We start from the raw sequence: 82,422 nt of genomic DNA, 5'->3' as shown, positions 1-82,422 counted from the left end.
AAGGCCTGAAGCAGGCTAAAAAGGGAACGTGTCGAACACGTTCCCTTTTTCATTTTGTCTGGCCTGCTGCAAAACACATTGGACGAAACGCTGGCGAGCTTGCCCGCTGCCGGGATTGCCGAACTGGGGGCTTTGCTCGATCCGGCCTGGATCGAGCAGGCGCTGACGGCCACAGGCAAGGCATCCATCCGCCGACGCAAACTGCCTGCCGATCATGCTGTGTGGCTGGTCATTGGTCTGGCACTGTTTCGCCACATGCCGCTGTGGCAAGTGGTGCAGGAGATGGCACTCACCCTTGATGGGCAAGAGCTGCCTGTGCCCAGCAGCAGCGTGGCGGCTCGCCAAAGGCTGGGCGCCGAGCCCATGGCGCATTTGTTTGGCTTGCTCACCCAGGCGTGGGGACGAGCCCATCCGGTGCACGAAGAGACCTTGCGCGTGTTGGCCGTCGATGGCGTGGTGTGGTCTGCGCCCGATAGCGCAGACAACCGCCAGGCGCTGGGCAGTGGCCAGACGCAATACGGCCCTCAACCTTGGCCGATGGTGCGTGGTGTGTGCCTGCTCGACACGGACAGCCACGAACTGCTCGACGCCCGGCTGGGCGACTACCATTGCGGCGAGCTGACGCTGGCGGCTGAGCTGCGCGGCGTGGACCACTCGATCACGCTGTTCGACAGAGCCTACTTCTCAGCGGCGTTTTTGCTGGACTGGCAGCACGCCGGCGAGCAGCGCCATTGGCTCATGCGTGCGCGGGACAACCTGCGCTACGAGATCGTGCAGACCTTGGGTGAAGGCGATTGGCTGATCCGCATGCCGGTCTCGGCAAGGGCCAGGAAACTGCGCCCCGAACTGCCTTCTCACTGGGAAGCGCGGCTGATCCAGGTCAGCGGCGAAGATGGGCAGGTGCGCCGCTTCATCACCTCCATGCTCGACCCTGAGTGGTTTGGCGCGCCCGAGATGGCCCAGCTTTACTGCCAGCGCTGGGAGATCGAGTTGGGGTTTCGTGAGATCAAGCAGTCGCTGCAGCAAGGCGCCAGTGTGCTGCGCAGCAAGCAGCCAGAGTTGGTGACGCAGGAGGTCTGGGGCGTGTTGATCGCTCACACCTTGCTGCGGCGGTGGATGCGGCTGATGGCCCAGCATGCGGGGGTGGAGCCCGTGCGCATCAGCTTCCACACGGCCCGGCACGCCATCGTCGGGGCCATCAACACGGTGCATCTGGCCCGTGCCGGCACCTTGCCTCAGCACCTGCAACGCCTGCTGGATCAGGCCCGCTACTACGTGCTGCCACCTCGCCGTGCCGGACGCAGCTTCCCACGTGTGGTCAAACGCTCCAGTCGCAGCAAGTACCCATCAAAAAAATGCCAGTCAGGGCTTAACTGACTGGCATTGACCTTCGGGTGGCTTTTTCATGCGCGCTCGGCGGCTACGGCGCGGTCTTGTGCTGCAAGCCCGCGGTCCCGTGGTTGAGTGCACGCACCACGTACTCCATGAATGGCGGCGTGAAGATGGTTCCGTGGTCGGGCACGATGCGTTGGTCCACTTCGATGACCTTGGAGCCGCCTGCGGGGCAGATGCTGGCGCTGTCGTCCACCGGCTCCAGGCGCATGCGGTACCAGGCGTCTGTCAGCGCTGGATAGCCTGACGACGGCTGGCGGAACACGGTGACCGGGTTGTCTGCATACAGCTCGTCGGACCGGGCCGGCGCGCGCTGGAAGCCGCGCAGGATCGTCTGTGGCCCTTGCGCTTTCGGCGCTTCGCCTTGCAAGACCTCCATGCGCAGCCGGTGCGTCACGAAGGCCGGGAAGTTGGCCGCCGTGTAGATGTGTTCCAGGAACGGAGCGGTCTGCGGCGCGTCGGGCGCATAGGACATGGCCTGCCCGGCGGGATAGACCTCGCGGGTCACGCCGTCTGTTTCGGATGAGAACAGCAGCACCGGCATTGCGGCCGGCTTGCACTGCGCCTGCTCGTCGTGCACCGCACGGTAAAGCTCAGCCGAGAACGCCGGGTTGATCAGCAGCACAAGGTCAGGCCGCGGCGCGGCCGGTGCCGCATCGCTCGCTTGCAACAGGCCGCCACGAATGGCGCTGAACACGGCCCGCGCGCCCATGCTGTGGCCGGCCACGACAAACGCGCTGCGCCGGTCGGCACGCGGGTCCCGCGGCGCCGAGCTCACCCGATGAGCCAGCCCTGCCATCAGCTGCGGCAACACGGCCTGCGCGCCGCCCAGCCTGTCGGCGGCTTGAAGCCGATCCCAGAACGTGGTGACCACATTGGCCACGGCGCTGTCATAGGGCGCGCCTGGCCAGCCGAAGAAAACCCCGATCACCTGCCGCGGCGCACGGCCCGAAGCCCGCGCCGCCGCCTGCTCCATCGCCCTGATGCCGCTGATCAGGTCCGCGTAGTCGCACACATAGCTGTCCGCCTTGTCGGCCGAATGCTGCCAACCGTGCACGAACAGCGCGACCAGCGCGCCGGCTCCTGCGTTGGCCTGGTCCACCGCATCCTGCACCGCCTGCGTCTGCGGCGGCGCCAGCGCCTCGCCGCGGTCATTGGCCTGCACGAAAAACAGCGACCGGCCGGCTTCCGGCACCGGCGTGCTGCACTCGTCGCCCAGCGTCACCAGGCCGGCCGGGCGGACCTGCGCGGCCTTGCGGACGATGGCCTGGCCGTTGACCATCACACCGGATTCATGCCCCAGGTTCCAGCGGACCTGCAGCGGGTGGCCGGGGGCCATCAAGGCACCGAGATCCTCAGGTAGCAAGGCCCGCAACGCGCCCTCCACGCCTGCCGTGAGCGTCAGCTCGGGCGAAGCCTGCGCAGCGTCCGCCGCCGGCCGAGTCTTCAGGCTCAGTTGGCCAGTGCCGCTGCTCGAGGCCAGGTGCAGTTCCTGCGCCGTGGCCACGGTGGACAGCACCTTTTGCACCGACAGCCCAGCCAGCGAATCGGCCTTCGAAAACGGCAAGCCGTACTCGGCTGTGGCACTCAGCTTCAAGTCCCCCAGCGTTTGCGCCAGCACCGAAAGGCCGCCAGGCGGCAGCGATGCGGCGCATGCCGCGACAGCATCGGGTGCGGGCTGCCCCGCCAGCGAAACCCGCAAGCTGTCGTCCCAGTCCAGGCGCAGCGGCGACAGCAGAACGCGGCAGCTGTCCAGCGTCAACTGCGCGCCGGCCACGCTGGCATGCAGCTCACTGCGCCCCACGTCCACACAAGCCCCCTGCGTGCTGACCAGCTTGCCAACTGAAATCGCGTCAAGCTCGATGCGCGCTCCAAAAGCCGCCGTCCAGCCGCCATCGCAGGCCCTGCGCACGAGGCCAGTGTGCACGCTTGCCTGGACCGCGGAGGCCTGCAGCGCAGCCGGCAACTTGGGAATGTCGGCCTGCACGTCCAGACGGGACCAATGGTTGTCGCCCGTGCATCGCGTCGCTGCGCCGCACAGCTTGCCGCTGACAGCGCGGTGGTTGAAAAACTGCAGGCACACCGGCACCACCAGCACGGCCAACGCCACCCAGGCAAGCCGCCTGGCCCCCTTGCGGTTCGAGATGTTCATGGTGCCCCGGCTCCCCTGTTTGTCGGTCTTCAGACGGATGGAGCGCGACGCCCCTTCGTCAACGGTGTACGCGAAAACGGCACAAGACGGGACAGCGCAGGCGATTCAGCTTGTGACGCAGCTCACCTTGGGTCCTGGACAACCGGCGCAATCACGAGCAGCGTCCCGTTGCGGTCTTCGGTCACCCACAGCCGGCCCTGCGAGTCGGCCTTGATGTCGGTGGGCGCGCCCATCGGCTGCTGGCCTGCAGCGCCGTCCCAGCCTTCGACCAAGGTGATCGGCTTGGCCGCGGGCTGGCCCTTGGGCGAGAGCGGGTAGCCAATGATGCGGTGGCCGGTGGCGCGGTAGCCATGCAGCGTGATGACCAGGGACTTGCGCCAGGCGGCGGGCGCCTGCGGCGCGTCGTAGAACAGCATGCCCAGCGGGGCCGAGTGCGGTGGCAGCAGGCGTTCAGGCGCGGTGTATTGCTTGCAGTCGAAGCTGCCGAAGGCCGGGTCGCGCAGATTGCCTTCGGTGCAATACGGCCAGCCGTAGTGCCGGCCCTGGACCACGCGGTTGAGTTCATCGAACGGGCGCGTGGCGGAATCGCGCACCGGGCCGGGCAAGGTGTCGCGGCTGTTCTCGGCCTGCCACAGCGCACCGTCAGGCCGGCTGTAGGCCAGGCCCATCGAATTGCGCAGGCCGCGCGCCAGGACCTTGCCTGCCCAGCGCTCTGGCTCACCCTTGGCGCGTTCGTAGCGCCACAGTGCGGCCTGAGGCTGATCGCCTTCGGCCACCGTGCAAGGCACGAAGCCCGAGGACATCGGCGCTGATGCGGCCGCGTCGTCAGGGGTTTCGCAGTGATCGGTCGGTGCACCAATGTTGACGATCAAGGCTCCGTCCGGCGCCACGATGAAGGCTTTCAGCGGATGCCGGCCAGCCGTGGGCAGATGCTCGATCAGCGGCTTCAGCACCGCGCCGTCGGGCCGAAAGTCCACCACGCTGATTCGGCCGGACTCGCCAAGCAGCACCCGGCCAGCGGCGTCCAGTTGCAAGCCATGCGGCCGGTCCAGCTTGGTCAGCAAGACACTGAGCCTGGCCTCGCCTTGCGCGCTGAAACTCAACGCCAGCAATCGCCCGCGCTGGCCATCCCATGGCCCGCGGTCGGTCACCAGCACCCGCCCGTCCGGCAAAGGCAGCACGCCCCGTGGCGCACCCAGGTCGCTCGCCACCAGGCCCACGCAGAAGCCCGGCGCGACCTTGAATGACGTGACCGCCGGATGTCCCGCGCAGCTGCCGCTGACCGCGTAGCCGGCGTTCGCCTCGGCTGGTTTCTTGGCAGAGACAAGGCAAGCCCAGCAGCTCAGGGCCAGCGCCGCCAGTCTCGCGCCCGAACGCCAGGAAAGCCGCAGATTCATCCGAGAGGCCCCGGTTTGTGAAGAGTATGCAGGCCGGGTCCGCGCCTGCCACCGCGGAAGTTATCGCAGTCAGCGGGATGGACCGATCAATCCACTTTACTTTACAAAGCGGACGCACGGCCCTTCCAGCACGCGGCGAGCATCTGGACATTCGGTGGGCTGAGGCTGCTCGCACCCACCTCTGGACACCATGCAGGGATCGATGCCTTCACACCCATTGCCTGACCGCTGCCGGCCCGCGCTGCTGGCGCTGAGCCTGGCGCTTGCGCTGCCCGCCTGGGCCGCGGCGGCCGATGCATCACCGGCAAGCGCCGCCGCTGCAACAGCCACGCCGCTGTTGCCAATGAGCTGGCTGCGCGCCGGCCCAGGCCAGGCCAAGCCGGCAGACGGCACGATGCTCGCGCAATGGTGGCAACAGTTCGACGATGCCGACCTCAGCGCGCTGGTGCGCGAGGCGCTGGCCCGCAACACCGACCTGCGCGTGGCCCGCAGCACGCTGGCCCAGGCGCAGGCTGCGCGCGCAGCCACCGTGGCGGGTGCCCGGCCGCAGGTCGGCACCTCGGCCTCGGCCAGCCGCAGCCACGGCAACAACGCCAACAGCAACCAGTTCCAGGTCGGCCTCAGCGCCAGCTGGAACCCGGACCTGAACGGCTCGCAGCAAGCCGCCATTGACGCCGCGGGTGCCGACGTCGCGGTCGCCACGCAGGACCTCTACGCGACCCAGGTCTCGCTGGCCTCGGAGGTGGGCCTGGCCTATCTCGGCTTGCGCGACGCGCAGGCCCGCCAACGCATCACCCAGGCCAGCCTGGACAGCTTCGAAGACAGCTCGCAGCTCGTCAGCTGGCGCGTGCAGGCCGGCCTTGCCAGCGGGCTGGACCTGGACCAGGCCCGGCTCAGCACCGAGCAGACCCGCGCCAGCCTGCCGTCACTGACCACCGAAGTCGCGCAGTACGAAAGCCAACTCGCGCTGCTGACTGGCCGCACGGTGCAGGCGCTGCAAGGCAGCCTGGCCCAGGTTTCGGCCATGCCCAACACCGAGCCGCTGGTGGACCGCCTGGCCGTGGGCGTGCCGGCGGACCTGCTGCGCCAGCGGCCGGACCTGCGCGCGGCAGAGGCTTCGGTGGCCGCCCAATGGTCGCGCCGCGACCAGACCCGGCGCGAAGGTTTGCCGTCGTTCTCGCTCAGCGGCTCGGCCGGCCTGCAGGCGCTCACGCTGGCCGGCCTGGGCGCCAGCGGTGCGGGGATTGCCAGCCTGGCCGCGGCCTTCAGCTGGCAGCTGTTCGATGGCGGCCAGCGCGAGGCGCTGGTGGGCCAGCAGGACGCCGCGCTGGACGCCACGCGCATCCAGTACGAGGCCGCCGTGCTCACGGCGCTGAAGGATGTGGAGGACAGCCTGGTGGCCGTGCGCGGCAGCCGCGAGCGCGTGGGCACGCTGCGCAAGGCCGCCACCGCCGCGCAGAACGTGCTGGAAGCGACCCGCGCGCGCCACCAGGCCGGCCTGATCGACACCGCCAGCCTGCTCGAAGCCCAGCGCAACCTGCTGAGCACGCAGACCAGCCTGCAAAGCACGCAGACCGAACTCTCGCAAAACCTGGTGCAGCTCTACACCGCGCTGGGCGGTGGCTGGACGCCAGACGTCGAGCCTGTCCCGTCCGCCAGCAGCGTGCCGGTTGCCAGCCGCTGAAGCAACGAGCCGCCTTTCATCTCCAGAGTCCCCTTCCATGACGTCTTCCTCCCCCCAAGATCCCGGCCAGCAAACCCCCGACTGGCTGGCCGGCGACACCACCCCGCGCTGGCGCCGCCGCAGCACCTGGGTGGCGGTGGCGCTGCTGGCGCTCGCTGGCGTTGGCGTGGCCTTGTGGCTGGGCCACCGGGCCGAGGCCGACGCGCCGCGCTATGTCACCGAGCCGCTCAAGCGCGGCGACCTGTCCCTCACTGTGACGGCCAACGGCACGCTGCAGCCCACGCGCTCGGTCAGCATCGGCAGCGAACTCTCGGGCACCGTGACCCGCGTGCTGGTGGACGTGAACGACCGGGTCAAGAAGGGCCAGGTGCTGGTGGAGCTGGACACCGCGAAGTTCATCGACCAGGTCAACACCGCCAAGGCCGCGCTGCAGAGCGCGCAGGCCACGGTGCTGCAGTCGCAGGCGACACGCGAAGAGTCGCGCCTGGCACTGGCCCGGCTGGAACAGGTGGCCAAGCTTTCTGGTGGCAAGACGCCGGCCGCCACCGAGCTGGACGCCGCCCGCGCCACGCTGGACCGCGCGGTCTCGGCCGAAGCCGCAGCCCGTGCCGGCGTGGCCCAGGCCCAAGCCGCCCTCAGCACCAACCAGACCAACCTCGCCAAGGCCTCCATCAGCTCGCCGATCGACGGCGTGATCCTGACCCGCGCGGTGGAGCCGGGCAACGCGGTGGCCGCCTCGCTGCAGGCCGTCACGCTGTTCACGATGGCCGAGGACCTGAGCCGCATGAAGCTCTCGGTCAATGTGGACGAGGCCGATGTGGGCCAGGTCAAGGAAGGCCAGACGGCGCAGTTCACCGTGAGCGCCTGGCCGGGCCGCAAGTACCCGGCCAACGTGACCCGCGTGGCCTTCGGCTCGACCACGACCGACAACGTGGTCACCTACACCACGCAGCTGGACGTGAACAACCCCGACCAGACGCTGCGCCCCGGCATGACCGCCACCGCGACGATTGCCGCCACCGAGCACAAGAACGTGCTGCTGGTGCCACGCAGTGCGCTGAACTACACGCCCACGCAGCGCAGCGGCGCGCCAGGCGCAGGCACCAGCGGCGGCGCCGGCATCATGTCCATGTTGATGCCGCGCCCGCCCGGCGTCGGCCGGCCCGGCGGCGCCGGTGGCCAGAACGGCGGCAAGCCGGCAAAGGCCAACGCGGACAACGGCAGCAGCAAGCGCATCTGGGTTCTTGAAGGTGGGGAAGACGGTCATCCCAAACCGCTGACCGTCACCGTGGGCCTGAGCAACGGGCGGCTCACCGAAGTCAGCGGCGAGGGCCTGCAGGAAGGCATGTCCGTCATCACCAGCCAGCAGACGGGCCAGGCCAGCGGAGCCGCGAAGTGAGCACCGCCCAGGACCTGCCCACTGGCGGCCCGCTGATCCGTCTGCGCGGCGTGACCAAGACCTACGGCCAGGGTGACATCGCCTTCCAGGCGCTCAAGGGCGTGGACCTGGACATCCCTGCCGGCGAGTTCGTCGCGGTCATGGGCCCCAGCGGCTCAGGCAAGTCCACCGTGATGAACCTGCTGGGCTGCCTGGACACGCCGACCAGCGGCGAGTACCTGTTCGCCGGCATCCACGTGGAGCGGCTGGACCGCGACGCGCGCGCCCGGCTGCGCCGCCGCCACCTGGGCTTTGTGTTCCAGGGCTTCAACCTGCTCTCGCGCACCTCGGCACTGGAGAACGTCGAGCTGCCTCTGCTGTACCGTGGCGAAGCGGCGGCCCAGCGCCACCAGGCCGGCCGCGCCGCGCTGGCCCAGGTGGGGCTGGCCGGCTGGGAGCACCACACGCCGGCCGAGCTGTCCGGCGGGCAGCAGCAGCGCGTGGCGATTGCCCGCGCCATCGTCACGCAGCCCACCGTGCTGCTGGCCGACGAGCCCACCGGCAACCTCGACAGCGCCCGCAGCGAAGAGATCATGGCCTTGCTGCGTGCGCTGAACCGCGAGCACGGCATCACCGTGCTGATGGTCACCCACGAGCCGGACATGGCCGCCTGGGCCCAGCGCATCGTGCACTTCCGCGACGGCCGCATCGAGCGCGACGAATACCAGGCGCCGCACGACGCGCCGCCCAGCCAGTTCGCCAAGCTCAGCGAGGGCCAGGCCTGATGTGGGGCAACACCTTCCTGCTCTCGCTGCGGGCCATCCGCCGCAACCTGCTGCGCTCCTTCCTCACGGTGCTGGGCATCGTCATCGGCGTGGCCGCGGTGGTCACCATGGTCACGGTCGGCAATGGTGCGACGCGCGCGGTGCGCGAGCAGATCAGCAGCCTGGGCAGCAACCTGCTGCAGATCCGCCCCGGCCAGCGCCTGGGCCCGGGCGGCGGCACCGGCGCGCCGGCATTCAAGGAGGCCGACGTGGACGCGATCCGCGACGAGGTCGCCGGCCTGAAGGCCGTGGCGCCCGAGGTGCGCTCGGCCGTCACCGTGATCGCCAATGGCAAGAACTGGGCAACCACCATCACAGGCAGCAACGACCAGTACTTCGCCGCCAGCAACTGGACCCTGGCCAGCGGCCGCATCTTCAACGAGGACGAGCAGACCGCCGGCGCGGCCGTCTGTGTGGTCGGTGCCACCATCAAGCGCGAGCTGTTCAACAACGAGGACCCGGTGGGCCAGCAGGTGCGCATCAAGAGCTTCTCGTGCGAGGTGATCGGCACGCTGGCCTCCAAGGGCCAGGCTGCGATGGGCATGGACCAGGACGACACCATCATCGTGCCGCTGCGCACTGCCCAGCGCCGCGTGATCGGCAACACCCGCATCAACACGCTGCTGGTCTCGATGGACGATGGCGTGGACAGCGAGGCCGTGACCGCGAGCCTCAGCACGCTGCTGCGCGAGCGGCGCAAACTGGCAGACGGGCAGGAGAACAACTTCAACGTGCTGGACACCGCGCAGATCGCCGCCACGCTGTCAGGCACCACGCAGCTGATGACCTCGCTGCTGGGCGCCGTGGCCGCGGTCAGCCTGCTGGTCGGCGGCATCGGCATCATGAACATCATGCTGGTCAGCGTGACCGAACGCACCCGCGAGATCGGCGTGCGCCTGGCCATCGGCGCGTTCGAACGCGAGGTGCTGCTGCAGTTCCTGATCGAGGCCGTCGTGCTGTCCTCGCTGGGCGGCCTGGTCGGCCTGGTGCTGGCCACGCTGGCCTCGCTGGGGCTGACCTCGCTGCTGGGAGTGCCCTATGGCTTCAATGCCAGCGTGAACCTGCTGGCCTTCGGCTTCTCCGCCGCCATCGGCGTGGTCTTCGGCTTCATGCCGGCAAGGCGCGCAGCGCAGCTGGACCCGATCGAGGCACTGCGGCACGAGTGACAGACAGAGGCGCCGCGCTCGCTAAGATCGCGGCTCCTTTCGCTGCTGTCCCCGCCATGAAACGTCTGCCCGATTCGCCGGGGCTGCCTGTCGCACCATGGCTCTCCGCCTCAGGCCTGATTGAACGTGGCTGAGATCGTCTACGCACCGCCGCAGATCGCGCTGCAAGTGCTGTTCGCCGACGAGCACCTGGTCGCCATAGCCAAGCCCGCCGGCCTGCTCTCGGTGCCCGGCCGCGGCGCCGAGCGGGCCGACTGCGCCGCCTCGCGCGTGCAAGTCCTCTTCCCCGATGCCCTCACCGTGCACCGCCTGGACATGGGCACCTCCGGCGTGCTCGTCTTCGGCCGCGGCGCCACCGCCCAGCGCACGCTCAGCCAGTCCTTCGAGCAACGCCAGACCGAAAAGTGCTACCTCGCGCTGGTGGCCGGCTTGCCCGCCGAAGACGAGGGCCGCGTGGACCTGCCGCTGATCGGCGACTGGCCGAACCGGCCGCGGCAGATGGTGGACCTGACGCACGGCAAGCCATCCACCACGCTGTGGCGCTGCCTGTCCCGCGACACCGCCACCGACACCGCCCGCCTGCTGCTCACCCCCATCACCGGCCGCTCGCACCAGTTGCGCGTCCACCTGCAAGCGATCGGGCATCCCATCCTCGGCGACGAGCTGTATGCGCCGCCGGAGGTAGAGGCTGCATCACCGCGGTTGATGCTGCATGCATGGCAGCTGACGCTGCCGCATCCGGTCAGCGGTGAGCCGTTGGCACTGGAAGCGCCTGCGCCGTTTTGATCATCTTCCGAGGCCAACGGGGCTGGCACTGCCAAGACCTTCCTTGGCGTCTCTGAGCGTTTGCGACGGCGAGTTCTATGACCGGCTGCTGTGGCCTCACGCGCCCATTCCAAGTCCCCTGCTCGCCGAGCATCTGAGGGCAAAACGCACTCAACGAAGGGTTTCGAACGTCTTGCGGATGTCGGCAACCAGGATGTCGGGTTGTTCCATGGCCGCGAAGTGCCCCCCCGCGGCGCCCTCGTTGAAGTACACCAGGCCCGTATATCGACGCTCGAGCCATCGTCGCGACTTGCGAACGTGCTCCTTGGGCAACATGGTGAATCCAGAGGGAATCGCGATCGGGCCGGGCGGCTGCCCGCCCGCCGGCCCGCCAGCGCTGGCCAATTCCCAATAGAGGCGAGCCGCGGAGGCAGCGCTGTCGGTCAGCCAGTACATCATCACGTGGTCCAGAATCTCGTCGCGGCTGAACGTCGCCTCGGCATCGCCTGGCGTCCCTCCTGTGTCCTGAAACATCGCGTAGATCCAGGCTGCCAGGCCCATCGGCGAGTCGGCCAAGGCGTAGCCGATCGTCTGAGGGCGCGTCGACTGCACCTTCGCATAGCCCGAGAGCCGATCCCAGAATTGGCCGGCGTCCTTGAGCATCATTTTCTCTTCGGGCGTTGCCTCGGCCGCCTCGTCCGGCGTGGTCATGAACATGGCGAAGTTCAGGTGCATGCCGACCAATCCCGCTGGCCGCTTGCGGGCGATGGCGTCGCACACGCCTGCGCCCAGGTCGCCGCCCTGCAACGCCCAACGATCGCCGTAGCCGAGACGACGAACGAGCTCGATCCACGCGTCCGCAATGCGCGGCAGCCCCCAACCGGCGTAGACGGGCTTGCCCGAGAAACCAAATCCCGGCATCGACGGCGCGATGACATGGAAGGCCTGAGCAGGCTCGCCCGCCTGTGCGCTCGGATGCGTCAGTGATGAGACGACTTTCCTGAACTCCAGCACCGAACCGGGCCAGCCGTGGCACATGACCAGCGGAAGTGCGCCCGCATGCGGCGACCGTGCATGCAGGAAGTGAATGTCCAGTCCGTCGATGTGGGTGGTGAACTGCCCCGTGGTGTTCAGCCATGCCTCAGTCGCGCGCCAGTCATAGCGCGTGCGCCAGTGTTCGCACAGCGCTTGCATCGACAAAAGACGCACGCCCTGCGATGTGTCGGACACCGTTTCCCTGTCGGGAAACCGCGTGCGAGCCAGCCGATCTTGCAGATCGAGCAACTGCGCTTCGGGCACCGCAAGATGGAACGGCGAAATGTGGGTATCGCTCATGCCTGATCCTTTTTCTGTTCCAGAAGGGAGCGAATGGCCGTCCAGCGAACATCCGGGTAGCGGTCGTTGTGCAAGGGCTCGAGCTTTCCCTTGTCCGAGAACATGTTGTGCAGGTATTGCATGCCCTGGAACGGCGGAAAGACGCGCGGTTCGCTGGCCGGATCCGCGGCGCGCATGGTTCTGATCCGATCGGCCAAGTCATCGAGCCATCCCTGGAGAGCCACTTCGGACGGGATGAACCGAGGAACGCGAGCCGCCTCGGCAGCTCGCAGCAGCGCGCGCACCGACGCGCCGCGTCTCGCCAGTGCCGCTGCCATTCGCCCACCCAGGTCGCCTGTTGCGCCTGCGAGGGTGACGATCTCGTTTGCCATGGTTCGTTCTCTTGAAGTGACGATTGATCGTAGGGAGTGCCATGCCCCGGGCATAGCCGCAAAGCGTGGACGGCTCGTTCCGAATCTGGAACGATTGAGGGATGGAACTCTCCGATCTCCGCATCTTTCTGCGCGTGCTCGACAGCGGATCGCTGTCGTCTGCAGCCCGCACCATCGGACTGCCGAAGTCGTCTGTCAGCCGGGCGCTCAACCGACTCGAGTCAGACGTGGGAGCCGCGCTTCTCGATCGCTCCGGACGCCGCGTCAAGATGACCGATGCAGGGCTGGCCCTGCAGCCTCATGCCGCTTTGCTGCTTGCCGCAGCCGAAGAGGCGCAGGCTTGCGTCGACAGCACCTCCGGTTTGCTGCGCGGCAGCCTCAAGGTGAACGTGCCATTCGCGCTCGCGGCGGTCCTGCTGGCCCCCATGTTGGCGGACTTTCTGAAACGCTATCCCGATCTGGATCTCGTGCTTGACGTCGACAATCGCAGGGTCGATCTGGCCGCAGAGGAGGTGGACGTTGCGCTGCGCATTGGCCCGCTGCCCAGCTCCGAACTCGTTGCGCGGCGTCTCGCAAACATGGCGCTTTGGACATGCGCCAGCCCGGGCTATCTCGCTGCGCAAGGAACTCCCAACGAGCCTTACGAGCTGATGAACCATCGACTCCTGTCGCGAATCAATCAGCCGGCGCGCTGGCGATACGCTTCACCCTCAGGCGACGCGATCGAGGTCAACGTGACGCCTCGAACGGTCATACCGGACGTCGCGGCGATGTTGCCCGCGCTCGTCAACGGATGCGGCATCGGTCGGCTGCCGGACTTTCTCGCAGCGCCTGCAGTCATGGACGGATCACTGGCGCACCTGTTCACAGGTTACGGAACCGACCGCGTTGACCTGCATGCCGTGTACACGAATCGAAAAACGCTTCCAGCGAAGGCGCGAATATTCATCGACGCAGTCGCGGTCTATCTCTCAGACTTGAGAAGACATCTGAACCTTGCGCCCTGATCGAACGACGAGAGATGCAAAAAAAAGCGCCGCAAGCGGCGCCTTCGAGGCTTGACCAGGTCGCCCAACAGGGGCGATCCGGGTCAGTGAAACTCAGAGCCCAGCCGTGCCGTTCGGCGTGCCCAGGCCGGTCGGGCCGTCGTAGCCGGTGCCGCTGGTGCACAGGTAGCTGCCACCGCAGGAACCGTTGCTGCCGGAGGTCACGTCGAAGATCGAGTTGGTGTGGCTGTAGGGGTCGGAGCCGTAGGTGACCGGGCCGCCGTTGACGCCGTAGATGCCGGCGATGACCGGGGCGGCGACGCTGGTGCCGCCGTAGACCTGCCAGCCGGACTTGGTGCCGAACTTCTTCGGTGCGTACACGGCCACGCCGGTGTTCGGATCGGCCACGGCCGAGACGTCTGCCACGGTGCGCTTGGCGCAGCCGGTGTCGAGCTGCCACGAGGGTTTGGCGTAGACGGTGCTGCAGCCGCTGCCGGCGCCGCTCCAGGCGGTCTCGACCCAGCCGCGGCTGTTCGAAGCGGTCTTCAGCGAGGTGCCGCCGACGGCGATCACGTGCGGCGAAGAGGCCGGGAACTGCACGCCGTAGCCGCTGTCGCCCGAGCTCACCACCACGGCGATGTTCAGGTGGTCGTAGGCCGACTCATAGCTGGTCGAGCCGGACTCGCCGCCGCCGTAGCTGTTGCTGATGGCACGCACGCCAGGCAGCGCGGCCGCGGTGTTGACGGCCTTGGCCAGGTTGGCCGAACTGGTCGACGAGGCTTCGACGAAAACGATGCTGCACGACGGGCACATGGCGCTGACCATGTCCAGGTCCAGCGCAGCTTCCTGGTTCCAGCCCTTGTTGGTGCCCGGATAGTTGGTGCCGCCGTTCTGGTCGATCTGCTTGAAGCAGCCGTTGGCCTTGGTGCAGGCCGGCAGGCCGAACTGCGTGCGGTAGACCGCCAGGTCAGCTTCGGCATTGGCGTAGTGATAGGCGTCCACCACCGCGATCACGGTGGCCGCGCTGCCGTTGCCGGTGATCTTGTAGGCCGAGCGCAGGCTGGCCGGGCTCAGGCCGCTGGGCGCCGCCGTGACCAGGTCTTCGCCATTGCGATCCAGCACGATGTGCGCATGGCAGCGAGCATGGCCTTCGGCCACGTCCCTGCTGCATGCTTCACGCGTGTGCACCAGCTTGCGCGCTGCCGTGCCGAGGTCTTGCGCGCTCGCGCCGACACTCAGCAACTGCAACACCGCGGCGGTCAAGGTGACCCCCAAAATCCTGAGCCTGATTCCTCGCATACAAACCTACTCCTGAGAAAAACAAAAAGCATTTCAGGACTGCGGCAAATGCCCGAGTTCGCCCGTCTTCAGGGCCCTCTGCATGTCACCGCAGTGCGGGTCGGATCGACCCCTGATTCGCCAAGCGGCCGATGCTGCTACAACAAGTCTTGTGAAGCCTGTCCAAAGCCTGTCAAACCGCCTTCCAGCCCCTAGTTCACAGCCTCGCCCCCCTATGTCATACCCCTCTCCACTGACCATCCTGACCGGCAGCTCGCGCGGCATGGGTGAAGCCATGGCCGCCCAGTGCCTGAACGAAGGCCATTGCGTGATCGGCATCTCGCGCCAGCCCAGCGAGGCGCTGGATGCGCTGGCCGCGAGCCGCGGCGCCACGCTGCTGCAGTGGCGCCATGACCTGGCCGAGCCCGAGGCCGCCGGCTGGGCATTGCTGGAGTGGCTGCAGGCGCAGGCGCCTGGCCGCTTCAGCCAGGCCACCTTGATCAACAACGCCGGCGTGATCGCGCCACTGCAGCCCCTGGCCGACATCGACCCTGCAGCCACCGCCAAAGTGCTGCGCGTGGGCCTGGAAGCGGCCATGGTGCTGAGCACGCTGTTCCTGCGCGGCACCCGCGGCTGGACGGTGCCGCGCAAGCTGCTGAACATCTCGTCCGGCCTGGGCCGCCGCGCCATGGCCGGCAGCGCGTCCTACTGCGCAGCCAAGGCCGGCATGGATCACTTCAGCCGCGCGCTGGCGTTGGAAGAAGCCCTGCAACCCAGCGGCGCCAAGGTCGTTTCGCTGGCGCCCGGCGTGATCGACACCGGCATGCAGGACCAGCTGCGCGCCGCCGACCCGGCAGCCTTCCCTGACCACGCCAATTTCGTCGCGCTGAAGGCCGGAGGCCAGTTGCTCAGCCCGGCCGACGCTGCGGCTCGGGTGCTGGCCTTCCTGGCCCGGCCGGACTTCGGCAGCAACCCGGTGGCCGACGTGCGCGAGGCCAGCGCATGAGCCATGGGTCGCGCGCCATGCCGTGGATCGTGCCGCTGCTGTGGGGCCTCGTCGGCCTGGCCTTTGTCGCCTCTGGCTGGCAGCCGTTCGACCGCGGCACCTGGGTGCTGGAAGTGACGCCGGTCGTCATTGCCGCGCCGCTGCTGTGGGCACTGCGACGCCGCTGCCCGTTCACGCCCATGCTGCTGGGCCTGATCGCCGTGCACTGCCTGGTCCTGATCTACGGCGGCGCCTACAGCTATGCCCGCGTGCCGCTGGGCTTCTGGCTGAAGGCCCTGCTGGGCACCGAGCGCAACCCGTACGACCGCATCGGCCACCTGGCGCAAGGCCTGGTGCCGGCGCTGGTGGCGCGCGAGGTTCTGATACAGCGTGGGGTGTCGGCCGGGCGCCGGCTGATCGGCTTCCTCAGTGTGTGTGTGGCCATGGCCATCAGCGCCTGGTACGAGCTGATCGAATGGGCCGCAGCACTCGCGCTGGGCCAGGGCGCCAACGAATTCCTCGGCTCCCAGGGCGACATCTGGGACACGCAATCCGACATGTTCTGCGCCTTCATCGGCGCGCTGCTGGCGCTGGCCTTGTTCGCGCGCTGGCAGGACCGGCAGATCGCCCGCGAGCCACGCTGGCAGCTCGCACGACCATCCCCCTGAGCAAACAGCAGGAGACTGTCCATGCACACCTTGTTTGGCTACCCCGGTTCCGGCTCGGCCGCGGTCGAACTGGCCTTGCGCCGCTGTGGCCTGCCCTTCGAGCTCGTCAACGCCGCCTCGTGGGCGCCCGAATCCGCCCGCGAGCAACTGGCCGCCGCCAACCCGCTGCAGCAGATCCCGACGCTGCGCCTGCCTGACGGTTCGGTCATGACCGAAAGCGCCGCGATCCTGATCCATCTCGGGCTGGAACACCCGGACAGCGGCCTGCTGCCCGGCACGCCGGCCGAGCGCGCGCAGGCGCTGCGCGGCCTGGTCTACATCGCCGCCAACTGCTACTCGGCCATCAGCATCACCGACTACCCCGAGCGCTGGCTGGACGGTTTCAAGGACGGCGAGGAAGCGCTGCGGCGCGGCAGCCGCAGCCAGCTGCATCACCACTGGACGCTGTTCGCCGACCAGTTCATGCCCTTGGCGAAGACACAGCCCTTCCTGGGCGGCGAGCAGCCGGGCGCCCTGGATCTCCTGGCCGTCGTCGTGAGCCGCTGGTCCGGGACGCGGCGCGCCATGCACCAGCACCGGCGCGCATTTTCGGAACTCCTGCGGCGCATCGAAGCCGATCCGCTGGTGGCGGAAGTCTTCCGCGTGCACTTTCCAAGACCAGCGAATCTGGCAGGTTGAACGGCCGGTTTGCGGGCCGCGAGCTGGCATTGACGAGGCGCGAAGTGTCCCGTCATGCCTCGACAGGTTCAGGGGGTCTGCCGCTCGAAGGCCCCCATGTCGACGGCCTTGACGCTGTCCCCGTTGCCATCCATGACCCGCGGATTGCCAAGCAAATCCTTCTTGCCTGCCGTGGCGTTCTTCCTGCCGGCGTCAATGGCAGGTGAGTCAGCGGCCAACTGATAGGCCTTGGCCTTGCTACCACCGGCAAACTTCGGATCCACCGCAATATTCCCGCCCTGCCCAGCGGCGCTGGCGCAGATGCCGCCGGTCTGCGCTCCGTTCGACGCAAAGACATCGTTGCTCAGAAACACGGGCGATATCGCCTCGTATCCAGCATCACAAAAAAGGCCAGAGGAGCCGATTGTGGTGCGGAAAATATTATTCGTAAACTGCACAGCATGCGCGAAACCCTCAGTATATATTTCACTCCCTTCGTTGGCCGTGTTATCCACAACAGTATTGTTCACAAAATTTCCACCCTGCGACCCTGAGGGGATTGACAGGGAAATACCGCCACCCTGGCCAGACTTGTTCCCGTAAATCACGTTGTCAACAAAGACCATATTCACATCATTTACTGTTGCGATGCCTCCGCCCTGATACGAGGTTGAATTAAAACGGATCACATTTCTGGCGATAGTGACGCTGCCTGCGGCAAACAAACCAATGCCGCCGCCGCCATATTCTGTATAATTATTCTCGATGGTGTTATCCGACACCTCAACCCCGCCGCTCCCTTGGATCAGAACACCGCCTCCAAAGGTGCCACCACTGCAGCCTGACTGCTGATTATTGCGAATCTTGTTTCGGGAGATCAGCGCCGAGGAGAACATGGCAGCCACCCCATTGCCCTCGCAGGCAAAGTTGGCCTGAATGATGTTGTTTTGAATGGTGGGAGAGGCGCCACTGATGTAGACACCTCCACCGTAATCACCAAATCCGTTTTGCAACGTAAATCCACTCAACATCGACTGGCGAGTTTCCCCCGCATGAAATTGAGCCACCGGCAGTTGATGCCCTGCATCAATGATCGTCACTTCCGGACCACCGCTACTGATCACGGTGATGGTTTTGCCCTTAAAATCTATTCCCTCATAATATGTTCCTGGCGCAACCAGGACCGTATCACCTTTCGATGCGTGGTGAATACCTGCCTGAATTGTGGCCCAGTCCTGAGGAACCTGAATGGTCGCCGCGCGGCCAGCGCCAGCAAACAATGAAACGGCAAGCGCCAACACCACGACGCCATGATTACTCTGCATGATCAATTCCCTCGCTCATCTTCAGATGTGGATGCGTCACGCGACGCGAGCTTGAGTCTACCAAGCCGTCATGACACCGAATGCTGCCCAGGCTTGGACCAGTTTCGGAATGAGGCCGTATCCGCCACTCAATGTCCTCAATGAAGAGGATGGAATCAACAACGGCATGTGAAAACGCCAGGCCTCGGCACAGATGAACGCTTCAGCGGCCGTGCCAATTTAACAAGCAAGTTTCACTTCAAGCTGGACGCCTCCGACAAATCAGGCTTCACCGCCAAAGATGATGTTGCGGTAGCCGTCCAGAGCGAGGACGCACCGAGAACCCAGATCGGCGTCTATAGGGGCAGAAGGTGGAAAGTCAGCAGCCTACAGCGAGGTGCTGTTGAATGCGGCACCGCATGACACGGTCGCCAAGCAATTAAAGGCGGCACGTGAACGCTGAGCCGCAGAAGCCAGGCTGGACAACTGGAGGCAAGCGTCCGTCCCTCCAAAAGGCTGGGAGGCTCAAGCAACGACTGCGGCGAGAGCTCACTCACCAGTGCTACGCTGCCCCTCCCTCCGTTTTGACAGACGCGGCGCCCAGGGCGCCGCGCGCCATTTGATGCGCCAGCTCTACGTCGATGCCCAGTACGCCAGCCCTTACGCCATGTCGGTCTTCGTGGCGCTGCATGAAAAAGGCCTGCCCTTCGAGATGCACACCGTGGACCTGGGCGCAGACGCCCACAAGGCCGCGACCTTGGCCGGCACGCTGTTGACCCAGCGCGTGCCCACGCTGATCGAGGACGACGGCTTCAACCTGGCCGAATCCTCGGCCATCACCGAGTTCCTGGAAGACACCGCCGCCGGCCCTGCCCTCTACCCCACCTCGCCGCGCCAACGTGCCCACGCTCGCCAGGTGCAGGCCTGGCTGCGCAGCGACCTGATGCCGATCCGCGTCGAACGCCCGACCGAGGTGATCTTCTTCGGCCAGCGGCGTGCACCGCTGTCGGCCGAAGCTGAAGCCGCTGCGCAAAAGCTGTTCAGTGCCGCAGACGCGCTGCTGCACGGTCACAGCGACGACCTGTTCGGCGCATGGTGCCTGGCCGACCTGGATCTGGCGGTGATGCTGAACCGGCTGGTGATGCACGGCGACGCGGTGCCGGCCCACCTGGCGGCCTATGCGACCCGGCAGTGGCAGCGCCGCAGTGTGCGCGAGTGGCTGGCGCTGCCGCGGCCGGGGCTCTGACGCGGCAGACCGACCTCACCCCAATTCGAGCAAGTGGGTCAAATCCCACTGTTCGCGCGGCTGGGCGAGTGCGGCGCGTTCGGCGTGTTCGTGGCGCTTGATGGCGATGAAGGCGTCCACCAGCGGGTCACCGAGCAGCCCGCGCAAGGCCGGGCTGGCATGCAGCGCGTCCAGCGCGGTGGGCAGGCTGCGGGGCAGGCGCAGCAGTTCGTCGCTGCCGTCCATCGGGGGCTCGGCGGCCTGCAGGCCTAGCAGGCCCAGGCCCAGCGTGGCGGCCACCGTGAGATAGGGATTGGCGTCACCACCGGGCAAGCGGTTCTCGATGCGGCGCGCGCTGGCGCCGGATGCCGGGATGCGGAAAGCCAGCGAGCGGTCTTCATGGCCCCAGTTGGCGTGTGACGGCGAGGCATTGCTCAGCGCGATGCGGTCGTAGCCCATGTCGTGCGGCGAGAAAAAGGCCATGGCCGCAGGCGCTGCGCGCTGCAGGCCGCCGATGAAATGCGACAGCGCGGCGCTGTCGCCCCCGGCCGGCTCGGCGAACAGGTGTGGCCACTCGGCCGCCTTGCGTTGCACGCTGAAGTGCCAGTGCATGCCGGTGCCGGGCTCGTCCAGGAAAGGCTTGGGCGCGAAGCTGCAGAGGTAGCCGTGGCGCACGGCGATCTCGCGGGCCACGCGCTTGAAGCGGAACACCGCATCGGCCTGAGCCAGCGGCTCGCCATGGCGGAAATTCACCTCGTACTGGGACAGCGCGGACTCGTGCGCATGGCCGTTCACCGGAATGCCCAGCAGGTCGCAGGCGGCGTACAGCTCGTCGAAATACACCTCGAAATGTGACAGCCGCTCCAGCGACAAGGCCTCGCAGGCACGCTCGCGGGTCAGCGAGCCTCCGTGTGCGCGGGCCGCGCTCAGGCGGGCCTGCGCGTCGCGGTCCAGCAGGAACAGCTCCAGCTCCGGCGCCACCAGCGCCTGCAGGCCAGCGGCGTCCAGCCGGGCCAGCACGACGCGCAGGGCGGCGCGGGGCGAATAGGCCGAAGCGTCCACCATGCCGCTGGCCGACCGCAGCGGGCCGGAGGGCTCGCACAGCACTGTCAGCTCGCCAGGCCGGCCGGGCCGGGCGCTGAGCGTGCGCAGGTCCGGCACCAGGTGCATGTCGTCGTAGCTGTCGGGCAGCAAGGGGCCGAACACGGCCTCGGGCTCGCCGGCGGTCAGCGTCAGTCCCATCACCACCGAAGGCGCGCGGCAGCCACCCATGCCGGTGAAGTCGTCGGCATGCACGAGCTTGCCCCGGGCCACCGAGGTGAAGTCGCCAAATGCACACTCGACCAGCCGCGTTGGCCTGCCGCCGCCCTCGCAGGACTGCAGCGCGGCCTTCAGCTCGGCGGTGGAAGGAGAAACAAGCGGCTCGGTCTTCATGGGAACGTCAGGGAATTGGGCGTGCCTTGTGGGCGCAACCAAGCATCATAGGCGAGCCGGCTGTGGCAACCCAGTCGGGCAAGCCAGGGCCAACCGCCGGACCGCACCTGGCCGCCGATGGTCGAACAAACTTGCGCGTGGGCCGCTTGCCGGCCCCAGAATCAGCCCACGTTGGGGACGGCACCGGCCACGTCGCAAGAGAGCGGCGCGGCACAAGGGGCCGCCAAAAATCGGCGCAGCCTGCCTGACGCCGCAAAGGAAGATTGACCGTGCAGCAACACACGCAAGGCAGCGCCAGCCTGGGCGCGCGCAGGCCGCCGCCGGAACAGACGCTGCGCCAGCAGGTCGCCCGCCATGAGCTGGCCTGCCGCGACGACCCCGCCGCCTTTGTGCAGGCCACTGCGGCCTGGGCGCTGGGCGCCTGGCTGGCGCTCGCGCTGCCGGCCTTGCTGGCCGTGCTGGCACTGGCCGCTGCGCTGGCCGGCTGGTGGATGGACGAAGCGGTGTGGCCGCCGCTGGTCGCCCTGCTCGGCCTGCTGCTGGGGTGGACATTGGCCAGTGCCGTCTGGCCGCAAGCGCTGCCTGCAGGCGGCAAGACCTTGCCGCGCAACCAGGCGCCGCGGCTATTTTCACTCGTGGACCGGCTGCGCGGCGCACCGCCACCAGCGCCCTCCCGCCCGGCCGGCGCGCCACCCCAGCCTTTGCTGCCCCGCGCCATCGCCGCCTGGCGCCAGCACCGCAACCCGCCGCTGGCCGTGCAGCTCGACAGCAGCCTGCAGGCCGAACTGCAGGAGGCGCCGCGCCTGGGCCTGCTGGGCTGGCCGCAGCGCCGGCTGCGCCTGGGCCTGCCGCTGCTGATGGCGCTGGACGGCCCGCAATTGGCCGGCGTGCTGGCGCGCGAGTTTGCCCACCAGGGCCGCGGCGTGGAACCGCGCCTGGCCTGGATCTTCCGGCTGCATCAGCGCTGGGCCAGCCTCTCGCCCGCCCAGCGCCCTGCCCGCCTCAGTGCGCCCGGCGCGGACCTGGCCCGGCGCCTGTTCTACCGCCACCTCTACCCCGGCTTCGAGGCCCGCGCGCTGGTGCTGGCCCAGTTGCACCAGCGCGCGGCCGATGCCTGCGCGGTGCAGGTGGCCGGCGCTGCGGCTGCCTTGCAGGCACCGCTGGCGCTGGCCGTGCAGCAGCGCTACCTGGACCAGGACTTCTGGCCCCGGCTGTGGGAACAGGCTGCCCGCGTCCCCGAACCGGATGCAGCACCGCTGCGCGGCCTGCGCGTGTTGCTCAGAGACAGCCCGCGCCAGCCGGCCGCCCGCCGCTGGCTGGCCGAGGCCTTGAAGCTGCTGCACACCCAGCGCGCGCTGGAGCCCAGCCTGCGCGAGCGCGTGGCCTGGCTGCAGGGCCAGGCTGGCGACGAGGCCGACGCACCCGCCGCCCAGCCCGCGCCAGTGGAAGTACCGGTCGTGCCGGCCCGCAGCGCCGCCGAAGTGCTGCTGGGCAGCGGCCTGGAGCCCTGGATCGACATGCTGGACGCCGACTGGCGCCACCAGGTGAGCGACGAATGGCGCGAACAACATGCCGACCACCGCCGCCGCGAGCGCCTGCTGAACGAGCTGGCCGATGCCGATGCGAACGAGCCGCTGCCGCTGGCCGACCTGCTGCTCTGGGCCCGGCTGGCGCGCCGGGTGCAAGGCCCGGGCGCCGCGCTGGCGCCGCTGCGGCTGACGATGGCCCGGCACCACGCGATCGGCGAGGCCCGCTACCTGCTGGCCTGTGCGCTGCTGGACCATGGGCCCGCCGTGCAGCCGCGCGGCAGGCGGCCGGATCCGACGCCCAGCCAGGCCGAAGCCATCGAGCTGCTGCAAAGCCTGGCCAACGAAGGCCGCGAAAGCCTGCAATACACCCAGGCCCTGGCGGCAGACCCGCACTGGCGCCTGCCGGCCGCGCAACGGCTGGAAGTGGTACTGGAACAGCGCGAGGATTTCGAGGCACTGAAGCCGGTGCGCGCCCGCCTGCGCGAGTTGGCGCTGGAGGCCGAGCGGGCCGAGAAAGTGCTGCGCAGCTTCCAAGGCGAGCAGCAGCTCGAAGCCGCACCCACCGGCCTGCGCAGCCGCCACACCGGCACGCTGCCCAGCACCGCGGCCCAGTTGCACACCCGCCTCAGCGCCCGCGTGCTGGCCGACACGCTGGCGCTGCTGAAGTCCGAGCCCGCAGTTGGCAAGGCCTGGCTGCTGCGCAAGACCAGCCCGCAGGTGCGCGGCTGGAGCCTGTACCTGATGGTCATCGAGCGTTCGCATGCGCTGTTCCAGCCAGACCCTGCACAGTGGAGCGCACTGCTGGAGGCCAGGATCCAGCTGCCGCTGCCGGTCGCGGTGGTGGACCTGGGGCAGCCCTACTGGCAGGACATTGGCCGGACCGACCTGGTGCAGGCGATGCGCAGCACCGAAGGCGCGTGCATTTACACCGCCGAAGCACCGAAATGAGCGGCCGGAATTGACCCTGACGCCGCAGACGGGCGGCGGAGTTTTTTACAATGCTGCAGTGCATCTACTGAACGCCGACCTGCACTGCCACTCCATTTTTTCGGACGGCAGCCTCACCCCCACCGAACTCGCCCAGCGTGCCCACCAGGGCGGCGTGGCGCTGTGGTCCCTGACCGATCACGACGAACTCGCCGGCCAGGCCGAAGCCAGGGCCACTGCGGAGGCCCTGGGCATGGCCTACGTCACCGGCGTCGAGATCTCCGTCACCTTCGCCGGCGAAACCGTGCACGTGCTCGGTTTCGATTTCGACGAACACCACCCCGGCATCGTGCAAGGCCTGGCCGAGTTGCGCGCTGGCAGACACCAGCGAGCACGCGACATGGGCGAAAGCCTGGCCCGCGCCGGCATTCCGGGCGCCTACGAAGGCGCGATCAAGTACGCGGCCAACCCCGAGCTGGTCTCGCGCACCCACTTCGCCCGCTTCCTGGTCGACAACGGCCATTGCAGCTCGATCCAGGAAGTCTTCTCGCGCTACCTGAAGGAAGGCAAGCCCGGGTTTGTCGAGCACCGCTGGGCGGGGCTGGGCGAGGCGCTGCGCTGGGTCAGGGAAGCGGGCGGCGTGACCGCCATCGCCCACCCGGCCCGCTACCGCTTCACGCCGACCGAGGAGTTCGCGCTGTTCGGCGAATTCCAGGCCCATGGTGGCCGCGGCGTGGAAGTGACCTGTGGCAGCCACTTCCCGGACGAGGTCGTCAAATACGCCGACATGGCGCTGGAGTTCGACCTGCTGGCTTCGCGCGGCAGCGACTTCCACGCCCCCGGCGAAAGCCGCGTGCCGCTGGGCACGCTGCCGGACCTGCCCGGCAAGGTCACGCCGATCTGGTCGCTGTGGGCGCCGCGCCTGGCCGCCCAGCAGGCAGACCCGATGGTCGCAGCTTGAGTTGATCCTGCCCACCGAGCCACACACCGACATCGGTATGTGGATGGCATTGACGACACCGTCAAAATGGCCGTCCGGCGCTGCGAGAATGCAGCCATGGCCCAGTACTTCGAGGTCCACCCGCAGAACCCGCAACTGCGCCTGCTGAAGCAGGCCGCGCAGCTGCTGCATGCCGGCGGCGTGGCCGCCGTGCCCACCGATTCCAGCTACGCCCTGGTCTGCCACCTGGACGACAAGGCCGCCGCAGAGCGCCTGCGCGGCATCCGCCAGGTCGACGACAGGCACCACCTGACGCTGCTCTGCCGCGACCTGTCCGAACTCGCCAACTACGCCCGTGTCGACAACAAGCAGTACCGCCTGCTGAAACTGGCCACGCCCGGCCCGTTCACCTTCATCCTCGAAGCCACCAAGGAAGTGCCGCGCCGGGTCTCGCACCCGTCCCGCCGCACCATCGGTCTGCGCGTGCCGGAGCACACCGTGCTGCAGGCGCTGCTGGCCGAATTCGGCCAGCCGCTGCTGGCCACCACCTTCATCCCGCCCGGCGAAACCGAAGCGCTGAACGAACCCGCCGAGATCCGCGCGCGCTTCGAGAAGCAGCTGCAGGCGGTGGTAGATGCCGGCGCCTGCCCGTTGCAACCGACCACGGTGATCGACCTCAGCGGCGACGAACCCGTCATCGTGCGCGAGGGGCGCGGGGACGCGGCGAAGTTGGGCTTGTAGGGAATTGAAAAAGGCCTGGAGAACCCAGGCCTTTTTTCATGGTGGAGCGACAGGCCGCTCAGAGCGCAGCCGTCACCACGATCTCGATCTTCCACTCCGGCTTGGCCAGTGCGGCCTGCACCGTGGCACGCGGCGGCGTGTTGCCGGCCACCACCCAGGCGTCCCAGACGGCGTTCATGCCGGGGAAGTCGGCCAGGTCGGCCAGGAAGATCTGCGCGCGCAGGATCTTGGTCTTGTCGGTGCCGGCCTTGGCCAGCAGCGCGTCGATGGCTGCCAGCACTTGCCGGGTCTGGCCACCGATGTCCTGCGAGCCATCTTCGGCGACCTGGCCGGCAAGGTAGCAGACGCCGTTGTGCACGGCCATTTCGGACATGCGGGCGCCGACTTCGTAGCGTTGGATCATTTCAGTGCTTTCCTTTGGTGTGCGAGTGCGGACGAGGATGCGCGGGCTTCTTCCCGGTGGCCGCAGCAGCGGTCGCCGCGCTCGCCTTCTGGCCCAGCCTGGATTCGGTCCCGTTCATCAGTTTGCGGATGTTGGCGCCATGGCGCCAGATCAACAGCAGGCCCATCACGGTGATGGCCAGCAGCAGCGGCGAGACCTCCCAGATCAGCATCTGGTAGAACGGCGCAAAAGCTGCGGAGACGATGGCCGCCAGCGACGAATAACGCGTGAAAACCGCGACGATGACCCAGGTGCCCAGCGTGGCCAGGCCCAGCCAGGGGTTCAGCGCCATCAGCACACCCGCCGCAGTGGCCACGCCCTTGCCGCCCTGGAAGCGGAAGAACATCGGCCACAGGTGGCCGATGAATGCCGCCAGCCCGACCAGGCCGATGGTGAGCTCGCCCCAGCCGAAGCGTGGCGCCAGCAGCAGGGCCACTGCCACAGGCAGGTAGCCCTTGAGCGCGTCGAAGGCCAGCGTGAGCAGCGCGGCAGCCTTGTTGCCGGAGCGCAGCACGTTGGTGGCACCCGGATTGCCCGAGCCGTAGGAGCGCGGATCCTCCAGCCCCATGAAGCGGCTGACGATGACCGCAAACGACAGGGAGCCGATGGCATAGGCCAGGGCCACGGCAAGCAGGGAGGTCGCAATGTCCATCGAAGCAGGCGATGGCGAAACCGCACACCGCAATCAAATACCGGGCGTGGAGTGTAAGCTGCCCACGCGCCGGGACCGGCGGGCACGGGCGCCCACGGCGGGCGATTACCATCGGGCTCGCAGACCCGCTCACCGCGTCTGCGCCGACCGGGCCAGCGCCGTGCACGCGTTCGGTGAAAGTCGCTGAAGGTCACTGAAGGTCCACACGCTTGTACAGGATGTCTTCCTCACTGGTCACGCGCATGCTGCTGGCGGTGGCTGCCGCATCGCTGCTGATCTTCCTGCTGATCGGCGGCTTCGAGCTCTGGCACGAGCGCAACCTGCTGACCCGTGAGGCCCAGGCCCGGGCCGACGCCGCGGTGGCACTGAGCGCGGACCCGATGGCCAACGCCTTGTGGAACTACGACCTGGCGGCGCTGCAGCGCATGACGCAGGGCCTGGTGAAGGACGGCAGCATCGTGCATGCCGAGGTGCGCAACGAACGCGGCGAACTGCAGTCGCAGGCCTGGCGCGCGGGTGCGGGCCCAGGCCCGGGGCTGCGCAGCCGCGAGCTGGCGCTGTCGATGCCGATGCGCTCCCAGTCCATTGGCCTGTTGACAGTGCAGGAGTCGGACGCCGAGGTCAACGCCGAGATCCAGCGCCGCGCCTTCGACAGGCTGCCGCTGGAACTGCTGAAGGTGCTGGCGGTGGCCGTCAGCCTGCTGCTGCTGATGCACCGGCTGGTGATCTCGCGCCTGTCGGCACTGGTGCGGCAGCTGCGAAACCTGCGCGTCGACGACCTGCAGGCCAGGCTGCTGCCCACGACGCAACCTGCCAACACCCGCGACGAGATCGTGGTGCTGGCACGCAGCATCGAGCGCTACCACCATGCGCGGGTGCTGGAGATGCAGCGCCGCCAGCATGCCGAGGAGCAGCTGCGCGGCAGCCTGCAGGAGCGCTCGGCCATGCTGGGCTCGCTGCGCGAAGGCCTTCTCGGCCTGGACGCCCTGGGCCGGGTGCAATACGCCAACGGCGCGCTGGCCGAGCTGCTGGGCCTGGAGGCCGTGCCCACCCGTGGCCACGGGCTGCAAGGCCTGGCACAGTTGGACAGTGGCAGCGGTGCGCGCGACTTCGCCGACGCCTTGTGCGACGGCATTGCCGCCGGCCAACCGGCCCAGCTGCGCGCCGAGCTGAGCCCGCAGGTCGGGCCGTCGCGCACGGTGCAGATCCAGCTGACGCCACTGGGCGAAACCCACCACGGCCCGCCACAGGCGCAGGCACCCGGCGTGGCCTGGATCGTCGTCATTGCCGACATTTCCGACGCGGTGCAGCGCCGCCGCTCCGAGCAGGCCCGCATGGCCGCCGAAGCCGCCAGCCAGGCCAAGAGCGACTTTCTCTCGCGCATGAGCCACGAGCTGCGCACTCCCTTGAACGCCATCGTCGGCTTCGCCCAGTCGCTGACCCAGGACCCCACCATCCAGGCCGATGCCCAGCGGCTCAACCAGGTGGCGCTGATCGAGCGTGCCGGCTGGCACCTGCGGTCCATGATTGCCGACGTGCTAGACCTCTCGCGCATCGAGACCGGCAGCCTGCGCATCAACCGCGGCCCGGTGGACCTGCAGGCACTGGTGGACGACGCGATGGCCCTGGTCGCTGGCGAGGCGGTGCGCGAGCAGGTGCACTGCAGCGCCGAGGTCGACCCGCGCGCGCGATGGGCCATGGCCGACGAGGTGCGGGTGCAACAGGTGCTGCTGAACCTGCTGGGCAACGCGGTCAAGTACAACCGGCCCGGTGGTGACGTGGCCCTGCAGGTCAGTCCCGCGGGCGATGGCGAGGTCTGCATCGAGGTCAGCGATACCGGCCTGGGCATGGACGAGCAGCAGCAGGCCGGACTGTTCCAGTCCTTCAACCGCCTGGGCCGCGAACTGGGCGGCAAGCCCGGTGCCGGCATCGGCCTGGTCGTCACCCGCAGCCTGCTGGACATGATGGGCGGGCGCATCGAGGTCAACAGCGAAGCCGGCGTGGGCACCCGTTTCAGGGTGACGCTGCCGGCCGCCACACCCACCGACGACCAGCAGCTGACCCTGCCGTTCCACAGCGGCAGCAGCCTGCGGCACACCGTGGCCTACATCGAGGACGATCCCGTCAACACGCTGGTGATGAGCGCACTGGTGGAGCAGCGCGAAGACCTGCAGCTGGTGACCTACACCACCCTCGGCGAGGGACTGGCCGGGCTGCGCGCCCAGCGCCCCGACCTGCTGCTGCTGGACATGCAGTTGCCCGACGGCCGCGGCACCGAGCTGCTGGCCAAGCTGCAGCGCGAGCCCGCACTGGCCACGCTGCCGGTCATCATGGTCTCGGCTGATGCGCTGGACGGCAGCGTGCGCAATGCGCTGGCCGCCGGCGCGCGCGCCTACGTCACCAAGCCGCTGGCCTTCGACGAAGTGCTGCGCGAGATCGACGCTGCGCTGCAGGCCGGCAAGGCGCCTCCGCAGACGGCCTGAGCCTCACCGCCCGCCGCTCAGCGGCTCATGACGACCGGCTGCGCCAAGCCGGCCTGGCAGGGCACGTCGCCCAGCAACCGCTGGTACTCGCCGGAGGCATGCAGCGCCGCCAGGCCATGGTTGAAGTCGGCCAGCAGCGCCGGGCTGGCCGGCAACCGGCGCGGCAGCATCAGGTGGGTGGTGAACTGGTTGGTGATCAGCCGCGGGTGGGCGCGGATGGTCTTGCCCTCGGCAGGCGTGAACTGTGTGTCGATCAGGTGGCAGGCCACGTTGCGCTCCAGCAGCATCGCGTCGACCCGGCCTGCCGCCAGCTTGCGCAGGCCGGCCAGGTCGTCGGGCGTCCAGTCCACCTTCAGCGTGCCGTCGTTGAAGCGGGCGATGAACTCAGGCGTGTAGGTGTAGGTGCGGATCGCCGCGAAGGTGTAGGGCGCCAGGTCGGCCGGCACCTGCCAGTCCAGCTTCAGGCCGGCGCGGTACAGCACCACCCACTGCTCGGTCAGCACGTTGTCGCTGAGCAGGAAATCGCGTTCGCGATCAGGCCGCCGGCCCCAGTAGGCCGAGCCGTCCCACAGCCCGGCCTTGGTTTCTTCCTGCGCCCGGCCCCAGGGCATGAAGCTGTAGACGACCTCGTGGCCCGAAGCCTTCAAGGCCTGGCGCACGATGTTCAGCGCAATGCCCTGGTCGGCGCGCGACTGCGTGGCATAAGGCGGCAGTTCGCCGGTGGCAATGCGCAAGCTGCGGGCCTGCGCCAGGCCGGGCAGCGCGAGCAGACCTGAAAGTGAAATGGAGACAAGGCAAGCAAGGCATCGACGGCGCATGGACCCGCAATATAGGCGTGCGCCACCGGTTTGGCGTGCCCGGCGGCGACGCTGCAAGCAATTTCAGATCGCACAGCTGACCGGCTTCGCGCCCAACGGCTCGCTAAGCACTGCGGGCGCGATGCCCACCAGGTAGCCGCGCCGGCCGCCGTTGATCAGGATGCCTGGCAGCGCCAGCACCGTGGCTTCGACGTAGACCGGCATGGCCTTGCGCACGCCGAATGGCGAGGTGCCCCCGACCTGGAAGCCGGTGTGGCGCTGTGCCACCTCCGGCTTGCAAGGCTCGACGCTCTTGGTGCCAATCGCCCGCGCCAGGTTCTTGGTGCTGACCTGCTTGTCGCCATGCATCAGGATGATCAGCGGCTCGGCCTTTTCATCCTGCATCACCAGCGTCTTGATGACGGCATGCTCGGGATGGCCCAGTTGCTTGGACGACTCGGCCGTGCCGCCGTGGTCCACGTAGTCGTAGACGTGTTCGGTGAAGGCCACGCCGTGGCTCTTCAGCCACTGCGTGGCGGGCGTCTCGCTGACGTGCTTGTCTTTCTTGGCCATTTCTCAACTCATTGCGCGGGGTCTCGGATTTCCAGGCGAATCTGATCGATCGCAGCCAACAATTCCGGCGACAGCGCCGTGCTCCAAGCGTCCAGGTCCTCGTCCAGCTGTGCCAGCGAAGTCACGCCGATGATGGTCGAGGCCACCCGCCAGCTGGTGTAGCAGAAGGCCAGCGCCATGCGCGTGGGCGTGAGACCATGCTCGCGAGCCAGCGCGTTGTAGCGCCTGGCTGCAGCGAGCGCCGTCGGCCGGCCCCAGCGCTGCTGCTTCATGCGCTCGAAGCGGGCAATGCGGCCGGTGTTGGCCGGATCGTCGAAGCCACGCTCGTCGTACTTGCCGGTGAGCAGCCCGAAGCCCAGCGGCGAATACGGGATGGAAGCCACGCCCAGGCGGTGCATCACTTCATCCAACCCGTTGTCGATCTGGCGGTTCACCAGGCAGTAAGGGTTCTGCACTGTCAGCACCCGCGGCAGCCCGTGCTGCTCGGCCACACGCACGAACTCGGCCACGCCATAGGGCGTCTCATTGGAAAGGCCGATGTGCCTGACCTTGCCGGCCTTCACCAATTGCCCGAGCGCTTCGAGCTGGTCGTGGATGCTGGTGTATTCGGCCTCCTGCTGCGGGTCGAAATACATCGCGCCGAAGCTGGGCGCGTTGCGGTTGGGCCAGTGGATCTGGTAGAGGTCGATCACGTCCGTCTGCAGGCGCTTCAGGCTGTCGTCGCAAGCGGCCAGGATGTGCTCTGGCTTCAGGTCCGGCGCGCCACCGCGCACCCACGGCATGCCACGCGACGGACCGGCCACTTTGGTCGCCAGCACGACGCGATCGCGCATGCCGGGCCGCTGCGAAAACCAGCGGCCGAGGATGGCTTCGGTCGCGCCGAAAGTCTCGGCGCGCGGCGGCACCGAATACATCTCCGCCGTGTCGAGGAAGTTCACGCCGCGCTCGACAGCGCGGTCCAGGATCGCAAACGCGGTGGGTTCGTCCACCTGCTCGCCGAAGGTCATGGTGCCCAGGCAGATCGGGCTGACACGCAGCGCGCTGCGGCCAAGGTTCAGGAGGTTCATCGTGGGCATTCGAACAAACGCAAAGCCGAGAGTTTGCCGCAGCCGGGCAATTCTTGCCGCCGCCAAACACTGACTGTTTGACGATGTGTTTTTATTGTTTTACAGTAAATTCATGCAGAACAAGCCTGTGCCCACTGACCTTGCCCCCGCGCCCTTGCTGGGTCCCACGCCTTCACTGGCGCAGCGCCTGCGTCGCTTGGCGCTGGGGGTCCAAGGCCTCGTGGCGGTCGGGGCGGTGCTGCTGTTCGCCGTGCTGGTCTGGCGCATGGTGGCGCCGGCCGAGGCGCTGATAACCGACGAATGGTTGGCCGGCGCGCCGGTCCGTTCGCTGCTGATCGGCGACTTCAGCTCCGCGGTGCGATGGCGCATGGTGGCGGCAAGCCTCTGGCCGATGAGCCTGGCCTGGGCGGTGCTGTGGCAGTTGTGGGCCTTGTTCGGCCACTACCGGCTGGGCGCGGTGTTTGCAGCGCCTGCCGTGCGGCACCTGCGGCGGCTGGGCTGGCTGATGCTGGCTTACGCGCTGAGCCAGCCACTGGCGGGCGCAGCGATGACGGTGGCGGTGTCGCTGGACAACCCGGTGGGCACACGCCAAGTCCAGCTTTCATTCGGCTCCGACGACTATGCCGGGCTGCTGATGGCGCTAGTGTTCATGGCCATCGCAAAAGTCATGGCCGAGGCCGCCCGCGTGGCCGCCGAAAACGAGCAGTTCGTCTGAGCACCGCATGCCCATCGTTGTCCACCTCGATGTGATGCTGGCCAAGCGCAAGATGCGCTCGCGCGAGCTGGCCGAACACGTGGGCATCACCGAGCAGAACATCTCGCTGCTGAAGTCCGGCAAGGTGCGCGGCGTGCGCTTCGACACCCTCGCCGCGATCTGCCGCGTGCTCGAATGCCAGCCTGGCGACCTGCTGGTCTATGAGCCAGGCGACGACGCCCCTGCAGTCGACACCGATGGCTGAACCCGCAGCCGCTCACGCCTGGCCGCTGCCTGCGCCACGCCGCCGGGCGCTGCGCTGGGGCGCCGTGCTGCTGGCCCATGCGCTGCTGGTGCTGCTGTGGCGCTCGGCGACAGGGCCGGTGCAGGTCAGCGTGAACCAGCGGCCCGACGCGCGCGTGCTGCAGTTGCTGGCGCTGCGGCCAGTCGCACCGCCGATTGCCGGCCACGCGCCGCAGCATGTCACCACGGCGCCGACGGCAAGACCTCCAGTCGCCATCCAGCACCCGCAGCACGCGACCGAGACAACGGCCGCCCCGCCCTTGGCTGCACCGAGGTCCGAGCCCACGCTCAGCCTGCTGCCGGAACCACCGGCCAGCGCGCCGAGACAGGAACGGCTGCTGGACAACGCAGCCACGCGGCAGGCGATCCGCGACGCTGCCCGCGGCCCCCTGCTCTCCGAGCGCGCGGCCGCGGCCACCGGCATTGCCCCCACCACCGCCAGCGGCCGCCTGTCCAGCGCCACTGAAGGCGCCCTGGCGGCAGACTGCATGGCTCCGCAGGAAAGCGGCCCGGGACTGCTGGCCTTGCCCTTCCTGCTGGCCGCCGCAGCGGCTGGCAAGTGCGCACACTGAGCATCGTCAGCGCAATGCCGCGCGTGCCCGTTCCTCTTCCTGCAGCCGCAGCACGCGCCGCTGCACCTTGCCGGTGGTCGTCATCGGCAGCGCCTCGATGAACTCGATCTCCTTCGGATATTCATAAGGCGCGAGCCGGCCGCGCACATGCTGCTGCAGCGCCTCGACCAGCGCCGCGCTGCCCTCGAAGCCGACCGCCAGCACCACGTAGGCCTTGACCAGCGCGCCACGCTCGGCGTCCGGCTTGGGCACCACCGCGGCGTTGGCCACCGCGGCATGCTTGACCAGGCAGTTCTCGACCTCGCTCGGGCCGATGCGGTAGCCCGCCGCCTTGAACACGTCGTCGCTGCGGCCCTGGTACCAGAGGTAGCCGTCGGCATCCATCACCGCGCTGTCGCCGGTGCGGCACCAACCCTGGCAGTTCGCTTCGGTGAACTTGGCCTGCGTCGCGGCTTCGCGCCGCCAGTAACCGAGGAAGACGATGGGATCGGGCTGCCCGTGCACGTCCAGCCGGTGCAACGCGACGTCACCCGGCGTGCCGCGCGGGCACTCGTTGCCGGCATCGTCGATCACCGCCACGCGGTGGCCCGGGTACGCGCGGCCCATGCTGCCCGGGCGCGCCGGCCAGCCCGGCGCCTGGCTGCAGTTGCCCACGATGTAGTTCACCTCCGTCTGGCCGAACATCTCGTTGACCGTCACGCCCAGCGCCTGCCGGCACCAGTGGAACACCGTGTCGCCCACCGCTTCGCCGGCGCTCATCAGCGCGCGCAGCTTCAGCTTGTAGCGCTCGCGCGGCGCCGGCACCGCTTTCATCATCGCCTTCAGCGCAGTCGGAAACAGGAAGCTGTTGGTGACGCGGTGGCGCTGCATCAGCTCGAATGCACGCTCCGGCGAGAAGCGGCCGGCAAAGGCGACGATGGGCACGCCGAAGTACAGCGATGGCAGCAGCGCGTCCATCAGCCCGCCGGTCCAGGCCCAGTCGGCCGGGCTCCAGAAGACCGCGTCCGCCGGCACGCCGGCAGGGCCCAGCTTCAGGCGCGAAGCAGGATCGATCAACCAGTTCTGGCTGCAGACAAAACCGCTGAGGTTGCCGATCAGGGCGCGGTGCGGAATCAACGCGCCCTTGGGCGGGCCGGTGGTGCCGCTGGTGTAGATCAGCAACGCGCCTTCGTCCGCCCGCGTGCGCACCGGCGTGAACTCGGCCGGCTCGCTCGCCAGCAGTGCGTCCAGTGAGCGCTCGGCCTGGCCTTGCGCGTCGGCTTGCACAGCGATCAACACGCGCAACGACGCGCATTCGGCCCGCGCCTCGCGCAATGCCGGCAGCGTGCTGTCGTCCCCCAGCGCGACTTTGACCTCGCCGTCCTGCAGCCGGTAGGCCAGCGCCTCCGGGCCGAACAGCTGGGACAGCGGCATGCTGACCGCGCCCAGTTGCGCCACCGCGATGTGGGCCACCGCCGTCTCGGCGCGCTGCGGCAGCGCCACGGCCACGCGGTCGCCACGCTTCACGCCCAGCCGGCGCAAGGCGTTGGACAGCCGGTCGGCCCGCGCCTGCAACTCGCCGTAGCGCAGCAGGCTGACTTTGCCGTCCAGCCCTTCGCTGCGGATGGCCACTGCCTGCGGCCGGCTGCGCGCCCAGCGGCGGCAGCAGACTTCGGCCAAGTTGAAAAATGCCGGCACCTGCCAGCGGAAGCCGGCATGCAGCGCGGCATGACCATCGAACACCGCGGTGGGCAACGGCGGCGGCAAATCCAGGAGTTTCATCGCGCCAGCCTAGGGCCGACGCCCGCAGGCCGCCAGAGGGAAGGCCCGGAGCGCGGCGCCGTTCAGGCCGCTTCGGCGAAGGCCCGCAGCGCGTCGCCGCTCAGGCGGCACAGGCGCCAGTCCGGCAGCAGCGAAGCGCCCATCTTTTCGTAGAACGCAATCGCACTGGTGTTCCAGTCCAGCACGCACCATTCGAAGCGCCCGTAGTCGCGCGCGACTGCCAGCGCACCGAGCTGCTTCAGCAAGCGCTTGCCCAGGCCGTTGCCGCGCTGCGAGGGCTGCACATACAGGTCTTCCAGGTACAGGCTGGGCTTGCACTTGAAGGTCGAAAACGTGGTGAAAAACAGCGCGAAGCCGACCAGCGCTTCGCCCTGCTGGGCCACCAGGCATTCGGCCTGCGGACGCTCGGCAAACAGGTGCCGGCCCAGCGCTTCCGGTGTGGCTTCGAACAGGTGCGTCAGGCTCTCGAATTCGGCGAGTTCGTGGATCAGGCCGACCACGGCCGGCAGGTCGCGCGGCTCGGCGGCGCGGATCATTGGAAAGGCATCGGGCAAGGTGTTCATTGCAGGATTCTCGCGCCAGCCCACCCAGCCCTGGCCGGTCGGTGACAGCACTGTCACGGCAAACCCCCTACATTCCTGCCATGACCGCTGCCTACGTCCCTCACCGCCTGGCCCACTCGCGCTACACCACCGTGCGAGGCCTGCGCCACCACGTGCTGGCCTGGGGCGACCCTGGCTTGATCACGCCCGAGCGGCCGGCGCTGGTGATGGGCCACGGCTACATGGACGTGGGCGCCTCGTTCCAGTTCGTGGTGGACGCGCTGGCCACCCTCGAAGGCCCCACGCGCTACATCCTGGCGCACGACTGGCGCGGCTTCGGCCGCACCGACACCCCCGCCAGCGACAGCTACTGGTTCCCCGACTACCTGGGCGACCTGGACGCCCTGCTCGCGGCTGGCGAGCTGGGCCTGAGCGCGGACGTGCCGGTCGACCTGCTGGGCCACAGCATGGGCGGCAACATCGTGATGAGCTACGCCGGCCTGCGCCCCACGCGCATCCGCCGCCTGGTCAACCTCGAAGGCTTCGGCATGCCGCGCAGCTCGCCGCAGGATGCGCCGGCCAAGCTGACGATGTGGCTCGAAGGCCTGCGCAGCCCGCGCACGCTGCGCCCTTACGCGAGCGCCGCCGCGGTGGCCGAGCGGCTGCGCCAGACCAACCCGCGCCTGCCGCTGGACAAGGCCTTGTGGCTGGCCACGCAATGGGCCGAACAAAGCGCCGACGGCCTCTGGCATCTGCAGGCCGACCCGGCCCACAAGCACCCCAGCGCACTGCAGTACCAGGCCGAAGAAGTGCTGGCCTGCTGGCGCCGCATCACCGCGCCGCTGCTGTGGATAGAAGGCCGCGACACCGAGGCCCCGTTGTGGTGGGGCGCACGCTACCCGCACAGCGAATTCGAGGCCCGCCTCGCCGTCGTGCCGCAGGTCAGCGCGCATGCCTTGGGCGACTGCGGACACATGGTGCATCATGACCAGCCCGAAGCAGTGGCAACGCTGCTGCAAGGCTTTCTGAAGCCCTGAGCGGCACCAGCCGGCAGTCCTGCGGCGTTTTCCGAAAGGCAAAAAGCGATGGGACGGGTGGTGTTGTGTTACGGCTCGCTGGGGCCGGACAAGGGCGAGGTGCAGGCCATGCTGGAGGGCCACGCCATCCTGCTGAAGGGCGACTTCAAGGCCAAGCTGGCGGTGGCCGAACTGCAGGACCTGCGCACGCAGGAAGACCTGCTGGTGGCGCACACGCGGCAGGGGCCGCTGTCGCTGGCGCTGGGCGAGAAGGAGGCGGCGCTGTGGCTCAAGAAGATCCTGCACCCGCCCTCGCTGGCGGACAAGCTGGGCGTCAGCAAAAGCCTGCCAGTGCACCTGGCGCAGGCGCACGCCGAACTGAAGCGGGTGCTGGACCCGGTGGCGCCGAAGTACACGCCGCTGGCGCAGGCGCAGCTGGCCTTCGTCGTCGTCGAAACCGCCAAGGACCTCGCGGTGCTGCAGACGCTGGCAAGGACCAGGCCCGAGGGCTGCCAGCTCTGGGTGCTGCGGCGCAAGGGGGCAGCGGCCGAGGTCAAGGAAAGCGAGATCATGGCACTGGCCAAGGCCGCAGGGCTGGCACCGAGCAAGACTTCGGCCTGGTCCGACACCTACGCCGCCGACCGCTACGGCCGCGCCCGAAGCTGAGCACAAGCGGTTGGCAAGCTGACAGCTGGACACCACTGTTGCCCTGGCCGGCCGGGCCACTCTGCTACGCTGCCTGGTCTCCCTCCTACTGGCCGCCAGGTCTTTTGTTGCCATGCTGTACCGTTTGTTGTCGTTCGCCCCAGCACTGATGCTGGGCGCGCTCTTCACCTCCCAGGCCCAGGCCGCCGATGTCGCCGTGTCGGTCCAGATCGGCCAGCCCGGCTTTTATGGCCGCATCGACATTGGCAACGCCCCTCAGCCCGAGCTGATCTATGCCGAGCCGGTGCTGATCCAGCGTGGCCCGACCCGCTACGCGCCGCTTTACCTGCGCGTGCCGCCCGGCCACGAGAAGCACTGGGAAAAGCACTGCGGCCGCTACAACGCCTGCGGCCGCCCGGTGTACTTCGTGCAGGACCGCTGGTACAGCGAGGTCTACGCGCCCGACTACCGGGACCGCCACGGGCATGGTCGGGGCCATGACGACGACCATGGCCACGGGCATGACAACGGCCACGGTCGCGGCCACGACCGCTGAGCACTGCAACAGCGCGGCCTGCGCGGCGATACCATGCGCGCCTGCACGAGCCGCCTTGCCGCAACCCAACCGCCGGAGCACACGCCATGCTGACCTTGCTGGGCCGATCCCCTTCGATCAACGTGCGCAAGGTGCTGTGGCTGTGCGCCGAGATGCAGTTGCCGATTGCCCACGAGGAATGGGGCACGCCGCAGCTGCCGCTGAACCAGCCGCTGTTCCTGTCGCTGAACCCCAACGCCCAGGTTCCCGTGTTGCGAGACGGCGACTTCGTGCTCTGGGAGTCCAACACCATCTGCCGCTACCTGGCGTGCCGCGAGAAGCGCGTCGACCTGCTGCCGACGACACCCCTCGCGCGTGCCAAGGTCGAGCAATGGATGGACTGGCAGCTGGGTGACCTGAACAACGCCTGGCGCTACGCCTTCATGGGCCTGGTGCGCCACAGCCCTGCCCATGCCGACCCGGCGCTGGTCGCCCGCAGCCTGGCCGACTGGACGCGGCTGATGCAGATCCTCGACACCCAGCTGAGCAAGACCGGCGCCTTCGTCCTGGGTGAGGACTTCACGCTGGCCGACGTGGTGCTGGGGCTGTCGGTGCACCGCTGGTTCATGACGCCGCTGGAGGAGCGCCTGCTGCTGCCCGCCGTGGATGCCTATTACGCCCAGCTCAGCATGCGGCCAGGCTTCCAGCTGCACGGCCGCAACGGCCTACCGTGAGAGCCTTCGACGCCGCAGCCACCCGCGCCGCATTGCCCTTCCCGGCCCTGATCGCCGCGCTGCGCTCGTTGTTCGCCCAGGGCTGCGAGGTGCCGCAGCGCCACGTGCACACGGTTGGCGAACAGCTCACCACGCTGATCATGCCGGCCTGGATCCCGGGCCGCTACCTGGGCATCAAGACGGTCAACATCGCGCCCGGCAACGCCGCGCTGGGCCTGCCCGCGTTGGCCGCCAGCTACCTGCTCTACGACGCCAACACCGGCCTGCCGCTGGCCCTGATCGACGGCAACGAGATCACCTCGCGCCGCACCGCCGCCGCCTCGGCGCTGGCCGCCAGCCGTCTTGCGAGACCCGATGCGCGAACACTGCTGGTCGTCGGCAGCGGCCAAGTCGCCCGCCTGCTGCCCGAGGCCTACCGCGCCGCCCTGCCCGGCATCCAGCAGATCTGGCTCTGGAACCGAACGCCGGCCACCGCGCTGGCGCTCGCGGCACAGCTGCGTGACCAGGGCCTGCCAGTCGCCGCGGTGCAAGACCTCGCCACCGCCGCGCGCCAGGCCGACATCATCAGCTGCGCCACGCTGGCCACCGCGCCGCTGATCCACGGCGAATGGCTGCAGCCCGGCAGCCACCTCGACCTGATCGGCAGCTTCACGCCCGCGATGCGCGAAGCCGACGACGCCTGTTTCCAAGACGCCTCGCTCTGGGTGGACACCGACGAAGCCCTGCGCAAGAGCGGCGACCTGCTCGCCCCGCTGGCCAGCGGCGTGCTGAAGCCGGAGGATTCGCGCGGCACGCTCACCGACCTGTGCCGCCAGCCCGCAAGCGGTCGACAGCACACCCAGGAGCGCACGGTCTTCAAGTCGGTCGGCACCGCGCTGGAAGACCTGGCGGCAGCGATGCTGGTGTACGAGCAGGCCTGAACCCATTCGCTCTCAGGGGCCGATGGTCTTCGCCTGCCACTCGGCCGCGAACTTCTGCAGTTCGGCGGCCTCCAGGTCCGACACGGCCCAGCACTGCATGCCGCCATTCCGCCACTGCACGACATGGAAGCCTCGTTCGGTGCGGAGTTCAGGCACAGCGGCCGGTTCGGTGCTGGGGCGCACGTAGACGTCGATGACGTGCAGGCGGCGCATGTAGGCGAGCACGGCGGTGGCTTCGCCGTGCAGGGCTTCGATGCGGCCGCCGGCGAGCGGGAAGCCTTGCTGGGACAGGTCGGGCACGGGCGGGGCGTAGTCCAGCTTGCCTTGGTACCAGGGCTTGACGGTGTGGCGATCGGACGAGGCGATCTGGTAGAGCGGGCCGCCGCCGAGGGCGCGCACATGGCTGGCGACGAGTTCGGCGGGTTGGATGGGCTGTTCAGCTGCGGCGACAGCCGGTGGGTTTGCGATGCGGTGCCATTGCGAGAGCGGCAATGCGCAGGCCAGCCCAAGGGCGAAGGCCAGCGCGGGCTTGTGCCAGGCAGTCGCACCCAACCCGTCCCGCAGCGCCCGCCAACGAGACGGCTTGGCCGCGGCGCGGCTGGCGTCGGCCAGTGCCACCTGCGTGTGAATGGCGGCGCGCAGCGCGCCGCCAGCCGTGTGCCGGCTGGCATGCTGGCGCAGCAGGGCCGACAGCTCGGCGTCCTGCTCGTCTTCTCGTTCGGGATGCGGGTCCGGCGTCATGAAGGGTCCATCCGGTGGGCGGCCAGGACTTCGCGCAGTTTGCCGCGTGCCCGGGACAGCCGAGACATCACGGTGCCGACCGGCACGTCGACGATGCGGGCAATGTCGGCATAGGCCAGGTCTTCCAGTTCGCGCAGCACGATGACCTCGCGCAACGCTGGGGACAGCGCGCGGATGGCAGCGTCCACCTCGCGCTGCAGCCGGTTTTGCTGCAGGCGTTCGGCCGGCTCGGCGGTGACCGGGGCGCGCAGTTCGGCGACGAACACCTCGTCATCGAACTCCAGCAGCATCGGGCCGTTCTGCAGCCGGGCCATCTGCGTGCGGCAGGTGTTGCGCACGATGCCGAGCAGCCAGGGCCGCGCTTCATCGCCCTTGAGCGAATCGAGGTAGCGGAAGGCGCGCATCGCGGCTTCCTGCAGCGCGTCGTCCGCGGCCTGCGGGTCACGCAGCAGCCAGCGCGCCAGGTTGTAGCCGGCGTCCAGGTGCGGCATCACCTGTTGCTCGAAGACCTGGCGGCGGTTCATGGCCCGATGCTACGCACTGACGATGAACCGGCCACTCATTTCTTCGTGGCCGTTGCCGCAGAAGTTGTCGCAGAGGAAATCGACCCTGCCGGGCGCCGTCGGGCGGATCTCCAGCTTGACGATCTGGCCCGGCAGCAGGTCGGCCCGCACATTCAGCGCCGGCACGTTGAAGCCGTGCGTGAAGTCCAGCGCCTGCAGTTCCAGCAGCACCGGCTCGCCGGCCTTCAGCGCGATCTCGGCCGGCTCGTACTGGAAGCGCCTGGCGACGATGCGGATCACACGCGGCCCCGGCTGGGCGCCCGCGACACCTGCGATCAGTGCGGCACCGCCGATCAACAGCGTCCGTCTTGTGCCGCTCATGCTTTCACCACCGGAAGGTCCGCGATCTCGTACTGCAGGCCCTCCTGCTCGGCCTCGACCTGGCGCCAGCCCAGGCCCCGGTACGGCACGGCCGGGTTCCAGGGCAGCGGCGTGCGCTTGTCCTGCGAGCCGGGTGCCGGCAGCGGGAAGATCAGCGACTGGGCCGAATGGTGCGCGATGTGCCCGGTCATGCGGTGCAGCGCCTGGTGGATGTGGCCGTAGAACACGGTGACGTGCTGGAACGGCATCAACACCGCGATGGCCTGGGCGCCGTCGCGCGTGGCCCAGTCCCACTGCGGTGCCAGGTCGAACAGCGGGCGGTGGGTCAGCACGACCAGCGGGGCCTGCGGATCGCGGCCGGCCAAGTCGGCCTTGAGCCAGGCGAGTTGTTCGTCGCCGATCTTCGCGCCGGGGTCGGACACGTTGTCCAGTGCGATGAAGTGCACCCCCAGGTGATCGAAGCTGTAGTGCGTGGGGCCGAACATTTCCTGGAACGCGGCGCCGCGGTCCAGCGAAGCGTCGTGCTCGCCCGGCATGAAGTGCACCACCGGCACCTTCAGCCCGGCGACGATGGCCTTGAACTCGGCCATGCGGCGGCGCCGCTCTGTTGGGTCGTCGGTGGTGTGCGTCAGGTCGCCGGTGAAGACGATGAAGGCTGGCGGCTCGGGCAAGGCGTTGACCGCGGCCACGGCCTTGGGCAGCGTGCCGCGCGCGTCCGGGTTGGCCGGACCTTCGTAGCCCCAGTGGCTGTCGGAGAGCTGGACGAAATAGAAGTCGCTGCCGGCCGCGGTGCCAGCGTCCGGCATGCCTGCGCAGCCAGCCAGGCCGGAGGCGAAGACCGCGCCACCGCCTGCGGCGGCCAGGTGAAGAAAGTCACGTCGTTGCATCGAAGTCTCCTGGAAGGGACAAGGCGCAGCCACTTCAAGGGCCGCATGCCATGTCTTACCGCCAGACCGGCGGATTTATTCCACGGCAGTTGGCAGATGGCCGCACGCCGCCGGTGCAGCGCACCGCGCCGGCCCGGCCAGGCGCCCGCTTGCGCACAGGCCGCGTGCATGTCCGGACCGGGCCACGGCGCGCTTCGGACGGCTGGCACTGGACGGCCCAGGCAAAGGCCGATCAAGCCGAAGCTGGCCCGCGCTTTGCTTGTATACCAGCTAGAACTTCAATCCGAACACCGATGCAGTGCGAGGGCGCTGTGGTGTGTCGGTCGGCTTGTCACCCCACCTTCTGGAGCTTTTGATGACGCAGCAGCACGCGCACTGGAACCGCAGGCAATGGATCAAGCACACCGGCGCCGGGCTTGGCGCCCTGAGCCTCGGTGACCTGGCGCTGGCGGCCGATGCGCCGCTCACCGTGGGCTTCATCTACGTGGGCGCGAAGGACGACTACGGCTACAACCAGGCGCATGCCGAGGCGGTGGCCCAGGTCAAGAAGTGGCCTGGCATCAAGGTGGTGGAAGAAGAGAACGTGCCCGAGACCACCGCAGTGCAGAAGACCATGCAGGGCATGATTTCGCAGGACGGTGCGAAGCTGATCTTCCCCACCTCCTTCGGTTACTTCGACCCGCACATGCTGGCCATGGCCGCCAAGTTCCCGGACGTGCGCTTCGCCCACTGCGGCGGCATGTGGACCGCCGGCAAGCACCCGGCCAACACCGGCAGCTTCTTCGGCTACATCGACGAGGCGCAATACCTCAACGGCGTGATCGCCGGCCACATGACGAAGAGCAAGAAGCTCGGCTTCGTTGCGGCCAAGCCCATCCCGCAGGTGCTGCGCAACATCAATGCCTTCACGCTGGGCGCGCAAAGCGTGCACCCGGACATCACCACCACGGTGATCTTCACCGGCGACTGGTCCATGCCCGTGAAGGAAGCCGAGGCCACCAACAGCCTGGCCGACCAGGGCATCGATGTGTTCACGATGCACGTCGACGGGCCCAAGGTCATCGTCGAGACCGCTGCCAAGCGCGGCAAGTTCGTCTGCGGCTACCACGCCTCGCAGGCCAAGCTGGCGCCGGCCGCCTACCTGACCGGCGCCGAGTGGAACTGGACCACGGCCTACAAGCAGATCATCGACGCCGCCAAGACCGGCAAGCCGCATCCGAACTTCGTGCGCGGCGGGCTCAAGGATGGCTTCGTCAAGTCCTCGCCCTACGGTGCGATGGTGCCGGAGCCCGCGAAGAAGCAGGCTGAGGCCGTGCGCGCTTCGATGATGGCGGGCAGCTTCGACATCTTCAAGGGTGAGATGAAGGACAACACCGGCAAGGTCGTGATCCCCAAGGGCAAGGTCTTCAAGCAGACCGATGCCGAGCTGGAAGGCATGAACTACCTCGTTGCCGGCGTCGTCGGCAAGGTCTAGGTCCCTCTCTCGCCGCCGCCCAGCGGCGCCTCGCAGTCTCGGGAGATTCCCATGTCCACTGCCCCCCGGCCCTGGCACGCCAGCGCTGAGAACATCGCCCTGCCGGTGCTGGCCCTGGCCGGCGCGCTGCTGCTGTTCGGCCTGTTCGTCTGGCTGGGCGGCCGCAGCCCGGTGGAGGCCTGGACGCTGCTGTTCAAAGGCGCCTTCGGCGACGCCTTTTCGTGGCAGAACAGCCTGCAGCGCGCGGCGCCGCTGATGCTCACCGCGCTGGCCGTCGCGCTGCCGGCGCGTGCCGGGCTGGTGGTGATTGGTGGCGAAGGCGCGCTGGTGGTGGGCGCGCTGGCCTGCGCCGCGGTGCCTTATGTCTTCGCGCCGCCAGCCAACGCCTTCGGCAGCGCCATGCTGATGCTGGCCGCAGCCATTGGCGGCGGGCTGTGGGTGGCACTGGCGGGCGCACTGCGCCAGTGGCGCGGCGTCAACGAGACGATCTCCAGCCTGCTGCTGGGCTACATCGCGATTGCGCTGTTCAAGCACATCGTTGAAGGACCGTTGCGCGACCCGGCCAGCCTGAACAAGCCTTCCACGAAACCGCTGGCAGAAGGCCTGCGCATCGGCCCCATCATGGGCGCCAACGGCTTCGACAGCTGGTTGGGCGACGTGCACTGGGGCCTGGTGATCGGCCTGGTGCTGTGCCTGCTCGCAGGGCTGTGGCTGAGCTTCACCGCACACGGCATGGCGCTGCGCGTGGTCGGCGGCAATGCCAAGGCCGCGCGGCTGGTCGGCCTGCCCAGCACTCGCTTGATTCTGGTGGCCTGCGCGGCCGGCGGCGGCTGCGCCGGGCTGGCCGGTGGCATCGAGGTCGCCGCGGTGCAGACCTCGGCGAACGCGTCGGTGATCGCCGGCCTGGGCTACACCGGCATCCTGGTCGCCTTCGTGGCCCGGCAGAACCCGTGGGCGATTCCGCCGGTCGCCCTGCTGTTCGGCGGCTTCGGCGCGGCCGGCAGCCTGCTGCAGCGGCGCATGGATTTGCCAGACGCTTCGGTGCTGGTGCTGCAAGGCTTTGCGTTTGTGCTGATCCTGGCTTCCGAAGCGCTGCGCGGCAAGCTGTTCCAGCGCCCGCAACTGCCGCGCTTGCGCAAGGTGCCCAAGCCGCCTGTCGCTGCGCCCACCACAACGTCGACCGTCGTACCGCTGCCGACGCGCGCCGCCGATGAAGGCCCAGCGCCTTTGGTTTCCGCTGGAGGGAAAGCGTGATGAGCACGTCTGATTGGATGGACCTGTTGCTGGCAATCCTGGGCGGTGCGATCCGCGTGGGCACGCCCTTCCTGTTCGTCAGCCTGGGCGAGTGCCTGACCGAGAAATCCGGCCGCATCAACCTGGGGCTGGAAGGCGTGCTGGTGTTCTCGGCCATGGCCGGCTTCGGCGGCGCCTACCTGAGCAACTCCGCCTGGGTCGGCGTGCTGGTGGCCGGTGCCTGCGGCGCGCTGTTGGCGCTGCTGCACGGCCTGCTGTGCTCGCTGCCGCGGGTGTCGGACATTGCCACCGGCATTGCGCTGATGCTGCTGGGCTCCGGCCTGGCCTTCTACTTCGGCAAACCGCTGATCCAGCCGCAGGCGCCGCAGATTCCCTCGCTGGTGCTGGGCGCCTGGAGCAGTTCGCCGCAGGTGCAGTCGGCCCTGTCCATCAACGCGCTCTTTCCGCTGGGCGTGCTGCTGGCAGCGCTGATGGCCTGGGGCTTCGGCAACACGCGCTGGGGCCTGGTGGTGCGCATGGCGGGCGACTCGTCCGACGCCGCCCGCGCCCTGGGCTACTCGGTCAACGGCGTGCGCATCGCAGCCACCACGGCCGGCGGCTTCATCGCCGGGCTGGGCGGCGCGTCGCTGTCGCTGTACTACCCGGGCAGTTGGAACGAAGGCCTGTCCAGCGGACAGGGTCTGATCGCTGTCGCGCTGGTGATCTTCGCGCGCTGGAGCCCGTGGCGCTGCCTGGGCGCGGCGCTGCTGTTCGGCGGTGCCGGCGCCATCGGCCCTGCGCTGCAGTCCATCGGCGTGAGCGGCGGCTACTACCTGTTCAACGCCGTGCCGTATGCGCTGACGCTGGCCATCCTGATCGCCACCTGCTCGCCTAGCCGCGCCGTGAAGGGCGCGCCGATGGAATTGAACGTTTCGCGCTGAGCATTCTGAAGAGGACTCGTCCATGCCCACCATTGCCTCCACGCCCTACGCCTGGCCCTACAACGGCGACCTGACCCCGGCCAACACCGCGTTGGTCATCATCGACATGCAGACCGACTTCTGCGGCGTGGGCGGCTACGTGGACAAGATGGGCTACGACCTGTCGCTGACGCGCGCGCCCATTGAGCCATTGAAGGTGCTGCTGGCGGATGCCCGCCGCATCGGCATGCACGTGATCCACACCCGCGAAGGCCACCGGCCGGACCTGTCCGACCTGCCGGCCAACAAGCGCTGGCGCTCGCAGCAGATCGGCACCGAGGGGCGTGGCATTGGCGACATGGGCCCTTGCGGCCGCATCCTGGTTCGTGGCGAGCCGGGCTGGGACATCATTCCCGAGCTGTACCCGATTGCCGGCGAGCCTGTGATCGACAAGCCTGGCAAGGGCTCGTTCTACGCCACCGACCTGGAACTGGTGCTGCATGTGCGCGGCATCCAGAACCTGATCCTCACCGGCATCACGACCGACGTGTGCGTGCACACCACCATGCGCGACGCCAACGACCGCGGCTTCGAGTGCGTGATGCTCACCGACTGCACCGGCGCGACCGACCCAGCCAACCACGCCGCGGCGTTTTCGATGATCAGGATGCAGGGCGGCGTGTTCGGCGCCGTCTCTGATTCCGGCGCGCTGCTGGAAGTGCTGCGCGGCTTCTGAACCTCTCTCGTCATCAAGGATTGACCATGGCTTCAGACCTTCAACGCCGCCGCCTGCTTGCGGGCGCCAGCGCTGCAACCGGCCTCGCGGCCCTGGGCGTGGCGCCCGCCGCCCATGCCGACGACAAGATCCTGATCGGCTACTGGCCCATCGCTTCCGGCCTGCCGCTGTACGTGGGCCTGGAGCGCGGCATCTTCAAGGAAGCCGGGCTGAACGTCGAAGGCGTGAAGTTCGCCAGCGCCCAGCAGGTGGCCGAAGCGATGATCTCCGGCCGCATCCACGGCTCGGCCAACGGCACCGCTTCTGCGGTGCTGGGCCTGGCCGAGATCACCAGCCCCAACCTGTTCAAGATCATCTGTTCCAACCCGTCGAACAGGTCGCTGGTGCTGGACGAATTTGTCGTGCCCAAGGACAGCCCGCTCAAGTCGATTGCCGAGCTGGCGGGCAAGAAGGTCGCCAGCGGCCCCGGCATCCAGAACGTCACGCTGGCCAAGATCATCCTGGAGAAAAACGGCATTGCGAATCCGACGGTGACCGAGCTGCCGGTCGGCCAGCATGTGCCGGCGCTGGCAGCCGGCCAGATCGACGCGGTCTACACGCTGGAGCCCACCGGCACCGCAGGCCGCCTGAAGGGCCTGGCCCGGGTGCTGGAGACCGGTGTGATCGCCAAGTACGTGCTGGGCAACGCGGACGCGCCGTGGTTCGGCGGCAGCGCCAGCGTCACCACCGCCTTCGTGAAGGATTCGCCCGACCTGGCCAGGCGCTACATCGCCGCCTATGGCAAGGCGGTGGAGTGGGTGCGCAAGCAGCCGGAAGAATCGCGCAAGCACCTGGACGGCTTCACGGCCATCGAAGAAGCGCTGGTAAAAGAGGTGCCTTTGTCCGGTTTCACGATGTACAACGAGTTCAGCGCCAGCGACCTGGGCTACTTCCAGAAGTTCTTCGACGTGTTCACCGAGCGCAAGATCTTCAGCCGCAAGCTGGATGTGAAGTCGCTGCTGTACACCGCCTGAGGAGCCGACCATGCAAGCCATCGCATTCCTCTACAACAAGCGGTGGCTGCCGCTGCTCGGGCCGCTGCTGCTGCTCGCGTTCTGGCAGCTGATGATCTCGGCGCACTGGGTCAAGCCCGTGCTGCTGCCGCCGCCAGGCGAGACGTTGCAGTACCTGGCGCAGACATTCGCCAGCGGCGCGATCCTGCCGGACCTGTGGTCCACGCTGCTGCGCACGCTGAGCGCGTTTGCGATCGCCATCGCCATCGGCCTGCCGCTGGGCGTGATGCTGGGCAGCGCCGAAAACGCCTACCGCAGCGTCGAGTTCCTGATCGACTTCTTCCGCTCCACGCCCAGCTCGGCGCTGATCCCGCTGTTCATGCTGATCTTCGGCATCACCGACATCAACAAGATCGCCATCGCCAGCTTCGGCGCGATGCTGATCGTGCTGTTCAACAGTGCCTACGGCGTGATGAACGCCAAGAAGACGCGGGTGATGGCCGCGCAGATCATGGGCGTGTCGCGCTGGCACGTGTTCAAGGACGTGATGCTGATGGAAAGCCTGCCGCAGACCTTCATCGGCCTGCGCAGTGCGGTCTCGATGGCGCTGGTCATCGTCATCGTCGCCGAGATGTTCATCGGCTCCGAAACCGGCCTGGGCCACCGCATCATCGACGCGCAGCAGGTCTTCAACGTCAAGGACATGTACACCTCCATCCTGGTGACCGGCGCGCTGGGCTACGGCCTGAACCTGGTCTTCCTGCTGATCGAGAAGAAGCTGATTCATTGGGGAGGAAAAGCATGAGCGGCGACCAGTTGCCGGTCTCGGCCATTCCGACGGAGGTCAAGCTCGGGACGCCTCAGAGCACGGTGCTGACGCTGCGCGCAGCGCCGAACACCCATGTCACGGTGCGCGGGCTGTGCAAGTCCTTCGCCGGCCAGGTGCTGTACAAGGACTTCAACCTGGACCTGCCGCGCAGCCAGATCGTCTCGATCTTCGGGCCCAACGGTTGCGGCAAGTCCACGCTGATGAACATGATCGCCGGGCTGGTGCCGCTGGACGCGGGCGAGATCCTGTTCGACGGCAAGAGCCTGAAGGACACGCGCATCGGCTACGTGTTCCAGAACTACCGCGATGCGCTGTTCCCGTGGATCAGCGCCTGGGACAACATCGCCTACCCGCTGCGCCGGCAAGGCATGAAGGCGGCCGAGGTCAAGAAGCGCGTGGACGAACTGGTGGCCTTGTTCGAGATCCGCTTCGACCTGAAGCGCTACCCCTACGAACTCTCCGGCGGGCAGATGCAGACGGTCTGCATCATGCGGGCGCTGGCGCCGCGGCCCGAGGTGATGTTCCTGGACGAACCGTTCTCGGCGCTGGACTTCGAGATGACGCTGTTCATCCGCGCCAAGCTGCAGGAGGCGCACCTGGCCACCGGCGTGAGCATGGTCATCGTCTCGCACGACCTGGAAGACGCAGTGTTCCTGGCCGACCAGATCCTGCTGCTGACGCGCCGGCCCACGCGCATTGCCGAGCTGGTGCCGTTCAGCATGCCGCGGCCGCGCACGCCCGAAGCCGTGTCCGACCCCGAGTTCGTGCGCGTGAAAGCGCACACGCTGGCCGTTTTCCGCCGGGAGATGCAGGCATGAATGCTGTTCCGCTCGAAACCTACAACCTGACCAAGCGCTTCGGCGCCTTCACGGCCCTCGGCCAATGCTCGCTCAGCGTGCGGCCCGGCACGGTGCATGCACTGCTGGGCGAAAACGGCGCGGGGAAAAGCACGTTGGTGAAGTGCATCGTCGGCTACTACCTGCCGGACGAGGGTGCGGTGCTGGTGGACGGGCGCGAGCAGGCGATCACCTCGCCCACCGTCGCGCGCGACCTGGGCATCGGCATGGTCTACCAGCACTTCACCGTGGTGCCGGGCATGACGGTGGCCGAGAACCTGCTGATGGCGCGCGGCCACCTGCCGGCCGTGATTCCGTGGAAACAGGCCCGCGCCGAGCTGAGCGCGTTCATGCGCAGCACGCCGTTCAAGCTGGACCTGGATGCCACGCCGCTGGACCTCTCGGCCGGCGAGAAGCAGAAGCTGGAGATCCTGAAGCAGCTGTTCCTGAAGCCGCGCCTGTTGATCCTCGACGAGCCGACCTCGGTGCTGACGCCGCAGGAAGCCGACGAGGTGCTGGGCGCGCTGCGCGAGCGCGCCCATGCCGGCGACTGCTCGGTGCTGATGATCACGCACAAGTTCCGCGAGGTGACCGCCTATGCCGACGACGTGAGCGTGCTGCGCCGCGGCCGGCTCGTGCACACCGGCATGGTGGCGGACAGCACCAACGAGCAGCTGGCGCAGGCCATGGTGGGCGGCGGCGAACCGGGCAGCCGTGCGCCGCGTGAAGCGGTGGCGCGCGAAGTGCGAGAACCTGGCGAAGTCCAGTTGGCAGTGGACCAGTTGGAAGTCATGGGCGACCGTGGCGAGCTGGCTGTGCGCAGCCTCAGTCTGGCGGTGCGCGCGGGAGAAATCGTCGGTGTGGCCGGCGTCTCGGGCAACGGCCAGCGTGAGCTGATGGAAGCGCTGGTCGGCCAGCGCGCGCGCGGCAGCGGCAGCGTCAAGGTGGGCGGTCTGCCGTTTGCCGCCACCCGGCGCGAGAACCGCAAGCTGCGCGTGCGTGCGCTGCCCGAGGAGCCGCTGCGCAATGCCTGCGTGGGCGAACTCAGCGTGGCGCACAACATGGGCCTGCGCAATTTCGACGAGCCGCCGTTTGCCACCGGCGGCTGGGTGCGCTGGGGCAAGCTGCGGGCGCGGGCGCGTTCATGGATCACCGAATATGGCGTGAAGACCCAGGGCGAACGCGCGCCCATCCGCAGCCTCTCGGGCGGCAACGTGCAGCGCGCGGTGCTGGCACGGGAACTCTCCGAGCCGGCGCGGCTGCTGCTGGTGTCCAACCCGGTGTTCGGGCTGGACTTTGCCGCGGTGGCCGAAATCCACGGCCGGCTGGTCGCGGCGCGCAACAGCGGCACGGCAGTGCTGCTGGTCAGCGAAGACCTGGATGAGCTGCTGGCGCTGGCCGACCGCATCGTCGTCATCAGCGAAGGCCAGATCGTGCACGACGTGCCGGCCGCGTTGGCCGACCGCCACGCGCTGGGCGCCTTCATGGGCGGCAAGCACCACGAACCGGCACAGGAGGCCGCATGAGCGAAACAGAAGTCGCAGCCCGTCCCAGCGTGATCGAGATCAATGCCCAGCCTTTTGCCTACAGCTTCACGCCTGCGACCAGCGCACTGGTCATCATCGACATGCAGCGCGACTTTGTCGAACCCGGCGGCTTCGGCGCCAGCCTGGGCAATGACGTCTCGCTGCTGCAGGCCATCATTCCGACGTGCCAGGCGGTGCTGCAGGCCTGGCGCGCCGCGGGCGGCCTCGTGGTGCACACCCGCGAAGCCCACAAGGCCGACCTGAGCGACTGCCCGCCGGCCAAGCGGCTGCGCGGCAACCCCACGCTGCGCATTGGCGACGAAGGCCCGATGGGCCGCGTGCTGGTGGCCGGCGAGCCGGGCAACCAGATCATCCCCGAGCTGGCGCCGCGGCCCAACGAGATCGTGGTCGACAAGCCCGGCAAGGGCGCTTTCTACGCCACGCCGCTGCACGCGATGCTGCAGGGCCAGGGCATCACGCACCTGGTCTTCATGGGCGTGACGACCGAGGTCTGCGTGCAGACCTCGATGCGCGAAGCCAATGACCGCGGCTACGACTGCCTGCTGGTCGAGGACGGCACCGAGAGCTACTTCCCGGCCTTCAAACAAGCGGCCATCGAGATGATCCACGCCCAGGGCGGGATCGTCGGGTGGACGGCGCCGTCCGCCCCGCTGATCGCCGCGCTGGACCACTGGCAAGGCGCCACCTGAAGGTGCCTCGAACCGATTTGCCAAAGAACACGCCATGAGCCCGGACCAACCCGTTTCCCTGTTGACCCTGGAAGACTGGCGCGCCGCCTATGCGGCCGGCGCCACAGCCGAAGCGCTGCTGGGCGCGCTGCTGCCCAGGCTGCTGCCCGGCGACCCGGCCTGGATCGCCCGGCTGGACGAAGCTGGCCTGCAGGCCGAGCTGGCCCGGCTGGCCACGTTGGACCCGAACACTGTGCCGCTGTGGGGCGTGCCGTTTGCCGCCAAGGACAACATCGACGCCGCCGGCTGGCCGACCACCGCCGCCTGCCCGGCCGCCGCCTACCAACCCACGGCAGACGCCAGCGTGGTGGCGCGGTTGCGCGCGGCCGGCGCGGTGCTGATCGGCAAGACCAACCTGGACCAGTTCGCGACCGGGCTGGTGGGCACACGCTCGCCGTTTGGCGAGGTGCCCAACACCTTCGATGCGGACTACGTCAGCGGTGGCTCCAGCTCCGGCTCGGCCAGCGTGGTGGCGCGCGGCATCGTGCCGTTTGCTTTGGGTACCGACACGGCGGGCTCGGGCCGCGTCCCGGCCGGCTTCAACAACCTCGTCGGCTGGAAACCCACGCCGCACCGCCTGGGCATGCAAGGTGTGCTGCCGGCCTGCAAGAGCCTGGACGTGGTCTCGGTTTTTGCGCTGACGCTGGGCGATGCCGGTGAGGTCGCCGCACTGATCGACGGCCCGGACGATGGCAGCCCCCTGCCCGCCCCTGCGCTGCGCCCGGCCTGGCTGCCGGAGAAGCCGCGCCTGGGTGTGCCGCTGCTGCCTGAGCTCGACACGGTGCTGGGCTACGGCGCGCCCTGGCGCCAGGCCGAGGGCCGGGCCCGCGCGCTGGGCGCCGAGCTGGTGCCGCTGGACTTCACGCCGCTGTTCGAGGTTGCCGCGCTGCTGTACCAGGGCCCGTGGGTGGCCGAACGTTATGCCGCGGTGCGCGAGCTGATCGAACACCGTCCCGAGGTGATGGACAGCACCGTGCTGGAAGTGATCAACCAGGCCCGCCGATTCAGCGCGGCAGATGCCTTCGATGGCCGCTACAGACTTGAAGCACTGGCACGCGCCATCGCGCCGATGTGGCAGAAGGTCGACGTGCTGATGGTGCCCACCTCGCCCACGCACCCGACGCTGGCCGAGGTCGCCGAGCAGCCGGTGGCGCGCAACAGCGCACTCGGCCGCTACACCAACTTTGTCAACCTGCTGGGCATGGCCGCGCTCGCGCTGCCCAGTGGCTTCACCGCCGCCGGCCTGCCGTTTGGCGTGACCTGGATCGCGCCTGGCGGTGCCGACGCCGCGCTGGCCGACTGGGGCCGGCGCTGGGAGCAGGCCCGGTTGGACGAAGGCGACATGGTGCTGGGCGCGCGCCTGCGACCGGCTTTGCCTTCCGACACGATGCTGCGCCACCTGCCGGCCAGCACGCCCACGCTGGCGCTGGCCGTTGTCGGCGCGCACCTGCAAGGCCTGCCCTTGCACTACCAGTTGCGCGAGCGCAGCTGCCGGCTGCTGGCGCGCACGCACAGCGCGCCGCACTACCGGCTGCATGCGCTGCCCGGCACGGTGCCGCCCAAGCCGGCGCTGGCCCGCGTGGGCGCTGGCGAGACGGGCCACGCCATCGAGCTGGAGGTCTATGAGATGCCGCAGGACCAGGTCGGCTCGCTGCTGGCGCTGATCCCGCCGCCGCTGGGCCTGGGCTCGGTCGAGCTGGAAGACGGCCGCTGGGTCAAGGGCTTCATCTGCGAGCCGGCGCCACTGGCCGACGCACCGGACATCAGCGAACACGGCGGCTGGCGCGCCTACCTGGCCAGCCGGTCCCTTGCAGGCAGCAGCGCATGAGTTGGGCGCCCGAAGCCATCGACCTGCCGGACGTGCTGGCCGAAGTCACGGCCTGCTTCCACGCCTACGAAGCGGCCTTCATGCAGAACGACCTGCCGGCGCTGATCGGCTTCTTCTGGGAAGACGAGCGGCTGACCCGCTACGGCGTGGTCGACCGGCAGCTCGGCCATGCCGAACAGGCGGCCTACCGCCACAGCGTGCCCAAGCCCGGCTTCACCCGCCAGTTGGAGAACCTGCGCATCCACTGCTTCGGGCCGGACATGGCGGTGGCGCTGGTCGAGTTCCTGCGCAGCGACACGGCGCTGCGCGGCTTCCAGAGCCAGACCTGGGCGCGCCTGCCCGAGGGCTGGCGCATCGTCAGCGCCCACGTCAGCATGATCCCGTGGCCGCCCACGTAACATGACGGCTGTCATGAAGTCACCGCCAGATCCTGCAAACGCGGACATGCCCGCCGATTCGCCTGCGCCCAGCCTTGCCGAACAGGCCTACCGCCAGGTCAAGGCGCTGATCTTCGACTTCAGCCTGATGCCGGGCGATCGCTTCAGCGAATCGGACCTGACCGGCCGCGTGCTGGTCAGCCGCACGCCGCTGCGCCAGGCGCTGCAGCGCCTGGAGCGCGAAGGTTTCCTGCAGGTCTTCCCGAAGCTTGGCTGGCAGGTCGCGCCGCTGGACTTCGATGTGTTCGACGAGCTGTACGACCTGCGTGTGTTGCTCGAATGCCATGCGGTGGCCAGGCTGTGCGAAGCCGAGGACAGGCCGCAACTGGCGGCGCTGGCGGCCATCTGGCTGCAGCCGGACATCGAGCGCACCGAAGATCCGACGGCGGTGCGCGACCTGGACGAAGGCTTCCACCGCGGGCTGGTAGAAGGCAGTGCGAACCGCGCGATGCTGCGCGTGCATGGCGAGATCACCGACCGCATCCGCATCATCCGCCGGTTGGACTTCACCAAACCCGCGCGCATCGACGCGACCTACGACGAACACGCGCGCATCCTGCGCGCCATCACCCGCCGCCGAGCCGATGAAGCCCAGCGCCTGCTGCGGGTGCACATTGAGCAAAGCAAGCTCGAAGTCCGGCACATCACGCTGGACATGCTCTACAAGGCGCGGCAAAAGGATTGAGCCGCGCCCTCAGTCCACGGCCTTGGCCAGGTGTTCGTAGCGTGGGCGCGGCTCCACCGGACGGGCCTCCACCTCGCAGAGTTCGAGCCGTGGCCGCAACGGCACTTCGGTGACCTCGGTCTCGCGCTTCTGCACGATGACCTGGTTGTCGGCGTAGTGGCCCTTGATGACACTGCCGGCACCGATCACGCAGTTGTCGCCAATCACCGTGCCACGCAGGATCACGGTGTTGGCACCTACCCAGACATTGTCGCCAATGACAACCGGCGATGTCTTGAACTTGAGTTTTCCCGAACCATCGGCGCGCCGGCCCGAGCGGTCATGGTCGTGGTCATACACCATCACGTTGGGCCCGAACTGAACGCCTTCGCCAATGGTGATTTTTTCGTGGCTGACGATCATGCAGCCATGGTTCAGGTAGGTGTTGGCGCCAATCGAAACCTCGGCTGAGCCGCGAACCCTGATCCTGGAACCTCCCCGAATCTTCACCATCCGTCCCAGCGAAAGTCTGGCTTTCGCGCCCAGGTCGATCTCGGCGAAAGGAGAAATCACATTCACATTGGTGAATTGAAACCCCCTCAAGTGGAAGATTTTCAGGAGCCAGAATCTGGCCAGGGAATAGCCCAGGCAGATCGCTCCGCGAACATATTTCTTCATCTGCTGCATCACCGCTGATCTTTTGAATGTGCACAGCCCAGCGAGCACGCAGATGACGCCCGGAAGTCCGTTGCGGACTTCTGTCGCGGGCGCCCCGGGGTGCGGCCCGCGCTCTACTGCAGCTCATCATGTCGCGCCTCGACAAGGCTCCTTACCACATGCCGTAGCTTGACGGCATTGATGCCGAAGCTCGCCACTTCGGGCTGGGCAATGTGTATCGAGCGGTATCAAATGCAGGCCAACGCCAGCGGCCCAAAAGCATGCAGTAACAGCGAGCGCAGCGTTTCGATCAACCAGGGTGCCGCAGGTCTTCCACCCACTGTTGCACCTCTTGTGGCGGAGGTGGGGTCAGCAGGCTGACGATGATGGTGACCAGGAAGCCGAAGGGCACGCCGAAGACGCCGGCGGAAACGGGCTGAATGTCCCACCAAAGCTCGGCGGGCGCGGTGATGCCGAACAGGCCTCGCAGCCACGGGTGGGTGGCGGCCATGTAGCCGAAGCACAGGAACAGGCCGGCCAGCATGCCGGCCGAGGCGCCCCAGCGGTTGGCCCGGCGCCAGAAGAAGCCCAGTACCAGCGCTGGAAAGAAAGCCGAGGCGGCGAGCGAAAACGCGGCCGAGACCAGGAACAGGATGTTGGCCGGCTTTTGCGCGGCGACGCTGGCGGCCGCCAGCGCCACCACCAGCAGCAGCAGCTTGGACAGCATGACGCGGCGCGCGGTGCCGGCCTGCGGGTCCAGCACCTTGTGGTACAGGTCGTGCGAGAGCGCGTTGGAGATGGTCAGCAGCAGGCCGTCTGCCGTGGACAACGCGGCCGCCAGGCCGCCGGCCGCGACCATGCCGGAGATGACGTATGGCAGCCCGGCGATCTCGGGCGTGGCCAGCATGATGATGTCGCCGCCGATCTTCAGCTCGGCCAGTTGCAGGACGCCGTCATGGTTGATGTCCACCACCGACAGCAGGCCGGGGTCGACCCGGTTCCAGTTGGCGATCCAGGCCGGCAAGGCGTCGAACGGGGTGCCGACCAGGTGGGTGAAGATCTCGAACTTGACCATCACCGCCAGCGCCGGTGCGGTCAGGTACAGCAGCAGGATGAAAAACAGCGACCAGGCGACCGACTGGCGCGCCTCTCGCACCGAAGGCGTGGTGTACGAGCGCGTGAGGATGTGCGGCAGCCCGGCGGTGCCCAGCATCAGGCAGAAGACCAGGGCCAGGAAGTTGCGGCGCGAGGCTTCGAAGGCGTGTTGCTGCCCGGGTGTGCCGTCCGGGTCGCCAGCAAACTGGGCGGCGTGGTCCGGCATGCCGGCCAGCGGGCGCGCGCGGGCTTCCAGTGCCTCGCGCTCGGCACGCCAGCCGACGATGGCGCCGGCCTCGTCCTTGGGCAAGGCGGCCATCTGGCGTTCGGCGGCCTGGACAAGGTATTGCGGTGCGTCGGCCTTCTGCAGCGCGGCAATGCGCTGGCGCACTTCGGCCCGCTCGCTGGCCAGGGCTTCAGTGGCGTGCAGCTGCTTGTCGCCCAGCGCATTGGCCCGGGCATGGAAGGCCTGGATGGCGGACAGCTCGGCCGGGTCGGCCTTCAGCCGCGCCTCGGCCTCGGCCACCTTCTGCAACTGCTGGCCGTAGACCGCCTGCGGAAACGGCACGCCCGTCTGCTTGACGCTGAGCCAGACCACAGGCACCAGGTAGGCCAGCAGCAGCACGATGTATTGCGCGACCTGGGTCCAGGTCACCGCCCGCATGCCACCCAGGAAAGAACAGACCAGGATGCCGCCCAGGCCGAGGAACACACCGATCTCGAACGAGGCAATGTGCGTCAGCCGGGTGGTGATCAGCCCGACGCCGTAGATCTGCGCCACCACGTAGACAAACGAGCACAGCACCGCCGCGCCCACGCCGATCAGCCGCGGCAAATGGCCCTGGTAGCGCGCGCCCAGGAAGTCCGGAATGGTGTATTGGCCGAACTTGCGCAGGTAAGGTGCCATCAGCAGCGCCACCAGGCAGAAGCCCCCCGTCCAGCCCAGCACGTAGGCCAGGCCTTCGAAGCCGGTCAGGTACAAGGTGCCCGCCAGGCCGATGAAGGAGGCCGCGCTCATCCAGTCGGCGGCAGTGGCCATGCCGTTGTAGACCGCCGGCACGCGGCGGCCGGCCACGTAGTACTCGGCTGCATCCGTCGTGCGGCAGACCACGCCGATGACCGCATAGACCACCACCGGCGCGGCCAGGAACACAAAGCCGATGTACTGGCGCGGCATGCCCAGCCGCTCCAGCATGCCCATGCCCAGCACAAACAGCACGAAGCACAGCGCAAAGCCGAAGTAGATCGCATGCAGCCGGTGGCGCGCCCGCCGGCCGACTTGCGGCTCAGGCCGGTTCATCGCGGCTCATCGAAACCATGCTCGTCGTCAATGCGCCGGGTCAGCAGCGCAAACACCACCACCAGCAGCAGGTAGACCAGCATCGCGCCCTGCGCGGCCATCCAGAAGCTGAACGGCCAGCCGAAGAAGCCGAAATTCAGGCTGCGTGCATGCCAGGGCAGCACGAAGCTGACCAGCGCCCACACGGCCAGCAGCGCCAGCGTCAGGCGCCGGGTGCTGCGCCAGTGCAGGCGGGCACGCCCAGGCAGCGGCGCTGCCGCAGCGGGGGCGCCGAGCTCGGACTCGCGGGGTGGTGTCATGGGCAAAAAACTGCGATACGGCCTGGCAAGCGGGGCGCCGTTCGGTGGCCCCGAAAGGATTGTCGGGTCAATCCCGCCGCCGAACGGCCGACTGCGGCCGGCCTCCAGGGCGGGATATACCCCGAGCCAAGCGCCCGGCGTGAGAAAATACGGGGTTTGGACAAGATAGAAGACAAGGATCCGTCATGGACATCGAACGCATCAATGCCATTGGCAACTCGCTGGCCGACCTGACCCAGCGCACCCTCGATCTACGGGGGTATCTTTGACTACGACCGCAAAACACTGCGGTTGAACGAAGTCAACGCCACGCTGGAGAACCCCAACATCTGGAACGACCCCAAGCGGGCGCAGGAGTTGGGCAAGGAAAAGAAGCAGCTCGACGAGGTGGTCGGCACGATCAACCACCTGACCAGCAACCTCTCGGATAACACCGAGCTGTACGAGATGTCGAAGGAAGACGGCGACGAGGACGGCCTGAAGGCCATCGAAGCCGACGCTGCCAAGCTTGCTGGCGTGGTCGAGCAGCTCGAATTCCGCCGCATGTTCTCGAACCCGGCCGATCCGAGCAACTGCTTTGTCGACATCCAGGCCGGCGCCGGTGGCACCGAAGCCTGCGACTGGGCCGGCATGCTGCTGCGCCAGTACCTGAAGTACTGCGAGCGCAAGGGCTTCAAGGCGACGATGGAAGACGAGACGCCGGGCGAAATCGCCGGCATCAAGAGCGCCACCATCAAGGTCGAAGGCGAGTATGCGTTTGGCCACCTGCGCACCGAGACCGGTGTGCACCGGCTGGTTCGCAAGAGCCCGTTCGACTCGGCCGGCGGCCGCCACACCTCGTTCGCCTCGCTGTTCGTCTACCCGGAAGTCGATGACTCGATCGAGATCGACATCAACCCGTCCGATGTGCGCACCGACACCTTCCGCGCTTCGGGCGCCGGCGGCCAGCACATCAACAAGACCGACTCTGCGGTGCGCCTGACGCACATCCCGACCGGCATCGTCGTGCAGTGCCAGGACGGCCGCAGCCAGCACAGCAACCGCGACGTGGCCTGGAAGCGCCTGCGCTCGCGGCTGTACGACTTCGAGATGCGCAAGCGCATGGAAGAGCAGCAGAAGCTGGAAGACACCAAGACCGACGTCGGCTGGGGCCACCAGATCCGCAGCTATGTGCTGGACCAGAGCCGCATCAAGGACCTGCGCACCAACGTCGAAGTCTCGGCCACCCAGAAGGTGCTGGACGGCGACCTGGACGGCTTCATTGCCGCCAGCCTGAAGCAAGGCCTGTGAGCCCGAACTGACCGAACCGACCTGACCTGACGCCGGCCCGCGGGCCGGCGCCTGGGCCGGGGCGGACCGCCCACCCGGCCGACCGCACCCGGCGCCCACGCCGAAAACAACTGAACCCACGAGGACGCCCAACATCATGATGCGTGAAGGCACTGCCCCCCTGATCCGCCGCGAAGACTACCTGGCCCCGGCCTACTGGATCCGCCGCGCGGACCTGTGCTTCGACCTGGATGCCACCAAGACCATCGTCTCCAGCAAGCTGACCATCGAGCGCAACACCGCGCAGGACGTGCAGCCGCTGAAGCTGCATGGCGAAGACCTGAACCTGCTGCGGGTGCTGGTCGACGGCAACAGCGTCTCGTTCCGCCAGGAGGGCCCGCTGCTGATCATCGACGCCCCGGCGGCCGATGCCTTCACGCTGGAGATCCGCAACACGATCTCGCCCGAGAAGAACACCCAGCTGAGCGGGCTGTACGCCTCCGGCGGCGGGCTCTACACCCAGTGCGAGGCCGAAGGCTTCCGCCGCATCACTTTCTTCCAGGACCGGCCGGACGTGATGGCCGTCTACAGCGTGACGCTGCGTGGCGACAAGAAGAAGTACCCGGTGCTGCTGTCCAACGGCAACCTGGTCGAGCAAGGCGAGCTGGACGCCGGCCGCCACTACGCCAAGTGGCACGACCCCTTCCCCAAGCCCAGCTACCTGTTCGCCATCGTCGCGGCCAACCTGGTGGCGCGCGAGCAGTGGGTGCGCACCCGCTCGGGCAAGGACCACCTGCTGCAGATCTTCGTCAAGCGCGGCGACCTGGACAAGACCGAGCACGCGATGAACTCGCTGATCGCGTCCATGGTCTGGGACGAAGCCCGCTTCAAGCTGCCGCTGGACCTGGAGCGCTTCATGATCGTCGCGGTCGACGACTTCAACATGGGCGCGATGGAGAACAAGGGCCTGAACCTGTTCAACACCAAGTTCGTGCTGGCCAGCACCGCCACCGCGACCGACGTCGACTTCGACGGCATCGAGAGCGTCGTCGCCCACGAATACTTCCACAACTGGACCGGCAACCGCATCACCTGCCGCGACTGGTTCCAGCTGTCGCTGAAGGAAGGCCTCACCGTCTTCCGCGACCAGGAATTCTCGATGGACATGGCCGGCAGCACCTCGGCCCGTGCGGTGCGCCGCATTGGCGACGTGCGCACGCTGCGCGAGCGCCAGTTCCCGGAAGACGGCGGCCCGATGGCCCACCCGGTGCGCCCGGACGTCTACCAGGCGATCGACAACTTCTACACCGCCACCGTCTACGAAAAGGGCGCCGAGGTCGTGCGCATGATGCACACCTTGGTCGGCCGCGAAGGCTTTGCCGCCGGCATGAGCCTGTACTTCGGGCGCCACGACGGCCAGGCCGTGACCTGCGATGAATTCGCGCAGGCCATGGCCGACGCCAACCCGCAAAGCGCGCTGGCCCGGCACCTGGACGTGTTCAAGCGCTGGTACGCCCAGGCCGGCACGCCGCGCCTGGTCGCGCACTGCGAAAGCGATGCTGAAAACGGGCGCTACACGCTGCGCCTGTCGCAGTCCAACACGCCTTCGGCCGGCCAGCCTTTCAAGCAGCCCAACCTGCTGCCCATCGCCATCGGCCTGCTGGACCGCAACGGCCAGCCGCTGCAGCTTCAGCTCGAAGGCGAAGATGCACCGTCCGGCACCGAACGCGTGCTGGTGATGACCGAGGCCGAGCAGAGCTTCACCTTCGTCGGCCTGCCGACCGGTGACGTGGTGCCTTCGCTGCTGCGCGGCTTCTCGGCCCCGGTGCTGCTGAAGGACGGCCTGTCCGACGCCGACCTGCTGGTGCTGATGGCGCATGACACCGACGCCTTCAACCGCTGGGAAGCCGCCCAGCGACTGGGCGTGAACGCGCTGCGCGCCGCGCTGGATCACAACGACACCCCCGTGCTTGACGCGCCCTTCATCGAAGCCCTGCGCACGCTGTTGCGCGACCCTTCGCTGGACCCGGCGTTCAAGGAACTGGCGCTCACGCTGCCGTCGGAAATCTACGTGGCCGACCTGGTCGAGAACATCGACCCGCAGCGCCTGCACACGGCCCGCGAAGCCATGCTGGATCAGCTGGCCAGCGCGCTGCAGTCCGACTGGGAATGGGCCTTCGAGCACTACCAGGTGCGCGGCGGCTACCTGCCGAACGCCGAGCAGAGCGGCCAGCGCGCGCTGACCAACCTGGCGCTGGCCATGCTGGTGCGCCATGCCGTGGCCACCGGCGACAGCGTCTGGCCCGGCCGCGCCTACCAGCGCTTCAAGGACGCCGGCAACATGACCGACCGCCTGGGCGCGATCGAGGCGCTGGTCAACGCCCATGCCGAGCTGGCCGTGCCCGCGCTGGAGCGCATGCACAGCCTGTTCAAGGACGAGGCCCTGGTGCTGGACAAGTGGTTCGCGCTGCAAGGCCGCGCGTCCGAGCGCGGCGGCAAGGTCTTCGCCCGCATCAAGCAGCTGACGCAGCACCCGGACTTCACGCTGGGCAACCCGAACCGCGCCCGCGCGCTGCTGTTCTCGCTGACCGCGTTCAACCCGGCCGCCTTCCACCGCACCGACGCGGCAGGCTACGTGTTCTGGGCCGACCGCGTGATCGAACTGGATGCCATCAACCCGCAGCTGGCCTCGCGCTTCGCCCGCGGCCTGGACCGCTGGCGAAACCTGGCCGAGCCCTACCGCAGCGCCGCGCGCGAAGCGATTGCGCGCGTGTCCGCCAGGCAGGAACTGAGCGGCGACACGCGCGAGATCATCGACCGCGCGCTGCAACAAGACTGAGCCTGATCCGCCGCGGCGGCGGCGGGTCGGCGAACGGTTTCAACATCAGGAGCAATCCAATGAGTCAACGTGTCAGCCTGACCCAATACCTGGTCGAGCAGCAGCGGGAGCACGGGCACATCCCGGCGCAACTGCGGCTCTTGATCGAGGTGGTGGCCCGCGCCTGCAAGCGCATCGCGATCTCGGTCAACAAGGGTGCGCTCGGCGAAGTGCTGGGAACCGCCGGCTCCGAGAACGTGCAGGGCGAGGTGCAGAAGAAGCTCGACATCATCTCCAACGAGGTGCTGATCGAGGCCAACGAATGGGGCGGCCACCTGGCCGGCATGGCGTCCGAGGAGATGGACTCCATCCACGTGGTGCCGAACCGCTATCCGCAGGGCGAGTACCTGCTGATGTTCGACCCGCTGGACGGCTCGAGCAACATCGACGTCAACGTCTCCATCGGCACGATCTTCTCGGTGCTGCGCAAGACAGACACCCAGCGCGGCGTCAGCGAAGAAGACTTCCTGCAGGCCGGCAGCCAGCAGGCCGCGGCCGGCTACTGCGTCTACGGCCCGCAGACCACGCTGGTGCTGACCGTGGGCGACGGCGTGGCCATGTTCACGCTGGACCGCGAGCAAGGCTCCTGGGTGCTGACCGAGGAGAACGTGCAGATCCCGGAAGACACCAAGGAATTCGCGATCAACATGTCCAACATGCGCCACTGGGACACCCCGGTGAAGCGCTACATCGACGAATGCCTCGCCGGCAAGACGGGCCCGCGCGGCAAGGACTTCAACATGCGCTGGATCGCCTCGATGGTGGCCGACGTGCACCGCATCCTGTGCCGCGGCGGCATCTTCATGTACCCCTGGGACCAGCGCGAGCCGGACAAGCCCGGCAAGCTGCGCATGCTCTACGAAGCCAACCCGATGAGCTTCCTGATCGAGCAGGCCGGCGGCCTGTCGACCAACGGCCGCCGGCGCATCCTGGACCTGAAGCCGGGCAAGCTGCACGAACGCGTCAGCGTCGTGCTGGGCTCGAAGAACGAAGTGCAGCGCGTGACCGACTACCACCTGCAGCACGACGCCGAGAAGGCCAAGGGCTGAACCCACCGAAGCCCACGCTGCCGCCATGAACACCGACTTCATCTACTGGACGTTCACGGCAGCAGCGCAGTGCGTGTCGACCTTCGTCGCCCTGCTGCTGACCGGCTACGCGCTGGTGCTGTCGCAGATCGAGTCGGCACGGGACCGCGACGACTCGCTGCAGGACATCCACGACGCGCTGCGCATGTCCTACCACAGCCGCCTGACCTGGCTGGCCTGGCTGACGGCCATCGCGGTCGTGCTGAGCCTACTGGTGGTCTGGGTCAACCGGGCCAACATCCCGCCGCCGGACGCGCTGATGGGCGGCGCCGCGTTCATGGACACGCTGGCCATCGTGGCCGGCCTGGCCTTCGTGGTCACCATCATCGACCCGCGCAAGTACCAGAAGGCGGCAGAGCGCGAACTGGAGCAGCAGGCGCAGCTCAAGGAAGGCGAAGACGCCGCCAACCGCACGCCCTCAACCGAGTTCTTCCGCGTCTACCGAAAGCTCGAACGCTCGCTGCGCGACCTGGCCATGCGCCAGGGCATGGAGGAAGCGCAGGCAGACGGCCGTGGCACCGGCGCCGGCAGCCTGCGCCAGGTGGCGGAAACCTTGATCCAGCACGAGGTGATCTCCGAGGAGCTCTACAGCGAGCTGCAGCAGATCATCAAGTACCGCAACCTGCTGTTCCACGGCCATGTGAAAGAGGCGAATTTCGCGATGGTCGAACGGGCCCGCCATGCCACCGGCAAGCTGAAAGCCGCCGCCAAGCACGTCGACCACCCCGCTCGAACCGAGACCAACTGATCAGCCCAGGCCCAGGCCGACCTCGATCAGCCCGCACAGCAAATGGCCCAGGAACATCTGGGCTTCCTGCTGATGGACTTGCGCCGCAGCCGGTGTCAGCAGGCTCAGGTGGCAGGCCTGCTGCAAGGCCAGGTTGTCCGGTCCCAGCAAGCCAAGAATGGACAGGCCCTCTTCGCGCGCAGCCCGCACCGCATTGAGCAGCAGCGTCGGCGTGCCGGCGGTCTCCGGCTCCACCGAAGTGCTCAGCGCCAGCAAGGCATCGCCCGGGCGGCCCAGCCCCCGCACCTGCCGCGCATACAGGTCCAGGCCGTCGCCGTCGCCCCAGGGCGCACCGTCGGCCGACAGCGCCAGTACCGCCAGCGGCCGCCGCCCACGCGCCGAGCGCCCCGCCAGCCGGCCTGCCAGGTAGCGCGCCAGCGGCACCGAGGCGCCCTGCCCGCACAGCAGCAGCTTGCCGCCGGCCGACAGGCAGGCCGTCAGCCGCTCGGCCATCTCCGCCAGCGGCGCAGCCTGCGCATCGAGTTGGTCGAACACCGCGCGGTGCGCGGCCAGGGCCTGCGCCATGGCCACGGCGCCGCCGCCTGCCGCTTCGGCAGACCCGGTGGAAAACGCCAGCGGTTCAGTCAGCAAGGTCATGTTGCGATCCCCCAAGGGCTGCAGCACGCAGGCGCCGATGCGAAACCTGCGCATGACTGCAATCCTTGTTTTCGCCCGCATGGTGACAAAGCCTGAGCGCGCCAAACCGTGAAAAAGCACCGCTTGGCCATGTCTTTCATTTGCTTGCACCTGAGCGGTGGGGCAGTCACGCCGCATTGCCCTCACCGCGCCGCAGCCCTGAATTTTTCCGGTAGCAGACGATTCAACCCGTCAAAAATGCCTGCTAGAATTCTTGTTTTCGCCGGTGTAGCTCAGTTGGTAGAGCAGCTCATTCGTAATGAGAAGGTCGAGGGTTCGACTCCTTTCTCCGGCACCATCTCAAGAAAAAGCCGGCGCCAAGCGTCGGCTTTTTTCGTTATGGCCGAAGCCGCCTGTTGGCGATCCGCACGATGGCGGCCAGACTGCGCTGCACGTCCGCGTCGGTGGTCGCCCAGGAGCACACGCTGATGCGCATCGCGGCGTGGCCCTGCCACTGCGTGAGGCCACACCAGCAGGTGCCGTCGGCCTGCAATGCCTCGATCACGTCACGCGTGACCTGTGCATCGCCGAAGCTCACCAGCACCTGATTCAACGCGACGTCGTTGAGCACCTCGAAACCGGCGCCGCGCAGGCCCTGCGCGAAGGCACGCGCGTGGGCGCAGCAGCGCTCGACCAGTGCCGCCACGCCGCTGCGGCCGAGGGCCGACAAAGCGGCCCACACGTCCACGCCACGGGCGCGACGCGACAGTTCCGGCGTGAAGTCGGACGGCGGCCGGGCGCCGCCCGTCGTTGGCAGGTAGGCGGCGGTCACCGACATCGCGGCGCGCAGCGCGTTCGCGTCGCGCACGAACACCAGCCCGCTGTCGTAGGGCACGTTCAGCCACTTGTGCGCGTCGGTGGCCCAGGAGTCGGCCTGGTCCACGCCCTCGCAGAGCTGGCGCAGCGTGGGCGCGGCCCGTGCCCAAAGGCCGAAGGCGCCATCCACGTGGACCCACGCGCCGTCGTGGTGGGCCCGCTCGCACAGTTCGGCGAAGGGGTCGAAAGCGCCGGTGTTGACGTTGCCCGCCTGCACACAAACGATGCTCGGACCGCTCAGCCGCGGCAGGCGCTCGGCACGCATGCGCCCTTGCCCATCCACTGGCACCGTGACGACCCGGCTGCGGCCCAGCCCGAGCACGCCCAAGGCCTTGAACAGCGTCGGGTGGGCCTCGGCGCCGACGGCCACCGTGATCGGCGGCGCGCCGAACAGTCCGTCGGCCTCGACGTCCCAGCCGGCGCGCTCGAGCACGGCGTGGCGCGCGGCAGCCAGCGCGCACAGGTTGCCCATCGTGGTGCCGCTGACGAAGGCACCGGCTGCATCCCGCGGCAAGCCCAGCAGCTCGCGCAGCCAGCGCAGCGCAACGAGTTCGAACGCGGCCGTCGCCGGGGCGCCGGTCGGATTGGCCGAGTTCTGGTCCCAGGCGGTGGCGAGCCAGTTGGCGGCAACGGTGACCGGCAATGCGCCGCCGACGACAAAGCCGAAGAAGCGGCCACCGGCGCTCGCCATCGTGGCCGGGGAACCCAGCTCGTCCAGCCGCCGCAGCACGGCGTCGGCGGCCTGGGGGTGCTCGTTCAGCGGCTGGTCCAGCTCGGCGAGCCGCGCGACCGCATCGGTCGCGGGGCCTACCGGGCGTTCATCCAGGCCTGCAAGATAGTGCGAGGCGCGCAGCGCAGCGTCGTGCAACAGCGGGTTCACGGCGTCGCGCCCGTCGATCTGATCATCCATTGGCCCCAGCGGAATGCGCCGCGCTGGGCGGCCTTGGGGCCCATTCTCGGGGCCTGCGCGCGCGTTCGTCCAGCGACGAATCAGGCGTAGCGCCGCGCGCTGAGCTCCAGCCCGACCGGCTTGATCCCGGACGCCCTGCCGGCGCAGCCGAAAGCCTCGAATCGGTCGACGCAGAGATCGCGTGCGGCGGTCATCGCGTCCTTCAGGAACTTGCGCGGGTCGAACTCGGCGGTGTCGCGCCCCATGGCCCGCCGCATCGCGCCGGTCATTGCCAGGCGGATGTCGGTGTCGATGTTGACCTTGCGCACGCCGTGGCGGATGCCTTCCTGGATCTCTTCGACGGGAACGCCGTAGGTCTCCTTGATCTGGCCACCATGCTCGCGGATCACGGCCAGCCACTCCTGCGGAACCGACGAGGATCCGTGCATCACCAGATGGGTGTTCGGGATGCGCGCATGGATCTGCTTGATGCGGTCGATCGCCAGGATGTCGCCGGTCGGCTTGCGGCTGAACTTGTAGGCGCCGTGCGAGGTGCCGATCGCGATCGCCAGCGCATCGACGCCGGTCTGCGCGACGAAGTCGGCCGCCTGCTCGGGGTCGGTCAGCATCTGCTCATGGGTGAGCTGGCCTTCCGCACCCGAACCATCCTCTTCCCCCGCCCTGCCCGACTCCAGCGAGCCCAGGCAGCCGAGTTCGCCCTCGACCGAGACACCCACGGCATGCGCCATCTCGACGACGCGCCGCGTCACGCCGACGTTGTAGTCATAGCTTGCCGGCGTCTTCGCGTCTTCCCGCAGCGAGCCGTCCATCATCACGCTGGTGAAGCCCGAGCGCATGGCCTGCATGCACACCGCTGCGCTCGCGCCGTGATCCTGGTGCAGCACGATGGGGATGTCCGGGTACATCTCGGCCGCGGCCTCGACCATCTTGCGCAGAAAGGGCTCGCCGGCGTATTTGCGTGCGCCCGCCGAGGCCTGAAGAATGACCGGGCTGTCGGTCTTCTGGGCGGCCTGCATGATGGCCTGGATCTGCTCCAGGTTGTTGACGTTGAACGCCGGCACGCCGTACTGGTGCTCGGCGGCATGGTCGAGCAGTTGCCGCAGCGAAATCATGGCCATGTGAAACTCCTTTGAATGGGTGGGATGGGCGTTCAGCGGTCGGCCAGAGCGGGTGCGGCGTCGGTCGTGCGGCTCGGCTCACCGGCCAGCAGGCTGCGGGCGCGCTGCGCGACCCGATCGGCGGTGATGCCGAACAACCGGAACAGTTCGCCTGCCGGTGCCGACTCGCCGAAGCGGTCGATGCCGATCACGTCACCGTCCTCGCCGACGAACTTCCACCACAGGCCGGTGCTGCCGGCTTCGATCGCGATGCGCACCAGGTGCCGCGGCACGATGTGGCGGCGGTAGGTCGCGTCCTGGCGTTCGAACACGTTCATGCACGGCACCGAGACGACGCGCGCCGCGATGCCGTCGGCCGCAAGCAACTCGGCCGCCGCCAGCGCCACGCCAACCTCGGAGCCGCTGGCCAGCAGCGCAACGCGCTCGCCGGCAGGCCGCCGCAGCACATACGCACCCCGTGCGATCAAGTCCAGCCGCCGCGTGCCGTCTCCCGCATGCGGCAAAGCCTGGCGCGTCAGCAGCAGGCAGCCCGGGCCGTCGGTCCGGCGCAGCGTCTCGCGCCACGCCACTGCCGTCTCGGTCGCATCTGCCGGTCGCCACACATCGACGTTCGGGATCAGCCGCAAGCTCGACGCATGCTCCACCGGCTGGTGCGTCGGCCCGTCTTCGCCCAGGCCGATCGAGTCGTGCGTGAACACGTAGACGACCGGCAGCTTCATCAGCGCCGACATGCGCACGCCGTTGCGCGCGTAGTCCGAGAAGGTCAGGAAGGTGCCACCGAAGGGCCGGAAGCCGCCGTGCAGCATGACGCCGTTCATGATCGCGGCCATGCCGAACTCGCGCACGCCGTAGTGCACGTGATTGCCGGTGCCCCGGCCCTTCAGCGGCCGGTGGCCTTTCCAGTCGGTCAGGTTGGAGCCGGTGAGATCGGCCGAGCCGCCGAGCAACTCCGGTGTGGCGGGCCCGACTTCCTGCAGCACGTCTTGCGAGGCCTTGCGCGTGGCCACGCTGGCGCGCAGGCGTTCAGCGTCGGCGCACGCGGTGGCCAGGGCCGCCTCGGTCTCCTCGGAAAGCGCAGCGGCCGGCCGGGTGCGGCGTTGCAGCTCGCGGGCAAGGTCGGGGTAGGCGCGCTCGTAGGCCGCCAAGCGCTCTCGCCATTCGCCATGCGCAGCCGCACCGCGCGCCAGCGCCGACCATGCCTGGGCGACCGGCGCCGGGATCTCGAACGGCGCGGCCGTCCAGCCCAGCGCCTCGCGTGTGAGTGCGATTTCGGCCGCACCCAAGGCTTCGCCGTGCGCCTTCGCAGTGCCGGCGCGATTCGGCGAACCCTGGCCGATGCGCGTTCGGCAGCAGATCAGCACCGGCTTCTCGGACACCAGGGCCGCGGCGATGGCGCGGTCCAGTGCGTCGAAGTCGTGGCCGTCAACGGCGCGGATCACGGTCCAGCCGTAGGCCTCGAAGCGCCCCGGCGTGTCGTCGCCGAACCAGCCCTTCACGTCGCCGTCGATCGAGATGCCGTTGTCGTCGTAGAACGCGACCAGCTTGCGCAAGCCCCAGGTGCCGGCGAGCGAGCAGGCCTCGTGGCTGAGGCCTTCCATCAGGCAGCCGTCGCCCAGGAACACATAGGTGCGGTGATCGACCACCGCATGCCCTGGGCGGTTGAACTCGTCGGACAGCAGCTTCTCGGCGAGCGCCATGCCCACCGCGTTGGCAATGCCCTGGCCGAGCGGCCCGGTCGTGGTCTCGACGCCGGGCGTGACGCCGACCTCGGGGTGGCCCGGGGTCAACGAGTGCAACTGGCGAAAGCGCTTCAGTTCGGCCATCGGCAAGGCATGACCGCTGAGATGCAGCAGCGCGTACAGCAGCATCGACCCGTGGCCGTTGGAGACAACGAAACGGTCCCGGTCCACCCACAGCGGGTCGGCAGGATCGTGCTTCAGGTGGTGGCGCCACAGCGCTTCGGCGATGTCGGCCATGCCCATGGGCATGCCGGGGTGGCCGGAGTTCGCGGCCTGCACGGCGTCCATCGCCAACACGCGAAGTGCGTTGGCACAGGTCGCGCGAAGTGCGTGGGTGCCGGAGGCGTCGGAAGTCGGATGCATGGTCATGTTCATGGCGGTGTCCGGTCAGTGGGAGAGCAGCTTCTTGCGCCGCTCGACGAGGCGCATGATCATCGGCGTGAAGATCAGCTGCATCGCCAGTTCCATCTTTCCGCCCGGCACGACCAGCGTGTTGGCGCGCGACATGAACGAGTCGTGCAGCATGCTCAGCAGGTAGGGCATGTCGATGCCCTTGGGGTCCGAGAAGCGGATCACGACCAGGCTCTCATCGGCGGTCGGGATGGTGCGTGCGATGAACGGGTCGGAGGTGTCCACCACCGGCACGCGCTGGAAGTTGATGTGGGTGCGCGTGAACTGCGGGCAGATGTAGTGCACGTACTCGTGCATGCGGCGCAGGATCACGTCGGTCACCGCCTCGGTCGAGTAGCCGCGCGTGCTCTTGTCGCGGTGGATCTTCTGGATCCATTCGAGGTTGATCACCGGCACCACGCCGATCAGCAGGTCTGCCAGGCGTGCCACGTCGACCTTGTCGGTGGTCACGCCGCCGTGCAGTCCCTCGTAGAACAACAACTCGCTCGGCGGCAGCGGCGCCCACGGCGTGAAGGTGCCCGGGGACTGTTTGAAGGGCGCGGCTTCTTCTTCGTTGTGCAGGTACTTGCGACTGGTGCCGGTGCCGCTTTCGGCATAGCTCGCGAACAAGGCCTCGAGCTCCTTGAACAGGTTCGCGTCCTCACCGAAATGGCTGAAGTGTGGCCGGTTCTGCTTCTCGGCCTCGGCCATCGCGATCTTCATCGCGGCGCGGTCGTGGCGGTGGAAGCTGTCGCCCTCGACCACGGCCGCGGCCACGCCTTCCCGGCGGAAGATGTTCTCGAAGGTTCGCGTCACCGAAGTGGTGCCGGCACCGGACGAACCGGTGATCGCGATGATGGGGTGTTTGGCAGACATGGTGATTCTTCCTATGCGGTGGCAGCGAACAGGCCGCGCCTGCCGAACAGCGGCGCGTCGAAGGCCGCTGGCGGTTCGTCGCGGTGGTAGCCCTCGATGCGCTCGACCTCCTGCTTAGAACCGAAGATGAAACCGATTCGCTGGTGCAATGCCTCCGGCTGCACCGCCATCAGCCGCTCGCGCCCGGTGCTCGCGGCGCCGCCCGCCTGCTCGATCAGGAAGGAGATGGGGCTTGCCTCATAGAGCAGCCGCAGCCGGCCCGCGCGCGCCGGGTCCTTGCGGTCGCGCGGGTACAGGAACACCCCGCCGCGCATCAGGATGCGGTGCGTCTCGGCCACCAGCGAGGCGATCCAGCGCATGTTGAAGTCGGCATCGCGCGGCCCGGTCTGGCCGGCCATGCATTCGTCGACGTAGCGCTTCACGGCGGGCTCCCAGAAGCGGCTGTTCGATGCGTTGATCGCGAACTCGCGCGTGCTCTCGGGGATCTGCAGGTCCGGGTGGCTGAGCACCCATTCGCCCAGCATCGGGTCGAGCGTGAACGCGTGCGTGCCACGGCCCAGCGTGAGCACCAGCATGGTCGTCGGGCCGTAGATCGCGTAGCCCGCGCCGACCTGTTCGGTGCCGGGCTGCAGGAAATCCTGCGGCTGCGGGTCCTGCCCCGGCGTGGCAGCACGCAGGATCGAGAAGATGCTGCCCACCGACACGTTGACGTCGATGTTGGAAGACCCGTCAAGCGGGTCGAACAGCAGCAGGTACTTGCCGCGCGCGTGCTGGGGCGGCAGCAGGTACGGCTCCTCCATCTCTTCGGACACCATGCCTGCGACCTGGCCGCCCCATTCGGTCGCCCGGATGAAGAGCACGTTGCTGAGCACGTCCATGGCCTTCTGTTCCTCGCCCTGGACGTTGATTTCCCCCGCCGCGTTGAACTCGTTGCCCAGCGCGCCGGCCAGTGCCCCGAAGGCCACCTTGCGGGCGATGGCTTTGCAGGCCAGCGAGACATCGGTGATCAGCGCATTCAGGTCACCGGTCGCGCCTGGGTGTCGACGGCGTTCGTCGATCAGGAACTGGGTGAGTGTGGGTCTTCCTCCGGTGGGCATTGCAGTCTCCTTTTTTCAATGTGATGTGTTGTTGGCGCCGATGGGCATCGCCAGCCGGCGCAGCAAGTCCTGCGGCTTTCCGAGCCGCCAGAGATCGCCGGCGGGCTGCGCCGGTGCATGGCCGTAGCCCCAGCCGGCCCATGCCGCCGCGCAGCCGGCGGCGAGGGCCGCAGCGATGTCGACCGCCGCGTCGCCCACCATCAGCAGGCGCTGCGGCGCCACGCCGAGCCCGCGCGCGGCCCGCTGCAGCAGCAGCGGCGACGGCTTGCGCTGCAACGGCGTGTCGGCGCCATGCACCGCGGCGAACGCCGCGAGCAAGCCCGCCCCGTCGAGCACGGCGCGGGCGAGTGGCGTCGGTTTGTTGGTGATGACGACCAGCGGACGCTGCGCGGCCAATTCGCCGACCACCGCGAGAATCCCGTCGAAGACCACACTGCCCGCCATCGGCGCCTGCAAGGTGGCGGCGTCGAAGCCGCGCCGCAACCGGGCCGCCAGCTCGTAGCTGTCGTGGGGCGCGAGCGCATCGGTGGCCAGCGCACGCGCGATCAAGGCGTCCGGTCCGTCGCCGATCCAGGCACGAACAGTGTCCAGCGGGAAGCTGGGCAAGCCCTCGGCGGCCAGTGCCGAATTGAGCGCGTGGGCGATGCCGCCAGCGCTGTCGACCAGGGTGCCGTCGAGGTCGAAGGCGATCGCGTCGAAGCGCTTCATCGCCGTGCCGCCCCGGCGCCGTCGCGCAGCGCGGCGATCGCGCGGTGGTAGTCGCCGGCACCGAACACGGCCGAGCCGGCCACCAAGGTGTCGGCACCGGCCTCGGCGACCCGCCGCACGTTGGCAGCGTTCACGCCACCGTCGACCTCGAGCCAGATGTCGCGCCCGGTCGCCTCGATGCGGCGGCGCACCGCTTCGATCTTCGGCAGCACGCTGTCAATGAAGGCCTGGCCGCCAAAGCCGGGGTTGACCGACATCAGCAGCACCAGGTCGAGCTGCTCCAGCGTATGGTCCAGCCAGTGCAGCGGCGTCGCCGGGTTCAGCACCAGCCCGGCCTTGACGCCGAGCGAGCGGATCAGCTGCAGCGTGCGGTCCACATGCTCGCTGGCCTCGGGGTGGAACGAGATGATGGAGGCGCCGGCCTGCGCGAACAACGGGATCAGCGCGTCGACCGGCTTGACCATCAGGTGCACGTCGATCGGCACAGGCTGGTCGCCGCGCCGGCAATGGGGCTTGATCGCCTGGCACACCATCGGGCCCATCGTCAGGTTGGGCACGTAGTGGTTGTCCATCACGTCGAAGTGGATCAAGTCGGCGCCGGCCGCGATCACCTCGCTGACCTCCTCGCCAAGCCTCGCGAAGTCGGCCGACAACAGGCTGGGCGCGATGCGGATCGTCTCGTTCATGCAAACCTTCCTTCGTAAAGCAGATCGACCGCATCCGGCGGACGCGGCGGGCGCGCCAGCTGCTGCAATTCGCCCAGGCTCAGCCAGGCGTGCGTTCTCAGCGCCGTGCCCGGTTCGGCCGGCAGCGGGCGCAACGGATCGCCCAGATGCGGCAGCACCAGGCCGGCAGCGGAGAAGTCGGCGCCCGCTGTCCAGAAGGTCGGCGTCACGACCGTCCACAGGCCGGCACCGACGGCGGCGCGCAGGCCGTTCGGCGAGTCCTCGAAGGCGACGGCACGGTCGGGGCCCATGCCAAGCGTCGCGAGCACGAGACGGTAGATGTCGGGCGCTGGTTTCTTCGCCGGCACCTGGTCACCGCAGGCGATCACGGTGAACATTTCCAGCCCGCGGGTGCCAAACGCCGACTGCAGCAATGCGTCGACGTTGACCGCGGTGGTGGTGGTGGCGATTGCGAGCCGGCAGCCCGCCGCCAGCGCCTCTTCGAGCAGCCTGGCCACGCCGTCCCGCAAGGGCACGCCGCCCTCGCGCACGGCAGCGCTGTAGAACTCGGTCTTGTTGGCGTGGATCTCGGGCACTCGCGCCATCAGGTGCTGGCGCAAGGCGGTGCCCATCGGCAGGGACTGGATGTACGAGGCGATGCGCTCCTTCCCCCCCGTCACCGACAGCAGGCCGCGGTATTCGGCGCGCGTCCAGGTCCAGCCCAGCCGGTGGCGTTCAAAGGCGAGGTTGAAGGCGACGCGATGCGCCTCTTCGGTGTCGGCCAGCGTCCCGTCGACGTCAAAGATCAGGGCTTCGATGGTCATGTCTGCCCCTCGTCCGATGGGTACATCGACCGATCCCCCGAGGGAATGCGGGCCGGCTTGGGAGCGGCCCGGCGCTCGGCCCGCCGCGCTGTCAGGGCCTGATGACGCTTCATTGAGGCTCTCCCGTTGAAGCGAAGACCCGGCTCGCGAGGATGTCCTCGGCTTGCAGGGTTGCGAGCTGCTCGCGAGACAAGGCCTCGGTCGACTCGAAAAGCCGGGTCGCGTGGCGCAGCCGGATGCGGTCCAGCGCATTGCGGATGGAGCGTGCGTTCGCGAAGTGCGGCTGCTGCCTGCGCAAGGCCACATAGCGCGCGAACGCCGGCTCGGCCGAGGCGTCGAAGTGGTAGTTGAGCTGGGCCAGCATCAGCTGCGTGATCTGCATCAGCTCGGCCTGGCTGTAGTCGGGGAAGTCGATGTGGTGCGCAATGCGCGAGGCCATCCCCGGGTTGCTGCCGAAGAAGGTGTCCATGCGGTCCTTGTAGCCGGCCAGGATCACCACCAGGTCGTCGCGCTGGTTCTCCATCACCTGCAGCAGGATCTCGATCGCCTCCTGGCCGTAGTCGCGCTCGTTCTCCGGGCGGTAGAGGTAGTAGGCCTCGTCGATGAACAGCACACCACCCATCGCCTTCTTCAGCACTTCCTTGGTCTTGGGCGCCGTGTGGCCAATGAACTGGCCGACCAGGTCGTCGCGCGTCACCGCCACCAGGTGGCCCTTGCGCACATAGCCGAGCTGCTTCAACACCTCGGCCATGCGCATCGCGACCGTTGTCTTGCCGGTGCCGGGGTTGCCGGTGAAGCACATGTGCAGCGACGGCTTGGTGGCCTGCAGGCCTTGTTCGGCGCGCAGCTTGTCGATCAGCAGCAGCGCGGCGATGTCGCGGATGCGGCCCTTCACCGGCGCCAGGCCGACGAGTTCCGCGTCGAGCTTGTCCAGCACGGCGCGCGCGCCCGAGCTTTCGAGCATCGCAGCCGGTGCCCCTGGTCCGACGGGTACGTCGACCGTTCCTGCCAGGGAACGCGGGCCGGCGCCCGGCCCGCCGACAGCAAGTGCGGTGTCCATGGCGGCTCTCAGTAGCGGGCGCCTTCGGGGGCGCGCTGCGCCGCATAGCTCTCGATGCTGTAGCGGATCGTGCGGCCAGGCTCCTCGGTCCGGATCAGGCGGAAGCCGGGTTCTTCCTTGGGTCGGTTCACGATGAAGGACACCACCACCGATTCGGTGCCGTGCGTCGAGTCGAACGCGGTCAGCCGGATGTAGTGGCTCGGAAAAGTGTTGCGGCAATTGCGCAACTCGAGCATCACGCCGGCGGCGTCCTGGATGTCGAACATCGGGTTGCCGAACATCTCCCAGTAGGTGTTGCGCGGGTGCGGGTCGTCGGTGTATTCGAGACCGATGGCCCAGCCCTTGGCGAGACAGTAGTCGACCTGTTTGGTGATCTGCTCGTCGCTCAGGTCGGGCAGGAACGAGAAGGTGCCTTGGGTGATTCGCATGGTCGTGCTCTCTTTCGTCGATTCGTCAGGCCACCGAGGCGGTCGGCACGAAGTCGGAGGTGTCGGTCGAGGTGTAGTTGAAGGTGATGTCGCCCCAGGTGTCGAGCGCGGCGGCCAGCGGGGAGCACCACTTGGCCGCGTCGCGCAGGATCTGCGGGCCCTCTTCCAAAAGGTTGCGGCCTTCGTTGCGCGCCAGCACCATCGTCTCCAGCGCGACGCGATTGGCCGTCGCACCCGCCTGGATGCCCTGCGGATGCCCGATCGTGCCGCCGCCAAACTGCAGCACCACGTCATCGCCGAACAGGTCGAGCAGCTGGTGCATCTGGCCGGCGTGGATGCCACCCGACGCGACCGGCATCACCTTCTTGATCGCGCCCCAGTCCTGGTCGAAGTAGACGCCGCGTGGCAGGTCGACGCTCGTGTGCGTGTCGCGGCACACGTTGTAGTAGCCCTGCACCGTCATCGGGTCGCCTTCGAGCTTGCCCACTGCCGTGCCGGCATGGATGTGGTCCACGCCCACGAGCCGCATCCACTTCGCGATCACCCGGAAGCTCACGCCATGGTTCTTCTGGCGCGTGTAGGTGCCATGGCCGGCGCGGTGCAGGTGCAGGATCATGTCGTTCTGCCGGCACCAGTGGCTCAGCGACTGGATGCCGGTGTAGCCCACCACCAGGTCGACCATCACGATCACCGAGCCCAGGTCCTTGGCGAACTGGGCGCGGCGGTACATCTCTTCCATCGTGCCGGCCGTGACATTGAGGTAGCTGCCCTTGATTTCCCCGGTGGCGGCGCTCGCCTTGTTGACGGCATCCATCACGAAGAGAAAGCGGTCGCGCCAGTGCATGAAGGGTTGCGAGTTGATGTTCTCGTCGTCCTTCATGAAGTCAAGCCCGCCTTTCAGGCCCTCGTACACGACGCGGCCGTAATTGCGGCCCGACAGGCCGAGCTTGGGCTTGGTGGTGGCCCCCAGCAACGGGCGGCCGAACTTGTCGAGCCGCTCACGCTCGACCACGATGCCGGTCGGCGGGCCGGCGAAGGTCTTCACGTAGGCCACCGGGAACTTCATGTCCTCAAGCCGGGCCGCCTTCAAGGGCTTGAAGCTGAAGACGTTGCCGATGACCGAGGCCGCGACGTTGGTGATCGAGCCTTCCTCGAACAGCGACAAGTCGTAAGCGACGTAGCAAAAGAACTGGCCCGGAATGCCCGGCACCGGGTCGACGCGGTAGGCCTTGGCGCGGTACATGTCGCATGCGGTGAGCCGGTCGGTCCAGACCACGGTCCAGGTTGCGGTGCTCGACTCGCCGGCCACCGCGGCGGCGGCCTCGATCGGGTCCACCCCATCCTGTGGCGTGATGCGGAACAGCGCCAGGATGTCGGTCTGCTTGGGCTCGTAGTCACCGTCCCAGTAGCCCATCTGCGCGTACTTGAGCACGCCGGCCGAATAACGCTTCTTCGCGTCGGTGATCTGGACTGCCTCTGTCATGTTGCCCATCTGGATTCCCCTGCTGTTGGGTGTGTCGGTGAAAGCCGATGGATGCAATGTAGGCAAGATCAACGATTTGGAATAATTAAAACTATTCGCTCTGACATCTCGAAAAGCTAATATGTCGCCATGCCACTCACCCGCAACGCCACGTTTCGCCAGCTGACCGCTTTCCACACCGTCGCGAGGCTGGGCAGCGTCTCGCTCGCGGCAGACGAAATGCACTTGACGCAGCCTGCGGTGTCGATCCAGATCGCCGCGCTCGAAGCCTCGGCGGGCACGCCGCTGCTGCAGCGCAACGGCCGAGGCGTGCGCCTCACCGAAGCGGGCGAACTGCTGGCCGGCTACGCGAGCCGCATCGTCGACCTGTGGCGCGAGGCCGGCGAGGAGATGGCCACGCTGCGCGGCGTGTTCTCGGGCACGCTTCGCGTGGGCACGGTGACGACGGCCGAGTACCTGCTGCCGCCGCTGCTGGTCTCGTTCATCAATGACCGCCCCAAGGTCAAGGTCAAGCTGCAGGTGGGCAACCGCGACGAGATCGTGCGCATGCTGGCCGGCCAGGAGATCGACGTGGCGATCATGGGCCGCCCGCCGGCCGAACTGAAAACCGACTCGCGCACATTCGCGCGCCATCCGATGGCCTTCCTCGCCGCGCCCAGCGACCCGCTGATGGCCATGCCCGGCCTGAGCCTGGCCGACGTCGCCGAGACCCGCATCCTCGTGCGCGAGCGCGGATCCGGCACGCGCACGACGGTCGAACGCGTCTTCAAGGACCAGGGCCTGCCCTTGCGCATCGGCTCCGAGCTGTCGAGCAACGAGGCCATCAAGCGCATGTGCGCGGCCGGCTTCGGCGCGGCATTCCTGTCGATGCACACCTGCGTGCTCGAGATCAACGCCGGGCTGCTGGCGCTGCTGCCGCTGGCCGACAACCCGATCGTGCGCGACTGGTACGTGATGCACCTGGCCTCGCGCCAGCTGCCGCACGTGGCGCTGGCCTTCGAGGAGTTTCTCTGCGACCAGGGCCAGGCGGAGATCCAGCGTCAGCTGGGCCAGTCGCCGGGCCCTGCAGCTGCGAAGCGCCGGCCGGCGCGCAAGAAGGCGCCGGGCTGAGGTCTTTCGCGAACAGCAGACGCTGCATCGCCGCGCAGCATGCATACAGCTGCGGCGGCGCGCTACAAGTCGTACCACCCCAGGCCGACGACAAAGCCCGAAGCGCGCATGCCATCGGCACGCTGCTGCTGCAGGCCGAAGTCGATCGCCAGCCTGTCGCGGCGCAGCCAGTGGCGAGCGCCAAGCTGCATGAACGTCGCCTCGTCCTCACGTGCCAGTTCGGCGAAGAACAGTGTGCGCTTGAACAGCTCGCGTTCGATCCCGGCCGCGGCGTTCCAACTGCGGCGCGCGTCGCGGGCCTTGCTGATGCCGACATTCAGGTGCAGGAATCCACCGCTGTCGCCCAGGGCGATCGACAGCGGCAGCTTGATCCCGACCGACGGCAGCGTGCCACCGCTGTCGTGGGTGCGCTCTGCGGCCAGCGCTGCGCTCAGGCCCCAGCCCCAGCCGTCGCGCGCGATGTCGTTGAACAGCTGCTTGAACTCGACCTCGGCCTCGTGGCCGGTTTCGCTGCCGCGGCGATCATGGCGGCGCGTCAGTTCGAACTGCACCGAGGTGCCGGCTTCGAAGGTGTACTCGGGCTCGACCGACAGGCCACGCACCTTGCCCAGGCGCTGCACCCACGACTCGAACGACCACACCTGCTCATCGTCTTCGAGCACGGCGGTGCGCGCGACCTGGAACGGGCGGTCGTTGGCCGCTGCGGGCGGCGTCGCGACCGCGCCTGACAGCGCGACACCCAGCAGAACGCCGCGAGCCGCCGCATGCCGGTCCAGGCGGCCCAGGCGCCGCGGCAGTTTCGCGTAACGCGCCAGCAGCAACGCGAGCGCCAGCACGGCCAGGACGACGCGGCCGTCTGCTCGCACCGGCGTGGGCTTCGCCAGTGCCGGTGCGGTGAGCGCCGCCGCCAACGCATCGGCCGACGCCAGGCGCACGAAGGCCAGCCCGCGCTCGCTGCCGAGCAGGCGCAGATAAGGCTCGCGCAACGCCGACAGGTGCTCGCTGCCGGGCGTCGCGCCGAGCATCGGCGCGGGGGGGGCGGCGGTGCCGTCGCCGGTCATGGTCTCGCCGCTCAGGCTGCCCCCGCGTCCGCTCCCGTAGAGATCGGCCTGCGCCACCTCGTCGGCCTGCCAGAAGCCCAGTGGCCGCCCGCTGGCATCGCTCTTCGGAATCGGCGACGGGCGCAGATCGCCAACGCCGACGATCAGGCCAGCAACCTCGCCCGGCTTGTCGTCGAAGCTTGGCCGGTAGCGCGGGTTCAGCGGCGGCGCCTCCTGGCCATCGGTGACGAACACCAGCGCCGGGTGACCCGGCAGTTGCCTGGCGACATCGATGCCGCTGTGCAGGCCTTTTGCGATCTCGCTGTTGCCGCTCCAGGCCATGCGGCCATCGATGCCTGCCAGCGTGGCGCGCAGTTCGCCCAGGTTGGCGCAGACCTCGACCGGTTCGAACAGCAGGAACGACCGGTACTCGGTGAACACGCCCCAGCCAACCTTGGATCCGCAGGGCAGGCGCAGCAGCGCAGCGCGCAGCGCGTGCTTGGCGTAAGCCAGCCGCGAAACCGGTTTGCCGTCGAGCACCTCGTCCTGCACGTCCATGCTCTGCGTGATGTCGAGCACGATGACGTGCTCGAAGCGCGCCCGTTCGACCATCCAGCCGGGCTGCAACAGGCACGCGGCGAGCGCGCAGGCGGCGCCCGACAGCAGCCAGCGCTCGGCGTGCCCGCGCCAGGACGCCACGGCCCGTTGCCACAGGCCGGTCATGCTCACGGCAACCCCGGCGAATGGCCACGCATCGTCGTCACGGCCCGTTCGCGGTTGCGCTCCTGGCCGAGCGGCCCGGGTTCGTCGTCGTCCGGGTCGGGCAGCAGGCGTTGCGTGCGCTCGAGGTTGTAGCGCGCGTCCCACTGGGCCGGGTCGTCGCGCAGCACCTCGCGGTAGTACTCCTTCGCGAGTTCGAGCAGCGCAATCGCCTGGCCGGGCTGCGTGCTCGCACGCACCTCGATCGCCTGGCGCACCAGCAGGTTCGCGCTGTTGTAGCGGGCCGCGGCGCCAACGCGCGGGTCGGGCTGCAGGGCGCGGTAGCGGTTCAGCGCCGCGTCGCGCGCGCCGCTCGCTGCCTGCGACTGAGACTGCGCATAGGCTTGCGCAAAGCGCAGTTCGGGCGGCTGTCCGGGCGCATCGGAGACCGCCTGGCCGGCTGCGATCAGCGCGTTCGTCTGCGCCGCGCGCCACAGCAGCGCCGCATCGAACAGCGCCGCACCGAACGCCAGCGCGAGCAGCACGAGAACCTGGCGGGTGCGGCGACGTGTGGCTAGGTCCATCGGCGCAGCTCCAGCAGGTTGGCGCCGAGCAGCAGCAGCACGCTGGCCAGCGCCGTGGCGTAGCCCCAGCCCGACAGGTCGCGCCGCGGCATCGTGTCCTGGTAGGTGATGGGCAGGTTCTCCAGCCGATTCACGTCGTCGATCGCCTGCTGCAGCGCCTCGGGTGTGCCAGCCTCGTAGGCGCGGTAAGGCGTGCCCAGCGACTGGAAGTAGCGGTGCAGGAAGTACTCGGGCACCGCGTCGGCATTCTCAGGCGGCTCGGTCTGGTCGGGCAGCAGCCCGGGGCTGCGCGCCGAGCGGATGTAGATCCAGTAGATCGCCGCCCGGGTCTTGCGAGCGAGCTGCGCGATGCGGTCCCGCGCGCCTGGGTCCAGCCGGTCGCCGCCGTCGGACACCAGCATCACGATGCGCGAGCCGGTGTAGGGCCGGTCGCCAAACGAGGCCAGCGCCGACTCCAGCGCGAGCCCGATGTTGGTCTCGGACAATCCCCGCCCGATGTTGCCGGCATTGATCGCCGCCTGGATGACCTCGCTCTTCTGCGTGAACTCGAGCACCCGCAAGGGCAAGGTGCTGAAGACGATCATGCCGAATCGGTCGTCAGGCCGCTTGGCCGCGAACTCCGAAAGCACGCGCCGCGCCACCACGCCCTTGGTTTCGCGCGCCTCGTTGGCGCGCAGCTTCGCGTAGTAGTCGAGCGCCTCCGGCCCGGTACCGCTCACCGACGGCTTGCCTGCACCGCCGCCGAAGCTCTGGTCCATGCTGCGGCTGCGGTCCAGCACCAGCACGATCTCGGCGCCTCGGCCGACCCGCTCGACCTCGTACTCGGGTCGGTACGGGCCGGCGATGCCGACGACGACTGCCGCGAGCGCCAGCACCGCCGCACCGCGCAGCAGCCCGTGCAGCCACTGCGAACCGCGGTCGCGCGGCAGCAGCGCGACCCAGGCGTTGGGCAAGGCCCCCCGCGTCTGGGCGAACAGCGGCAGCAGCGCGAGCGGCAGCAACACCAGCCAGAGCGGTTGGTCAAAACTCATGCCGCCCCCCGCTCGAGGTCGCGGCAGCGGCGGCAGAGCGCCAGCAGCCAACGCATGTCGCCGGCCTGCGGGCCGCTGCCGAAGAACTCCGCGCGCGACTGGGCGAAGAAGCCGGCCAGCTCGTCGCGCAGCGGCGCAAAGCGCGGTTGCCGTGCGACAAAGCGGGCCAGGCCCGGCTCGAACAGCACCTCGCCGGCCACCGCGTTCAAGGCCGCGTGCAATTGCTGGTAGGCGGCGCGGCGTTGCGCGGCGTCAGGTGCATCCGGCAGCGCCCGCAGCGCCGTCCACGCACGACCGAAAGGCCGCCGCCGCCGCGCCGACCATGGCAGGACCAGGTAGACCTGCGCGAGGTAGGCCAGCAGCAGCAGGACCACCACGGCCTCTGCCGCCAGGCGCGTGCGCACGGTGCTCGTGTCGAGCATCGGCGGTGCCAGGTCCGGCCGCAGTTCACCCAGCCCTTCGCGAGGCGACGGGTCGGCGGGCGTGAGCGGCCCAACGGTCAGCGGCCAGGCATCGATGCGCAGCTGTTGCTCCCGAGGCGAGCCCTCGAAACGCAGCACGAGCGCCGGCATTTCCAGCACACGCAACTCGCGCGGCGCGAGAAAGACCTGGTAGTCGAGCTGGAGTTCCTCGGGCACGCCGGTCAGCGACTTGCGCAGTGCAACGCGTTGCAGCTCCAGCGCCCTGCCCCGGCTGCCGGCGCGCGGCAGCGAGGCCTCGTCCAGCCTCAAACCGCTGGGCACCTCCAGCGCGATGCGGCGGGTGACCACGTCGCCCACCGTGTAGCCGAAGGCGCGCGGTTCATCGCTGCGCGCGCCAAGCGTCTGCGGCGCGGCGCCCGCCTGGCCGGCCAGGGCCAGGATCAGCAAGGTGGCGGCCAGCGCAGGGGCGCGTTGCGTCATGACTGAAAGTGGCGGGTGACGGCTTCGGCGTCGTACCCACCTTCGATGAACAGCGGCCTGAGCCGCCGGCTGCGGAAGAGCTGCAACAAGGCCTCGCGGCGCTGCGCGTGCGCGGCCTCCCAGCGCGCACGCAAGGCCGGACGCCACCAGACCAGACGCTGGCTGCCGCTCTCTGGGTCCATCACCTGCACCAGGCCGCGCGACGCGCTCAGGGTGAATTCCAGCGGGTCCCACAGCACGGTCGGCACGACCTCATGCAGGACCAGGGCGTCGAGCAAGCCGGCGATCACGTCCAGCGGCAGATGAAAGTCCGAGACCAGGAACAGCAGCGTGCGCTGCCGGCTCAGGTGCCCCGGCGCGTCGACCAGCCCGTGCGCACCCTGCCCCTCGGGTTGCAGCAGGCGCAGCTTGCGCGCGACCTCGCCGCCGGCACCGCGCGCGCGGCTCTGCGGCTGCAGCAGGTCGGCGCGCACCGTGCTGTCGCAGCCGACAAAACCGAAGCTGTCGCCAGTGCGCCAGGCCGACCACGCGAGGCTCTCGACCAGGTCGGCCAGCACGGTGAGCTTGCGCACCTGTCCACTGAAGCCCATCGAAGCCGACAGGTCGGCAACGACCGTGACCGGGATGGATTTGCGCTGGCTGTAGATGCGCACGCGCCAGTCGCCGAATGGGTCGCGCAGACTGGCGTGCAGATCGAGGCGGCGCGGATCGGGCGCGTCTAGCAGCGACGCATGGCCGCGGAACTCGAAGCCACTGTCGCCCCGCCTGCTGCGATGGTGGCCAGGAAAGTGCCCCAGCACGGGCGCGTCGACGCGATAGTGGACCTCGCGGAGCGGCGCTGCGGCGAGCGTCTGCGGGACGGCCATTGTTCAGGCCTCAGGGCGCGGCGACGCTGCCGAGGATGCCGGCGATCAAGGGCGCGGCGATCTCGGGCCGCCGCATCTCGTAGACCGGCTGGAAGCACAGGCGGTGCGCGATGGTCACGTCGAACACGGCCTGCAGATCCTCGGGCGTGGCGTAGTCCCGGCCTTCGAGCCAGGCTGTGACACGGGCCGCACGCAGCAGCATGCTCATGCCGCGCGGGCTCGCGCCGGCCAGCATCAGCTGCGCGGTGTCGAGGTCGGACAGCCTGACGCCGTAGTCGGCCGGCGCGGCGGTCGCGCGCCACAGCTCGAGGGCGTACTTCTGCAAGGCCTCGGAGGTCTGCACCCCGCGCTGGATCTGCGCCGCGATGTCGTTCAGGTCGCGGTGCGCGAGCAGCGCGCCGGCGAGCGTCTGCGGGACGGCCATTGTTCAGGCCTCAGGGCGCGGCGACGCTGCCGA

80 protein-coding genes and 1 tRNA gene are annotated in these 82,422 nt (G+C 68.4%); 41 read left to right on the top strand and 40 right to left on the bottom strand.

Features of this window, described 5'->3' with window-relative positions; genetic code table 11:
- Positions 1 to 188, bottom strand: a 188-nt coding sequence (locus ACAH41_RS02985) for a hypothetical protein (protein ID WP_325648376.1), incomplete at its 3' end; no start/stop codon positions are given.
- Between ACAH41_RS02985 and ACAH41_RS02980 the strand changes: the two genes are divergently transcribed.
- Positions 100 to 1,377 carry an IS4 family transposase gene (locus ACAH41_RS02980; protein WP_325648375.1) on the top strand — a complete coding sequence of 426 codons (1,278 nt, stop codon included), beginning with the start codon at positions 100 to 102 and terminating at the stop codon, positions 1,375 to 1,377. The two genes, ACAH41_RS02985 and ACAH41_RS02980, sit on opposite strands and share 89 nt — an antisense overlap.
- A 43-nt stretch (positions 1,378 to 1,420) precedes the next feature.
- Here the strand turns inward: ACAH41_RS02980 and ACAH41_RS02975 are convergent, their stop codons facing one another.
- A complete protein-coding gene (locus tag ACAH41_RS02975) occupies positions 1,421 to 3,544 on the bottom strand; it encodes a hypothetical protein (protein ID WP_325648373.1) in 2,124 nt (707 codons plus the stop codon).
- A gap of 122 nt (positions 3,545 to 3,666) precedes the next feature.
- Positions 3,667 to 4,941 (bottom strand): PQQ-dependent sugar dehydrogenase, encoded by a 1,275-nt coding sequence (locus ACAH41_RS02970; protein ID WP_325648372.1) that lies wholly within the window; start codon positions 4,939 to 4,941, stop codon positions 3,667 to 3,669.
- 202 nt (positions 4,942 to 5,143) lie between these two features.
- Between ACAH41_RS02970 and ACAH41_RS02965 the strand changes: the two genes are divergently transcribed.
- From ACAH41_RS02965 to ACAH41_RS02945, 5 genes are all read left to right on the top strand, one after another.
- On the top strand, positions 5,144 to 6,625 hold the full coding sequence (locus ACAH41_RS02965) for a TolC family protein (RefSeq protein ID WP_325648371.1): 1,482 nt from the start codon (positions 5,144 to 5,146) through the stop codon (positions 6,623 to 6,625).
- 37 nt (positions 6,626 to 6,662) lie between these two features.
- On the top strand, positions 6,663 to 8,024 hold the full coding sequence (locus tag ACAH41_RS02960; RefSeq protein ID WP_325648370.1) for an efflux RND transporter periplasmic adaptor subunit: 1,362 nt from the start codon (positions 6,663 to 6,665) through the stop codon (positions 8,022 to 8,024).
- Positions 8,021 to 8,788 carry an ABC transporter ATP-binding protein gene (locus ACAH41_RS02955; protein WP_325648369.1) on the top strand — a complete coding sequence of 256 codons (768 nt, stop codon included), beginning with the start codon at positions 8,021 to 8,023 and terminating at the stop codon, positions 8,786 to 8,788. Before ACAH41_RS02960 ends, ACAH41_RS02955 begins: the two co-directional genes overlap by 4 nt.
- Positions 8,788 to 9,993, top strand: a complete 1,206-nt coding sequence (locus ACAH41_RS02950; protein WP_325648368.1) for an ABC transporter permease — start codon at positions 8,788 to 8,790, stop codon at positions 9,991 to 9,993. The genes ACAH41_RS02955 and ACAH41_RS02950 overlap by 1 nt, the downstream gene beginning before the upstream one ends.
- Positions 9,994 to 10,119: 126 nt before the next feature.
- Positions 10,120 to 10,779 (top strand): pseudouridine synthase, encoded by a 660-nt coding sequence (locus ACAH41_RS02945; RefSeq protein ID WP_325648367.1) that lies wholly within the window; start codon positions 10,120 to 10,122, stop codon positions 10,777 to 10,779.
- Between the two features lie 150 nt (positions 10,780 to 10,929).
- Here ACAH41_RS02945 and ACAH41_RS02940 read toward each other — a convergent pair whose 3' ends face one another.
- Positions 10,930 to 12,093 carry an epoxide hydrolase gene (locus ACAH41_RS02940; RefSeq protein WP_325648366.1) on the bottom strand — a complete coding sequence of 388 codons (1,164 nt, stop codon included), beginning with the start codon at positions 12,091 to 12,093 and terminating at the stop codon, positions 10,930 to 10,932.
- Complete coding sequence (locus ACAH41_RS02935) at positions 12,090 to 12,464, bottom strand: hypothetical protein (protein WP_325648365.1); 375 nt, start codon at positions 12,462 to 12,464, stop codon at positions 12,090 to 12,092. Before ACAH41_RS02935 ends, ACAH41_RS02940 begins: the two co-directional genes overlap by 4 nt.
- A 101-nt stretch (positions 12,465 to 12,565) precedes the next feature.
- Here ACAH41_RS02935 and ACAH41_RS02930 point away from each other — a divergent pair, with 101 nt between their 5' ends.
- A complete protein-coding gene (locus ACAH41_RS02930) occupies positions 12,566 to 13,471 on the top strand; it encodes a LysR family transcriptional regulator (protein ID WP_325648364.1) in 906 nt (301 codons plus the stop codon).
- 93 nt (positions 13,472 to 13,564) lie between these two features.
- Here the strand turns inward: ACAH41_RS02930 and ACAH41_RS02925 are convergent, their stop codons facing one another.
- Entirely contained in the window at positions 13,565 to 14,713 is a 1,149-nt protein-coding gene (locus ACAH41_RS02925) for a S53 family peptidase (protein WP_325648363.1), read from the bottom strand.
- A gap of 250 nt (positions 14,714 to 14,963) precedes the next feature.
- On the opposite strand from ACAH41_RS02925, the gene ACAH41_RS02920 reads away from it, so the two are divergent.
- Genes ACAH41_RS02920 through ACAH41_RS02910 form a run of 3 tightly spaced genes read left to right on the top strand, consistent with a single transcriptional unit; the run spans position 14,964 to position 17,059 of the window.
- Positions 14,964 to 15,734, top strand: a complete 771-nt coding sequence (locus tag ACAH41_RS02920; RefSeq protein ID WP_325648362.1) for an SDR family NAD(P)-dependent oxidoreductase — start codon at positions 14,964 to 14,966, stop codon at positions 15,732 to 15,734.
- On the top strand, positions 15,731 to 16,381 hold the full coding sequence (locus ACAH41_RS02915) for a DUF2238 domain-containing protein (protein WP_325648361.1): 651 nt from the start codon (positions 15,731 to 15,733) through the stop codon (positions 16,379 to 16,381). The genes ACAH41_RS02920 and ACAH41_RS02915 overlap by 4 nt, the downstream gene beginning before the upstream one ends.
- A 21-nt stretch (positions 16,382 to 16,402) precedes the next feature.
- Positions 16,403 to 17,059, top strand: coding sequence for a glutathione S-transferase (locus ACAH41_RS02910; RefSeq protein ID WP_325648360.1), 657 nt, complete (start codon positions 16,403 to 16,405; stop codon positions 17,057 to 17,059).
- 68 nt (positions 17,060 to 17,127) lie between these two features.
- Here ACAH41_RS02910 and ACAH41_RS02905 read toward each other — a convergent pair whose 3' ends face one another.
- Positions 17,128 to 18,363, bottom strand: a complete 1,236-nt coding sequence (locus ACAH41_RS02905; protein WP_325648359.1) for a right-handed parallel beta-helix repeat-containing protein — start codon at positions 18,361 to 18,363, stop codon at positions 17,128 to 17,130.
- A 601-nt stretch (positions 18,364 to 18,964) separates the two neighbouring features.
- Between ACAH41_RS02905 and yfcF the strand changes: the two genes are divergently transcribed.
- Positions 18,965 to 19,588 (top strand): glutathione transferase, encoded by a 624-nt coding sequence (gene yfcF / locus ACAH41_RS02900; RefSeq protein ID WP_325648358.1) that lies wholly within the window; start codon positions 18,965 to 18,967, stop codon positions 19,586 to 19,588.
- A gap of 15 nt (positions 19,589 to 19,603) precedes the next feature.
- Here the strand turns inward: yfcF and ACAH41_RS02895 are convergent, their stop codons facing one another.
- Positions 19,604 to 21,001 carry a glutamine synthetase family protein gene (locus ACAH41_RS02895; protein WP_325648357.1) on the bottom strand — a complete coding sequence of 466 codons (1,398 nt, stop codon included), beginning with the start codon at positions 20,999 to 21,001 and terminating at the stop codon, positions 19,604 to 19,606.
- Positions 21,002 to 21,270: 269 nt separating this feature from the next.
- Here ACAH41_RS02895 and ACAH41_RS02890 point away from each other — a divergent pair, with 269 nt between their 5' ends.
- The 3 genes from ACAH41_RS02890 to ACAH41_RS02880 all read left to right on the top strand — a co-directional run bounded on the left by ACAH41_RS02890 (position 21,271) and on the right by ACAH41_RS02880 (position 25,138).
- Entirely contained in the window at positions 21,271 to 23,478 is a 2,208-nt protein-coding gene (locus tag ACAH41_RS02890) for a hypothetical protein (protein WP_325648356.1), read from the top strand.
- Between the two features lie 58 nt (positions 23,479 to 23,536).
- Positions 23,537 to 24,418: a 3',5'-nucleoside bisphosphate phosphatase gene (locus ACAH41_RS02885; protein WP_325648355.1), complete on the top strand. Its 882-nt coding sequence runs from the start codon at positions 23,537 to 23,539 to the stop codon at positions 24,416 to 24,418.
- A 96-nt stretch (positions 24,419 to 24,514) separates the two neighbouring features.
- Complete coding sequence (locus tag ACAH41_RS02880; protein WP_325648354.1) at positions 24,515 to 25,138, top strand: L-threonylcarbamoyladenylate synthase; 624 nt, start codon at positions 24,515 to 24,517, stop codon at positions 25,136 to 25,138.
- A gap of 58 nt (positions 25,139 to 25,196) precedes the next feature.
- On the opposite strand, the gene ACAH41_RS02875 is transcribed toward ACAH41_RS02880, so the two are convergent.
- Together ACAH41_RS02875 and plsY are read right to left on the bottom strand one after the other, a co-directional pair.
- A complete protein-coding gene (locus tag ACAH41_RS02875; protein WP_325648353.1) occupies positions 25,197 to 25,541 on the bottom strand; it encodes a RidA family protein in 345 nt (114 codons plus the stop codon).
- Position 25,542: 1 nt separating this feature from the next.
- The gene (gene plsY, locus ACAH41_RS02870; RefSeq protein ID WP_325648352.1) at positions 25,543 to 26,232 is read right to left on the bottom strand and encodes a glycerol-3-phosphate 1-O-acyltransferase PlsY; all 690 of its coding nucleotides are present in this window, start codon (positions 26,230 to 26,232) and stop codon (positions 25,543 to 25,545) included.
- A 218-nt stretch (positions 26,233 to 26,450) separates the two neighbouring features.
- On the opposite strand from plsY, the gene ACAH41_RS02865 reads away from it, so the two are divergent.
- Positions 26,451 to 28,715, top strand: a complete 2,265-nt coding sequence (locus ACAH41_RS02865; RefSeq protein ID WP_325648351.1) for an ATP-binding protein — start codon at positions 26,451 to 26,453, stop codon at positions 28,713 to 28,715.
- Between the two features lie 17 nt (positions 28,716 to 28,732).
- Here ACAH41_RS02865 and ACAH41_RS02860 read toward each other — a convergent pair whose 3' ends face one another.
- The 3 genes from ACAH41_RS02860 to ACAH41_RS02850 form a co-directional block, all read right to left on the bottom strand.
- Entirely contained in the window at positions 28,733 to 29,449 is a 717-nt protein-coding gene (locus ACAH41_RS02860) for a transporter substrate-binding domain-containing protein (RefSeq protein WP_325648350.1), read from the bottom strand.
- Positions 29,450 to 29,596: 147 nt separating this feature from the next.
- On the bottom strand, positions 29,597 to 30,085 hold the full coding sequence (locus tag ACAH41_RS02855) for an aminoacyl-tRNA deacylase (RefSeq protein ID WP_325648349.1): 489 nt from the start codon (positions 30,083 to 30,085) through the stop codon (positions 29,597 to 29,599).
- Between the two features lie 8 nt (positions 30,086 to 30,093).
- Positions 30,094 to 31,152, bottom strand: a complete 1,059-nt coding sequence (locus ACAH41_RS02850; RefSeq protein WP_325648348.1) for an aldo/keto reductase — start codon at positions 31,150 to 31,152, stop codon at positions 30,094 to 30,096.
- A 112-nt stretch (positions 31,153 to 31,264) separates the two neighbouring features.
- On the opposite strand from ACAH41_RS02850, the gene ACAH41_RS02845 reads away from it, so the two are divergent.
- The 3 genes from ACAH41_RS02845 to ACAH41_RS02835 are packed head-to-tail and all read left to right on the top strand — an operon-like array spanning position 31,265 to position 32,721.
- The gene (locus tag ACAH41_RS02845) at positions 31,265 to 31,867 is read left to right on the top strand and encodes a DUF2975 domain-containing protein (protein ID WP_325648347.1); all 603 of its coding nucleotides are present in this window, start codon (positions 31,265 to 31,267) and stop codon (positions 31,865 to 31,867) included.
- A gap of 7 nt (positions 31,868 to 31,874) precedes the next feature.
- Positions 31,875 to 32,111 (top strand): helix-turn-helix transcriptional regulator, encoded by a 237-nt coding sequence (locus ACAH41_RS02840; protein WP_325648346.1) that lies wholly within the window; start codon positions 31,875 to 31,877, stop codon positions 32,109 to 32,111.
- On the top strand, positions 32,104 to 32,721 hold the full coding sequence (locus tag ACAH41_RS02835) for a hypothetical protein (protein WP_325648345.1): 618 nt from the start codon (positions 32,104 to 32,106) through the stop codon (positions 32,719 to 32,721). The genes ACAH41_RS02840 and ACAH41_RS02835 overlap by 8 nt, the downstream gene beginning before the upstream one ends.
- 6 nt (positions 32,722 to 32,727) lie before the next feature.
- On the opposite strand, the gene ACAH41_RS02830 is transcribed toward ACAH41_RS02835, so the two are convergent.
- A complete protein-coding gene (locus ACAH41_RS02830; protein WP_325648344.1) occupies positions 32,728 to 34,482 on the bottom strand; it encodes an AMP-binding protein in 1,755 nt (584 codons plus the stop codon).
- Positions 34,483 to 34,544: 62 nt separating this feature from the next.
- Entirely contained in the window at positions 34,545 to 35,045 is a 501-nt protein-coding gene (locus tag ACAH41_RS02825; RefSeq protein ID WP_325648343.1) for a GNAT family N-acetyltransferase, read from the bottom strand.
- An 80-nt stretch (positions 35,046 to 35,125) separates the two neighbouring features.
- Here ACAH41_RS02825 and ACAH41_RS02820 point away from each other — a divergent pair, with 80 nt between their 5' ends.
- The 5 genes from ACAH41_RS02820 (at position 35,126) to ACAH41_RS02800 (ending at position 38,874) form a co-directional block, all read left to right on the top strand.
- On the top strand, positions 35,126 to 36,061 hold the full coding sequence (locus tag ACAH41_RS02820) for an alpha/beta hydrolase (protein WP_325648342.1): 936 nt from the start codon (positions 35,126 to 35,128) through the stop codon (positions 36,059 to 36,061).
- A gap of 48 nt (positions 36,062 to 36,109) precedes the next feature.
- Positions 36,110 to 36,706, top strand: coding sequence for a hypothetical protein (locus ACAH41_RS02815; RefSeq protein WP_325648341.1), 597 nt, complete (start codon positions 36,110 to 36,112; stop codon positions 36,704 to 36,706).
- Between the two features lie 112 nt (positions 36,707 to 36,818).
- Positions 36,819 to 37,241 (top strand): hypothetical protein, encoded by a 423-nt coding sequence (locus tag ACAH41_RS02810; RefSeq protein ID WP_325648340.1) that lies wholly within the window; start codon positions 36,819 to 36,821, stop codon positions 37,239 to 37,241.
- A gap of 86 nt (positions 37,242 to 37,327) precedes the next feature.
- A complete protein-coding gene (locus ACAH41_RS02805) occupies positions 37,328 to 37,954 on the top strand; it encodes a glutathione S-transferase N-terminal domain-containing protein (protein ID WP_325648339.1) in 627 nt (208 codons plus the stop codon).
- Positions 37,951 to 38,874 carry an ornithine cyclodeaminase family protein gene (locus tag ACAH41_RS02800; RefSeq protein WP_325648338.1) on the top strand — a complete coding sequence of 308 codons (924 nt, stop codon included), beginning with the start codon at positions 37,951 to 37,953 and terminating at the stop codon, positions 38,872 to 38,874. The genes ACAH41_RS02805 and ACAH41_RS02800 overlap by 4 nt, the downstream gene beginning before the upstream one ends.
- A 12-nt stretch (positions 38,875 to 38,886) precedes the next feature.
- Here ACAH41_RS02800 and ACAH41_RS02795 read toward each other — a convergent pair whose 3' ends face one another.
- From ACAH41_RS02795 to ACAH41_RS02780, 4 genes are read right to left on the bottom strand one after another with little or no spacing between them, the layout of a single operon-like run.
- Positions 38,887 to 39,615, bottom strand: a complete 729-nt coding sequence (locus ACAH41_RS02795; protein ID WP_325648337.1) for an anti-sigma factor — start codon at positions 39,613 to 39,615, stop codon at positions 38,887 to 38,889.
- Complete coding sequence (locus tag ACAH41_RS02790) at positions 39,612 to 40,139, bottom strand: sigma-70 family RNA polymerase sigma factor (RefSeq protein ID WP_325648336.1); 528 nt, start codon at positions 40,137 to 40,139, stop codon at positions 39,612 to 39,614. The genes ACAH41_RS02795 and ACAH41_RS02790 overlap by 4 nt, the downstream gene beginning before the upstream one ends.
- Positions 40,140 to 40,148: 9 nt before the next feature.
- Positions 40,149 to 40,499 carry a cupredoxin domain-containing protein gene (locus ACAH41_RS02785; protein ID WP_325648335.1) on the bottom strand — a complete coding sequence of 117 codons (351 nt, stop codon included), beginning with the start codon at positions 40,497 to 40,499 and terminating at the stop codon, positions 40,149 to 40,151.
- The gene (locus tag ACAH41_RS02780) at positions 40,496 to 41,386 is read right to left on the bottom strand and encodes a metallophosphoesterase (protein WP_325648334.1); all 891 of its coding nucleotides are present in this window, start codon (positions 41,384 to 41,386) and stop codon (positions 40,496 to 40,498) included. The genes ACAH41_RS02785 and ACAH41_RS02780 overlap by 4 nt, the downstream gene beginning before the upstream one ends.
- A gap of 355 nt (positions 41,387 to 41,741) precedes the next feature.
- On the opposite strand from ACAH41_RS02780, the gene ACAH41_RS02775 reads away from it, so the two are divergent.
- Genes ACAH41_RS02775 through ACAH41_RS02720 form a run of 12 tightly spaced genes read left to right on the top strand, consistent with a single transcriptional unit; the run spans position 41,742 to position 53,631 of the window.
- Entirely contained in the window at positions 41,742 to 42,860 is a 1,119-nt protein-coding gene (locus ACAH41_RS02775; RefSeq protein ID WP_325648333.1) for a BMP family ABC transporter substrate-binding protein, read from the top strand.
- A gap of 51 nt (positions 42,861 to 42,911) precedes the next feature.
- A complete protein-coding gene (locus tag ACAH41_RS02770; protein ID WP_325648332.1) occupies positions 42,912 to 44,114 on the top strand; it encodes an ABC transporter permease in 1,203 nt (400 codons plus the stop codon).
- Positions 44,114 to 45,034: an ABC transporter permease gene (locus tag ACAH41_RS02765; protein WP_325648331.1), complete on the top strand. Its 921-nt coding sequence runs from the start codon at positions 44,114 to 44,116 to the stop codon at positions 45,032 to 45,034. The genes ACAH41_RS02770 and ACAH41_RS02765 overlap by 1 nt, the downstream gene beginning before the upstream one ends.
- Positions 45,035 to 45,056: 22 nt before the next feature.
- Positions 45,057 to 45,749 (top strand): isochorismatase family cysteine hydrolase, encoded by a 693-nt coding sequence (locus tag ACAH41_RS02760; protein ID WP_325648330.1) that lies wholly within the window; start codon positions 45,057 to 45,059, stop codon positions 45,747 to 45,749.
- Between the two features lie 26 nt (positions 45,750 to 45,775).
- Entirely contained in the window at positions 45,776 to 46,762 is a 987-nt protein-coding gene (locus tag ACAH41_RS02755) for an ABC transporter substrate-binding protein (RefSeq protein WP_325648329.1), read from the top strand.
- Positions 46,763 to 46,772: 10 nt separating this feature from the next.
- Entirely contained in the window at positions 46,773 to 47,546 is a 774-nt protein-coding gene (locus tag ACAH41_RS02750) for an ABC transporter permease (RefSeq protein WP_325648328.1), read from the top strand.
- Positions 47,543 to 48,388, top strand: coding sequence for an ABC transporter ATP-binding protein (locus tag ACAH41_RS02745; RefSeq protein ID WP_325648327.1), 846 nt, complete (start codon positions 47,543 to 47,545; stop codon positions 48,386 to 48,388). Before ACAH41_RS02750 ends, ACAH41_RS02745 begins: the two co-directional genes overlap by 4 nt.
- Positions 48,385 to 49,932, top strand: coding sequence for an ABC transporter ATP-binding protein (locus tag ACAH41_RS02740; RefSeq protein WP_325648326.1), 1,548 nt, complete (start codon positions 48,385 to 48,387; stop codon positions 49,930 to 49,932). Before ACAH41_RS02745 ends, ACAH41_RS02740 begins: the two co-directional genes overlap by 4 nt.
- A complete protein-coding gene (locus ACAH41_RS02735) occupies positions 49,929 to 50,642 on the top strand; it encodes an isochorismatase family cysteine hydrolase (RefSeq protein ID WP_325648324.1) in 714 nt (237 codons plus the stop codon). Before ACAH41_RS02740 ends, ACAH41_RS02735 begins: the two co-directional genes overlap by 4 nt.
- A 34-nt stretch (positions 50,643 to 50,676) precedes the next feature.
- The gene (atzF, locus tag ACAH41_RS02730) at positions 50,677 to 52,509 is read left to right on the top strand and encodes an allophanate hydrolase (protein WP_325648317.1); all 1,833 of its coding nucleotides are present in this window, start codon (positions 50,677 to 50,679) and stop codon (positions 52,507 to 52,509) included.
- Positions 52,506 to 52,907, top strand: coding sequence for an AtzH-like domain-containing protein (locus ACAH41_RS02725; RefSeq protein WP_325648316.1), 402 nt, complete (start codon positions 52,506 to 52,508; stop codon positions 52,905 to 52,907). Before atzF ends, ACAH41_RS02725 begins: the two co-directional genes overlap by 4 nt.
- 46 nt (positions 52,908 to 52,953) lie before the next feature.
- Positions 52,954 to 53,631 (top strand): GntR family transcriptional regulator, encoded by a 678-nt coding sequence (locus ACAH41_RS02720; RefSeq protein ID WP_325648314.1) that lies wholly within the window; start codon positions 52,954 to 52,956, stop codon positions 53,629 to 53,631.
- A 9-nt stretch (positions 53,632 to 53,640) separates the two neighbouring features.
- On the opposite strand, the gene ACAH41_RS02715 is transcribed toward ACAH41_RS02720, so the two are convergent.
- The 3 genes from ACAH41_RS02715 to ACAH41_RS02705 all read right to left on the bottom strand — a co-directional run bounded on the left by ACAH41_RS02715 (position 53,641) and on the right by ACAH41_RS02705 (position 56,961).
- Entirely contained in the window at positions 53,641 to 54,297 is a 657-nt protein-coding gene (locus ACAH41_RS02715; RefSeq protein ID WP_325648312.1) for an acyltransferase, read from the bottom strand.
- A gap of 280 nt (positions 54,298 to 54,577) precedes the next feature.
- Entirely contained in the window at positions 54,578 to 56,662 is a 2,085-nt protein-coding gene (locus ACAH41_RS02710) for a VC_2705 family sodium/solute symporter (RefSeq protein WP_325648310.1), read from the bottom strand.
- Entirely contained in the window at positions 56,659 to 56,961 is a 303-nt protein-coding gene (locus tag ACAH41_RS02705; RefSeq protein ID WP_325648308.1) for a DUF4212 domain-containing protein, read from the bottom strand. The genes ACAH41_RS02710 and ACAH41_RS02705 overlap by 4 nt, the downstream gene beginning before the upstream one ends.
- A 185-nt stretch (positions 56,962 to 57,146) precedes the next feature.
- Here ACAH41_RS02705 and prfB point away from each other — a divergent pair.
- The 4 genes from prfB (at position 57,147) to ACAH41_RS02685 (ending at position 62,944) form a co-directional block, all read left to right on the top strand.
- Positions 57,147 to 58,251 (top strand): peptide chain release factor 2 gene (gene prfB, locus ACAH41_RS02700; protein WP_325648307.1). Its coding sequence is split into 2 segments (ribosomal slippage): positions 57,147 to 57,227 and positions 57,229 to 58,251, totalling 1,104 coding nucleotides; the frame shifts between segments, so codons are not numbered across the junction.
- A gap of 139 nt (positions 58,252 to 58,390) precedes the next feature.
- The gene (gene pepN / locus ACAH41_RS02695) at positions 58,391 to 61,069 is read left to right on the top strand and encodes an aminopeptidase N (RefSeq protein ID WP_325648305.1); all 2,679 of its coding nucleotides are present in this window, start codon (positions 58,391 to 58,393) and stop codon (positions 61,067 to 61,069) included.
- A 59-nt stretch (positions 61,070 to 61,128) separates the two neighbouring features.
- Positions 61,129 to 62,157 carry a class 1 fructose-bisphosphatase gene (locus tag ACAH41_RS02690; RefSeq protein ID WP_325648303.1) on the top strand — a complete coding sequence of 343 codons (1,029 nt, stop codon included), beginning with the start codon at positions 61,129 to 61,131 and terminating at the stop codon, positions 62,155 to 62,157.
- A gap of 25 nt (positions 62,158 to 62,182) precedes the next feature.
- Complete coding sequence (locus tag ACAH41_RS02685; RefSeq protein ID WP_325648301.1) at positions 62,183 to 62,944, top strand: hypothetical protein; 762 nt, start codon at positions 62,183 to 62,185, stop codon at positions 62,942 to 62,944.
- Here ACAH41_RS02685 and ACAH41_RS02680 read toward each other — a convergent pair whose 3' ends face one another.
- Positions 62,945 to 63,634, bottom strand: a complete 690-nt coding sequence (locus ACAH41_RS02680; protein ID WP_325648299.1) for an SIS domain-containing protein — start codon at positions 63,632 to 63,634, stop codon at positions 62,945 to 62,947.
- A gap of 207 nt (positions 63,635 to 63,841) precedes the next feature.
- On the opposite strand from ACAH41_RS02680, the gene ACAH41_RS02675 reads away from it, so the two are divergent.
- A tRNA-Thr gene (locus tag ACAH41_RS02675) sits at positions 63,842 to 63,917 on the top strand.
- A gap of 39 nt (positions 63,918 to 63,956) precedes the next feature.
- On the opposite strand, the gene ACAH41_RS02670 is transcribed toward ACAH41_RS02675, so the two are convergent.
- From ACAH41_RS02670 to ACAH41_RS02620, 11 genes are all read right to left on the bottom strand, one after another.
- Positions 63,957 to 65,345: an aminotransferase class V-fold PLP-dependent enzyme gene (locus ACAH41_RS02670; RefSeq protein ID WP_325648297.1), complete on the bottom strand. Its 1,389-nt coding sequence runs from the start codon at positions 65,343 to 65,345 to the stop codon at positions 63,957 to 63,959.
- A gap of 80 nt (positions 65,346 to 65,425) precedes the next feature.
- Positions 65,426 to 66,463: a class II fructose-bisphosphate aldolase gene (gene fba, locus ACAH41_RS02665; protein ID WP_325648295.1), complete on the bottom strand. Its 1,038-nt coding sequence runs from the start codon at positions 66,461 to 66,463 to the stop codon at positions 65,426 to 65,428.
- Between the two features lie 32 nt (positions 66,464 to 66,495).
- Complete coding sequence (tkt, locus tag ACAH41_RS02660) at positions 66,496 to 68,571, bottom strand: transketolase (protein ID WP_325648374.1); 2,076 nt, start codon at positions 68,569 to 68,571, stop codon at positions 66,496 to 66,498.
- A gap of 18 nt (positions 68,572 to 68,589) precedes the next feature.
- On the bottom strand, positions 68,590 to 69,468 hold the full coding sequence (locus tag ACAH41_RS02655; protein ID WP_325648293.1) for a phosphoribulokinase: 879 nt from the start codon (positions 69,466 to 69,468) through the stop codon (positions 68,590 to 68,592).
- A gap of 11 nt (positions 69,469 to 69,479) precedes the next feature.
- Entirely contained in the window at positions 69,480 to 70,565 is a 1,086-nt protein-coding gene (locus ACAH41_RS02650) for a class 1 fructose-bisphosphatase (protein ID WP_325648291.1), read from the bottom strand.
- A 15-nt stretch (positions 70,566 to 70,580) separates the two neighbouring features.
- Positions 70,581 to 71,273: an HAD-IA family hydrolase gene (locus tag ACAH41_RS02645; RefSeq protein WP_325648288.1), complete on the bottom strand. Its 693-nt coding sequence runs from the start codon at positions 71,271 to 71,273 to the stop codon at positions 70,581 to 70,583.
- Positions 71,270 to 71,959, bottom strand: a complete 690-nt coding sequence (gene rpe / locus ACAH41_RS02640) for a ribulose-phosphate 3-epimerase (RefSeq protein ID WP_325648286.1) — start codon at positions 71,957 to 71,959, stop codon at positions 71,270 to 71,272. The genes ACAH41_RS02645 and rpe overlap by 4 nt, the downstream gene beginning before the upstream one ends.
- Positions 71,956 to 72,762, bottom strand: coding sequence for an HAD-IA family hydrolase (locus ACAH41_RS02635; RefSeq protein ID WP_325648284.1), 807 nt, complete (start codon positions 72,760 to 72,762; stop codon positions 71,956 to 71,958). The genes rpe and ACAH41_RS02635 overlap by 4 nt, the downstream gene beginning before the upstream one ends.
- 109 nt (positions 72,763 to 72,871) lie before the next feature.
- On the bottom strand, positions 72,872 to 73,726 hold the full coding sequence (gene cbbX, locus ACAH41_RS02630) for a CbbX protein (RefSeq protein WP_370538162.1): 855 nt from the start codon (positions 73,724 to 73,726) through the stop codon (positions 72,872 to 72,874).
- A 104-nt stretch (positions 73,727 to 73,830) separates the two neighbouring features.
- The gene (locus ACAH41_RS02625; protein ID WP_370538161.1) at positions 73,831 to 74,250 is read right to left on the bottom strand and encodes a ribulose bisphosphate carboxylase small subunit; all 420 of its coding nucleotides are present in this window, start codon (positions 74,248 to 74,250) and stop codon (positions 73,831 to 73,833) included.
- Between the two features lie 25 nt (positions 74,251 to 74,275).
- Complete coding sequence (locus ACAH41_RS02620; protein ID WP_370538160.1) at positions 74,276 to 75,742, bottom strand: form I ribulose bisphosphate carboxylase large subunit; 1,467 nt, start codon at positions 75,740 to 75,742, stop codon at positions 74,276 to 74,278.
- Between the two features lie 120 nt (positions 75,743 to 75,862).
- Here ACAH41_RS02620 and ACAH41_RS02615 point away from each other — a divergent pair, with 120 nt between their 5' ends.
- Positions 75,863 to 76,843 carry a LysR family transcriptional regulator gene (locus ACAH41_RS02615; RefSeq protein WP_370538159.1) on the top strand — a complete coding sequence of 327 codons (981 nt, stop codon included), beginning with the start codon at positions 75,863 to 75,865 and terminating at the stop codon, positions 76,841 to 76,843.
- Between the two features lie 62 nt (positions 76,844 to 76,905).
- On the opposite strand, the gene ACAH41_RS02610 is transcribed toward ACAH41_RS02615, so the two are convergent.
- The 6 genes from ACAH41_RS02610 to ACAH41_RS02585 are packed head-to-tail and all read right to left on the bottom strand — an operon-like array spanning position 76,906 to position 82,389.
- Complete coding sequence (locus tag ACAH41_RS02610) at positions 76,906 to 78,612, bottom strand: vWA domain-containing protein (protein WP_370538158.1); 1,707 nt, start codon at positions 78,610 to 78,612, stop codon at positions 76,906 to 76,908.
- Positions 78,609 to 79,166: a hypothetical protein gene (locus tag ACAH41_RS02605; protein ID WP_370538157.1), complete on the bottom strand. Its 558-nt coding sequence runs from the start codon at positions 79,164 to 79,166 to the stop codon at positions 78,609 to 78,611. Before ACAH41_RS02605 ends, ACAH41_RS02610 begins: the two co-directional genes overlap by 4 nt.
- Positions 79,157 to 80,197, bottom strand: a complete 1,041-nt coding sequence (locus ACAH41_RS02600; RefSeq protein ID WP_370538156.1) for a vWA domain-containing protein — start codon at positions 80,195 to 80,197, stop codon at positions 79,157 to 79,159. The genes ACAH41_RS02605 and ACAH41_RS02600 overlap by 10 nt, the downstream gene beginning before the upstream one ends.
- Positions 80,194 to 81,099, bottom strand: coding sequence for a hypothetical protein (locus tag ACAH41_RS02595; RefSeq protein WP_370538155.1), 906 nt, complete (start codon positions 81,097 to 81,099; stop codon positions 80,194 to 80,196). Before ACAH41_RS02595 ends, ACAH41_RS02600 begins: the two co-directional genes overlap by 4 nt.
- Entirely contained in the window at positions 81,096 to 81,965 is an 870-nt protein-coding gene (locus ACAH41_RS02590; RefSeq protein WP_370538154.1) for a DUF58 domain-containing protein, read from the bottom strand. The genes ACAH41_RS02595 and ACAH41_RS02590 overlap by 4 nt, the downstream gene beginning before the upstream one ends.
- Positions 81,966 to 81,975: 10 nt before the next feature.
- Positions 81,976 to 82,389, bottom strand: coding sequence for an AAA family ATPase (locus tag ACAH41_RS02585; protein WP_370538153.1), 414 nt, complete (start codon positions 82,387 to 82,389; stop codon positions 81,976 to 81,978).
- Positions 82,390 to 82,422: the final 33 nt, after the last annotated feature.

Source organism: Ideonella sp. (assembly GCF_041287625.1).
Classification (GTDB): domain Bacteria; phylum Pseudomonadota; class Gammaproteobacteria; order Burkholderiales; family Burkholderiaceae_C; genus Ideonella.
Note: the sequence above shows the minus strand (reverse complement) of the source record. Positions and strands in the feature narration are given on the sequence as shown.

What these genes read in the sequence shown, in the direction of transcription:
- ACAH41_RS02805 (WP_325648339.1), top strand. Translation starts at nt 37,328, where the DNA reads ATGCTGACCTTGCTGGGCCGATCCCCTTCGATCAACGTGCGCAAGGTG.
- rpe (WP_325648286.1), bottom strand. Translation starts at nt 71,959, where the DNA reads ATGAACGAGACGATCCGCATCGCGCCCAGCCTGTTGTCGGCCGACTTC.
- ACAH41_RS02725 (WP_325648316.1), top strand. Translation starts at nt 52,506, where the DNA reads ATGAGTTGGGCGCCCGAAGCCATCGACCTGCCGGACGTGCTGGCCGAA.
- ACAH41_RS02680 (WP_325648299.1), bottom strand. Translation starts at nt 63,634, where the DNA reads ATGCGCAGGTTTCGCATCGGCGCCTGCGTGCTGCAGCCCTTGGGGGAT.
- pepN (WP_325648305.1), top strand. Translation starts at nt 58,391, where the DNA reads ATGCGTGAAGGCACTGCCCCCCTGATCCGCCGCGAAGACTACCTGGCC.
- ACAH41_RS02645 (WP_325648288.1), bottom strand. Translation starts at nt 71,273, where the DNA reads ATGAAGCGCTTCGACGCGATCGCCTTCGACCTCGACGGCACCCTGGTC.
- ACAH41_RS02975 (WP_325648373.1), bottom strand. Translation starts at nt 3,544, where the DNA reads ATGAACATCTCGAACCGCAAGGGGGCCAGGCGGCTTGCCTGGGTGGCG.
- ACAH41_RS02905 (WP_325648359.1), bottom strand. Translation starts at nt 18,363, where the DNA reads ATGCAGAGTAATCATGGCGTCGTGGTGTTGGCGCTTGCCGTTTCATTG.
- ACAH41_RS02895 (WP_325648357.1), bottom strand. Translation starts at nt 21,001, where the DNA reads ATGAAGACCGAGCCGCTTGTTTCTCCTTCCACCGCCGAGCTGAAGGCC.
- ACAH41_RS02705 (WP_325648308.1), bottom strand. Translation starts at nt 56,961, where the DNA reads ATGACACCACCCCGCGAGTCCGAGCTCGGCGCCCCCGCTGCGGCAGCG.
- ACAH41_RS02605 (WP_370538157.1), bottom strand. Translation starts at nt 79,166, where the DNA reads ATGGACCTAGCCACACGTCGCCGCACCCGCCAGGTTCTCGTGCTGCTC.
- ACAH41_RS02620 (WP_370538160.1), bottom strand. Translation starts at nt 75,742, where the DNA reads ATGGGCAACATGACAGAGGCAGTCCAGATCACCGACGCGAAGAAGCGT.
- ACAH41_RS02880 (WP_325648354.1), top strand. Translation starts at nt 24,515, where the DNA reads ATGGCCCAGTACTTCGAGGTCCACCCGCAGAACCCGCAACTGCGCCTG.
- ACAH41_RS02915 (WP_325648361.1), top strand. Translation starts at nt 15,731, where the DNA reads ATGAGCCATGGGTCGCGCGCCATGCCGTGGATCGTGCCGCTGCTGTGG.
- ACAH41_RS02875 (WP_325648353.1), bottom strand. Translation starts at nt 25,541, where the DNA reads ATGATCCAACGCTACGAAGTCGGCGCCCGCATGTCCGAAATGGCCGTG.
- ACAH41_RS02590 (WP_370538154.1), bottom strand. Translation starts at nt 81,965, where the DNA reads ATGGCCGTCCCGCAGACGCTCGCCGCAGCGCCGCTCCGCGAGGTCCAC.
- ACAH41_RS02935 (WP_325648365.1), bottom strand. Translation starts at nt 12,464, where the DNA reads ATGGCAAACGAGATCGTCACCCTCGCAGGCGCAACAGGCGACCTGGGT.
- ACAH41_RS02950 (WP_325648368.1), top strand. Translation starts at nt 8,788, where the DNA reads ATGTGGGGCAACACCTTCCTGCTCTCGCTGCGGGCCATCCGCCGCAAC.
- ACAH41_RS02650 (WP_325648291.1), bottom strand. Translation starts at nt 70,565, where the DNA reads ATGCCCACCGGAGGAAGACCCACACTCACCCAGTTCCTGATCGACGAA.
- ACAH41_RS02850 (WP_325648348.1), bottom strand. Translation starts at nt 31,152, where the DNA reads ATGAACCTCCTGAACCTTGGCCGCAGCGCGCTGCGTGTCAGCCCGATC.
- ACAH41_RS02655 (WP_325648293.1), bottom strand. Translation starts at nt 69,468, where the DNA reads ATGTCTGCCAAACACCCCATCATCGCGATCACCGGTTCGTCCGGTGCC.
- ACAH41_RS02795 (WP_325648337.1), bottom strand. Translation starts at nt 39,615, where the DNA reads ATGACGCCGGACCCGCATCCCGAACGAGAAGACGAGCAGGACGCCGAG.
- ACAH41_RS02785 (WP_325648335.1), bottom strand. Translation starts at nt 40,499, where the DNA reads ATGAGCGGCACAAGACGGACGCTGTTGATCGGCGGTGCCGCACTGATC.
- ACAH41_RS02845 (WP_325648347.1), top strand. Translation starts at nt 31,265, where the DNA reads ATGCAGAACAAGCCTGTGCCCACTGACCTTGCCCCCGCGCCCTTGCTG.
- ACAH41_RS02750 (WP_325648328.1), top strand. Translation starts at nt 46,773, where the DNA reads ATGCAAGCCATCGCATTCCTCTACAACAAGCGGTGGCTGCCGCTGCTC.
- ACAH41_RS02820 (WP_325648342.1), top strand. Translation starts at nt 35,126, where the DNA reads ATGACCGCTGCCTACGTCCCTCACCGCCTGGCCCACTCGCGCTACACC.
- tkt (WP_325648374.1), bottom strand. Translation starts at nt 68,571, where the DNA reads ATGACCATGCATCCGACTTCCGACGCCTCCGGCACCCACGCACTTCGC.
- ACAH41_RS02825 (WP_325648343.1), bottom strand. Translation starts at nt 35,045, where the DNA reads ATGAACACCTTGCCCGATGCCTTTCCAATGATCCGCGCCGCCGAGCCG.
- ACAH41_RS02595 (WP_370538155.1), bottom strand. Translation starts at nt 81,099, where the DNA reads ATGACGCAACGCGCCCCTGCGCTGGCCGCCACCTTGCTGATCCTGGCC.
- ACAH41_RS02740 (WP_325648326.1), top strand. Translation starts at nt 48,385, where the DNA reads ATGAATGCTGTTCCGCTCGAAACCTACAACCTGACCAAGCGCTTCGGC.
- ACAH41_RS02770 (WP_325648332.1), top strand. Translation starts at nt 42,912, where the DNA reads ATGTCCACTGCCCCCCGGCCCTGGCACGCCAGCGCTGAGAACATCGCC.
- ACAH41_RS02940 (WP_325648366.1), bottom strand. Translation starts at nt 12,093, where the DNA reads ATGAGCGATACCCACATTTCGCCGTTCCATCTTGCGGTGCCCGAAGCG.
- ACAH41_RS02910 (WP_325648360.1), top strand. Translation starts at nt 16,403, where the DNA reads ATGCACACCTTGTTTGGCTACCCCGGTTCCGGCTCGGCCGCGGTCGAA.
- ACAH41_RS02815 (WP_325648341.1), top strand. Translation starts at nt 36,110, where the DNA reads ATGGGACGGGTGGTGTTGTGTTACGGCTCGCTGGGGCCGGACAAGGGC.
- ACAH41_RS02755 (WP_325648329.1), top strand. Translation starts at nt 45,776, where the DNA reads ATGGCTTCAGACCTTCAACGCCGCCGCCTGCTTGCGGGCGCCAGCGCT.
- ACAH41_RS02760 (WP_325648330.1), top strand. Translation starts at nt 45,057, where the DNA reads ATGCCCACCATTGCCTCCACGCCCTACGCCTGGCCCTACAACGGCGAC.
- atzF (WP_325648317.1), top strand. Translation starts at nt 50,677, where the DNA reads ATGAGCCCGGACCAACCCGTTTCCCTGTTGACCCTGGAAGACTGGCGC.
- ACAH41_RS02970 (WP_325648372.1), bottom strand. Translation starts at nt 4,941, where the DNA reads ATGAATCTGCGGCTTTCCTGGCGTTCGGGCGCGAGACTGGCGGCGCTG.
- ACAH41_RS02720 (WP_325648314.1), top strand. Translation starts at nt 52,954, where the DNA reads ATGCCCGCCGATTCGCCTGCGCCCAGCCTTGCCGAACAGGCCTACCGC.
- ACAH41_RS02585 (WP_370538153.1), bottom strand. Translation starts at nt 82,389, where the DNA reads ATGGCCGTCCCGCAGACGCTCGCCGGCGCGCTGCTCGCGCACCGCGAC.
- ACAH41_RS02670 (WP_325648297.1), bottom strand. Translation starts at nt 65,345, where the DNA reads ATGGATGATCAGATCGACGGGCGCGACGCCGTGAACCCGCTGTTGCAC.
- ACAH41_RS02715 (WP_325648312.1), bottom strand. Translation starts at nt 54,297, where the DNA reads ATGCAGCAGATGAAGAAATATGTTCGCGGAGCGATCTGCCTGGGCTAT.
- ACAH41_RS02790 (WP_325648336.1), bottom strand. Translation starts at nt 40,139, where the DNA reads ATGAACCGCCGCCAGGTCTTCGAGCAACAGGTGATGCCGCACCTGGAC.
- ACAH41_RS02735 (WP_325648324.1), top strand. Translation starts at nt 49,929, where the DNA reads ATGAGCGAAACAGAAGTCGCAGCCCGTCCCAGCGTGATCGAGATCAAT.
- ACAH41_RS02775 (WP_325648333.1), top strand. Translation starts at nt 41,742, where the DNA reads ATGACGCAGCAGCACGCGCACTGGAACCGCAGGCAATGGATCAAGCAC.
- cbbX (WP_370538162.1), bottom strand. Translation starts at nt 73,726, where the DNA reads ATGCTCGAAAGCTCGGGCGCGCGCGCCGTGCTGGACAAGCTCGACGCG.
- ACAH41_RS02635 (WP_325648284.1), bottom strand. Translation starts at nt 72,762, where the DNA reads ATGACCATCGAAGCCCTGATCTTTGACGTCGACGGGACGCTGGCCGAC.
- ACAH41_RS02830 (WP_325648344.1), bottom strand. Translation starts at nt 34,482, where the DNA reads ATGAAACTCCTGGATTTGCCGCCGCCGTTGCCCACCGCGGTGTTCGAT.
- yfcF (WP_325648358.1), top strand. Translation starts at nt 18,965, where the DNA reads ATGCGCCAGCTCTACGTCGATGCCCAGTACGCCAGCCCTTACGCCATG.
- ACAH41_RS02930 (WP_325648364.1), top strand. Translation starts at nt 12,566, where the DNA reads ATGGAACTCTCCGATCTCCGCATCTTTCTGCGCGTGCTCGACAGCGGA.
- ACAH41_RS02960 (WP_325648370.1), top strand. Translation starts at nt 6,663, where the DNA reads ATGACGTCTTCCTCCCCCCAAGATCCCGGCCAGCAAACCCCCGACTGG.
- ACAH41_RS02615 (WP_370538159.1), top strand. Translation starts at nt 75,863, where the DNA reads ATGCCACTCACCCGCAACGCCACGTTTCGCCAGCTGACCGCTTTCCAC.
- ACAH41_RS02920 (WP_325648362.1), top strand. Translation starts at nt 14,964, where the DNA reads ATGTCATACCCCTCTCCACTGACCATCCTGACCGGCAGCTCGCGCGGC.
- ACAH41_RS02745 (WP_325648327.1), top strand. Translation starts at nt 47,543, where the DNA reads ATGAGCGGCGACCAGTTGCCGGTCTCGGCCATTCCGACGGAGGTCAAG.
- plsY (WP_325648352.1), bottom strand. Translation starts at nt 26,232, where the DNA reads ATGGACATTGCGACCTCCCTGCTTGCCGTGGCCCTGGCCTATGCCATC.
- ACAH41_RS02625 (WP_370538161.1), bottom strand. Translation starts at nt 74,250, where the DNA reads ATGCGAATCACCCAAGGCACCTTCTCGTTCCTGCCCGACCTGAGCGAC.
- ACAH41_RS02600 (WP_370538156.1), bottom strand. Translation starts at nt 80,197, where the DNA reads ATGAGTTTTGACCAACCGCTCTGGCTGGTGTTGCTGCCGCTCGCGCTG.
- ACAH41_RS02840 (WP_325648346.1), top strand. Translation starts at nt 31,875, where the DNA reads ATGCCCATCGTTGTCCACCTCGATGTGATGCTGGCCAAGCGCAAGATG.
- ACAH41_RS02690 (WP_325648303.1), top strand. Translation starts at nt 61,129, where the DNA reads ATGAGTCAACGTGTCAGCCTGACCCAATACCTGGTCGAGCAGCAGCGG.
- ACAH41_RS02835 (WP_325648345.1), top strand. Translation starts at nt 32,104, where the DNA reads ATGGCTGAACCCGCAGCCGCTCACGCCTGGCCGCTGCCTGCGCCACGC.
- ACAH41_RS02865 (WP_325648351.1), top strand. Translation starts at nt 26,451, where the DNA reads ATGTCTTCCTCACTGGTCACGCGCATGCTGCTGGCGGTGGCTGCCGCA.
- ACAH41_RS02765 (WP_325648331.1), top strand. Translation starts at nt 44,114, where the DNA reads ATGAGCACGTCTGATTGGATGGACCTGTTGCTGGCAATCCTGGGCGGT.
- ACAH41_RS02855 (WP_325648349.1), bottom strand. Translation starts at nt 30,085, where the DNA reads ATGGCCAAGAAAGACAAGCACGTCAGCGAGACGCCCGCCACGCAGTGG.
- ACAH41_RS02710 (WP_325648310.1), bottom strand. Translation starts at nt 56,662, where the DNA reads ATGAACCGGCCTGAGCCGCAAGTCGGCCGGCGGGCGCGCCACCGGCTG.
- ACAH41_RS02810 (WP_325648340.1), top strand. Translation starts at nt 36,819, where the DNA reads ATGCTGTACCGTTTGTTGTCGTTCGCCCCAGCACTGATGCTGGGCGCG.
- fba (WP_325648295.1), bottom strand. Translation starts at nt 66,463, where the DNA reads ATGGCCATGATTTCGCTGCGGCAACTGCTCGACCATGCCGCCGAGCAC.
- ACAH41_RS02685 (WP_325648301.1), top strand. Translation starts at nt 62,183, where the DNA reads ATGAACACCGACTTCATCTACTGGACGTTCACGGCAGCAGCGCAGTGC.
- ACAH41_RS02965 (WP_325648371.1), top strand. Translation starts at nt 5,144, where the DNA reads ATGCCTTCACACCCATTGCCTGACCGCTGCCGGCCCGCGCTGCTGGCG.
- ACAH41_RS02780 (WP_325648334.1), bottom strand. Translation starts at nt 41,386, where the DNA reads ATGCAACGACGTGACTTTCTTCACCTGGCCGCCGCAGGCGGTGGCGCG.